Origin of the sequence: Limnobaculum zhutongyuii, assembly GCF_004295645.1 — a bacterium.
Classification (GTDB): Bacteria; Pseudomonadota; Gammaproteobacteria; order Enterobacterales; family Enterobacteriaceae; genus Limnobaculum; species Limnobaculum zhutongyuii.
In genome coordinates this window covers 3,685,425-3,800,767 of the sequence record NZ_CP034752.1, presented here as the reverse complement: position 1 = coordinate 3,800,767, position 115,343 = coordinate 3,685,425, and the positions used below count along the sequence as shown (strand labels likewise).

General features: G+C 44.9%; 97 protein-coding genes, 8 tRNA genes, 3 rRNA genes, 2 pseudogenes and 1 riboswitch (2 of these 111 cut by a window edge). Of the genes and pseudogenes, 62 read left to right on the top strand and 48 right to left on the bottom strand.

Going from position 1 to position 115,343, the window contains the following annotated elements; genetic code table 11:
* The 6 genes from EKN56_RS16970 to EKN56_RS16945 form a co-directional block, all read left to right on the top strand.
* On the top strand, positions 1 to 603 hold the 3' portion of the coding sequence (locus EKN56_RS16970; RefSeq protein WP_322091103.1) for an EpsG family protein. It extends 423 nt beyond the left edge of the window; 603 of the gene's 1,026 nt are visible here — the last part of the coding sequence; the start codon falls outside the window, past its left edge; it ends in the stop codon at positions 601 to 603.
* An 8-nt stretch (positions 604 to 611) separates the two neighbouring features.
* The gene (locus tag EKN56_RS16965; RefSeq protein WP_130592890.1) at positions 612 to 1,649 is read left to right on the top strand and encodes a glycosyltransferase; all 1,038 of its coding nucleotides are present in this window, start codon (positions 612 to 614) and stop codon (positions 1,647 to 1,649) included.
* 73 nt (positions 1,650 to 1,722) lie between these two features.
* Positions 1,723 to 2,277 carry a dTDP-4-dehydrorhamnose 3,5-epimerase gene (gene rfbC, locus EKN56_RS16960; RefSeq protein ID WP_130592889.1) on the top strand — a complete coding sequence of 185 codons (555 nt, stop codon included), beginning with the start codon at positions 1,723 to 1,725 and terminating at the stop codon, positions 2,275 to 2,277.
* Positions 2,274 to 3,098, top strand: coding sequence for an NAD-dependent epimerase/dehydratase family protein (locus tag EKN56_RS16955; protein ID WP_130592888.1), 825 nt, complete (start codon positions 2,274 to 2,276; stop codon positions 3,096 to 3,098). The genes rfbC and EKN56_RS16955 overlap by 4 nt, the downstream gene beginning before the upstream one ends.
* The gene (locus tag EKN56_RS21515) at positions 3,073 to 3,708 is read left to right on the top strand and encodes an LbetaH domain-containing protein (protein ID WP_281275556.1); all 636 of its coding nucleotides are present in this window, start codon (positions 3,073 to 3,075) and stop codon (positions 3,706 to 3,708) included. The genes EKN56_RS16955 and EKN56_RS21515 overlap by 26 nt, the downstream gene beginning before the upstream one ends.
* A complete protein-coding gene (locus EKN56_RS16945) occupies positions 3,705 to 4,679 on the top strand; it encodes a CgeB family protein (RefSeq protein WP_130592887.1) in 975 nt (324 codons plus the stop codon). The genes EKN56_RS21515 and EKN56_RS16945 overlap by 4 nt, the downstream gene beginning before the upstream one ends.
* Positions 4,680 to 4,721: 42 nt before the next feature.
* Here EKN56_RS16945 and cysZ read toward each other — a convergent pair whose 3' ends face one another.
* The gene (gene cysZ / locus EKN56_RS16940) at positions 4,722 to 5,480 is read right to left on the bottom strand and encodes a sulfate transporter CysZ (RefSeq protein ID WP_130592886.1); all 759 of its coding nucleotides are present in this window, start codon (positions 5,478 to 5,480) and stop codon (positions 4,722 to 4,724) included.
* 218 nt (positions 5,481 to 5,698) lie between these two features.
* Between cysZ and zipA the strand changes: the two genes are divergently transcribed.
* The 3 genes from zipA to EKN56_RS16925 all read left to right on the top strand — a co-directional run bounded on the left by zipA (position 5,699) and on the right by EKN56_RS16925 (position 8,952).
* On the top strand, positions 5,699 to 6,601 hold the full coding sequence (gene zipA / locus EKN56_RS16935) for a cell division protein ZipA (protein ID WP_130592885.1): 903 nt from the start codon (positions 5,699 to 5,701) through the stop codon (positions 6,599 to 6,601).
* Positions 6,602 to 6,691: 90 nt separating this feature from the next.
* Positions 6,692 to 8,713, top strand: a complete 2,022-nt coding sequence (gene ligA / locus EKN56_RS16930) for an NAD-dependent DNA ligase LigA (RefSeq protein WP_130592884.1) — start codon at positions 6,692 to 6,694, stop codon at positions 8,711 to 8,713.
* A 23-nt stretch (positions 8,714 to 8,736) separates the two neighbouring features.
* Positions 8,737 to 8,952: a DUF3820 family protein gene (locus EKN56_RS16925; protein ID WP_130592883.1), complete on the top strand. Its 216-nt coding sequence runs from the start codon at positions 8,737 to 8,739 to the stop codon at positions 8,950 to 8,952.
* Positions 8,953 to 9,050: 98 nt separating this feature from the next.
* Here the strand turns inward: EKN56_RS16925 and EKN56_RS16920 are convergent.
* From EKN56_RS16920 to EKN56_RS16900, 5 genes are all read right to left on the bottom strand, one after another.
* Positions 9,051 to 9,137: transfer RNA gene (locus tag EKN56_RS16920), tRNA-Leu, on the bottom strand.
* Positions 9,138 to 9,196: 59 nt separating this feature from the next.
* Positions 9,197 to 9,272, bottom strand: a tRNA-Lys gene (locus EKN56_RS16915).
* A gap of 6 nt (positions 9,273 to 9,278) precedes the next feature.
* Positions 9,279 to 9,354 (bottom strand) — tRNA-Val (locus EKN56_RS16910).
* Positions 9,355 to 9,404: 50 nt separating this feature from the next.
* A tRNA-Val gene (locus EKN56_RS16905) sits at positions 9,405 to 9,480 on the bottom strand.
* 60 nt (positions 9,481 to 9,540) lie between these two features.
* A tRNA-Val gene (locus tag EKN56_RS16900) sits at positions 9,541 to 9,616 on the bottom strand.
* A 247-nt stretch (positions 9,617 to 9,863) separates the two neighbouring features.
* On the opposite strand from EKN56_RS16900, the gene gltX reads away from it, so the two are divergent.
* Complete coding sequence (gene gltX, locus EKN56_RS16895; protein ID WP_130593755.1) at positions 9,864 to 11,279, top strand: glutamate--tRNA ligase; 1,416 nt, start codon at positions 9,864 to 9,866, stop codon at positions 11,277 to 11,279.
* A gap of 214 nt (positions 11,280 to 11,493) precedes the next feature.
* Positions 11,494 to 11,569, top strand: a tRNA-Ala gene (locus tag EKN56_RS16890).
* Between the two features lie 351 nt (positions 11,570 to 11,920).
* On the opposite strand, the gene EKN56_RS16885 is transcribed toward EKN56_RS16890, so the two are convergent.
* The 4 genes and pseudogenes from EKN56_RS16885 to EKN56_RS16870 all read right to left on the bottom strand — a co-directional run bounded on the left by EKN56_RS16885 (position 11,921) and on the right by EKN56_RS16870 (position 15,712).
* A complete protein-coding gene (locus EKN56_RS16885; protein WP_130592882.1) occupies positions 11,921 to 13,312 on the bottom strand; it encodes an acyltransferase family protein in 1,392 nt (463 codons plus the stop codon).
* A gap of 189 nt (positions 13,313 to 13,501) precedes the next feature.
* On the bottom strand, positions 13,502 to 13,936 hold the full coding sequence (locus tag EKN56_RS16880; protein ID WP_130592881.1) for an acyltransferase family protein: 435 nt from the start codon (positions 13,934 to 13,936) through the stop codon (positions 13,502 to 13,504).
* A 174-nt stretch (positions 13,937 to 14,110) separates the two neighbouring features.
* Positions 14,111 to 14,413 carry a hypothetical protein gene (locus EKN56_RS16875; protein WP_130592880.1) on the bottom strand — a complete coding sequence of 101 codons (303 nt, stop codon included), beginning with the start codon at positions 14,411 to 14,413 and terminating at the stop codon, positions 14,111 to 14,113.
* A 321-nt stretch (positions 14,414 to 14,734) separates the two neighbouring features.
* Positions 14,735 to 15,712, bottom strand: a pseudogene (locus tag EKN56_RS16870) (isoaspartyl peptidase/L-asparaginase family protein).
* Positions 15,713 to 16,353: 641 nt separating this feature from the next.
* On the opposite strand from EKN56_RS16870, the gene EKN56_RS16865 reads away from it, so the two are divergent.
* Entirely contained in the window at positions 16,354 to 17,583 is a 1,230-nt protein-coding gene (locus EKN56_RS16865; RefSeq protein ID WP_130592879.1) for an Nramp family divalent metal transporter, read from the top strand.
* 49 nt (positions 17,584 to 17,632) lie between these two features.
* Here EKN56_RS16865 and mgrA read toward each other — a convergent pair whose 3' ends face one another.
* The 4 genes from mgrA to pagP all read right to left on the bottom strand — a co-directional run bounded on the left by mgrA (position 17,633) and on the right by pagP (position 21,779).
* On the bottom strand, positions 17,633 to 18,625 hold the full coding sequence (gene mgrA / locus EKN56_RS16860) for an L-glyceraldehyde 3-phosphate reductase (RefSeq protein WP_130592878.1): 993 nt from the start codon (positions 18,623 to 18,625) through the stop codon (positions 17,633 to 17,635).
* 82 nt (positions 18,626 to 18,707) lie between these two features.
* On the bottom strand, positions 18,708 to 19,745 hold the full coding sequence (locus EKN56_RS16855) for an NADP-dependent oxidoreductase (protein ID WP_130592877.1): 1,038 nt from the start codon (positions 19,743 to 19,745) through the stop codon (positions 18,708 to 18,710).
* Between the two features lie 202 nt (positions 19,746 to 19,947).
* On the bottom strand, positions 19,948 to 21,057 hold the full coding sequence (gene chaA, locus EKN56_RS16850; RefSeq protein ID WP_130592876.1) for a sodium-potassium/proton antiporter ChaA: 1,110 nt from the start codon (positions 21,055 to 21,057) through the stop codon (positions 19,948 to 19,950).
* Positions 21,058 to 21,227: 170 nt separating this feature from the next.
* Positions 21,228 to 21,779, bottom strand: a complete 552-nt coding sequence (pagP, locus tag EKN56_RS16845; RefSeq protein WP_130592875.1) for a lipid IV(A) palmitoyltransferase PagP — start codon at positions 21,777 to 21,779, stop codon at positions 21,228 to 21,230.
* Positions 21,780 to 22,164: 385 nt separating this feature from the next.
* Here pagP and yqaB point away from each other — a divergent pair, with 385 nt between their 5' ends.
* From yqaB to luxS, 4 genes are all read left to right on the top strand, one after another.
* Positions 22,165 to 22,731: a fructose-1-phosphate/6-phosphogluconate phosphatase gene (gene yqaB / locus EKN56_RS16840; RefSeq protein ID WP_130592874.1), complete on the top strand. Its 567-nt coding sequence runs from the start codon at positions 22,165 to 22,167 to the stop codon at positions 22,729 to 22,731.
* Positions 22,728 to 23,156 carry a YqaA family protein gene (locus EKN56_RS16835; RefSeq protein ID WP_130592872.1) on the top strand — a complete coding sequence of 143 codons (429 nt, stop codon included), beginning with the start codon at positions 22,728 to 22,730 and terminating at the stop codon, positions 23,154 to 23,156. The genes yqaB and EKN56_RS16835 overlap by 4 nt, the downstream gene beginning before the upstream one ends.
* A gap of 72 nt (positions 23,157 to 23,228) precedes the next feature.
* The gene (gene gshA / locus EKN56_RS16830) at positions 23,229 to 24,791 is read left to right on the top strand and encodes a glutamate--cysteine ligase (protein ID WP_130592870.1); all 1,563 of its coding nucleotides are present in this window, start codon (positions 23,229 to 23,231) and stop codon (positions 24,789 to 24,791) included.
* A gap of 154 nt (positions 24,792 to 24,945) precedes the next feature.
* Positions 24,946 to 25,461, top strand: a complete 516-nt coding sequence (luxS, locus tag EKN56_RS16825; RefSeq protein WP_130592868.1) for an S-ribosylhomocysteine lyase — start codon at positions 24,946 to 24,948, stop codon at positions 25,459 to 25,461.
* Between the two features lie 78 nt (positions 25,462 to 25,539).
* Here luxS and EKN56_RS16820 read toward each other — a convergent pair whose 3' ends face one another.
* Together EKN56_RS16820 and EKN56_RS16815 are read right to left on the bottom strand one after the other, a co-directional pair.
* On the bottom strand, positions 25,540 to 26,835 hold the full coding sequence (locus tag EKN56_RS16820) for a CNNM domain-containing protein (protein WP_142665296.1): 1,296 nt from the start codon (positions 26,833 to 26,835) through the stop codon (positions 25,540 to 25,542).
* 65 nt (positions 26,836 to 26,900) lie between these two features.
* A complete protein-coding gene (locus EKN56_RS16815; protein WP_130593753.1) occupies positions 26,901 to 27,692 on the bottom strand; it encodes a cytochrome C assembly family protein in 792 nt (263 codons plus the stop codon).
* A 173-nt stretch (positions 27,693 to 27,865) separates the two neighbouring features.
* On the opposite strand from EKN56_RS16815, the gene ffh reads away from it, so the two are divergent.
* The 4 genes from ffh to murP all read left to right on the top strand — a co-directional run bounded on the left by ffh (position 27,866) and on the right by murP (position 32,687).
* The gene (ffh, locus tag EKN56_RS16810; RefSeq protein WP_130592866.1) at positions 27,866 to 29,224 is read left to right on the top strand and encodes a signal recognition particle protein; all 1,359 of its coding nucleotides are present in this window, start codon (positions 27,866 to 27,868) and stop codon (positions 29,222 to 29,224) included.
* A gap of 38 nt (positions 29,225 to 29,262) precedes the next feature.
* A complete protein-coding gene (locus EKN56_RS16805; RefSeq protein ID WP_130592865.1) occupies positions 29,263 to 30,123 on the top strand; it encodes an SIS domain-containing protein in 861 nt (286 codons plus the stop codon).
* 182 nt (positions 30,124 to 30,305) lie between these two features.
* Positions 30,306 to 31,208 (top strand): N-acetylmuramic acid 6-phosphate etherase, encoded by a 903-nt coding sequence (gene murQ / locus EKN56_RS16800; protein ID WP_130592864.1) that lies wholly within the window; start codon positions 30,306 to 30,308, stop codon positions 31,206 to 31,208.
* Positions 31,209 to 31,232: 24 nt separating this feature from the next.
* Positions 31,233 to 32,687: a PTS N-acetylmuramic acid transporter subunit IIBC gene (gene murP / locus EKN56_RS16795; protein ID WP_130592863.1), complete on the top strand. Its 1,455-nt coding sequence runs from the start codon at positions 31,233 to 31,235 to the stop codon at positions 32,685 to 32,687.
* 68 nt (positions 32,688 to 32,755) lie between these two features.
* Here the strand turns inward: murP and EKN56_RS16790 are convergent, their stop codons facing one another.
* Positions 32,756 to 33,877, bottom strand: a complete 1,122-nt coding sequence (locus tag EKN56_RS16790) for a M20 family metallopeptidase (protein ID WP_130592861.1) — start codon at positions 33,875 to 33,877, stop codon at positions 32,756 to 32,758.
* Between the two features lie 242 nt (positions 33,878 to 34,119).
* Here EKN56_RS16790 and EKN56_RS16785 point away from each other — a divergent pair, with 242 nt between their 5' ends.
* The 5 genes from EKN56_RS16785 (at position 34,120) to rplS (ending at position 37,824) form a co-directional block, all read left to right on the top strand.
* Positions 34,120 to 35,535: an amidohydrolase family protein gene (locus tag EKN56_RS16785; RefSeq protein ID WP_130592859.1), complete on the top strand. Its 1,416-nt coding sequence runs from the start codon at positions 34,120 to 34,122 to the stop codon at positions 35,533 to 35,535.
* Between the two features lie 276 nt (positions 35,536 to 35,811).
* Positions 35,812 to 36,060, top strand: coding sequence for a 30S ribosomal protein S16 (gene rpsP / locus EKN56_RS16780; protein WP_130592857.1), 249 nt, complete (start codon positions 35,812 to 35,814; stop codon positions 36,058 to 36,060).
* A 19-nt stretch (positions 36,061 to 36,079) separates the two neighbouring features.
* Entirely contained in the window at positions 36,080 to 36,610 is a 531-nt protein-coding gene (gene rimM, locus EKN56_RS16775; RefSeq protein WP_130592856.1) for a ribosome maturation factor RimM, read from the top strand.
* Positions 36,611 to 36,664: 54 nt separating this feature from the next.
* Positions 36,665 to 37,411 (top strand): tRNA (guanosine(37)-N1)-methyltransferase TrmD, encoded by a 747-nt coding sequence (gene trmD, locus EKN56_RS16770; RefSeq protein ID WP_130592854.1) that lies wholly within the window; start codon positions 36,665 to 36,667, stop codon positions 37,409 to 37,411.
* 56 nt (positions 37,412 to 37,467) lie between these two features.
* Positions 37,468 to 37,824, top strand: a complete 357-nt coding sequence (gene rplS, locus EKN56_RS16765; RefSeq protein ID WP_130592852.1) for a 50S ribosomal protein L19 — start codon at positions 37,468 to 37,470, stop codon at positions 37,822 to 37,824.
* 76 nt (positions 37,825 to 37,900) lie between these two features.
* Here rplS and EKN56_RS16760 read toward each other — a convergent pair whose 3' ends face one another.
* Entirely contained in the window at positions 37,901 to 39,079 is a 1,179-nt protein-coding gene (locus tag EKN56_RS16760; RefSeq protein WP_130592850.1) for a pyridoxal phosphate-dependent aminotransferase, read from the bottom strand.
* Between the two features lie 215 nt (positions 39,080 to 39,294).
* Positions 39,295 to 40,026 (bottom strand): outer membrane protein assembly factor BamD, encoded by a 732-nt coding sequence (gene bamD / locus EKN56_RS16755; RefSeq protein ID WP_130592849.1) that lies wholly within the window; start codon positions 40,024 to 40,026, stop codon positions 39,295 to 39,297.
* Between the two features lie 133 nt (positions 40,027 to 40,159).
* On the opposite strand from bamD, the gene rluD reads away from it, so the two are divergent.
* From rluD to clpB, 3 genes are all read left to right on the top strand, one after another.
* Positions 40,160 to 41,137: a 23S rRNA pseudouridine(1911/1915/1917) synthase RluD gene (gene rluD, locus EKN56_RS16750; protein WP_130592847.1), complete on the top strand. Its 978-nt coding sequence runs from the start codon at positions 40,160 to 40,162 to the stop codon at positions 41,135 to 41,137.
* Positions 41,137 to 41,868, top strand: a complete 732-nt coding sequence (gene yfiH, locus EKN56_RS16745) for a purine nucleoside phosphorylase YfiH (RefSeq protein ID WP_130592846.1) — start codon at positions 41,137 to 41,139, stop codon at positions 41,866 to 41,868. The genes rluD and yfiH overlap by 1 nt, the downstream gene beginning before the upstream one ends.
* A gap of 139 nt (positions 41,869 to 42,007) precedes the next feature.
* Positions 42,008 to 44,581, top strand: a complete 2,574-nt coding sequence (gene clpB / locus EKN56_RS16740; protein ID WP_130592844.1) for an ATP-dependent chaperone ClpB — start codon at positions 42,008 to 42,010, stop codon at positions 44,579 to 44,581.
* Positions 44,582 to 44,663: 82 nt separating this feature from the next.
* Here clpB and rtcR read toward each other — a convergent pair whose 3' ends face one another.
* Positions 44,664 to 46,262, bottom strand: a complete 1,599-nt coding sequence (gene rtcR, locus EKN56_RS16735) for an RNA repair transcriptional activator RtcR (protein ID WP_130592842.1) — start codon at positions 46,260 to 46,262, stop codon at positions 44,664 to 44,666.
* A gap of 202 nt (positions 46,263 to 46,464) precedes the next feature.
* Here rtcR and EKN56_RS16730 point away from each other — a divergent pair, with 202 nt between their 5' ends.
* Entirely contained in the window at positions 46,465 to 47,292 is an 828-nt protein-coding gene (locus EKN56_RS16730; RefSeq protein ID WP_130592841.1) for a nucleotidyltransferase domain-containing protein, read from the top strand.
* A 12-nt stretch (positions 47,293 to 47,304) separates the two neighbouring features.
* Here the strand turns inward: EKN56_RS16730 and EKN56_RS16725 are convergent, their stop codons facing one another.
* The gene (locus EKN56_RS16725) at positions 47,305 to 48,060 is read right to left on the bottom strand and encodes a DUF4184 family protein (protein WP_130592840.1); all 756 of its coding nucleotides are present in this window, start codon (positions 48,058 to 48,060) and stop codon (positions 47,305 to 47,307) included.
* A 492-nt stretch (positions 48,061 to 48,552) separates the two neighbouring features.
* Here EKN56_RS16725 and EKN56_RS16720 point away from each other — a divergent pair.
* The 10 genes from EKN56_RS16720 to EKN56_RS16675 all read left to right on the top strand — a co-directional run bounded on the left by EKN56_RS16720 (position 48,553) and on the right by EKN56_RS16675 (position 60,361).
* Positions 48,553 to 50,095, top strand: a 16S ribosomal RNA gene (locus EKN56_RS16720).
* A gap of 75 nt (positions 50,096 to 50,170) precedes the next feature.
* A tRNA-Ile gene (locus EKN56_RS16715) sits at positions 50,171 to 50,247 on the top strand.
* 130 nt (positions 50,248 to 50,377) lie between these two features.
* Positions 50,378 to 50,453: transfer RNA gene (locus EKN56_RS16710), tRNA-Ala, on the top strand.
* Positions 50,454 to 50,654: 201 nt separating this feature from the next.
* Positions 50,655 to 53,560: ribosomal RNA gene (locus tag EKN56_RS16705) — 23S ribosomal RNA — on the top strand.
* Between the two features lie 130 nt (positions 53,561 to 53,690).
* Positions 53,691 to 53,806, top strand: a 5S ribosomal RNA gene (rrf, locus tag EKN56_RS16700).
* The 16S, 23S and 5S rRNA genes sit together here with 2 tRNA genes alongside, the layout of an rRNA operon.
* Positions 53,807 to 54,362: 556 nt before the next feature.
* On the top strand, positions 54,363 to 55,292 hold the full coding sequence (gene metA / locus EKN56_RS16695; RefSeq protein WP_130592838.1) for a homoserine O-acetyltransferase MetA: 930 nt from the start codon (positions 54,363 to 54,365) through the stop codon (positions 55,290 to 55,292).
* A gap of 103 nt (positions 55,293 to 55,395) precedes the next feature.
* Positions 55,396 to 59,076, top strand: coding sequence for a methionine synthase (gene metH, locus EKN56_RS16690; RefSeq protein ID WP_130592837.1), 3,681 nt, complete (start codon positions 55,396 to 55,398; stop codon positions 59,074 to 59,076).
* Between the two features lie 123 nt (positions 59,077 to 59,199).
* Positions 59,200 to 59,496 (top strand): metalloregulator ArsR/SmtB family transcription factor, encoded by a 297-nt coding sequence (locus tag EKN56_RS16685; protein WP_407656562.1) that lies wholly within the window; start codon positions 59,200 to 59,202, stop codon positions 59,494 to 59,496.
* Positions 59,496 to 59,930, top strand: coding sequence for a YeeE/YedE family protein (locus tag EKN56_RS16680; protein ID WP_221931554.1), 435 nt, complete (start codon positions 59,496 to 59,498; stop codon positions 59,928 to 59,930). The genes EKN56_RS16685 and EKN56_RS16680 overlap by 1 nt, the downstream gene beginning before the upstream one ends.
* 5 nt (positions 59,931 to 59,935) lie before the next feature.
* The gene (locus tag EKN56_RS16675) at positions 59,936 to 60,361 is read left to right on the top strand and encodes a DUF6691 family protein (RefSeq protein WP_130592831.1); all 426 of its coding nucleotides are present in this window, start codon (positions 59,936 to 59,938) and stop codon (positions 60,359 to 60,361) included.
* Between the two features lie 57 nt (positions 60,362 to 60,418).
* On the opposite strand, the gene EKN56_RS16670 is transcribed toward EKN56_RS16675, so the two are convergent.
* From EKN56_RS16670 to EKN56_RS16655, 4 genes are all read right to left on the bottom strand, one after another.
* A complete protein-coding gene (locus EKN56_RS16670) occupies positions 60,419 to 61,873 on the bottom strand; it encodes a DASS family sodium-coupled anion symporter (RefSeq protein ID WP_130592829.1) in 1,455 nt (484 codons plus the stop codon).
* A gap of 219 nt (positions 61,874 to 62,092) precedes the next feature.
* Positions 62,093 to 63,019: a ketopantoate/pantoate/pantothenate transporter PanS gene (panS, locus tag EKN56_RS16665; protein ID WP_130592827.1), complete on the bottom strand. Its 927-nt coding sequence runs from the start codon at positions 63,017 to 63,019 to the stop codon at positions 62,093 to 62,095.
* Between the two features lie 226 nt (positions 63,020 to 63,245).
* Positions 63,246 to 64,595 carry a lysine-sensitive aspartokinase 3 gene (gene lysC / locus EKN56_RS16660; RefSeq protein ID WP_130592825.1) on the bottom strand — a complete coding sequence of 450 codons (1,350 nt, stop codon included), beginning with the start codon at positions 64,593 to 64,595 and terminating at the stop codon, positions 63,246 to 63,248.
* 115 nt (positions 64,596 to 64,710) lie between these two features.
* A riboswitch (Lysine riboswitch) is annotated at positions 64,711 to 64,970 on the bottom strand.
* A 305-nt stretch (positions 64,971 to 65,275) separates the two neighbouring features.
* Positions 65,276 to 65,911 carry an NAD(P)-dependent oxidoreductase gene (locus tag EKN56_RS16655; RefSeq protein ID WP_130592824.1) on the bottom strand — a complete coding sequence of 212 codons (636 nt, stop codon included), beginning with the start codon at positions 65,909 to 65,911 and terminating at the stop codon, positions 65,276 to 65,278.
* A gap of 187 nt (positions 65,912 to 66,098) precedes the next feature.
* On the opposite strand from EKN56_RS16655, the gene EKN56_RS16650 reads away from it, so the two are divergent.
* From EKN56_RS16650 to EKN56_RS16625, 6 genes are all read left to right on the top strand, one after another.
* Positions 66,099 to 67,004, top strand: a complete 906-nt coding sequence (locus tag EKN56_RS16650) for a LysR family transcriptional regulator (protein ID WP_130592823.1) — start codon at positions 66,099 to 66,101, stop codon at positions 67,002 to 67,004.
* Between the two features lie 220 nt (positions 67,005 to 67,224).
* The gene (gene pgi / locus EKN56_RS16645; RefSeq protein ID WP_130593752.1) at positions 67,225 to 68,868 is read left to right on the top strand and encodes a glucose-6-phosphate isomerase; all 1,644 of its coding nucleotides are present in this window, start codon (positions 67,225 to 67,227) and stop codon (positions 68,866 to 68,868) included.
* 61 nt (positions 68,869 to 68,929) lie between these two features.
* On the top strand, positions 68,930 to 69,340 hold the full coding sequence (gene psiE, locus EKN56_RS16640; RefSeq protein ID WP_130592822.1) for a phosphate-starvation-inducible protein PsiE: 411 nt from the start codon (positions 68,930 to 68,932) through the stop codon (positions 69,338 to 69,340).
* Positions 69,341 to 69,486: 146 nt separating this feature from the next.
* Complete coding sequence (gene ubiC / locus EKN56_RS16635; RefSeq protein ID WP_130592821.1) at positions 69,487 to 69,993, top strand: chorismate lyase; 507 nt, start codon at positions 69,487 to 69,489, stop codon at positions 69,991 to 69,993.
* A 12-nt stretch (positions 69,994 to 70,005) separates the two neighbouring features.
* Positions 70,006 to 70,866, top strand: coding sequence for a 4-hydroxybenzoate octaprenyltransferase (gene ubiA, locus EKN56_RS16630; protein WP_407656492.1), 861 nt, complete (start codon positions 70,006 to 70,008; stop codon positions 70,864 to 70,866).
* 344 nt (positions 70,867 to 71,210) lie between these two features.
* Positions 71,211 to 72,701, top strand: a complete 1,491-nt coding sequence (locus tag EKN56_RS16625; protein ID WP_130592819.1) for a tryptophan 7-halogenase — start codon at positions 71,211 to 71,213, stop codon at positions 72,699 to 72,701.
* 129 nt (positions 72,702 to 72,830) lie between these two features.
* On the opposite strand, the gene plsB is transcribed toward EKN56_RS16625, so the two are convergent.
* Positions 72,831 to 75,284 (bottom strand): glycerol-3-phosphate 1-O-acyltransferase PlsB, encoded by a 2,454-nt coding sequence (plsB, locus tag EKN56_RS16620; protein ID WP_130592818.1) that lies wholly within the window; start codon positions 75,282 to 75,284, stop codon positions 72,831 to 72,833.
* A gap of 120 nt (positions 75,285 to 75,404) precedes the next feature.
* Between plsB and EKN56_RS16615 the strand changes: the two genes are divergently transcribed.
* Both EKN56_RS16615 and lexA read left to right on the top strand, forming a co-directional pair.
* A complete protein-coding gene (locus EKN56_RS16615) occupies positions 75,405 to 75,782 on the top strand; it encodes a diacylglycerol kinase (protein ID WP_130592816.1) in 378 nt (125 codons plus the stop codon).
* 88 nt (positions 75,783 to 75,870) lie between these two features.
* A complete protein-coding gene (gene lexA / locus EKN56_RS16610) occupies positions 75,871 to 76,482 on the top strand; it encodes a transcriptional repressor LexA (protein ID WP_130592814.1) in 612 nt (203 codons plus the stop codon).
* Positions 76,483 to 76,610: 128 nt separating this feature from the next.
* Here the strand turns inward: lexA and EKN56_RS16605 are convergent, their stop codons facing one another.
* On the bottom strand, positions 76,611 to 77,165 hold the full coding sequence (locus EKN56_RS16605) for a hypothetical protein (protein WP_130592813.1): 555 nt from the start codon (positions 77,163 to 77,165) through the stop codon (positions 76,611 to 76,613).
* A 393-nt stretch (positions 77,166 to 77,558) separates the two neighbouring features.
* Entirely contained in the window at positions 77,559 to 78,014 is a 456-nt protein-coding gene (gene zur, locus EKN56_RS16600) for a zinc uptake transcriptional repressor Zur (RefSeq protein WP_130592811.1), read from the bottom strand.
* A gap of 208 nt (positions 78,015 to 78,222) precedes the next feature.
* On the opposite strand from zur, the gene dusA reads away from it, so the two are divergent.
* Complete coding sequence (gene dusA, locus EKN56_RS16595; RefSeq protein ID WP_130592809.1) at positions 78,223 to 79,221, top strand: tRNA dihydrouridine(20/20a) synthase DusA; 999 nt, start codon at positions 78,223 to 78,225, stop codon at positions 79,219 to 79,221.
* A gap of 67 nt (positions 79,222 to 79,288) precedes the next feature.
* Here dusA and EKN56_RS16590 read toward each other — a convergent pair whose 3' ends face one another.
* From EKN56_RS16590 to EKN56_RS16575, 4 genes are all read right to left on the bottom strand, one after another.
* Positions 79,289 to 80,260, bottom strand: coding sequence for an aldo/keto reductase (locus tag EKN56_RS16590; RefSeq protein ID WP_130592807.1), 972 nt, complete (start codon positions 80,258 to 80,260; stop codon positions 79,289 to 79,291).
* Entirely contained in the window at positions 80,257 to 80,640 is a 384-nt protein-coding gene (locus EKN56_RS16585) for a MerR family transcriptional regulator (protein ID WP_130592806.1), read from the bottom strand. The genes EKN56_RS16590 and EKN56_RS16585 overlap by 4 nt, the downstream gene beginning before the upstream one ends.
* Positions 80,641 to 80,787: 147 nt before the next feature.
* Positions 80,788 to 81,279 carry a YfbM family protein gene (locus tag EKN56_RS16580; protein WP_130592805.1) on the bottom strand — a complete coding sequence of 164 codons (492 nt, stop codon included), beginning with the start codon at positions 81,277 to 81,279 and terminating at the stop codon, positions 80,788 to 80,790.
* Positions 81,280 to 81,332: 53 nt separating this feature from the next.
* Positions 81,333 to 82,316 carry a quinone oxidoreductase gene (locus tag EKN56_RS16575; protein ID WP_130592803.1) on the bottom strand — a complete coding sequence of 328 codons (984 nt, stop codon included), beginning with the start codon at positions 82,314 to 82,316 and terminating at the stop codon, positions 81,333 to 81,335.
* A 147-nt stretch (positions 82,317 to 82,463) separates the two neighbouring features.
* On the opposite strand from EKN56_RS16575, the gene dnaB reads away from it, so the two are divergent.
* Positions 82,464 to 83,882, top strand: a complete 1,419-nt coding sequence (dnaB, locus tag EKN56_RS16570; protein WP_130592801.1) for a replicative DNA helicase — start codon at positions 82,464 to 82,466, stop codon at positions 83,880 to 83,882.
* 170 nt (positions 83,883 to 84,052) lie between these two features.
* Positions 84,053 to 85,129 (top strand): alanine racemase, encoded by a 1,077-nt coding sequence (alr, locus tag EKN56_RS16565; protein ID WP_130592800.1) that lies wholly within the window; start codon positions 84,053 to 84,055, stop codon positions 85,127 to 85,129.
* Between the two features lie 58 nt (positions 85,130 to 85,187).
* On the opposite strand, the gene EKN56_RS16560 is transcribed toward alr, so the two are convergent.
* A complete protein-coding gene (locus EKN56_RS16560) occupies positions 85,188 to 86,504 on the bottom strand; it encodes a cation:dicarboxylate symporter family transporter (protein ID WP_130592798.1) in 1,317 nt (438 codons plus the stop codon).
* A 589-nt stretch (positions 86,505 to 87,093) separates the two neighbouring features.
* Between EKN56_RS16560 and EKN56_RS16555 the strand changes: the two genes are divergently transcribed.
* Both EKN56_RS16555 and EKN56_RS16550 read left to right on the top strand, forming a co-directional pair.
* The gene (locus EKN56_RS16555; RefSeq protein ID WP_130592796.1) at positions 87,094 to 87,471 is read left to right on the top strand and encodes an MmcQ/YjbR family DNA-binding protein; all 378 of its coding nucleotides are present in this window, start codon (positions 87,094 to 87,096) and stop codon (positions 87,469 to 87,471) included.
* 482 nt (positions 87,472 to 87,953) lie between these two features.
* The gene (locus EKN56_RS16550; protein ID WP_246019865.1) at positions 87,954 to 88,499 is read left to right on the top strand and encodes a bactofilin family protein; all 546 of its coding nucleotides are present in this window, start codon (positions 87,954 to 87,956) and stop codon (positions 88,497 to 88,499) included.
* 154 nt (positions 88,500 to 88,653) lie between these two features.
* Here the strand turns inward: EKN56_RS16550 and EKN56_RS16545 are convergent, their stop codons facing one another.
* The 3 genes from EKN56_RS16545 to uvrA all read right to left on the bottom strand — a co-directional run bounded on the left by EKN56_RS16545 (position 88,654) and on the right by uvrA (position 93,181).
* A complete protein-coding gene (locus EKN56_RS16545) occupies positions 88,654 to 89,538 on the bottom strand; it encodes a TPM domain-containing protein (protein WP_130592795.1) in 885 nt (294 codons plus the stop codon).
* 2 nt (positions 89,539 to 89,540) lie between these two features.
* A complete protein-coding gene (locus EKN56_RS16540) occupies positions 89,541 to 90,158 on the bottom strand; it encodes a LemA family protein (RefSeq protein ID WP_130592794.1) in 618 nt (205 codons plus the stop codon).
* Positions 90,159 to 90,349: 191 nt separating this feature from the next.
* Positions 90,350 to 93,181, bottom strand: a complete 2,832-nt coding sequence (uvrA, locus tag EKN56_RS16535) for an excinuclease ABC subunit UvrA (RefSeq protein ID WP_130592793.1) — start codon at positions 93,179 to 93,181, stop codon at positions 90,350 to 90,352.
* Positions 93,182 to 93,504: 323 nt separating this feature from the next.
* On the opposite strand from uvrA, the gene EKN56_RS16530 reads away from it, so the two are divergent.
* From EKN56_RS16530 to EKN56_RS16515, 4 genes are all read left to right on the top strand, one after another.
* Positions 93,505 to 94,152: a tellurite resistance TerB family protein gene (locus EKN56_RS16530; RefSeq protein WP_185955879.1), complete on the top strand. Its 648-nt coding sequence runs from the start codon at positions 93,505 to 93,507 to the stop codon at positions 94,150 to 94,152.
* Positions 94,153 to 94,334: 182 nt separating this feature from the next.
* The gene (locus EKN56_RS16525) at positions 94,335 to 94,841 is read left to right on the top strand and encodes a single-stranded DNA-binding protein (protein WP_130592791.1); all 507 of its coding nucleotides are present in this window, start codon (positions 94,335 to 94,337) and stop codon (positions 94,839 to 94,841) included.
* Positions 94,842 to 94,965: 124 nt separating this feature from the next.
* Positions 94,966 to 95,673, top strand: a complete 708-nt coding sequence (locus EKN56_RS16520; protein WP_130592790.1) for a hypothetical protein — start codon at positions 94,966 to 94,968, stop codon at positions 95,671 to 95,673.
* A 73-nt stretch (positions 95,674 to 95,746) separates the two neighbouring features.
* A complete protein-coding gene (locus EKN56_RS16515) occupies positions 95,747 to 96,256 on the top strand; it encodes a deoxycytidylate deaminase (RefSeq protein WP_130592789.1) in 510 nt (169 codons plus the stop codon).
* Between the two features lie 108 nt (positions 96,257 to 96,364).
* On the opposite strand, the gene EKN56_RS16510 is transcribed toward EKN56_RS16515, so the two are convergent.
* Both EKN56_RS16510 and EKN56_RS16505 read right to left on the bottom strand, forming a co-directional pair.
* Positions 96,365 to 96,694, bottom strand: a complete 330-nt coding sequence (locus tag EKN56_RS16510; RefSeq protein WP_130592788.1) for a hypothetical protein — start codon at positions 96,692 to 96,694, stop codon at positions 96,365 to 96,367.
* A gap of 125 nt (positions 96,695 to 96,819) precedes the next feature.
* A complete protein-coding gene (locus tag EKN56_RS16505; protein WP_130592787.1) occupies positions 96,820 to 97,731 on the bottom strand; it encodes a DMT family transporter in 912 nt (303 codons plus the stop codon).
* A gap of 129 nt (positions 97,732 to 97,860) precedes the next feature.
* On the opposite strand from EKN56_RS16505, the gene EKN56_RS16500 reads away from it, so the two are divergent.
* Complete coding sequence (locus EKN56_RS16500; protein ID WP_130592786.1) at positions 97,861 to 98,634, top strand: AraC family transcriptional regulator; 774 nt, start codon at positions 97,861 to 97,863, stop codon at positions 98,632 to 98,634.
* On the opposite strand, the pseudogene EKN56_RS16495 reads toward EKN56_RS16500, so the two are convergent.
* Positions 98,635 to 99,248: pseudogene (locus EKN56_RS16495) on the bottom strand (LysE family translocator).
* Between the two features lie 146 nt (positions 99,249 to 99,394).
* On the opposite strand from EKN56_RS16495, the gene EKN56_RS16490 reads away from it, so the two are divergent.
* Positions 99,395 to 100,849, top strand: a complete 1,455-nt coding sequence (locus EKN56_RS16490) for an aminotransferase-like domain-containing protein (protein ID WP_130592785.1) — start codon at positions 99,395 to 99,397, stop codon at positions 100,847 to 100,849.
* Here the strand turns inward: EKN56_RS16490 and kdpE are convergent.
* From kdpE to kdpF, 6 genes are read right to left on the bottom strand one after another with little or no spacing between them, the layout of a single operon-like run.
* Complete coding sequence (kdpE, locus tag EKN56_RS16485; protein ID WP_130592784.1) at positions 100,839 to 101,528, bottom strand: two-component system response regulator KdpE; 690 nt, start codon at positions 101,526 to 101,528, stop codon at positions 100,839 to 100,841. The two genes, EKN56_RS16490 and kdpE, sit on opposite strands and share 11 nt — an antisense overlap.
* Positions 101,525 to 104,224 carry a two-component system sensor histidine kinase KdpD gene (kdpD, locus tag EKN56_RS16480; RefSeq protein ID WP_130592783.1) on the bottom strand — a complete coding sequence of 900 codons (2,700 nt, stop codon included), beginning with the start codon at positions 104,222 to 104,224 and terminating at the stop codon, positions 101,525 to 101,527. The genes kdpE and kdpD overlap by 4 nt, the downstream gene beginning before the upstream one ends.
* A gap of 8 nt (positions 104,225 to 104,232) precedes the next feature.
* On the bottom strand, positions 104,233 to 104,811 hold the full coding sequence (gene kdpC / locus EKN56_RS16475; protein ID WP_130592782.1) for a potassium-transporting ATPase subunit KdpC: 579 nt from the start codon (positions 104,809 to 104,811) through the stop codon (positions 104,233 to 104,235).
* Between the two features lie 23 nt (positions 104,812 to 104,834).
* The gene (kdpB, locus tag EKN56_RS16470) at positions 104,835 to 106,901 is read right to left on the bottom strand and encodes a potassium-transporting ATPase subunit KdpB (protein WP_130592781.1); all 2,067 of its coding nucleotides are present in this window, start codon (positions 106,899 to 106,901) and stop codon (positions 104,835 to 104,837) included.
* A gap of 29 nt (positions 106,902 to 106,930) precedes the next feature.
* Positions 106,931 to 108,607 (bottom strand): potassium-transporting ATPase subunit KdpA, encoded by a 1,677-nt coding sequence (kdpA, locus tag EKN56_RS16465; RefSeq protein WP_130592780.1) that lies wholly within the window; start codon positions 108,605 to 108,607, stop codon positions 106,931 to 106,933.
* Positions 108,607 to 108,696: a K(+)-transporting ATPase subunit F gene (gene kdpF / locus EKN56_RS16460; RefSeq protein WP_130592779.1), complete on the bottom strand. Its 90-nt coding sequence runs from the start codon at positions 108,694 to 108,696 to the stop codon at positions 108,607 to 108,609. The genes kdpA and kdpF overlap by 1 nt, the downstream gene beginning before the upstream one ends.
* Before the next feature lie 327 nt (positions 108,697 to 109,023).
* On the opposite strand from kdpF, the gene EKN56_RS16455 reads away from it, so the two are divergent.
* From EKN56_RS16455 to EKN56_RS16445, 3 genes are all read left to right on the top strand, one after another.
* Positions 109,024 to 109,350 carry a 1,4-dihydroxy-2-naphthoate prenyltransferase gene (locus tag EKN56_RS16455; RefSeq protein ID WP_130592778.1) on the top strand — a complete coding sequence of 109 codons (327 nt, stop codon included), beginning with the start codon at positions 109,024 to 109,026 and terminating at the stop codon, positions 109,348 to 109,350.
* A 218-nt stretch (positions 109,351 to 109,568) separates the two neighbouring features.
* Positions 109,569 to 110,936, top strand: a complete 1,368-nt coding sequence (locus EKN56_RS16450; RefSeq protein ID WP_130592777.1) for an NCS2 family permease — start codon at positions 109,569 to 109,571, stop codon at positions 110,934 to 110,936.
* Between the two features lie 253 nt (positions 110,937 to 111,189).
* The gene (locus tag EKN56_RS16445) at positions 111,190 to 112,839 is read left to right on the top strand and encodes a Na+/H+ antiporter (RefSeq protein WP_130592776.1); all 1,650 of its coding nucleotides are present in this window, start codon (positions 111,190 to 111,192) and stop codon (positions 112,837 to 112,839) included.
* A gap of 111 nt (positions 112,840 to 112,950) precedes the next feature.
* Here EKN56_RS16445 and EKN56_RS16440 read toward each other — a convergent pair whose 3' ends face one another.
* Positions 112,951 to 113,433, bottom strand: coding sequence for a cold-shock protein (locus EKN56_RS16440; RefSeq protein ID WP_130592775.1), 483 nt, complete (start codon positions 113,431 to 113,433; stop codon positions 112,951 to 112,953).
* Between the two features lie 187 nt (positions 113,434 to 113,620).
* On the opposite strand from EKN56_RS16440, the gene EKN56_RS16435 reads away from it, so the two are divergent.
* Positions 113,621 to 114,319 (top strand): RluA family pseudouridine synthase, encoded by a 699-nt coding sequence (locus EKN56_RS16435; protein WP_130593750.1) that lies wholly within the window; start codon positions 113,621 to 113,623, stop codon positions 114,317 to 114,319.
* Between the two features lie 229 nt (positions 114,320 to 114,548).
* Here EKN56_RS16435 and fis read toward each other — a convergent pair whose 3' ends face one another.
* Positions 114,549 to 114,845 carry a DNA-binding transcriptional regulator Fis gene (gene fis, locus EKN56_RS16430; protein ID WP_029096993.1) on the bottom strand — a complete coding sequence of 99 codons (297 nt, stop codon included), beginning with the start codon at positions 114,843 to 114,845 and terminating at the stop codon, positions 114,549 to 114,551.
* Positions 114,827 to 115,343: the 3' portion of a tRNA dihydrouridine synthase DusB gene (gene dusB / locus EKN56_RS16425; protein ID WP_130592774.1), read on the bottom strand. Its footprint extends 491 nt past the window's final position; only the last 517 of its 1,008 coding nucleotides appear in the window; its start codon lies beyond the right edge, outside the window; its stop codon occupies positions 114,827 to 114,829. Before dusB ends, fis begins: the two co-directional genes overlap by 19 nt.

Below are 115,343 nucleotides of genomic sequence, written 5' to 3'. Positions count from 1 at the left end.
ATATTATTAGGGTTAAGTTTTTTAATAAGAAATAGAAGTGCTCTCTTTTGGATGTGCATTTTACTTTCTAGTCTTATTCAATTTTCTGGTGCTTTATTGGGATTGCTTGTATATTTTTTGTATACAAAAAGAATTAGGGTTTTTATATATAGTCTTTTACTTTTAATTCCTTTGTTATTCGTTTTTTCTGGATATTTGATTAATAAAGTTGAAGCATATCAGGGAGCTTATGTTTCTTCTGGTTTATCTGGAGTATCTACTTTACTCATAACGTTATTAGTTTTGTTTACCTGGTGTACTAACAAGGATATGCGGTATGGAAATTTGTTTGTTTTACTTACTATTTTTTCATTGACATTGTTATCGTATGTTTTAGCGCAGTATACCTATGCAGGACTTAGAGTTCAGAATATTGTTGCGTATACATTATTTTTGATGATAATGGTTAATTTTAAGCAGCTCAGTCATACTGATTATAAAATTATTTTCCTTCTGTTTTTTATTGGTCTGATCAGTTTTGCATTCAAAATGAAAAATTTTTATGATGGGGAAGGAATTGGCTTATCTCCGTTTGTACCATATCATTTTTATTGGGATATATAACAATTAATATGAAAATGATTAATAATAACTTAGAGCATACACCTTTATTTAGCGTTATTGTTCCAGTATATAATGTAGAAGAGTATGTCTCTGTTTGTTTAGAAAGTTTAGCTAAGCAAACATTTAAAAGAATTGAAGTCATCATTGTTGATGATGGTTCTACGGACAATTCATTATCTATATGCAATTTATTTGCCGAGAAATATGATTTTTTCCATGTTTTTCATAAGAATAATGAGGGGCAAGGAATTGCCAGAAATTTCGGTTTGAGTAAAGCCTTAGGTAATTATATTTCTTATGTTGATAGTGATGATTGGGTAGATGAAAATTTATTTAATGATATATACACTACTTTGATTGATAATCCAGATGTTGATTTTATAAATTTTGGTCTGGATTTTGTTTCTAGCGAAGGAAAGTCTCTATATAAATTAAATGATTGGAGCCAAAAATATCTTGAGGGTGATGATATTTTTACTAATGCTATGCTAGATAGAGAAGTTCTTTCATCTCCATGTAATAAGATATATAAAAAATGTTTTTTGTTAGAGAATGAAATTTACTTTCCTCATATAAAAATTAATGAAGATTTATTATATTCACGAATAGTTGCTTATCATTCATCTAAAACTTTGTTTTTAGATAATGTTTATTATCATGCGCTTATTCGTAGTAATAGTACATCCAGAGCGATGTCAATAAATAATTTCCAAGGCAGTATAGAAGCATTGAGATATCAATATGACTTCTTAGTGTCTAAATCTGCTTATGAGCGTTATAGTGAGTTATATAAAGCTTATTTTGTAAAACAATTAAGCTATTTGACTATTTTATATTCCTTTAGGGCTCCTGATAAGATTTCATTTATGAACTCTCAAGAGTTGATTAGAAATACAAAATATAATGAGTATGTTAGAAATAGAAATGTAGTAAAACTTCTTTCCAGAAAACATCAGGTTATTGCTTTTTTATGTAATTATCCTAAGCTATTACGTATTGCTGCAACAATAGTAAGTAAGATTGGATTATATAAACTGGGTAGATAGCATATATTATATCATAAGGACAAATGCTCTTTTGAATATTATATTCTCATAAATTTTTTGGGTATAAAAATAAATGAAAGTTATTGAAACTAAATTACAAGGATGTCTAATTATTCACCCTGATGTTCATGGTGATAATCGAGGTTTTTTCCTTGAAACATATCAAGAAGAAAGATATGCAGAGTATGGTATTAAATACAAATTTGTACAAGATAATCGTTCGCGCTCATCATTTGGTGTGTTAAGAGGATTACACTTTCAAAAAACAAGGCCACAAGGAAAATTAGTTTCTATTACTCGAGGAGAGGTTTTTGATGTTGCCGTTGATTTAAGACCAGAATCGAAAACTTTTGGTGAATATGTAGGGGTTGTACTATCAGAAGAGAATAATACGCAGCTTTTTGTTCCTCCCGGTTTTGCTCATGGTTTTTGTGTGCTATCTGAATTAGCTGATTTCTCTTATAAATGCACTGATTATTATTCTCCTTCAGATGAAGGCGGTATAATATGGAATGATCCTATAATTAATATTGAGTGGCCGATAAAAGATCCTAATTTATCAGAAAAAGATAGATTACTTCCTACTTTTGATGATGTTAAATGTAACATTTTGGGTGAGAAGAAATGAGTCATTTTACTATCGTTGGTAGCTCAGGGTTTATTGGTTCAGAAATAAAGCGTAGGCTTATAAATACTAATGTGATGGTATGGACGCCTGCGCGTGATGAATTATCTGAAGTCTTTTCTCGGGATTTAGGAACAGTTATTTATTGCGCGGGTTATGGTGATTGCAGTAATTCTCCTTTTGATGTTCTAAATGCGAACACTACTTTTTTGGCTGAGATACTTGAAAAAGCATCATTTAAGCATCTAATTTATATTTCTTCTACTCGTGTGTATATGGGAAACATATCATCACATGAATCTACCGATCTGACAGTTTGTTCTGATGACCAAAGACGATTATTTAACCTTACAAAGTTGGTTTCTGAAGAGCTTTGCTTGAAAAGTAAACGTAATGTTACTATTTTGAGACCAAGCAATGTTTATGGTATAGCTTTAAATAGTCCTCTTTTTCTACCGCAAATTACGAAAGATGCTATTCTGAAAAAAGAAATTAATTTTTATGTATCTCCTATGTACGCTAAAGATTATGTATCTGTACATGATGTAGCAAATGTATGTTGTTTTTTTGCATTCAATCAGGATAAGTCTCAAATAATATATAATGTAGCGGCAGGTTATAATACGACGGCTGAAGAAATTTCAGATCTCCTTCAAGCTGAAACTGGTTGTAATGTCATTTGGCATCAAATGGATCGTCGTGATGAGATATTTCCTGTGACAGAAATAAATACATTAAAATTAGCATATAAAGATTATATGCCAAGAAACGTATTATCAGATATAAAGTTTATGGTTGATGACTTTAAGAAAAATTTATTATAGAGGCTTTATGAGTGAGCTTTATAAAAGATATGGTGTTATCGGAATATTTAATTTGGTGATAAATGTTATTTATACGAAGCTACTGTATTCTGGGGCTCGTTTAATAAGACGTCCTTTTGATATAAGAGGGCGTAAATATATTAAATTAGGAAATGGATTTACTTCTGGTAGATATTGTCGTTTTGAAGCCTATCCTCAAGATGATGATAATAATATTGTTATTACTTTTGGTTCAAATTGTCAGGTTAATGACTCAGTACATATCGTAGGTAGAAAAAAAGTTAAAATTGGTAATGATGTATTAATTGCCAGCAGGGTTTTTATTACAGATTTAAACCATGGTAACTATTCTGGTGAACAACAGTCACACCCTGAAGAAATATCAGATAAGAGAGTGTTAAACTCAAAAGATGTTGTTATTGGCGATAATGTATGGATTGGCGAAGGCGTAAGTATTCTTCCTGGCGTAGAAATAGGACGTTGTACTATAATTGGCGCTAATTCAGTTGTAACAAAATCAGTACCTGACTATTGTATTGTTGGTGGAAATCCTGCAATTATTTTAAAAAAATTTGATTTTGAAAAAAAAGAATGGGTTTCAACTAAATGAAAAAGTCTTTAGCGGTATTAATTGCTCCTCCATTTTTTAATTATTACAAAGGTATTTCCAAAGAATTATTGAATTATTATGAGGATGTGATTTACTTTGATGATAGGCCAAAGTGTAGTAGTTTTTTTAAGTTTTGTATAAGAAAAAGAGTTCCATTATTATTTGATTTTCTTGCTGAAAAAAATGACAAGCAAATACAGAGTGCACTAAAAAATAAAAACATAGACACTTTAATTATTATTAAAGGTGAGTGTATTAGCCAGAATCTTGTAAAGTGGTTTAAAGAAGAGAAAAAGTCAGAAGTTATAATATACACTTGGGATTCTTTACATAATAATCCTGGCTTTTATCGATTTACTCAATTAGCAGATAAAGCATTTACTTTTGATTTTCTGGATGCAAAAAATAATAATGAATTAAAATTATTACCATTATATTCTGATATAAAAACGACTAATTTAAATTTTGTTTCTGATATGAATAAGTTTGATGTATGTTTTATTGGAAGCTACCATGCTGATAGAGCGAAAGTACTAAATAGGTTTATTAAAGAAAATTCTGATTTTACTTATTTTTTTAGAATTTATTTTCCTAGTAAAGCTCAATATATTCTATATTGGATATTAGATCGTGAGCTTAGGAAGTTACCTTTTGGTATTGTCACATTCACTCCCACATCAAAATCAGATATACAGAATATATACAATTGTTCGGAAGCAGTTTTAGATATTCATAATATAAATCAATCTGGAATGACAATGAGAACTTTAGAAGTTTTATCATCAGGTCACAGACTGATTACAACAAATATGGATGCTATTGAATATTTGAAAGATTGTAATATTAGCTATTTGGATAGGGAAACCGGAAAAATTACAAACTTATCTCCATTACCTGGAGAGGTACAAGATGGCACGTTTAAATATGATTTTAGCTTAAAAGAGTGGGCTAGAAAACTTCTAATGTCGTAGAATCGAATTAGCCCATCAACGATGGGCTAAAAATTTAAAAAATCACTCCCCAACCAACTTCCCCCGATACCTCTCAACCCACATCGCCGTTGCACCACACACGGCAACCGGCATAATAAACAGATTAAGAAACGGTATCATGGTAAACAGGCTGACGATTGCGCCGAACTGTATGTTTCGAACTTTTTCCTGACTCAGTGTTAATTTCATATCTTTAAAACTGACTTTGTGGTTATCGAAAGGGTAGTCGTTGTACTGGATGGAAAGCATCCAGGCGCTGAACAGAAACCACAGAACAGGAAATATCGTTTGGCCAACACCTGGAATAAAATAAAGGATCAGTAACAGTAGGGCCCGAGGCAGGTAATAAACCAGTTTCAGCCATTCACGCTTCATTATGCGCGGAATATCTTTAATGATGCTGGTATCAGGTAATGGTTTTCCTGTTAGTTTTGCTTCAAGCTTTTCTGCCAGCAGCCCATTAAATGGGGCAGCAATCCAGTTCGCTATGGTACTAAAGAGATAACCAAAAATTAGCAGAATTGTGATCACGGCCACAGGCCAGAGTAAATAACTTAACCACTGTAGCCAGTTCGGAACATAGCTCATGATAGCGGGAATCCACTCACCTAACTGATTGTATAACCACCAGAATGCTCCACCGATTAGTAATATATTGATTAATAGGGGAAGAATAACAAAGCGTTTGATACCAGGAAGAGTAACAAGCTTAAAGCCTTGTGTGATATAGTGAAAACCACTTTTAGCGGTTTGGCCATATTGATCAGATTGTATTGTCATGCATTAAAAGTTCCAGTTATAAACGCAAATCAGGTTATCATATTCTATGATAAATACATTGCGAACTTTGTGAAGACTAAAAAGTAAGCAAAAAAGTAAAAAAAACGTATTTATCGACAATAAAATCAAGCACAGGCTTGCACTTGGATACGCGGACAAATAGATTAGTAGGGTGAATGTTTGCCGCGGTGGCATGTATTAGAAGAGCAGAGATAGCGATGATGCAGAATTTGCGTCTAGTATTGATAGTTGTTGGAGCTATAGCAATTTTAGCGTTGTTAATACACGGTTTATGGATCAGCCGTAAGGAACGCTCGTCAATTTTCCGGGACAAACCACTGAAGCGTGGGATAACACAGGAAAACTCAAAGCCTTTTGATTCTTTGGAAGAAGGGGTTGGTGAAGTTCGTGTGCGTCCAGTTTCCGTGTCCCGGACCGATCCATTATCTGCTCAGGAACCTGTTGTGGATAATGATCCACTGCCAGAGTTCTCATTAGTATCTAACGAACTGAAACAGCCAGAGTCTGAATTAGCGCTGGAACCTGAAGATGATGAGGTTTCACCAATTCAGATGTCTTTTGATGATGTTTTAGCTTTCCCTGAAGAGTCTAAAAAGGCAGGGCAGGAAACGGTTGAGGTAACTACTGCTTCGGAGCAGGTACAGGAAGAAACGAAAGCCCAGTTAACTGATAAACCACAGGAACTGGTTATTGTATTACATGTTTCTGCATTGAACGGCGGTAGTATCGCTGGCGATGTTTTGCTACAAAGTATTTTGCATGCCGGATTTAAATTTGGCGCGATGGGTATATTCCATCGCCATGTTGATCCTGCTGGAAGTGGCCCGGTACTGTTTAGCCTGGCGAATATGGTTAAACCTGGTTCATTTGATCCGGAAAACATGACTGATTTCTCAACGCCAGGAATCTCCATGTTTATGATGGTGCCATCGTATGGTAATGCTCATCAGAACTTTAAGTTGATGCTTCAGTCAGCGCAGCGTATTGCTGACGATGTGGGAGGGGTAGTTTTAGACGATGCCCGTCATATGATAACTCCACAGAAACTTGAAACTTATAAAGCCCAAATCAGAGAAGTACTTGAGAATACATCCAAGTAATAATAATGAATAAGGCTGTTAGTTAATTATCTGTTTATTCAATAAAACCCCCGCCTGCCGGGGGTTTTTTATCATTATCGGTGAATGATTATGGAATCCCTTAAGCAACGTTTAATTGAACTCTGTGAACAACTGCGTCATCACGAATATTTGTACCATGTTCTTGATTCTCCAGAAATTCCTGATGCGGAATACGATCGTTTGATGCGTGAACTGCGCGATATCGAGACTGCCCATCCGGAGTGGATAACCGATGATTCACCGACGCAAAGAGTTGGTGCCGCACCGCTGTCTGCATTTGAGCAAGTCACCCATGAAGTTCCTATGTTATCGCTGGATAACGTATTTGATGAGCAAAGCTACTTAGCTTTTGATAAACGCTTACACGACCGTTTAAAGCGTAATGAAGAGATAACGTTTTGTTGTGAACTGAAGCTGGATGGTTTAGCCGTCAGCTTGCTATATGAAGATGGTCGTCTGGTACAGGGAGCCACCCGGGGAGATGGCACAACTGGAGAAAATATTACTTCGAACGTGAGAACGATTGGGGCCATTCCTTTACGTTTGACCGGAGAGAACATCCCGCGTCGTCTTGAAGTTCGGGGTGAGGTTTTTATGCCGCAGTCAGGCTTTGAACAGCTAAATGAGCACGCGCGACGCAACCATGAGAAAGTATTTGCCAACCCACGTAATGCCGCTGCGGGCTCTTTAAGGCAACTGGACCCAAGGATTACCGCTAAAAGGCCATTAACGTTCTTTTGCTATGGTGTGGGCTTGATTGATGGGGGAGAGCTTCCTGATAGTCACTGGGAGCGTTTGATGCAGTTTAAGCGCTGGGGATTACCGGTCAGCGATCGTATTCGGTTGTGTAAAGGCAGCCAGCAGGTATTAGATTTTTATCATCAGGTTCAGGAACAACGTCCCAGCCTGGGATTTGATATTGATGGTGTTGTTATTAAGGTAGATGATTTAGCCCTGCAGAGAGAGTTGGGATTTGTGGCTAAAGCCCCTCGCTGGGCAACGGCATTTAAGTTTCCAGCCCAGGAACAGATGACGGTATTACGTGATGTCGAATTTCAGGTAGGGCGTACCGGCGCAATAACCCCGGTTGCTCGTCTGGAGCCAGTTACCGTTGCTGGCGTCACTGTCAGTAATGCTACTTTGCATAACGCCGATGAAATTGCGCGTTTAGGACTCTGTATCGGTGATACGGTGGTGATTCGCCGTGCAGGTGATGTTATCCCTCAAGTTGTAGGCATTATCGCCTCAGAGCGTCCCTCAGACGCAAAAGAAATCGTTTTTCCAACCGAATGCCCGGTATGTGGTTCAAGTGTTGAAAAGCTCGAGGGTGAAGCGGTAGCTCGTTGTAGTGGTGGTTTGGTTTGTGCCGCGCAAAGAAAAGAGGCTTTGAAGCATTTTGTCTCTCGTCGTGCAATGGATGTGGAAGGGATGGGAGATAAGATCATTGAGCAATTAGTGGATAAAGAGTATGTCCATACGCCAGCTGATTTATACCGCCTGTCAATTGGTATTCTGAGTCGCCTTGAACGTATGGGGCCAAAGTCAGCGCAGAATCTGGTTGAAGCACTGGAAAAATCAAAAAATACCACCTTTGCTCGTTTTCTGTTTGCTTTAGGTATCCGTGAAGTAGGGGAAACTACTGCTGCTAATCTTGCCAGTCATTTTGGTTCCCTTGAGGCTTTACAAGCTGCAGATATGGATGCGCTTAAAACTGTACAGGATGTAGGAGAGGTTGTGGCCAAACACACCTTTAATTTCTTACGTGAAGAGCATAACCAGAAAATTATTAACGAACTAACTGGTCCCGAAATTGCGATTCACTGGCCGGCGCCTGTTGTGATTGTTGCTGAAGAAATAGACAGCCCTTTTGCTGGTAAAACAGTAGTGCTGACAGGCTCACTTAGCCAAATGTCCCGGGATGATGCTAAAGCTAAGTTGATTGCTTTAGGGGCTAAGGTTAGTGGTAGCGTATCTAAAAAAACGGATATGGTTATCGCCGGTGAAGCTGCGGGTTCAAAATTAGCTAAAGCTCAGGAGTTGGATATTCCGGTGATCGACGAGGCGGAGATGATTCGCTTACTTGGTGTATAGCTAATAAACAGGATGTGGGTGGAATGATAGAGAAAGAACATTTGCTTCAGATTGCCAACACACCAATGCCATTTGGTAAATATAAAGGGCGAATGTTGGTGGATTTGCCTGACGAGTATCTATTATGGTTTGCCAAAAAAGGGTTTCCTGCCGGCTCATTAGGGCAACTGATGGAACTGACATTAGCATTAAAGATAGAAGGGCTGGATAGTGTTATCCGGCCATTAAAGCGCGGATAGGGATACTTAGAGTCTGACTTGTTCAGGCTCTTTTTTTGTATTTTAGATATGGAATTAATGACAGAAACAGAATATAAGCAGGAAAGCTAAATTTGAAATGGTGCCCGGGGCGAGACTTGAACTCGCACGGCGTTGCCGCCGAGGGATTTTAAATCCCTTGTGTCTACCGATTCCACCACCCGGGCCACGCTGGAAGTTTATATAAAAAAAGCGCTCTGAGCGCCATTTTCAAACTATCCATAATTGGTGGGTCGTGCAGGATTCGAACCTGCGACCAATTGATTAAAAGTCAACTGCTCTACCGACTGAGCTAACGACCCAAATAATGGTGGGTGATGACGGGCTCGAACCGCCGACCCCCTCCGTGTAAAGGAGGTGCTCTACCAACTGAGCTAATCACCCGAAACTACATACTGCTATTTTACTGCGCTTTTGCTACACCACATAAATAATGGTGGGTGATGACGGGCTCGAACCGCCGACCCCCTCCGTGTAAAGGAGGTGCTCTACCAACTGAGCTAATCACCCAAAACTACATGCTGTTATTTTTACTGCGCTTTACTGCACTACATAAAACTACACAAAGAATGGTGGGTGATGACGGGCTCGAACCGCCGACCCCCTCCGTGTAAAGGAGGTGCTCTACCAACTGAGCTAATCACCCTTCTCGTGTGGAGGTGCATTATAGGGAACCGTCCAACTGAGTCAATGATTTTTTGAATGAAACTGACTGTTCGTCGTAATTTTAGACAGTATAGTAAATACTTTTCAAATTTATCTCTGTTTTCAGTGCGCCTTGAACATTGAGGATTCAGCATGGAGTGATAGAATGTGCGCCACTATAGCGAAAGACAGATATTAAATTGATCTTTGCTGATTAAATCTTGCAACAAGGCTAACGCTCAATGACCATGAAAATAAAAACACGTTTTGCTCCAAGTCCAACCGGTGATTTACACGTCGGTGGTGCCCGTACCGCGCTTTATTCCTGGCTGTTTTCACGTCATTTGGGCGGTGAGTTTGTTTTGCGAATTGAAGATACCGATCTGGAGCGATCAACCCAAAAAGCAATTGATGCGATTATGGATGGTATGAACTGGTTAGGTATTGATTGGGATGAAGGTCCCTATTTTCAGACCAAACGTTTTGACCGTTACAATGCCGTTATTGATGAAATGTTAACTGCCGGTACTGCTTATAAGTGTTATTGCTCTAAAGAGCGTCTGGAAGCACTACGTGAAGAACAAATGGCTCGCGGTGAAAAAGCACGTTATGACGGCCACTGTCGCCATGACCAGTGTAATCATGCTGATAATGAGCCTCATGTAGTACGTTTCCTGAATCCACAGGAAGGGTCAGTTATTTTTGATGACAAAATCCGTGGCCCGATTGAAATCAGCAACCAGGAACTGGATGATTTAATTATCCGTCGTACTGATGGTGCTCCAACCTATAACTTCTGTGTGGTGGTTGATGACTGGGATATGGAGATTACTCACGTGATCCGTGGGGAAGACCATATAAACAACACGCCTCGTCAAATTAATATTCTGAAGGCTTTGGGCGCGCCTATTCCTGAATATGCTCACGTCTCAATGATTCTGGGTGATGATGGTCAAAAGCTGTCTAAGCGAAATGGTGCGGCTAGCGTGATGCAGTATCGCGATGCGGGTTATTTACCGGAAGCACTGTTGAACTATCTGGTTCGTCTGGGTTGGTCTCATGGCGATCAGGAGATTTTTAGTGTTGGTGAGATGAAGCAGCTATTTACTCTGGATGCCGTTAGCAAATCAGCCAGCGCATTTAATACTGAAAAGCTACAGTGGTTAAACCATCACTATATTAACCATTTGCCACCAGAGTATGTGGCGGTTCATTTATCATGGCATATCCATGAACAAGGTTTTAATACTCAGAATGGCCCGCAGTTAGTCGAAATTGTGCAACTGCTGGGTGAACGCTGTAAAACTCTGAAAGAGATGGCTGAGTCTTGCCGTTATTTCTATGAAGAGTTTGAAGAGTTTGATGCTGACGCTGCGAAGAAACATCTGCGTCCGGTAGCTAAAGAACCTCTGGAACTGGTTAAAGCTAAGTTAAGTGCTATCAGTGACTGGAACGTCGAAAATGTGCATCATGCGATTGAAGGTACTGCGACTGAATTGGAAGTAGGGATGGGCAAAGTTGGGATGCCGTTGCGTGTTGCAGTAACCGGATGCGGTCAGTCTCCGGCCGTTGATGCCACTGTTCATGCAGTGGGTAAGTCCCGTAGCCTGGCTCGTATCGATCGTGCACTGGCATTTATTGCTGAACGTGAATCACAGCAATAAATGTATTAACTCAAAGACTATTAGGTGAGCAATGAAAGCCGGACTGCAAAAAGTCCGGCTTTTTGTATTTTTCTGTCTATAAATTCACAGCTTTGCTCTCTTTTTCAGCATTCAGATTAATTCTGTAAATTAGCCGTTGACAGACATCCCCGATGTTTCATATTATGCGCCCGTCCTGATGATGTTGTTACCAGACACACATCATATGATATTTGGGGTTATAGCTCAGCTGGGAGAGCGCTTGCATGGCATGCAAGAGGTCGGCGGTTCGATCCCGCCTAGCTCCACCAAATTCGAAGAAGCCGACTGAAAAGTCGGCTTTTTTTATTGTCAGTTTTAAACCACTTTCTAAAACGTTGGTGATTATTCTTTTAAGACTATATCTTGAAGAGATATTGGCAGAAACAACAATTTGATTATTATAATAAAAAAGAGAATTTATCTCACTAAACTGGCTTTATTCTATTTCTCTAATTTCTGCGATTGCTACTACTTTAAGTAACGTTGGTGGTTATCTGCGAATAGGAATAGGACCATTTATTAGCTCTGGCGGAGTTTATACGCTCAGGGGAACTGTGCGAATCGCTCATAAAGGTCAAGTAGTCACCGCGTTATCCATTCCGCACAGTGACTATTAATGTTTACTTATCAAGAATATTTGGGACGTTATCATTAGCCCACTCAACAAACAGTTCAGCTAATTTATTGCTGGCATATTCTGAGAAGTGATCTGTATTATCCCTATATACAGGCATGCCATCAATTTTGAATTCGCATGTATCATCTTTGCATAACAAATTATTTTGGTCGAAAAACTTAACATTAGGATTGGTTTTTTTGAACTGATTAATCATTACACTATAAGCTTTTAATTGCGCTTTTTGTACCGAGATCGGCATTTCGCATGACTTGCTCGGGGTCTTAAATGGTCTGGCGAAACATCCCTTTATGTCATAACCAAGCTTAATGTGAGGTATAAATACAATAACTGTTATTCCTTTGCTCTCAAGGAAATCAATTTTTTTCTTAAGCCGCCGAATGTAATCTTTATAAATTACATTTCTTAATCCATTAATTATTACATATTTTATGGTGGGATTATCTTTTATAATATCATTGATAAACTCTTGGCTTCTATAATGATGGGTCCCTGTGCATGGTGTTCTCGATTCCTCACCCATTCGTTCATATGATTCTACTTGTTCCGCTCCACAAGTTCCAATCGACAGGATATTTTGTTCCTTTAAATGTTTGTTATGAATTAATCCAGGGTAAAGATGGTTAGCATAACTATTCCCAAGCAATAATATTGTTGGTTTCGTTGGTTTATCTTGTATACAAAACCACCATCCGTAATCTTTAGGAAAGTCGGAATGGTATGTGTTTAGGCAGATATCATTACTTGTATAGGACCAGATAGGACCAACGATGAGATTATTTGCACTTTTTTCATCTACGATTACTTTTCTGTTGGCGATGCCTTCATTAATATAAGTGTAATATCCAATAGAACCCGTGATAATGGCTATAATAAGCAGCGCTATAGTTTTTATTCCACTGTATTTACCAAATCTAAATGGTTTCTCTATCAAAACATAAGTTAGCCACGACAGTATAAAGCTTGCTATTACTGCATAGATTCTAATTTCACGCGAAGGAAGTTCTGATTCAACAATTCTGGCAAATGATAATATAGGCCAATGCCATAGATAGAGCGGGTAACTAATTAAACCAACCCATACTATTAATTTATTACTTAGTATGTACTTGTTAAATATTGCATATGGTCCAGCAAGTATCATTAGAAAAGCCCCTGATACTGTAATGGTAGCCAGCCATCCTGGGAATACTGAACTTTTATTAATAATGAAAAAGGAAGTTATTATTAATGACAATCCTACAATAGAAAGTAAGTGTTTGAGTAGCATGTCATTACTGTGTTTTTTGCTACTTCTGAATATGATTAATTCTATACTTTTGTATGTCCAATCCTTATTAAACATCAATAAGTAAGCCAGCAAGCTGCCGCTCATTAACTCCCAAAATCGGGTGTATGGCATAAAGAATGCTGAAGCAGGATCTACAGAAACTTCTTCAATGTTTAGTGAGAAAGAAAAGCCAATAACTAGAAGAAGGAAAATTAATACGTTTAACCTTAATTTCCATACAATAAGCATTATTATTGGAAAAATAAGATAGAATTGTTCTTCAATACTGAGCGATCATAGATGCATCAATGGTTTAAGTTCAGATGCAGAGTCGAAATATCCCGCCTCAAAATACAGAACAAAGTTTTGTACGAAGGCTATGCCACTTAATACATGTTTGCCTAAAGCTTTAAACTCATCAACGAATAGAGCTTGCCATCCAAAGAAATAACACGCAGTGAGCACGGTCAGAAGAGCCGGAAAAATTCGTTTTATTCTGCGAATATAAAAATCAATAAAGCTGAAATTACCCATATCGAGCTTTTTCAAAATGATGCTAGTGATTAAATACCCGGAGATAACAAAGAATATATCAACACCAACAAAACCACCGGGAAGTCTTGATGGGAACGCGTGGTAGATAACAACGGCTAGTATTGCTATAGCCCTGAGGCCATCTATATCTGAACGATATTTAATTGAATTGTTATGGACAGCTTCGTTATTCATTTTGTTTTTCAGTTATTATACGTGAAGCGTCCATGCACCATCCGCCTGCCATGATGATTTGCGATGAAATCTTATCATAAGATTATGTGTGAGATGTTATCATTCTGCACATCATGCCAATACCTGACAGAATTACTAGTATGTAAAAAAGCCCTTAATTGAAGGCCATATACATTAACAAATTCTCGCTACAGTCTGCGCCCTGTCAATTAACTTCTCCATTCCTCCAGATGATGTGATCATGCCTGAGATGGAAGATCCCAAATCTTCAGCCAGTCCGGTGATCAGTGAATTAAACGAATCTGTTTTTGCTGGGATCGTGATGCCGGAATTCATTAAGTTGTCGTGTATCTCTATTTCTACGTAATAGATTTCTACGTAATAGCGGCGGGTTGGAATTTGATTAGATGCTTTAACCATAGTAGGAGAATAAGCGCCAGTTTTTCTAATAGACGGGAGAGCCTTCCAGTCACCCATTTTCCCCAATCTTTGGAGTAATGTTCCGGGGTTACTGCATTTCTGCAACGTCAATTCATTAAGGATGAGCAGTTTCGGCGATCAAATTATTGAGAGGCGTAAAAATACGGTGTCACAGATTTATTTTAATGAGAGATATGTGAATTACCCTATTTCATTTTAATGAAATTGGCGTTTAACCTTCTTGCATGCCATGCAAGAAGGTGGTGATTATATCCTGCTTAGCTTCAATAAATTTGAAAAATCGACTGTAGCATTGACCTTTTCACGTTAGCCTATTAATGAAAAGAGGAGTAACTTGAATCCTCCCGATGCCAACCACTAATCCCGATAAATATTTACATACACCGCTTGCCCCACACGTCCAATACCCCGGTACATTCCTTCACTATTAAACGGGGTAACTACGTTTCCCTTTGAGTCGATGGCAATTAGTCCTCCGCGCCCATTGATAGCGGGTAATTTTTCCATAACCACTTTATAGGTAGCTTGTTCCAATGACATTCCCGCGTATTCCATCATGGCGGAAACGTCATAGGCAGCAACGGTTCTCATAAACATTTCGCCGGTGCCGGTAGTGGATACCGCGACAGTGTTGTTATTAGCATAGCAACCAGCGCCGATCAGAGGTGAATCACCAACTCTGCCAACTTGTTTGTTGGTCATGCCGCCGGTAGAGGTTGCAGCTGCCAGATTGCCATGAATATCGATGGCGACAGCTCCCACAGTACCGAATTTTTTGTCTGGATCGATAGGTTCATTTTGCGTTTTTTGAGCTGTCTGGGTAGCACCATCGTGATCTAATACGGCACCACTTTGTTCTCGTAGGGCGCGCTGGAGTTGTTCATAGCGGGCCTCTGTGAAGTAATAATCAGGTTCTACAAATTCAATTCCCTGAGTTTTAGCAAATGCTTCAGCACCATCTCCGATAAACAGAACGTGGTTGCTATGTTCCATTACGGCTCGTGCTGCGAGGATTGGATTACGTATATGGGATACGCCAGCAACAGCACCCGCATTTAACGTAGCGCCATCCATAATTGATGTGTCCAGCTCGTTAGTTCCTGCATGAGTAAAAACAGCGCCTTTTCCTGCATTGAACAGAGGATTCTCTTCCAGTAATCGCACCGCTTCGGTCACTGCATCCAGTGCGCTGCCCCCGGCGGCAAGAATGGTTTATCCGGCGGTGACTATCCCGGAGAGTGCCTGGCGAAATTCCTGCTCTTTTTCTGCGGTCATTGCTGTTCTGGTGATGGCGCCAGCACCGCCATGGATGGCAATTACGGGAGTGAGTGTCATAGTGGTATCAAGTCCGCTGTTTAATGTGTTTAAGATTAATTTCCGCCATATTTCAGACTGAATCGGTTTTGATGGTGAATTTTTGATTATTTGGACACAGGTAACTGTATATCAGGTCTACCGGACTATAAGTTTTTTGCTTACTAAAGGTAAAGTGGAAAATTACGGAAAAGCGGTAGATATCTCCGATTAATTGTCAGTGGATATAACAGTGATTTTAATGGGTTGATTAGAGGGTATAGATTGATTTTTATTTCTCATATATTCATTTTAATTCAATGTATTATAGTTTTTAATCTCAATTTTATTCCTTTATGGAATGAAAAAAATGCTGATTATTATGAAAAGCTATAACTGAATATAAATAGTTTTATTCTATGGCTAACGTATGATTGTTGTTAATTGATTGCGTTATTGTTACATATGGTTTCTTAAATGTTGTATTTATTGAGTGAGCTGTAGTTTACTGTATTATAATGACCGTAATATTTACGTTGGTTTAGGTAATACAGCTTCGGTTTTTGATGCGAAATATTATCTGGCTGTTTAATTACGCCTATCTGAGCGATAAGCATAATTAAGTTGATATTTGAATGAGAATCATTATCATTTAATTGTGTGGTGATTCGGAGAATATATCTATGTCAGATTCAGGTGCCATAGTTCAGTCAAGTAAAGTATCGAGAAAGATCAGGCTTGCTCTGATGGGACCTGCTTTTATTGCGGCCATTGGCTATATCGATCCCGGTAACTTTGCCACCAACATCCAGGCTGGTTCTGCGTTTGGCTATCAGCTGCTTTGGGTTGTTGTGTGGGCCAATATTATGGCGATGGTAGTACAGCTTTTTTCCGCCAAGCTGGGAATTGCGACCAATAAAAATTTGGCGGAACATATTCGCGATCGGTTTCCACGTCCGATCGTTTGGTTTTATTGGGTTCAGGCCGAATTAATCGCGATAGCAACGGATTTGGCGGAATTTATTGGTGCAGCAATTGGGTTCAAACTATTGCTGGGTGTAAGTTTGTTAAACGGTGCCGTGATAACGGGAATCTGCACCTTCCTGATTTTAATGTTACAGAGCAAAGGGGATAAGCCTTTAGAGCGCGTAATTGGCGCTTTTCTGCTGTTTGTTGCCGGAGCTTATATTATTGAACTGGTATTTTCAGCGCCTGATATTACTGAACTTTCCACCGGTATGCTAATACCCGGGCTACCCAATAACGAAGCTGTATTTCTGGCTGCCGGAGTATTAGGCGCTACTATCATGCCCCATGTTATTTACCTGCATTCTGCGCTAACGCAAAACTCCAAAGGCACCAGAGAAGAGCGCTATTCCGCTACTAAATGGGATGTAGCAGTGGCGATGACGATTGCCGGTTTTGTTAATTTATCGATGATGGCAATGGCGGCAGCAGTTTTTCACTTTCATGGACAAACGGGCATTACAGAACTTGATCAGGCCTATGTTACGCTGGAGCCGCTGTTAGGTAAATTTGCTGCGGTGACTTTTGGCCTTAGTCTGGTGGCTGCCGGACTATCTTCTACTGTTGTCGGAACCATGGCCGGGCAGGTTGTGATGCAAGGTTTTATTCACTTCAGAATACCGCTTTGGCTACGCCGTGCAGTGACCATGTTGCCATCGTTTGTCGTGATTATGAGCGGTATGGATGCGACTCGTATTCTGATTGTCAGCCAGGTATTTCTTAGTTTTGGTATTGCTCTGGCGTTGATTCCACTATTGAGTTTTACCGGGAATCGGCAACTGATGGGGGATTTGGTTAATAGCACGTTGATGCAAAATATTGGCCGGGCAATTGTCGGGCTGGTAGTCAGTCTGAATATCTATTTGCTAGTCAGCTTCTTCTTATAGCAGACAGCCACCACGATAAACTTAATGGCGGCTGTCTGAGTTAACTATCCTATCTGGATAGAATAGCTTCTATCTCATTGAGTTCCTGTTGGCTAAATTCCAGATTGTTCAATGTAGCCACGGCATCTTCGATTTGGCTGACTTTACTGGCCCCAATCAGTGCTGAGGTCACTTTTCCTTCGCGTAAAACCCAAGCCAGCGCCATCTGAACCAGTTTTTGTCCACGGCGTTGGGCAATTTCATTTAGTTGACGAATTTGAGTTACCCGAGCTTCTGTTAACTGGTCGCTGGTAAGGAAGGGGCTGTCACTGGCGATCCGGGAACCTTCCGGAATACCCGACAGATAGCGATCGGTTAAAAGACCGCCAGCCAAAGGTGAGAAGGCAATTGAGCCAACACCTTCTTCTTGTAAAACATCCTGTAACCCATTTTCAATCCAGCGTTCAAACATAGAGTATTTAGGCTGGTGAATCAGACAAGGGGTTCCCAGTGAATTTAGAATACGAATCGCCTCTTTGGCTTGATCCGCAGGATAGTTGGAAAGCCCGACATACAACGCCTTACCCTGACGAACAATTAAGTCCAGCGCTGACATGGTTTCTTCCAGTGGCGTATCAGGATCAGGACGATGGTGATAAAAAATATCAACATAGTCGAGACCGATACGCTTCAGGCTTTGATCCAGGCTGGAAACCAGATATTTTTTAGAGCCAAAATCACCATAAGGGCCCGGCCACATGGTGTATCCGGCTTTAGAGGAGATAATCATTTCATCACGATAGTGCTGAAAATCCTGCTTCAAAATGCGCCCAAAATTGATCTCTGCTGAACCGGGAGGAGGACCATAGTTATTTGCTAAATCAAAATGGGTAATGCCTGCATCAAAAGCAGTACGGATCATTTCACGACTGTTTTCATACAGCGTGACATCACCAAAATTGTGCCAAAGGCCAAGTGATATTTTAGGCAGCTGGATTCCGCTGCGGCCACAACGGGTATATTGCATAGAGTCATACCGTTGTGGATTGACGAAGTGGGACATTCATATCTCCTTAGAAAGGTACACGAGATTTGTTGGTGTACCGAATGATAAAATCAGATAAATCGTAGCCGAATGGTGATAATTAGTTCTCATTACCTAGTTGAATAACTAATTTTCCGAAGTTCTCGCCTTTTAACAGGCCGATAAAGGCTTTAGGTGCGTTTTCCAATTCCTGAACCAGATGTTCCCGGTATTTGATTTTTCCTTCCGCTACCCATTGCCCCATTTGCTGAATGAATTCGCCAAAATGGTGGGCATAATCATTAAAGATAATGAATCCCTGCATGCGAATTCTCTTTTTCAAAATAATACTTTCCAGCAGGCTGAGTCGATCCGGACCATCAGGCAGGGCTGTGGCGTTATATTGTGAAATGATGCCGCAAACCGGAATACGAGCGCGTGGATTTAACAGAGGAAGAACGGCGTCAAACACCTTACCGCCGACGTTTTCATAATAGATATCAATCCCCTGAGGACAAGCCTTAGCTAATTGCTGGGCTAAATCCATCTGGTAGTGGTCTAGACATACATCAAACCCTAATGTTTCCACCGCATAACGACATTTCTCCGCACCACCAGCAATACCAATCACCCGACATCCTTTCAGCTTAGCGATTTGGCCTACGGTACCGCCCACAGGGCCAGTTGCTGCGGCTACAACCAACGTTTCCCCTGCTTTAGGCTGGCCGATATCCAGGAGCCCCATATAGGCGGTAAATCCCGGCATCCCGAGAATTCCTAACGCATAAGAAGGATGAGGAACCGTACTATCCAATTTGATAATGCCCTGACCATCAGTGACGATGTAATCCTGCCAACCGGCCTGACCAACCACCCAATCACCAGCCTGAAATTCAGGATGGTTAGATTGCACCACTTTACTGACAGTACCACCAACAATGACGTCATTTATTTCCATCGGCGGAGAATAAGATGGTGCATCGCTCATACGACCACGAACATAAGGGTCGAGAGAAAGATAGACATTGCGTAACAGTAATTCACCCGCTCCGGGGACTGGGATTGGCTGCTGTTCCAGACGAAAATCATTCGGAGTAGGGGCACCATAAGGGCGTGAGGCAAGAACAATACGACGGTTGATATTTGGGCTTTGACTCATAATGGCTTCCTTCATTAATGCTGATAAGGGGAAACTGAGCTTTATTCGCGTAACACAAAGTACCTCTAATCATGGCCAATAAACAGCGTTTGTGTTTGTTTAATTGAGCGAAAAAATGAAAAGTCAGACAGGAGAAGGGAATGAAGAGTAGTGGAAATAAAAACGCCACTGACATCAGTGGCGTTTTGGTGCGATAGGATAGTTATCCCATCATCAGCACCAACATATAAGCAACAAAGATGGCCAGATGAGCAGCACCATTAAGAACATTGGTTCTGCCGGTTGCAAACGAACTCTGACAAAGTAGTAATACGGTAACAAGTAATACTACGTTAGAGGTCGACAGGCCAAAGACCAAATGTTGACCTGTGATGGTCGCAATAAGAACGACAGCGGGTACCGTCAGGGAAATGGTGGCGAGTACAGAACCGAAGAACAGATTCATCGCACGCTGTACCTGATTATTCATTACTGCTTTTAATGCGCCCAAACCTTCAGGTGAAAGAATTAATAATGCAATCAGGAAGCCGGTAAATTGCGGCGGCGCATGTAATTCAGTTAATAAATACTCCAGCGAGCCCGCATTGATTTTAGTGACGGCGATAACAGCAACCAAATGAATCACTAACCAACAGGCATGCCAGGCATTACCATGAGCAGAAGGTTTTCCATGGTGATCGTCCGGGCCATCGCCTTCATCTTCGTGTTCATATATAAACAGATTTTGATGAGTTTTAGTTTGTATGGTCAGGAACACGACATACATCGCTGCAGATAGCAGGGCGATAATCAAAAGTTGACCGGAGCTAAAGGTTCCACTGCTAAAGGTTGCCGGTAAGACCAGAACAATAATTGCCAGCGGTAGTAGCGCGGTCAAATATTGTTTAATACCAGCCAGATTAACATGTTGAGTGGCAAACTTACGACCACCCAGTAACAACGATATCCCTACCAGCCCGCTCATGACTATCATAATGACAGAATATAGCGTATCCCTCATTAGCGTTGGTCCGGTGTCACCGGTAACCATCAGCGCAGAAATCAGGCTGACTTCCAGTATCACCACCGCCAGACTCAGGATTAGTGAACCGTAGGGTTCTCCCAGTCTGTGAGCCAGTACGTCAGCATGACGAACCACACTAAAAGCTGCACCCAGAATCGTAACCAGTGCAAGAAGGTTAATTAAGACAGTAATCAGAAGGTTAGTATTGTGCTGCATAAAGAGCAGTACAGGAATGGTAATCATTGTCAAAATGAGTGAATACTCTTTATGACGAGTTTTGCCCGAAGGATGATGTTGTGCTTGATCCATAAATTCTCTCTGTGGCTAAGGGTATAATCAGGCGATAAAGTGAAGTTCTCTCTTATAACATCCGGAATAGATGTTAATAGAACTTTAGTCACAGGGCTTAAATAATCAGGCCGGACGTTAACCTGCCTGAGAAAAAGGGTTAACGTTACCGGCTCTGAGAAAGCTCTCAGCTAAAACTGCCAGCGAGCCCAGGTAAATAAGACGTTACCATTGTTATAGGTACCAGGAATATAGGTATTTTGGATAGCAAACTGTTTATATTCTATTGAGAATAGTGGCAGTGGTAACGGTAGTGGAATATAGGAATAGTCGTGGCGAGCAGTAATGGCCGCCGTGAAACCCAGCCCTAAACGCCAATCTCTGTCTTTACCAAAATACCAGTTTTTCTGGTAACCATAACCAGCAATTGGTTGAAATTGATTGTGTGAGTCCTGAAACTCCATGGCGTAAATAGAGTGCCAGTTTCCGTCATTGTCAAACCGTGATACGCCATAGCCAACGCCCCAAGGTCTCTCGTTATAAGAGTCGGTTTTATCCTTGTCATACATAGCTCGGTTATGCCAGGTATTCAGAGGCACATAGAGATCGCGGGTAGGAGAGTTCCAGGTTTGTTTAACATTGCTCTTAATGGTTTCCCAAATGCCATCATCTGCCGCCTCTTCTGCAACGGCATTGAAAGATAAACTGAATAACAGAGCTGATGTAATGATAACGGCTTTCATAATTTGAGAATGACTTTCCAGTATGTGTGTATGTCCCTATTCTGCGCATTTCCAAACAAAAAAACGTCGCGCATAGAATCTGTTTTGGCATGGAGCCTTGGCTATTAACCGTCGGTTATTATAGTAAAATCACGTAGGAAATTCACTATAAACGCGCTATTTATGTGGCGTAGTTGTTACAAGATGTTGTTCTGCAGGGATAATGTTTTCGTGAAAATAGCCATTTTCTTTATGGATATTGATAATTAACCTTAATAAATATATGGGTTTATATTGTGTTACATAATCTGCTATCGGGTTAACTCAATCAGCGACATTAATTAGCTTTTAAGTTAAAGTAATCGAATAGTTCGTTATCTGTTATCTAAATATTGAGGGGTCTGTTATGTATGACCGCTATCAGGGGCTGATCTTTGACATGGATGGCACTTTGCTGGATACCGAAGAAGGGCACCGAAAAGCCTGGAATGAAGTACTGGCAAAATATGGCATGGAGCTGGATTTAGAAAAAGTTATCGCTCTGAATGGTTCGCCTTCCTGGAAGATTGCCGAGTTTGTTATCAATAGTTATCAAGTTGATATGGACCCCTATAAATTAGCGCAGGAAAAATTCGATATTGTCGAGGAGATGGTATTGGATATGGTTAAGCCATTACCGATTGTCGAAGTGGTTAAATCCTATCGTGGAAAACGCCCGATGGCAGTGGGTACAGGTAGCATGCATGGTTTTGCCGAAAGGCTCTTGCAACACGTTGGGCTAAAAGATTATTTTACAGCAATTGTTGGCGCTGATGATGTTCAACATCATAAACCAGCCCCGGATACTTTCTTACTTTGTGCACAGTTAATGAAAGTGACCCCTGATTCTTGCATCGTGTTTGAAGATGCGCCATTCGGCCTTCAGGCGGCTAAAGCTGCCGGTATGGATGCCGTGGATGTTCGTTATTTGTGAGTGATACACTATCGCTATCGGCGCTATTTAGCAGTAGTTTTCTGAGTGCGACTATACTGCCAGGCAATTCAGAAGTGGTATTTGCCACTTTGTTAACCACGGTAAATACGGCGCCGTGGTTATTGCTGGTGGTAGCGATTATAGGGAATACGCTAGGAGGGCTGACGAATGTCATCATTGGCCGTATAGCGCCAGTACCTAAACATCACCCACGATTAGAATTGGCTATGAAATGGCTACAACGCTATGGTTCGCCGGCGTTGTTATTAAGTTGGTTGCCCGTAATGGGTGATTTATTGTGTCTGCTGGCCGGGTGGTTACGTTTACCCTGGTGGTCGGTTACTTTTTTTATGCTGCTAGGGAAATCGCTGCGCTACTTGCTTGTGATGGTTATTACTCTAAAAAGCATCTCTTTTTTTAGCTAACAAAAGAGAAAAATACCGATATGAATCTTCGGTTTCGGCAGGTTGTATGAACATTGATTACGGGAGGTCGAATTGATCCCGGACGTATCGAAAGCGCTATCCTGGCTGGAAGCGCATCCTCAGGCTTTAAATGGTATTCAACGTGGTATTGAACGTGAGACCCTCCGCATAACTCCAGATGGTCATCTGGCGACAACTCCGCATCCTAAATCACTGGGTTCGGCATTGACTCATCGCTGGATAACTACGGACTTTGCTGAGGCATTGCTCGAGTTTATTACGCCGGTGGATGGAAATGTCGATCACCTGCTGGCTTTCCTGCGTGATATTCATCGCCATGTGAGTCGCGATTTGGGTTCTGAACTGATGTGGCCATTAAGTATGCCGTGCTTTATCAGTTCAGAAGACAAAATTGAGTTAGCTCAGTACGGTACCTCAAACGTCGGTCGTTTTAAAACTCTGTACCGTGAAGGGTTGAAGAATCGTTACGGTGCATTAATGCAAACTATTTCAGGTGTTCACTATAACTTTTCTCTGCCATTAGAGTTCTGGCAGGCCAGAGAAGGAATTACTGATGCCGAAAGCGGTAAAGAGAAAATTTCGGAAGGGTACTTCCGTTTGATTCGTAACTATTATCGTTTTGGTTGGGTTATTCCTTATTTGTTTGGTGCTTCTCCAGCGCTTTGTTCCTCTTTCATTAAAGGCCGTGAAAACAAAATGCCTTTTGAAAAATTGAAAAGCGGAGCCTGTTATTTGCCTTATGCGACCTCATTGCGCATGAGCGACCTTGGGTATACCAATACTGCTCAAAGTAATCTTGGGATTACTTTCAACAATCTGACTACCTATGTGGAAGGATTAAAAAAAGCTATTTCTATTCCAGCTGAACAGTTTAAACATTTGGATGAGAAGAGTCATGGTCACTACCAGCAGATCAACAGCAATATTCTGCAAATAGAAAACGAATTCTATGCGCCAATTCGGCCGAAGCGCGTTACGCGCAAAGGCGAATCACCATCCGATGCATTATTGCGCGGTGGTGTGGAATATATTGAAGTCAGAGCGTTGGATATCAACCCATTCTCGCCAATAGGTATTGATGCCGATCAGGCGCGTTTCCTCGATCTGTTCCTGATTTGGTGTACCCTGGCAGATGCGCCAGAAATGAGCAGTGAAGAACTTCAGTGTACCCGCCATAACTGGAACCGGGTCATTCTGGAAGGGCGTAAACCGGGGCAAACTATTGGCATCGGTTGTGATACTGCTCGTCAGCCATTGGAAGTCGTTGGTAAATCACTGTTCGCCGATCTATTGCGAGTTGCTGAGGTGTTGGATGGCTCAAACAAAAATTCGCAATATCAGGATGTATGCAATAAATTAATATCAGCCTTTGAAGATCCTGAACTGACCTTTTCAGGCAGAATGCTGCAGGCTATCAAGGATGTTGGTATCGGCAGTTTTGGTTTGGCATTAGCGGAACAATACCGCCAGATGCTACAGTCAGAACCATTAAGTGTATTAACTGAAGATGCAATGGAATCTGAACGTGTCGCTTCTCTCCGTCGTCAGCAAGAGATGGAACAGCAGGATACAATAAGTTTTGATGATTATCTGGCTGAACAAAACCAGCGTTAATAGAATAAAAGAAAGGCCACATATCTAGTGGCCTTATAAACATCTCTAAAAGGGATGATGATAACGAGTGTTCTTGTACTTAGTAGGACTCGCGTTTTCAAGAAAGGTTTCCTGTTTAAGTAAAAAAAGTTATTTTTTTTATGAGTTGACGAAAATGCCATTGTTAGATAGTTTTACCGTTGACCATACTCGTATGGCTGCACCCGCTGTTCGGGTTGCAAAAACAATGCAAACGCCCCATGGTGATACCATTACTGTGTTTGATTTACGTTTCTGTCGCCCGAATATGGAAATTCTGCCGGAGAAGGGGATCCATACTCTGGAGCATCTGTTTGCCGGATTTATGCGTGACCATCTTAACGGTAATGGTGTTGAGATTATCGATATTTCTCCAATGGGATGCCGTACCGGATTCTATATGAGTCTGATTGGTCAACCAGAAGAAGGCCGGGTAGCTAAAGCATGGGAAGCAGCAATGGCTGATATTCTTAAAGTACAGGATCAAAATAAGATCCCTGAACTGAATGAATTTCAGTGTGGTACCTATGAAATGCACTCATTGAAAGAAGCTCATGATATTGCTCGTCATATTATTGACAGCGGTATCCGGGTGAACCACAACGATGAGCTGGCATTACCGGCAGAAAAATTATCCGAGTTACATTTGTAATTCAGTTATCTGCGGTTAAGTTGCTAAATAACAAAACCCGCAAAAGCGGGTTTTGTTTTATCAGATATTCATATTTAATTATTTCTTTTTCAGATTCTTTGCAGGTGGTTCGCCATTAAGCGGACGAATCAACACTTGCTTAATCATATTGTTATTCACTTCGATAATATCGACAGAATAATTTTTGAAGTCAACGTGTGTTCCAGCTACCGGGATATCTTCAAAATATTCCAGCAGTAATCCATTAATGGTTTTGGCAGTAGATGTGGGTAAGTGCCAGCCAAAAGCTTTGTTTAGTTCGCGAATACTGGCACTGCCGTCAATGTAAACCGAGCCGTCTGCCTGAGGTACCACTTCTTCAGCCAGAGAAGGAGACATAGAGGTAGTAAAGTCACCAACGATCTCTTCAAGAATATCTTCTACACTAACCAGTCCCTGAATATCCCCGTATTCATCAACAATGATGCCGACTTTTTCCCGGTTACGTTGAAATTTAACCAGCTGTACGTTCAGAGGTGTTCCTTCCGGAATAAAGTAGATTTTGTCCGCAGCTCGCAACATCGTCTCTTTATTGAATTCACTTTTTTCCATCATCAGGCGATAAGCCTCGCGAACCCGTAACATGCCAATGGCATCATCCAGAGTATCACGGTACAGCACAATACGGCCGTGGGGAGAGTGAGTTAGCTGCTTAAGAATATCTTTCCATTCATCATTCACATTGATTCCGACAATCTCATGGCGTGGAACCATAATGTCATCAACGTTAACGACTTCTAAATCCAGTACTGATAACAGCATGCTTTGATAACGATGAGAAATCAGTGGATTTGAGGCATTGACAATAGTACGCAGCTCATCTTTGCTAACGGCATCACTGCCTTTAACATCGGAGCGCAAACCAAACAGGTGCATAATCAGGCGGGTTATACCGTTCAGTAACCAGACCAACGGTGCCATGATTTTTTGCAAGGGCTTCAGTAGGAAGCTGCTGGGAAACGCGACTCGTTCAGGATAGAGGGCTGCAACCGTTTTTGGCAGAACTTCCGCGAACACCAGAATGACAAAAGTCAGAATACCCGTTGCGATGGCAACACCCAGATTACCATAGAGGCGGATACCGATAACCGTAGCCAGGGAAGATGCCAGAATATTAACCAGATTGTTGCCAATTAAAACCAGGCTGATTAAACGGTCCGGACGCTGTAGCAGTTTTTCTACGCGTCGAGCCTGGCGGTTGCCCTTACTGGCAAGATGGCGGAGCCGGTAACGATTCAGCGTCATCATCCCCGTTTCGGAGGCTGAGAAATAGGCTGAAATCAGCACCATGACAATTAAAATGATAATTAGGGTACCGGTTGATACGTCGTCCACCGATAAATGTCCTCAGTTATAATGCGCTATACGATTAGTATATAAACAGCTCAAACGAAATGCGGTTAATGAGCTAAAAGTTCCTGAATCAGGCGGCTGCCAAAATAACCCATCGTCAGTAAAAATGCGCCGCTCAGACTAAACCATACCACTTTACGACCACGCCAGCCTTTACTGTAGTGGCCCCAGAGTAAAACCAGATAAACCAGCCATGCCATGGTAGACAATGTGGTTTTATGCACATTCTCCTGACCAAGTAGATTATCCAGATAAAGTACGCCGCTCAGTAAGGTAAGCGTCAACAGGATCACACCAACTTGCGTAATGTGGAAGCATTTACGCTCAATAGACAGTAGTGGTGGCATATCCGGGCTGAAGGACAATTTCTTATTTTTCAGCCGATAGTCAATCCAGGCAATTTGAATGGCATATAGCGCTGCAATAATTAACGTAGCATAAGAGAACAGGGCCAGAACAATATGAACCAGCAGCGTTGGGCTATCTTCCAGATGGGTAATAAATTCCCATGGTGTAAAGCTGGCCAGCGCCAGATTGATGATGGAAAAACTGTAAACAATAGGAAGCAATATCCAACCGCGATCTTTAGATGCCACAAATGTCATGATGGCACTGATCAACAGGCTGGTGCCTGAAGCGATGTTAAGCAAACTTAGATTCTGGCCATAGTCGACATCAAAAATACGCTGCTGAAGAGCGATTCCGTGAAAAATGAGCGCAATAGTGGCCGATATCAGCGTCCAGCGACGATGAATGCCTTTTTTTCTTAAAAGACTGGGAATAATCAACCCAAGACTAGTCAGATATGCGATCAGTGATAATATGGCGAAAACAGGCATAATAATTAATGTTTGCATAAACCATGAGAAAAAGTGTAACCAGTATAACGTTAGTGGCGATTCCCTCCAATCAATTCTCAATAAGTATCGGTAACTGACCTGAGTATTGTTCGTGTTATACTTGCTAAAATTTTACCGCTGTCGCGGATTACCATCATGTTGGGCATAAGACGATGTTTGAAAACTTAACCGATAGATTGTCGCGCACGTTGCGCAACATCAGTGGCCGTGGGCGACTGACCGAAGAAAATATTAAAGATACACTGCGTGAAGTCCGTATGGCGCTGCTGGAAGCCGACGTAGCTTTACCGGTGGTTCGTGATTTCATCAATAAAGTCAAAGAGAGCGCCGTTGGGCAGGAAGTTAATAAGAGCCTGACCCCAGGACAAGAGTTCGTCAAAATTGTTCGTAACGAACTGGTTGCTGCAATGGGAGAGGAAAATAACAGCCTCAACTTGGCCGCTCAGCCACCGGCAGTAATATTAATGGCGGGTTTGCAAGGGGCGGGTAAAACTACCAGCGTTGCCAAACTGGCTAAATTCCTGAAAGAAAAACAGAAGAAAAAAGTGCTGGTCGTTTCTGCCGACGTTTACCGTCCGGCGGCAATCCGTCAGTTAGAAACGCTGGCGGAAGCCATTAGCGTTGATTTCTTCCCATCCGACGCTCAGGAAAAACCGGTTGATATCGTTAACAATGCGTTAAAGCAAGCCAAACTTAAGTTCTATGACGTTCTGATTGTCGATACCGCCGGTCGCTTACACGTCGATGAAGCGATGATGGACGAAATCAAACAGGTTCATGCCGCGATTAATCCGGTAGAAACGCTGTTTGTGGTTGATGCTATGACCGGTCAGGATGCAGCTAATACGGCAAAAGCCTTTAATGAAGCACTGCCATTAACCGGTGTAGTACTGACCAAAGTCGATGGTGATGCACGTGGTGGTGCGGCACTTTCTATTCGCCATATTACCGGTAAACCAATTAAGTTCCTGGGTATTGGCGAGAAGACTGAAGCGCTGGAGCCTTTCCATCCGGATCGCGTAGCATCACGTATTCTGGGCATGGGTGATATGCTCTCTTTGATCGAAGATCTTGAGAGTAAAGTTGACCGCGAGCAAGCAGAAAAGCTGGCGAATAAACTGAAGAAAGGCGATGGTTTTGACCTGACCGATTTCCTCGATCAGCTTAAGCAAATGCGCAACATGGGCGGAATGGCCAGCATGATGAGCAAATTGCCCGGCGCAGGCCAGATTCCTGATAACGTTAAAGCACAGATGGATGATAAATTGCTGGTGCGTATGGAGGCGATTATTAACTCCATGACGTTAAAAGAACGTGCCAGTCCGGAAATCATCAAAGGTTCACGTAAACGCCGTATTGCTACGGGTTCGGGTATGCAGGTGCAGGATGTTAACCGCCTACTGAAACAGTTCGACGATATGCAGCGTATGATGAAAAAGATGAAGAAGGGCGGATTAGCGAAAATGATGCGCGGTATGAAAGGTATGATGCCTCCGGGTATGATGCGTTAATTTGGTATATTGATCGTTTCATGGGGGAGATGAGATAAATGGCGTGTTTATCTGTGATAGCCACCAATCTGGCTCAATTTCCCCCAATGGAAAAAAAGATTGCTGAATATATACTGGAAAACCCGAAAAAAATCAGAGAACTGTCATCTCAGGAACTGGCAACAATTTTAAATATCAGTCAGTCCGGCGTGGTTAAGTTTACGCAAAAACTGGGTTTTAAAGGCTATACCGCTTTTAAATTGGCGATCAGTGAAGAGTTGGGGCGTAGTGAGCTGGTAGCCAGTAAGTCGGCGCTTCATCTGCATAATGAAATTACCGGTGATGATACTCTGCTTGAAATTGCCGGTAAGCTGTTATTAGAAAAGCAAAGTGCACTGCATGAAACCATGAATGCTTTACAGCCTCAAATATTTGAGCTGGTGGTTGAGCAAATTTTCAATGCTAAAAAGGTGCATATTACTGGCGTCGGTGGTTCAGCTTTAATTGCGAAAGATCTCACCTATAAATTATTAAAAATTGGTATTCCCGCCTTTTCTGAAATGGATAGTCACGTCCAACTAACTATTGCCCAAACGCTGGGGCCGGACGATGTTCAAATCGCGGTTTCGTATTCCGGCATGCGTCGTGAAGTGGTTCTGGCTGCGGAAGTGGCTAAAAAGCAGGGAGCCAGGCTGGTGACGATCACCAGTTTAAAAAGCAATCCACTAAAAAGTCTGGCTGATTATGCACTTCATTCCGTGGCGGATGAAAGCCAGTGGCGCAGTTCTTCTATCTCTTCTCGTACTGCTCAAAATGCAATTACCGACCTGTTGTTTATGGGATTGGTTCAGCACAATCAGGAACATGCTAACTCACTGATTCAACAAAGCCGTGAATTAGTGAATAAAATCAGTTTGTAATCATTTCTCTGGCTAATTTTTCTCAGACTTATCTGTCACTTAATGTGTGATGAAAATCACATATTGTAGGTTCTGTTTTTATTCCCCTTAAGGAATAATTTATTATCAAATTACGTTTATTTTTGGAATAAAAAATTCCAACCATGATTAATGATAGCAATAATAAGTTTACTGAGGCCCATATGAATATCGATTTAAGCGCCATGGTCACTGAAAGTCGCAATACGGCGAGTGAAGACATCGACCAGCTATCAACGCTGGAGATGTTACGCGTGATAAACAACGAAGACAAAAAAGTCGCGTTGGCCGTTGAAAAGGAGTTACAGCATATTGCGGATGCAGTAGACATTATTAGTGCTGCTTTTACTCAAGGTGGTCGTCTGGTGTACTGCGGCGCCGGAACCTCCGGGCGACTGGGTATTCTGGATGCCAGTGAATGTCCACCAACCTATGGCACTAAACCTGAACAGGTTATTGGCCTGATTGCTGGTGGTCATCAGGCGATTTTTAAAGCGGTAGAAAACGCAGAAGATAGCCTGGAGTTAGGCATTGAGGACCTAAAGACTATTAGCTTCAGTAATAAAGATGTATTGGTTGGTATTGCTGCCAGCGGCAGAACACCTTATGTAATTGCTTCTATGGAGTACGCCAAATCACTGGGCGCTAAAGTTATCAGTATTAGCTGTAATCCGGATAGTCCAATTGCTCAACAGGCTGATATTGCTATTACTCCGGTTGTTGGTGGCGAAGTGGTTACCGGCTCATCACGTATGAAAGCCGGAACGGCTCAAAAGCTGGTTCTGAATATGTTAACCACTGGCTCAATGATCAAAATTGGCAAAGTGTATGGCAACCTGATGGTGGATGTGGAAGCAACCAACGCCAAGCTGGTGGAAAGACAAAAAAATATCGTCATGCAGGCAACCGACTGTAGTCGGGAAGAGGCAGAACAGGCATTGTCACAGTGTCAGCGTCACTGCAAAACCGCCATTGTGATGGTATTAACCGGTATGAGCGCAGAGCAGGCTAAACAGGCTTTATCAGCCAGTCATGGATTTATTCGTGCGGCAATCGCCTCTAAATAATTAGCGCGGAAATGAGAAAAAGAAATGGCTAAAATCACCAGAGAGATGATTGAAGAAATCGTTGTCGCAATCGGCGGACAGGAAAATATCCTGAAAAGCGGTAATTGCATGACGAGATTGCGATTAACACTGAAAGATAATCAGGTGGTTGATAAAAGTCGCCTTAAGGTTATTCCTGGCGTGATGGGAGTCGTGGAGAGCGATAACCAATTACAGATTATCGTAGGCCCTGGAAAAGCACAGGCTGCGGCAGAACTGGTGAATGTTCTTCTGTCAGAACAACCAATAGAAAACGCAGCCAAACCAGCAAGTGAAACTCAGCTAAAAGATATTGCCTCTTCGAAAAAGAAGGAGATGAAATCTAAGCAGAATAGTGCGATTCATCATTTTTTAACTAAATTTGCCACTATTTTTACTCCACTTATCCCCGGATTTATTGCTGCTGGCCTGTTATTAGGTTTTGCAACGCTGATAGAACAATCTTATGTTCAGAGTGGGCAAGAGGTGAGTGGTTACTTGCTGCATGTTATTGCCTACATGAAGTTATTTAGTAAAGGTCTGTTTGCTTTTTTGAGCATTATGATTGGCTATAACGCCCAGCAGGCTTTTGGTGGCTCTGGTGTAAATGGTGCAATTATTGCTTCACTGTTTATTCTGGGATATGACCCAAATGCCACTGCCGGAATTTATTCCGGTATGGATAATTTCTTTGGTCTGCATATCGTGCCGAAGGGCAATATTATCGGAGTATTGATTGCGACCATTGTCGGCGCTTATGTAGAACGAGGCGTCAGACGTTTTATTCCTGATAATCTGGATATGATCCTCACCTCTACGATTACGTTACTGATTATGGGCGCGGTAACTTTTGTGGCGATTATGCCATTTGGTGGCGTTCTGTTTAGCGGTATGTCCTGGTTATTCCTGCATTTAAACGGTAACCCAATTGGTTGTGCCATTTTGGCTGGTCTGTTTTTGATATCGGTTATGTTTGGTATTCATCAGGGATTTATTCCGGTCTATTTTGCCCTGATGGATGCACAGGGCTTTAACTCATTGTTCCCTATTTTAGCCATGGCTGGAGCCGGACAGGTAGGCGCAGCGTTGGCGTTGTATGCCAAATCCGATAAGGCATCATTATTACGTACTCAAATTCGTGGGGCGATTATTCCTGGTCTGCTGGGGGTGGGTGAACCATTGATTTATGGTGTCACATTGCCGCGGGTTAAACCTTTTGTTACTGCCTGTATTGGTGGCGCTATCGGGGGATTCTTTATTGGTTTGGTTGCCTATATGGGATTGCCGGTTGGTTTAAATACGGTATTTGGCCCATCAGGGCTGGTGGCTATCCCGTTAATGACCTCTAATCACGGCATTTTTGCTGGCATAGGCGTATATACCGCCGGATTGCTAGTTTCTTATATCGGTGGTTTTGTGGTGACCTATTTCTTTGGCACCAAAGATATCGATTTATCGTGAGGTATTTTTAGCGATAGAGAAGGGCACCGTTTGGTGCCCTTGGTATTTAAATAAACCAAATCTTCAGCTTATAACCGGGTAATCAGTTCTGCCAGCAGGGCAGAGCGAGGAGCCATGTCAGCAATATTAATATGCTCATATTCAGCATGTGGTCCTGCACCCGTTGAGCCCAATCCATCCAGAGTCGGAATACCCATCGCAGCGGTAAAGTTACCATCGCTACCACCACCAACGGCGGCATCCGTTACTTCAAAGCCCAGCGCGTTAGCGGCATCTTGAGCTTTCGCCATTAGTCCGGCGGAGGCTGCATTACGCTCCATTGGTGGGCGAACCATGCCACCTGTTACAGTTAGCTTAATCCCATCAAGTTTGGCAATTGAACCGTATATCGTCTGATGAATACGTTCGGCTTCATCCAGTTTGGTTACTCGTACGTCAATGCTCAGGTTGGCTTCTTCTGCGACCACGTTAATCTTACTACCGCCGCTAACGATCCCTACGTTAACCGTAGTGCCATTTTGTGGTGCATTAAGTGAATGCAGGTATTGGATCTGATAGGACATTTCCTGAATGGCACTGATACCGTCCTCAGGGTTATTACCAGCATGAGCTGCACGGCCTTTGATATGAACATAAAAACGTCCGGTACCTTTACGACCGGTTTTTAGTGCACCGCTGGCGGTAGTTGGTTCAGCAACCAGCACCTGTTGATAGTGCTTTGCCTGTTCTTCAATAATTGGACGGGAACTTGGGCTACCTAATTCTTCATCAGCATTACACAGAAAACGGATGTGGCGATCTCCCAGCAGATTTAATTCTTTTAGTGCTTTAACGGCCCAAATTGCCTGAACCAGTCCACCTTTCATATCCAGTACACCTGGGCCAAACAGCTTGCCGTCTTCCTGACGCAAGGTCAGACGACCAACATCCCATACGGTATCAAAGTGACCCAGAATCAGGGTGTGTTGTGAACCATTACCAATATCAAACGCCAAATGGTCGCCGTATTCAGTTTGGGGGAATACTTCAGCTTTTGCTCCCAAGTGTTCCATAAACAGTTTTTGTAGAACCTGACCGCAAGCATCAACTGCAGCTTTGTCGTGAGAAGGGGATTCGGCTTTAGCTAATAGTTCAAGATCGGCCAAAATGTGACTCTGATGTTGAGTCAAATAAGAGGAAATTGCTGACATAATTATAACCTTATTTTTATCAAGGAATCCGAGTATAACGCTTCTGATGAGGGAAAAGAAAATCGATCAAACACGCTTTTGATTTGGATCTAATACTTGTTTTGCATGTGTCCTGCTTTCTTTGCATTGTTACTTTTCTCTATGGCTTGTTAGCCTGATGATTCAGTGGGTTAGGGTTTGTCTTCGATGAATTAATCACCCTAATAATAAGTAATAACAAGGTAATTCATCAGGAGTTAATAATGTATCTTTATGATTTAGTTATTAAGAATGTCCATCTCAAAGATCCAATGAATAAAACAGATGGCTTAATGGATATTGGTATAGCCGATGGCAAAGTCGCAATAACGCACATTGATATCCCTATTATTCAGGCTAAAAAAGTTATCGACTTAAGCGGATATACTGCAATTCCCGGCATTATCGATCCTCATACTCACGTTAGTGAGTTCTGGGGAAGTAATAATGGCCAGACTATGCTGGCAAAAGCGGGTGTTTGTACCACACTGGATATGGCTGGCCCGCTGGACGATATCCTTAATTCAGTTCCACAACACGGTGCCGGACTGAATGTGGCAGTCCTTCAATTTGCCAGCCCACCTTATACGCTGACAGGCTCAAATCCTTCTGCGGATGAAATACGTACTCTGGTTGAAACCAGTCTTCATCAGGGGGCATACGGTGTAAAGCTGCTTGGTGGACACTATCCGTTAACCCCGGATGCTTCCGGGCGATTAATTGAGGAAATTGCCATTCAGGGCGGTTATGTGGCCTGGCATGCGGGCACCACTCAACATGGCTCCAATATTGAAGGAATGCGTGAAGCGGTGACTATGGCAAATGGTCACTTCTTACATTTAGCCCATATAAATAGTTACTGTCGCGGTGCAATAAATAGCGAGTTGGAAGAGACGCAAGAAGCCATCTCGCTACTTATCAATAATCCTAACATTTACAGTGAATCCTATATTTCACCGTTAAACGGTACCAGCTTGGCCTGTAAAGATGGCGTTCCCATTAGCAAAGTAACCTGTAATAGTCTGATTAAGTTGGGATTCTCAGCAACCGAGGCCGGAATGGAGCAGGCCTTTCGGGCAGGGAAAGTGGGTTGTGTTATCAATGGTGGTAGCGAAAGCATTCGAATTTGTGGTGAAGAGGGCATCAAAGTCTGGCGCGAAAATGGTACTGAACTGGGAGGAATGTTTCCGGTTAATCCTCCATTGCCTCGTATCATGTTAGCGCAAGCTAAACGTGAATCTGGTGATTTTGTGGTGGACTGTCTGTCAACCGATGGCGGCTGCCTGCCGCGCAATGTTTTGGTTGAAAAGGGATTAGGATTGGTTTTTCTTGATGTGATCACACTGGATGAATTTATTATCAAAACATCCTGGAATCCTTCACGGATGTTACGTTTATCAAATAAAGGTAGTCTGGGCATTGGAATGGATGCGGATATAACCGTATTGGATATACAGAGCCGAACACCTGTTGCTACGATTGTGGGTGGAAATATCGTCATGTACAAAGGGCTGGTATGTGGACAAGGCTCGACGATGATTTGCACCAGACAAGGGGAAGAAACGCTGAAAAAACGAGGGCTCAGAACATGCGTAACCGATCCTTCTCAGAAGCCTCTGGCGATGAGTCTGACTCGTTAATTTGAGCTAAATTTATTTAGGTCTTATCTCCTCCACTAAATTAAACTGGGGCGAAACACTTTATTCCGACATGGGTAATTGATTTATGTGGTAAGTTACCCCTGTTTATTGAGTGATGTAGTCTCTGTTCCAGCCACTTTTGGAATTGAATCACTAATATCAGGCGCTTTAGGTTGCTTTTTGCGCCAAAATGAGTAAAATTTTCGGGCTTTTTATATTGCACCAGACCCCGTTCCTCGATGGGGTCTGTGTGTTTTATTAACTAAAGAGGATGTTATGGTAACAATTCGTTTAGCTCGTGGCGGCGCTAAAAAGCGTCCGTTTTATCAAGTTGTTGTGACCGACAGTCGTAATGCACGTGACGGTCGCTTCATCGAACGCGTAGGCTTCTTCAACCCGGTTGCAACCGGTCAGGCAGAACGTCTGCGTTTAGATCTGGACCGTATCAATCATTGGACTGGTCTGGGTGCAACCGTTTCTGATCGCGTAGCTTCGCTGATCAAAGACGCAAACAAAGCAGCATAATTTGTCTGGGTGTCAACAAATGAGCAAGCTACTAAATCCGGTAGTTCTCGGGAAACTGGGTTCTACATATGGCATCCGGGGTTGGCTCAGAGTGTTCTCATCCACCGAGCAGTCTGAAAGCATTTTTGATTATCAGCCGTGGTATATCCAGCGGGCTGGTGAATGGCGGGTTATCGAGCTGGAAAGCTGGAAACGCCACAATCAGGATTTGATCATCAAGCTGAAAGGCGTTGACGATCGCGAAGTTGCCAACAGTTTGACCAATTGCGAAATTGCCGTTGAAGCTGAGCAACTGCCACCACTGGAAGAGGGTGATTACTACTGGAAAGACCTTATGGGCTGTCAGGTAGTAACAACTTCAGGTTATGAATTAGGTAAAGTCACAGACATGATGGAAACCGGTTCAAATGACGTTTTAGTGGTTAGAGCAAATCTGAAAGATGCTTTTGGCGCCAAGGAGCGTTTAATTCCGTTCCTGGATGGACAAGTTATCAAAAAAATCGATCTCACTGCTCAATTAATTGAAGTTGATTGGGATCCTGGTTTCTAACTCCGTATTTGACGCGATAAGCGTCTGGCGGTAGTAGCAAATGGAACGTTAAGTATGTGGATTGGTGTAATTAGCCTGTTCCCCGAAATGTTCCGCGCGATTACCGATTATGGGGTAACCGGCCGAGCAGTAAAAAATGGCCTGCTGAGTGTAACCTGCTGGAGTCCACGCGACTTCACGCACGATCGGCACCGTACCGTGGACGACCGGCCTTATGGCGGTGGACCGGGGATGTTGATGATGGTGCAACCCTTACGGGATGCAATACACACGGCAAAAGCAGCGGCAGGCGAAGGGGCGAAAGTTATTTATCTTTCTCCACAGGGTCGCAAACTGGACCAACAGGGTGTTTGCGAACTGGCAACTAATCAGAAGTTGATTTTGATTTGTGGCCGGTATGAAGGCGTGGATGAGCGCGTAATACAAACCGAAGTCGATGAAGAATGGTCTATCGGTGATTATGTACTCAGTGGCGGCGAGCTTCCCGCGATGACATTGATTGATTCGGTTTCCCGTTTTATACCGGGAGTACTGGGCCACCAAATGTCAGCAGAAGAGGACTCGTTTGCCGACGGTTTGTTGGACTGTCCGCACTATACCCGACCTGAGGTGTTAGATGGCATGGAAGTACCGGCAGTATTACTTTCGGGCAACCATGAACATATTCGTCTTTGGCGCATGAAACAGTCGCTGGGTCGAACCTGGCTTAGAAGACCTGAGCTTCTAAAAAGCCTAGCTCTGACTGATGAGCAAGCAATGCTGTTAAAACAGTTCCAACAGGAACACCAACAGCAAGACTAATAAGGGAAGGATAATCGTTCCCGCAGTTTCAGTTTACCTAGGGTAAGAGAGATATTATGAGCAACATTATTAAGCAAATTGAACAAGAACAGATGAAAAAGGACGTACCTGCATTCCGTCCGGGTGATTCCGTGGAAGTTAAGGTATGGGTCGTTGAAGGTAGTAAGAAACGTCTGCAGGCATTCGAGGGCGTGGTTATCGCTATTCGTAACCGCGGTCTGCATTCTGCGTTCACTGTTCGTAAGATTTCCAACGGCGAAGGTGTAGAGCGTGTATTCCAGACTCACTCACCTGTTATTGACAGCATTACTGTTAAACGTCGTGGTGCCGTTCGTCAGGCTAAACTGTACTATCTGCGTGAGCGTGCTGGTAAGTCTGCTCGTATCAAAGAGCGTCTTGGTAGTAAAGCTTAAGCAACATCCAAAAGCTATTAGTTATATACAGGGCTTAGCAATGCTAAGCCCTTTTTTTATATCTGATTTATCGTAATCAGACCCAGCCTTTACTGCGAAACTCTTTCAGTACGCTGACAAACGTTGTCATCTCTTCTGGTGTACCCAGCGTCAGACGATTCCAGCCTTTAGCCGGTGGGAATTCGCGGCCAACAAACACGTGGTATTCCTTCATTCTGTCTTGATAGGTTTTTACTTCCCCCGGAACTTTGTGGAAGATAAAGTTAGCTTGTGAAGGCAAATACTCCAGACCCAGCTCATCCAGCGCATTGGTAACAATCTTACGGGCGGTTTCTACGGAGGTTTTACTGATAGTCAGGAAAGTCTTGTCGTCCAGAGAGGCGAGTGCCGCAACCGCACCCGCAGCATTGGTATTATCCAGAGAAATAAAATCTTCAACTTGAGCAATAATCTCTTCATGAGCAACAGCGTAACCAATACGCAGGCCTGCTAATGCATAAATTTTAGAAAAGGTACGAGTTACCACCACGTTTTTATGCTGTTTTAAAATTAGCTCGATACCGCTGTGAAAACGCGGATCGGTGACAAATTCGGCATAGGCTTCATCCAGCAGAAACAAAGTGCGTTCCGATGCTGCTTTAATCCAGGGATCAATCTGATCGGCTGGTGTAATGGTCGCCGTTGGGTTATTCGGATTACACAGATACACAATGGATAAACCAGGGAATTCATCCGCAATCTTTTTCATTGCTTCAATATCAAACGCCAGCTTATCGTTTAATGGTACTTTAATAACGGCAACACCAAGCGCTTTGGCATACAGCTCGGCATAGTTGAAGGTTGGATCGGGAACAATAACCTGAACCTTCTGACCCGCTTTCTGGGCCTGATAAATAGCCATTTGAACCACAGCCTGAATGGATTCTGATGAACCATTACCTAATGAGATATTTTTTGCCTGTAGTTTGTGGCTTTCAGCTATTTTTTCAATTAACTGCTCTCTGGCAGCATCCGGATAGCGAAAGGCTTGAGGTAAGGCGTTCACCACCGCTTGCTGCGCTTTAGGAGACATTCCCAGAGAGTTTTCATTAAAGTTAAGTAACAGCGGTTGTTCTTTGGTTGGTGTCGGTAAAATTTTTGCAGCACTGGCGGTTTGATTATCCTGGCTGGCTCTGGCGACGCCGGTGGCCAAATTACCAAAAGTTAATCCACCCAGTAGTAATCCTGATGATTTTAATAACGTACGTCTGTCCATAATTCTCTCTCTTATAATGAATATTTATTCAATAAATATGGGTTATCCGCAATAACCTAGCGAGTTTCATGAATATTGTAAATATCAGGAAATAAATTTATTGTGAGAAAATAGAGAGGAATAGAGCAGCAGATGACAGAGAAGGAAGAGAAGTAATAAGTTAATCGCTATGCATTGCCCACATAGCGATTAACCGAAGGGATTATTAAAGCAAATCAGCCTTTGATATCGTTAGTTTCGATAATCTTTTTGACTTTATCCGCCTGAGACGCCAAATTTAACTGCCGATATGCATTTTCCATTAACGGTAATGCATTGCGCGTTGCTTTAGAATCAGGATAATCACGCATCATTTGCTCAACGCGGTTAACTACTGCAACAAAAGCGCCGCGCTTAGTGTAATATTGCGCAACGGAAAGCTCGTAGTTAGCCAGACGGTTGTGCAACGCCACTAAACGCTTTTGAGCATCCGCTGCATAGGCGCTTTGTGGGAAGTTTTGCACCAACTGAGTAAAGTCGCGGAACGCGGCGCGAGCATGTTGCGGATCGCGATCCGAACGGTCAATACCAAAGAAATCTTGTACGGTATTACCATCGAATGCCATATCGGTTAAACCACGCATATACATAACATAATCAATGTTAGGGTGCGTAGGGTTTAAACGGGCAAAGCGATCGATAGTGGCCTGTGCCATTGGTAACTCATCTGCTTTATAATAAGCGTAGATCAGGTCCAGTTGCACTTGCTGTGAGTAAGGGCCAAATGGATAGCGGTTATCAAGCGCTTCCAGTTCTGTGATGGCGCCCCGGAAGTTGCCGCTTTGTAGTTTTTCTTGCGCGGTTGCATACATTTCCGATGGCGGATTATCGGGGACAGTGTCCGATGAGCAACCTGCCAACGTCAGGCTCAATATGGCAGAGGCCACTAAATATTTCATACGCATCATGACGTTTTGCTTATCCTCAGAGTGTTGTTCTGGAAGCTATCCATTCAGCTTCCGGTGAGTACCAGTTACAATAGCACATTATTTTAAACGGCATTGCCGCGAAAACCCAACTTAAAACTTAAGAAGTTATTTTATGTCACAGCAAGTACAACTCACAGCAACAGTTGCCGAGTCACAACTCGGACAACGATTAGATCAGGCTTTGGCCGAATTGTTCCCTGATTATTCACGTTCTCGCATAAAAGAATGGATTTTGGAAGAGCGTGTATCAGTAAACGGTCAAATAATCGCCAAACCTAAAGAAAAAGTTTTGGGTGGTGAGTGTATCGCAATTGATGCGCTGATCGAAGAAGAAGTACGTTGGGAATCGCAAGATATTGCATTAAACATTGTTTATGAAGATGACGATATTATCGTTATTAATAAACCAAGGGATTTTGTTGTGCATCCGGGCGCCGGTAATCCTGACGGTACGGTATTAAATGCTTTGTTACATCATTATCCGCAAATTGCTGATGTACCCCGGGCAGGTATTGTTCATCGTCTGGATAAAGATACGACTGGCTTAATGGTAGTGGCAAAAACAGTACCAGCTCAGACTCGTTTGGTGGAAGCGTTGCAGGCCAGAGAAATCACCCGTGAATATGAAGCGGTGGCGATTGGTACTATGGCCGGTGGTGGTACAGTCGATGCAGCGATTGCGCGTCATCCAACCAAGCGTACCCATATGTCAGTTTATCCTATGGGTAAGCCAGCGGTGACTCACTATCGCATTATGGAGCACTTCCGCGCCCATACTCGCTTACGCTTACGTCTGGAAACGGGCCGAACTCACCAGATCCGTGTGCATATGGCGCATATTACCCACCCACTGGTTGGTGATCCGTTATATGGTGGTCGTCCTCGTCCACCTAAAGGTGCGTCTGAAGCCTTTATACAGCAATTACGCTCTTTCGACCGTCAGGCACTGCACGCCATTATGCTGCGTTTGTATCACCCAATTACCGGTGAACTGATGGAATGGCATGCGCCATTACCAGAAGATATGGTACAACTGATCGCTGCGCTACGGGCTGATACTGAACTTTTTAAAGATGAGCTGAACTGGTAATGATCCCACTAATAACGCCGGAATGGATAGCACCTGCTGGAGTGAAAGCGGTTAGCACTACGCGTAATGGCGGTGTTAGCCAGGCTCCTTATGATACGTTGAATCTGGGAAACCATGTTGGTGATGAACCAACGGATGTGCGACAGAATCGTCAGCGTTTAGCGCAGCAACTGGACCTTTCCGGCGATATTACCTGGCTTGAACAAGTTCATGGCGTCGAGGTATTAACCCTGACGCAAAATACACCAACATCTTTACGTGCTGATGCCAGCTATACCCGTACGCCGGGTAAAGCGTGCGCCATCATGACCGCCGATTGCCTTCCGGTGCTATTTTGTTCGCTAAAAGGTGATGAAGTTGCGGCGGCTCATGCAGGTTGGCGAGGGCTTCAGGCGGGAATTCTTGAACGGACGGTTGAAAACTTTATCACCACGCCGGATAACATTATCGCGTGGTTAGGGCCAGCAATTGGTCCAACACAGTTTGAGGTCGGGCCTGAAGTTCGTGATGCTTTTATGGCGGTAAATCCACTTGCAGATAGTGCATTTACCCCCAGAGCCGATAAATATCTGGCTGATATTTACCTGCTGGCTCGTCAGCGCCTTCAATCTCTGGGTATACAAAAAATTTATGGCGGCAGCTACTGTACGGTTAGCCAACCTGAACTCTTTTTTTCATACCGGCGTGAAAGAGACACCGGTAGAATGGTTAGTCTGATTTGGTTTGATTAATTTATTGATATTGAATCAGTTGTTTATTCTGTGAACCCATCTTAAAAATTTATATTGACTTTGATCTTGAAAAACGCATTCGCACCCTTATCTATATGGCATAGCAACATATATTGTTGATCTGTTTTTTGGAGGTGTTATGCGTCTGGATCGTCTTACCAGCAAATTTCAACTCGCTCTGGCCGATGCTCAATCATTAGCGTTAGGGCGTGATAATCAATTTATAGAACCTATTCATCTGATGAGCGCTTTGCTCAGTCAGGATGGTGGGAGTATTCGTCCATTATTAACTTCTGCGGGAGTTGATGTTAACCGGTTGCGCCGCGACCTGGATGATGCATTAAGTCGCGCCCCACAAGTGGAAGGCGCAGGTGGTGATGTTCAGCCATCTAATGAACTGGTTCGTATTCTGAACCTGTGCGACAAACTGGCTCAAAAGCGTAACGATAAATTTATCTCTTCCGAACTGTTTGTTCTTGCTGCATTACAGGAACGCGGTCAGTTAAGCGATCTGTTGAAAAAAGCCGGTGCAACCAGTGAAAGGTTAACTCAGGCGGTTGATCAATTAAGAGGAGGTGAAAGCGTGGATGATGCGAGTGCAGAAGATCAACGTCAGGCGTTGAAGAAATATACCATCGATCTGACTGAACGGGCAGAACAGGGAAAACTGGACCCGGTGATCGGTCGTGATGAAGAGATCCGTCGGACCATTCAGGTATTACAGCGTCGTACTAAAAATAACCCGGTATTGATTGGTGAGCCGGGCGTTGGTAAAACCGCAATCGTTGAAGGTTTGGCCCAGCGTATTGTGAATGGTGAAGTACCTGAAGGGCTGAAGAATAAGCGTGTGCTTTCGTTAGATATGGGAGCCCTGATCGCCGGTGCAAAATATCGTGGTGAATTTGAAGAGCGTCTAAAAGGCGTCTTGAGCGATCTGGCGAAACAGGAAGGTAGCGTCATTCTGTTTATCGATGAATTACACACCATGGTTGGTGCCGGTAAAGGCGATGGCGCGATGGATGCCGGTAACATGCTCAAACCAGCGCTGGCTCGCGGTGAGTTACATTGCGTTGGTGCCACAACGCTGGATGAATATCGTCAATATATTGAGAAAGATGCGGCGTTAGAACGTCGTTTCCAGAAGGTTTATGTCGCAGAACCAACCGTTGAAGATACCATCGCTATCCTGCGTGGTTTAAAAGAACGTTACGAACTGCACCACCATGTGCAGATTACTGACCCGGCTATTGTTGCGGCGGCGACTTTGTCACATCGCTATGTTTCCGATCGTCAGTTACCGGATAAAGCGATTGACCTGATTGATGAAGCTGCATCCAGCATTCGTATGCAGATGGATTCTAAACCTGAGTCATTAGACCGTTTGGATCGTCGTATTATTCAGTTAAAGCTGGAACAGCAGGCATTGATGAAAGAGTCTGATGAAGCCAGCAAGAAACGCCTTGAAATGCTAAACGAAGAGTTAGAGCAGAAAGAGCGTGAATATTCTGAGCTGGAAGAAGAGTGGAAAGCGGAAAAGGCGGCGGTCTCTGGTACACAGACCATTAAGTCCGATCTGGAGCAGGCAAGGACTTCTCTGGAACAGGCTCGCCGTGTAGGCGATCTGGCCAGAATGTCAGAATTGCAATATGGCACCATTCCGGGACTGGAAAAGCAGTTAGCGCTGGCGGAAAGCTCTGAAGGCAAAACCATGAAGCTGTTGCGTAATAAAGTGACAGATGCAGAAATTGCTGAGGTACTGGCTAAAGCAACGGGTATTCCGGTCGATCGTATGCTGGAAGGGGAACGCGACAAACTGCTTCGCATGGAAAAACAATTGCATCAGCGAGTCATTGGTCAAAATGAAGCGGTTGAAGCGGTATCGAATGCAATTCGTCGTAGCCGGGCTGGTTTATCCGATCCAAACAGACCAATAGGTTCATTCCTGTTTCTGGGACCAACCGGGGTAGGTAAAACCGAGCTGGCAAAAGCACTGGCTAACTTTATGTTTGACAGTGATGATGCCATGGTGCGTATCGATATGTCAGAATTTATGGAGAAACACAGCGTTTCTCGTCTGGTAGGTGCACCTCCGGGCTATGTCGGTTACGAAGAAGGTGGCTATCTGACCGAAGCGGTTCGCCGTCGTCCATATTCAGTTATCTTGCTGGACGAAGTGGAAAAAGCGCATCCGGACGTATTTAATATCCTGTTGCAGGTATTGGATGACGGTCGCTTAACCGATGGTCAGGGACGTACCGTTGATTTCCGCAATACAGTGGTGATCATGACATCCAACCTGGGTTCAGACATGATTCAGGAGCGTTTTGGTCAGTTGGATTATGGTGAAATGAAAGAGTTGGTGATGAGCGTAGTTAGTCATCACTTCCGTCCGGAGTTCATCAACCGTATCGATGAAACGGTGGTATTCCATCCGCTGGGTGAGAGCATGATTAAATCCATCGCACGCATTCAGTTGCAGCGTTTGTATCAACGCCTGGACGATCGCGGTTATGTCATCAGCATGTCCGAAGCGGCTTTGGATCTGTTAGCCAAAGAAGGATACGATCCGGTTTATGGTGCACGTCCGTTGAAACGGGCTATTCAGCAGGAAATTGAGAACCCGCTGGCACAGCAAATTCTTTCTGGCCAGTTATTACCAGGGGTACCGGTAGTGCTGGATGTTGAGGGTGACAAGATTGTTGCTAAGCAATAATCAGTAGTAACCAATTAAAAGAGGGTGACAAATGTCACCCTCTTTTTTTGGCTGTTTATCTGATGCGGTGAGCGGAAAATAATCAGGTTTCTGTTTTGTCTCTTTTTAGTGCTTCCCAGCTAAGGCCAAAGCGAGAAAGATACTTTCTTAATCTGTCTGCATCATTTGGGTTCTGTTTTTGCTGGCGGGAAACGGCAAATAGCTTCCTTCCCGCCTCAGACAGACTATTGCTGGCATGACAGATTTCTATAACCGCTTGCAGTTGATACTGATCAAAGAGATCTATTGGCTGATCCAGTTCCGGCAATAAAAGTGGTTTAGTGTTATATCCCCAGCTTTCCTGCAAACGCTTTATTTCATCATTTACAATATCATCACTAATTCTTCCTGATTCAGCCAGAGTCGCCATACGGGTTATGGAGGCACTCAATTCACGGAAATTGCCTGACCAAAGCGCCTCGGATGAGGTGGCAAAAGAGAGATATTTACGGCGAGATTCGGCATTAAAACGTGTTTGCTCTCCCTGTTCACGAGCAAAACGAGCCAGTTCATAATCCAGATTGGGTTCAATATCTTCACTGCGTTGAGCCAGACCTGGAAGTTTGTAAGTCCATAAGTTAATCCGGGCATACAGATCCTCACGAAATAAACCTTCACTAACCTGCTTGCGTAAATCCCGATGAGTACCTGCAATCAGTTGAAAGTGGCTTTGTGTTTCTTTATCACTACCAAAAGGAAGAAACTTTTTTTCTTCAATGGCTTTCAGTAACATTGCCTGTTCATCCAGCCCCAGTTCCCCGATTTCATCTAAAAATAACATGCCGTTATCAGCGGCCCGCAGCAGGCCAGGGCGGTCTGTTTGAGCACCGGTAAACGAACCTTTAACATGACCAAACAAAGTCGACATTGCGCTATCACCCCGAAGCGTAGCGCAGTTAACCTCAACGAATCGACCACTTATTTGATGTCGTTCCAGTTTAAGTTCATAGATACGCCGGGCAAGGAATGATTTACCCGCGCCGGTAGGGCCCACCATTAATATTGGTGCAGTAGAACGAATGGCGACACGTTCAATTTCTTCAATCAGACGGTTAAAGGTGGCATTACGCGTTGCAATCCCCGCTTTTAAATAAGAGACCGAGTTTTCACTGATTTGTTGGAAACGAGTTGATATCTGATCGTAACGACTTAAATCCAAATCGATAATGGCGTAATTGCCTTCAGGATTACCCGGATGCTCATCGTTCTTATTGTGCCTGTCCGGCATAGTTTGAATTAGCTTACCTGGGAGGTAACGGGCTTCTGTAAGTAAAAACCAACAGATTTGTACAATGTGAGTACCTGTGGTGATGTGGACTAAATACTCTTCATTTTCGGTATCAAAAGGGTAGTGTTCAGAAAAATCTAATAGCTTGGTATATACCTCTTCAATATCCCAGGGATCGTTTAAGGTAATGGTATTGAGCTTAACTTCAGTTTGTGGCGATACCAGTTGGATATCCTGAACCAGCTGTTCGGCCATTCCCCGATCTCTGGCGGCATGAATCAACTCGAGCCTGTCAATATGCAAATCAGGTTGTTGGCACATTCCTACGGTTGGACGCCATTTATTCCAGCGGTTCTCCCGCTTGCCGCGCTTATCCAAAACGGTACCTAATACACCGATCGCAACCCGCTTCATATCTTATCCCTGAATATAAATATTATCTGAAGAAATAAATTATCTTATATTGTTAATATTCGCCAGCATTAAAGTGCTTGTCTTAATTTCCATTTAAAACAAAAGATTAAATGTATTTTTAATGATGAGAGAAAGTTGGCAAGCCGATTGCAATACCTACCATAGCATTGTAAGCAATAACCAATAAAAAAGGAGAATGGTAATGAAAAAGGGATTGCTAACGAATCGTAAAGATTTACCTGTTGATGACCATCCTGTATCGGAAGAGATGAAAAAACGCATCCTGAATGAACTGGAAGAGATAGAAGTAAAGTTTGATGTCAAAGTTTTGTATGCCTGTGAATCTGGAAGTAGAGGATGGGGATTTGCTTCAACCGATAGTGATTATGATGTTCGATTTATCTATGTACATAAAGCGGAGTGGTATCTGACCGTTGAACCTGGGCGGGATGTGATAGAGCGTCCACTGGATGATGAACTGGATATCAGCGGCTGGGAATTACGTAAAGCACTGGGTTTATTAAAAAAGGCTAACCCGACATTATTAGAATGGCTGGATTCACCGATAGTTTATCGTGAGGATAGTGATTTTATGGATAAGTTTCGTACTCTGGCGGTTGAGCACTTCTCAAGTTTACGAGCGCGTTATCACTATTTATCGATGGCAAAAAAGAACTTTCGTGGCTATTTGCAAGGAGATACGGTTCGACTGAAAAAATATCTCTATGTATTACGACCACTGCTGGCGGTTAAGTGGATAGATGAACGAGCAACCGTACCGCCAATGCCGTTTTCTTTGTTACTGGATATCGTTGAAGACAAAGCGTTACTAAGTGAAATCGACTATTTACTGAAAGTTAAACGAGCAAATACCGAATCTCAATACGGTGAAAAATTAGTACAGATACATAACTTTATTGAACAAGAATTAAATTGGTATGCTTTGAGCCAGTTTAACGAGGATAAAGATGAGGAGCGATTATCGGTATTGGCATTGGACCATTTATTAAAAGAATGCGTGATGTCCTGATCCTTAATCAGTTTAATCCAGGAGCCCTGAAGAATATTTCCGGGCTCTTTTTATCTTTAACACTACAGGTGTGAGTGTTAATGAAATCATAAGAGCAGACAAACTAGTGACCACAACCATACCTGGTGAAATGGCAGGGTATATCAACGTAATTCTTATAAAAGAAATAACGAATGACAGAACGAGAACGACTAACCAATAGTTTAATGAAATATGAGTGCTGGTTTTATTATCTTTAGGCATGAGCCACAAATAGATAAGAATAGTTAATCCGCCCAACAGTGTGCTTAAGTGCTGCAATAGTTTGTGCACAGGAACCGAATAGCCCAATAGTTCGATATTGACCGAAGAGTAATGAAGATAATTGACGAAGAAAGCATCCTTGTGGGTAAAGCTATCCCAAAGTAAGTGAGAAAAGATGCCAAGCATAATAGAACCAAGAAGCACGGATTTATGCTTATTCGCATAAGCAGGCCAGTCCAATCGGGTCAGATAAGATAAACGACAGTATAAAAACTGAGGCAGATTATTGATTAAACTATTTCTGACTATGCCGTGAAAAATAAAGCTTAATAGCAGGGCTACGGGAAGATCAAACAGAAAAATACCGGATAGCGAATGACTGTAAAGGCTTTTAACCTCCATTCTTAAGAAATATTCAAAATCAGGTACCATACTGCCAGCAATTAAACCAGTCAGAGAACATCTTCTGGCAAAAAATGAGCCTAGAGGTAAAACGATTGCTGGATGTACGAAGGTAAATGGCATCGGGTTCTTCAATATGATTATGCAAATAATTCACTGACTTTATTGGGATAGTGTGAAGACAACATGAAGTGAAATCGTTTGTTCACTGTGAATATATCATTTGACGCATGTCATTCCGTTGGTGAATAAATGAACGGTTAGCATCTATTTTAAAATTAACACTTGCCAGAAGATTTTGAGTCCCTATAATGCGCCTCCACTGACAACGGATAACGTCGTCAGTCAGAGAATTAAGGTTAACGTTAAGACGTTTTAACACTTGACTCTGAAACGGATTCGCGTAATATACGCAGCCCGTGCCGCGGGAAGCGCAGCTTTCTGTCGGCCATGCTCTTTAACAATTTATCAGACAATCTGTGTGGGCACTCACAAGACGGTATCTCACGTCATTACACTTCGGTGTAACGACACAAAAAAATACCAAGTCTTAAAGAGTGACCAGACAGTAATTCATTTTGAATTATTGAAAGTAATCTTTGAGCATCAAGCTTTTAATTGAAGAGTTTGATCATGGCTCAGATTGAACGCTGGCGGCAGGCCTAACACATGCAAGTCGGGCGGTAGCACAGAGGAGCTTGCTCCTTGGGTGACGAGCGGCGGACGGGTGAGTAATGTCTGGGGATCTGCCTGATGGAGGGGGATAACTACTGGAAACGGTAGCTAATACCGCGTAACGTCGCAAGACCAAAGCGGGGGACCTTCGGGCCTCGCGCCATCAGATGAACCCAGATGGGATTAGCTAGTAGGTGGGGTAATGGCTCACCTAGGCGACGATCCCTAGCTGGTCTGAGAGGATGACCAGCCACACTGGGACTGAGACACGGCCCAGACTCCTACGGGAGGCAGCAGTGGGGAATATTGCACAATGGGGGAAACCCTGATGCAGCCATGCCGCGTGTGTGAAGAAGGCCTTAGGGTTGTAAAGCACTTTCAGTGGGGAGGAAGGATGTGGTGTTAATAGCACCATGTATTGACGTTACCCACAGAAGAAGCACCGGCTAACTCCGTGCCAGCAGCCGCGGTAATACGGAGGGTGCAAGCGTTAATCGGAATTACTGGGCGTAAAGCGCACGCAGGCGGTTTGTCAAGTCGGATGTGAAATCCCCGGGCTTAACCTGGGAACTGCATCCGAAACTGGCAAGCTAGAGTCTTGTAGAGGGGGGTAGAATTCCATGTGTAGCGGTGAAATGCGTAGAGATGTGGAGGAATACCGGTGGCGAAGGCGGCCCCCTGGACAAAGACTGACGCTCAGGTGCGAAAGCGTGGGGAGCAAACAGGATTAGATACCCTGGTAGTCCACGCTGTAAACGATGTCGACTTGGAGGTTGTTCCCTTGAGGAGTGGCTTCCGGAGCTAACGCGTTAAGTCGACCGCCTGGGGAGTACGGCCGCAAGGTTAAAACTCAAATGAATTGACGGGGGCCCGCACAAGCGGTGGAGCATGTGGTTTAATTCGATGCAACGCGAAGAACCTTACCTACTCTTGACATCCAGAGAATTTAGCAGAGATGCTTTAGTGCCTTCGGGAGCTCTGAGACAGGTGCTGCATGGCTGTCGTCAGCTCGTGTTGTGAAATGTTGGGTTAAGTCCCGCAACGAGCGCAACCCCTATCCTTTGTTGCCAGCACGTAATGGTGGGAACTCAAAGGAGACTGCCGGTGATAAACCGGAGGAAGGTGGGGATGACGTCAAGTCATCATGGCCCTTACGAGTAGGGCTACACACGTGCTACAATGGCGTATACAAAGAGAAGCTACCTCGCGAGAGCATGCGGACCTCATAAAGTACGTCGTAGTCCGGATTGGAGTCTGCAACTCGACTCCATGAAGTCGGAATCGCTAGTAATCGTAGATCAGAATGCTACGGTGAATACGTTCCCGGGCCTTGTACACACCGCCCGTCACACCATGGGAGTGGGTTGCAAAAGAAGTAGGTAGCTTAACCTTCGGGAGGGCGCTTACCACTTTGTGATTCATGACTGGGGTGAAGTCGTAACAAGGTAACCGTAGGGGAACCTGCGGTTGGATCACCTCCTTACCTGAAAGATATGCAGTTGCGTGCAGTGTCCACACAGATTGTCTGATGAAGAATAACGAGCAGAAATACCTTTATAGGCTTGTAGCTCAGGTGGTTAGAGCGCACCCCTGATAAGGGTGAGGTCGGTGGTTCAAGTCCACTCAGGCCTACCAAATTCTTCCTCATGCTGCGTTATGCTCGCGGTCGTTTACTGATGTAAACTTCCCGGTCGCATGCCTTGCCTGAGAAAGAATTAACTCTTTTACGAGTGGTAACTGAAAAGGTATCTGTACGTGACTACATGGGGCTATAGCTCAGCTGGGAGAGCGCCTGCCTTGCACGCAGGAGGTCAGCGGTTCGATCCCGCTTAGCTCCACCATTTAGTCCTGTAAATCAATACTTCAGAGTATATTGGCAACAGTATGCTGTGAAGTATTATGCTCTTTAACAATCCGGAACAAGCTGAAATTTGAATCCTCAGCCATACATGAGTAATACACTGACATGTAGTGGACTGAGCGAGTCTCTCAATTGTTTGCAACTTTAGAATGTTGTCTTTCGAGACACCTTCGGGTTGTGAGGTTAAGTGACTAAGCGTACACGGTGGATGCCTAGGCAGTCAGAGGCGATGAAGGGCGTGCTAATCTGCGATAAGCGTCGGTAAGGTGATATGAACCGTTATAACCGGCGATACCCGAATGGGGAAACCCAGTGCAATTCGTTGCACTATCATACGATGAATACATAGTCGTATGAGGCGAACCGGGGGAACTGAAACATCTAAGTACCCCGAGGAAAAGAAATCAACCGAGATTCCCCCAGTAGCGGCGAGCGAACGGGGAGGAGCCCAGAACCTGAATCAGTTTGTGTGTTAGTGGAAGCGTCTGGAAAGTCGCACGGTACAGGGTGATAGTCCCGTACACCAAAATGCACAGATTGTGAGTTCGATGAGTAAGGCGGGACACGTGACATCCTGTCTGAATATGGGGGGACCATCCTCCAAGGCTAAATACTCCTGACTGACCGATAGTGAACCAGTACCGTGAGGGAAAGGCGAAAAGAACCCCGGCGAGGGGAGTGAAACAGAACCTGAAACCGTGTACGTACAAGCAGTGGGAGCACCCTTTGGGGTGTGACTGCGTACCTTTTGTATAATGGGTCAGCGACTTATATTTTGTAGCAAGGTTAACCGAATAGGGGAGCCGTAGGGAAACCGAGTCTTAACTGGGCGTCAAGTTGCAAGGTATAGACCCGAAACCCGGTGATCTAGCCATGGGCAGGTTGAAGGTTGGGTAACACTAACTGGAGGACCGAACCGACTAATGTTGAAAAATTAGCGGATGACCTGTGGCTGGGGGTGAAAGGCCAATCAAACCGGGAGATAGCTGGTTCTCCCCGAAAGCTATTTAGGTAGCGCCTCGTGAACTCATCTTCGGGGGTAGAGCACTGTTTCGACTAGGGGGCCATCCCGGCTTACCAACTCGATGCAAACTCCGAATACCGAAGAATGTTATCACGGGAGACACACGGCGGGTGCTAACGTCCGTCGTGAAGAGGGAAACAACCCAGACCGCCAGCTAAGGTCCCAAAGTCATGGTTAAGTGGGAAACGATGTGGGAAGGCACAGACAGCCAGGATGTTGGCTTAGAAGCAGCCATCATTTAAAGAAAGCGTAATAGCTCACTGGTCGAGTCGGCCTGCGCGGAAGATGTAACGGGGCTAAACCATGCACCGAAGCTGCGGCAGCGATATGAAAATATTGTTGGGTAGGGGAGCGTTCTGTAAGCCTGCGAAGGTGGACTGTGAGGTCTGCTGGAGGTATCAGAAGTGCGAATGCTGACATAAGTAACGATAAAGCGGGTGAAAAGCCCGCTCGCCGGAAGACCAAGGGTTCCTGTCCAACGTTAATCGGGGCAGGGTGAGTCGACCCCTAAGGCGAGGCCGAAAGGCGTAGTCGATGGGAAACAGGTTAATATTCCTGTACTTGGTGTTACTGCGAAGGGGGGACGAAGAAGGCTAGGCTATCCGGGCGACGGTTGTCCCGGTTTAAGCGTGTAGGTGGAGTGATTAGGTAAATCCGATTGCTTATTAACACTGAGGCGTGATGACGAGCCACTACGGTGGTGAAGTAGTTGATGCCCTGCTTCCAGGAAAAGCCTCTAAGCTCCAGGTAACATTAAATCGTACCCCAAACCGACACAGGTGGTCAGGTAGAGAATACTCAGGCGCTTGAGAGAACTCGGGTGAAGGAACTAGGCAAAATGGTGCCGTAACTTCGGGAGAAGGCACGCTGGCATTAGGTGAAGTGGTTTACCCATGGAGCTGAAGCCAGTCGAAGATACCAGCTGGCTGCAACTGTTTATTAAAAACACAGCACTGTGCAAACACGAAAGTGGACGTATACGGTGTGACGCCTGCCCGGTGCTGGAAGGTTAATTGATGGGGTTAGCGTAAGCGAAGCTCTTGATCGAAGCCCCAGTAAACGGCGGCCGTAACTATAACGGTCCTAAGGTAGCGAAATTCCTTGTCGGGTAAGTTCCGACCTGCACGAATGGCGTAATGATGGCCAGGCTGTCTCCACCCGAGACTCAGTGAAATTGAACTCGCAGTGAAGATGCTGTGTACCCGCGGCAAGACGGAAAGACCCCGTGAACCTTTACTATAGCTTGACACTGAACATTGAGCCTTGATGTGTAGGATAGGTGGGAGGCTTTGAAGCGGTGACGCCAGTCATCGTGGAGCCAACCTTGAAATACCACCCTTTAATGTTTGATGTTCTAACTTTGGCCCGTGATCCGGGTTGAGGACAGTGTCTGGTGGGTAGTTTGACTGGGGCGGTCTCCTCCCAAAGAGTAACGGAGGAGCACGAAGGTTAGCTAATCACGGTCGGACATCGTGAGGTTAGTGCAAAGGCATAAGCTAGCTTGACTGCGAGAGTGACGGCTCGAGCAGGTACGAAAGTAGGTCTTAGTGATCCGGTGGTTCTGAATGGAAGGGCCATCGCTCAACGGATAAAAGGTACTCCGGGGATAACAGGCTGATACCGCCCAAGAGTTCATATCGACGGCGGTGTTTGGCACCTCGATGTCGGCTCATCACATCCTGGGGCTGAAGTAGGTCCCAAGGGTACGGCTGTTCGCCGTTTAAAGTGGTACGCGAGCTGGGTTTAGAACGTCGTGAGACAGTTCGGTCCCTATCTGCCGTGGGCGCTGGAAGATTGAGAGGGGTTGCTCCTAGTACGAGAGGACCGGAGTGAACGCACCACTGGTGTTCGGGTTGTCATGCCAATGGCATTGCCCGGTAGCTACGTGCGGAAAAGATAACCGCTGAAAGCATCTAAGCGGGAAACTTGCCTCGAGATGAGTCTTCCCTTGGACCCAGAGTCCACTGAAGGAACGTTAAAGACTATGACGTTGATAGGTCGGGTGTGTAAGCGTAGCGATACGTTGAGCTAACCGATACTAATGAACCGTGAGACTTAACCTTACAACACCGAAGGTGTTTTGGTGAGATGAGATTGAGAGAGAGAAGTCGAATTTCAGCGAATGTTCAGGATTGAAATGGATGGTTGTGTGGATAGTGATATTGACATACAACGGTTCATGTACAGAATATGCCTGGCGGCGACAGCGCGGTGGTCCCACCTGACCCCATGCCGAACTCAGAAGTGAAACGCCGTAGCGCCGATGGTAGTGTGGGGCTTCCCCATGCGAGAGTAGGGAACTGCCAGGCTTTAATTAAGAGAAACCCTCAGCGTAAGCTGGGGGTTTTTTGCTTTATGCAGATTGCGAAATAATCAGAGATTAGCCCTGTCGGCCGGGCACGTTAGTGATATCAGCACATACCGGTTACGGCCGGAATATCCGCTCAAGCCAATTTGTCAGGTTCTAATCAGGAAAAACCATCTCCGCTGAAAGACTAGGTTTTTTGCTTTATGCATATCTATAATTTTTAGACACTAATAATGAAGAACCCCTTCAGTGAAAACTGTGGGGTTCTTGTTATGCGCAGGTGTAAAACTATTTGCTCATATTTTTTAATCAATCCACTCATTAAGATTTTTTCATTTCAAGCATTCCATTTGGGTATAACAAGTCTGGTTTTTATCTCTAAGATCCCCATCCATCTGTAATAAATAGCTTTTTATTTCACATCTAGTTTCTGCATGATGATTTTTATATAACCAAATATTTTTTATCCTCTCGACATGATATTAAAAAGACGCTATCTTTAGCAGTATAGAAGTCTAAATGTATAAACGTATAAATGGATATTTGAGGATAAAGCAATGCCAATTCGTATACCTGATGAATTACCCGCCGTTAATGTTTTACGTGAGGAGAATGTCTTTGTCATGACGTCTACTCGCGCCAGCCATCAGGATATTCGTCCACTTAAAATTCTTATCCTCAATTTGATGCCAAAGAAGATTGAAACTGAAAACCAGTTTTTGCGTCTGTTATCTAACTCTCCATTACAATTGGATATTCAGCTATTAAGAATTGATTGTCATGAGTCGAAAAATACCCCAACTGAGCATCTGAATAATTTCTACTGCAACTTTGAAGATATTCAGGATCAGAACTTTGACGGGCTAATTGTTACCGGAGCCCCGCTGGGACTGGTTGAGTTCAAGGATGTTGCTTACTGGGCTCAGATAGAGAAGATAATCAACTGGGCTAAGGCTCATGTAACGTCTACACTGTTTGTTTGTTGGGCTGTACAGGCGGCATTAAATATTCTTTATAATATTCCTAAACTCACCATGAGCGAGAAGCTGTCAGGCGTCTATTGGCATAACGTAGTGGCACCACTTGCTCCGTTGGCACGCGGTTTTGACGATCGCTTCTTAGCTCCACATTCTCGCTATGCCAGTTTTCCGTCAGACGTTATCCGTCAGCAAACCGATTTGGAGATCTATGCCGAATCGGAGCAAACCGGCGCTTATCTGTTTGCCAGTAAAGATCGTCGCTTTGCGTTTGCAACCGGCCACCCTGAATATGATGCAGGAACGTTGTCTGCCGAATATTTTCGCGATCGTGATGCCGGACTGGATCCTACAGTTCCTGAGAACTATTTCCCTGAAGACAACCCTGACCGGGCGCCGGTGGCATCCTGGAGAAGCCATGGCTACCTGTTGTTTAATAACTGGTTGAATTATTTTGTCTATCAGAGAACACCATTCGATTTGCGTCAGATGAATCCTACACTGGATTAGTTTTTTATAATCTGTGCATATCAGGCAAATTCAGCCTATAACTATATGATTTAAAATTGATGCCACCAGACTGGTATAACGCTTTATTAATGAGATCAATGTGATGACCAAGACAGAACAACTACATCAGCAGCTTACTAAACGAATTCTGGTTCTGGACGGCGGAATGGGAACCATGATCCAAAGCTATAAGCTGGGTGAGGAAGACTATCGTGGCGCACGTTTTTCTGACTGGAAAAGTGACCTTAAAGGCAATAACGATCTGTTGGTATTAAGCAAACCAGACGTGATCACTGCGATTCATCATGCCTATCTTGAAGCCGGTGCCGACATACTTGAAACCAATACCTTCAATGCCACATCTATTGCGATGGCCGATTACCATATGGAATCGCTATCTGCGGAGATTAACTATGAAGGCGCTCGCTTAGCCAGGCTATGTGCTGATGAATGGACGGCGAAAACACCGGATAAACCACGTTATGTCGCTGGTATCTTAGGGCCAACCAACCGTACCGCTTCTATATCACCAAATGTGAACGATCCCGCTTTTCGTAATGTCACTTTTGATCAATTAGTCGAAGCCTACAGAGAATCAACCAGAGCGTTAATTCAGGGTGGTGTCGATATCATTATGATAGAGACGATTTTTGATACTCTGAATGCTAAAGCCGCTATTTTTGCGGTAGAAGATATTTTTGAAGAGCTGGGCGTTGAGTTGCCGGTAATGATATCCGGGACGATTACCGATGCCTCTGGTCGCACATTATCAGGCCAGACTACAGAAGCCTTCTACAATTCATTACGTCACGTCAGACCACTCTCTTTTGGCCTAAACTGTGCATTGGGACCGGATGAGCTACGTCAGTATGTTGCTGAGCTTTCACGAATCTCCGAGTATTTTGTTTCAGTTCATCCCAATGCTGGCTTGCCTAACGCATTCGGTGAATATGATCTCGGTCCTGAAGATATGGCGATTCAGATCGAAGAATGGGCTAAATCAGGGTTTGTTAATATTGTCGGAGGGTGCTGTGGAACGACTCCGGCTCATATTGCTGCCATTAGTAAGGTTCTGGAGACAATACCGCCTCGCTCATTACCAGAGATTCCGGTGGCTTGCCGTTTATCCGGCTTGGAGCCACTGGCAATTGATGCAAATACTCTGTTTGTAAACGTGGGTGAACGTACCAACGTAACGGGTTCAGCCCGCTTTAAACGGCTTATTAAAGAAGAAAAATATAACGAAGCATTAGAGGTCGCTCTTCAGCAGGTGGAAAGCGGCGCTCAGATTATTGATATCAATATGGATGAAGGCATGTTAGATGCTGAGGCGGCAATGGTGCGCTTCCTTAATCTGATTGCCGGTGAACCGGATATCGCCCGGGTTCCTATTATGATTGACTCCTCTAAGTGGGAGGTCATTGAGAAGGGTCTGAAATGTATTCAGGGGAAGGGTATTGTTAACTCGATCTCAATGAAAGAAGGGGAAGAAAAGTTTATTCAACAGGCCCGTCTGGTTCGTCGTTATGGTGCCGCTATGGTTGTCATGGCATTTGATGAAGATGGGCAGGCCGATACTCGTGCCCGAAAGATTGAGATATGCCGCCGGGCGTACCGCATTTTAACTGAAATAGTGGGTTTTCCGGCAGAAGATATTATCTTTGACCCGAACATTTTTGCCGTTGCCACCGGCATTGAAGAACATAATAACTACGCGGTGGATTTTATTCAGGCCTGTGGTGACATTAAGGCTGAGCTACCACATGCTTTGATTTCGGGTGGTGTTTCTAACGTTTCTTTCTCCTTTCGGGGTAATGATCCGGTTCGCGAAGCGATTCATGCGGTGTTTCTTTATCATGCCATCAAAAACGGCATGGATATGGGGATTGTGAATGCGGGGCAATTGGCCATTTATGATGATTTACCGGCGGAGTTAAAGGATGCAGTAGAAGATGTCATTCTTAACCGTCGAACCGATGGTACTGAACGTTTACTGACATTGGCAGAAAAATATCGCGGTAGTGCCGGAGATGCCGAAGCAGATAAACAGCAGGCGGAGTGGCGCAGTTGGCCAGTGACGAAACGACTAGAATATGCATTGGTTAAAGGTATCACCGAGTTTATTGAAATAGATACGGAAGAAGCCCGTCAACAGGTTGATTTACCACTAGAAGTGATAGAAGGGCCGCTGATGGGAGGAATGAACATCGTCGGCGATCTGTTTGGTGAAGGTAAAATGTTTTTACCGCAGGTAGTGAAATCAGCCCGGGTTATGAAGCAGGCCGTCGCGTATCTGGAACCTTATATTGAGGCCAGTAAACAAAAGGGCTCTGCTGCCGGCAAAATCTTACTGGCGACAGTGAAAGGGGATGTTCACGACATCGGTAAAAACATTGTTGGTGTGGTGTTGCAATGTAATAACTACGAAATTATCGATTTAGGCGTTATGGTTCCAACCGAGAAGATTTTAAAAACTGCTCGGGAAGAGAAGGTAGATATTATTGGTCTGTCCGGTCTGATAACTCCTTCTCTGGATGAGATGGTTAATGTGGCTAAAGAGATGGAGCGTCAGGGATTCTCTCTGCCACTGTTGATTGGTGGAGCAACCACTTCAAAAGCCCATACGGCGGTTAAAATCGAGCAAAACTACAGTGGCCCAACGGTCTATGTACAAAATGCCTCCCGTAGCGTGGGTGTCTGTTCAGCCCTGCTCTCCAATATGCAGCGGGATAGCTTTGTTGAACGTACCCGTAAAGAGTATGAAACAGTCAGAATTCAGCATGCGCGTAAAAAGCCAAGAACTGCACCTGTTAGCTTACAGGCCGCCAGAGATAACGGCTGGGAGTGCGATTGGGATAATTACACCCCTCCGGTAGCTAAACATTTGGGCATTCGGCAGGTAGAGGCTTCTATTGAAACCTTAAGAAATTATATCGACTGGACGCCGTTCTTTATGACCTGGTCGCTGGCGGGAAAATATCCACGAATTCTGGAAGATGAGATTGTCGGAGAAGAAGCAAAACGTCTGTTTAATGATGCCAACGAACTGTTGGATAAACTCTCTCAAAATCGTTCGCTAACGCCAAAAGGGATTATGGGCATTTTTCCGGCAAATCGGGTTGGTGATGATGTAGAGATTTATGCTGATGAAACCCGCCAGCAGGTTATTAATGTTAGTCACCATTTGCGCCAACAGACTGAAAAAACAGATTTTCCTAACTATTGCCTGGCTGACTTTGTCGCACCAAAACGGAGTGGAAAAGCGGATTATTTGGGTGCATTTGCAGTAACAGGCGGTCTGGAAGAAGATACGTTGGCCGATGCTTATGAAGCGGTGCATGATGATTATAACAAGATCATGATTAAAGCTCTGGCAGACCGTTTAGCTGAAGGGTTTGCTGAATATTTGCATGAGCAAGTACGTAAAGAAATCTGGGGCTATGCGGAAAGTGAAAGCCTGACTAATGAAGAGTTAATCAGGGAGAATTATCAAGGTATTCGCCCTGCGCCCGGCTATGCAGCTTGCCCGGAGCATACGGAAAAAGCAGCTATCTGGCAATTACTGAATGTTGAAGATAAGATCGGCATGAAGCTGACAGAATCTTATGCCATGTGGCCTGGTGCATCGGTGTCTGGTTGGTATTTCAGCCATCCGGAAAGTAAGTATTTTGCCGTAGCTCAAATTCAGCGCGATCAGGTCGAAGATTATGCAGCGCGTAAGAATTTGAGTATAACAGAGGTGGAGCGCTGGTTAGCCCCAAATCTGGGATATGATGCCGACTAGGATTTTCTTGCTTTAAGGAGTACCTTAGTTTATATTTTAATCATTATATTATTAGATATAATATTAATTGGTAAATTGAGATGCCTGATGAGTCAAAATAATTTTCTATCTGATATTTCTTTGATGAGAGCCGCAGCGGGTGATGTTGCGGCTCTTTTGCGTGCTTTAGCAAATGAAGATCGTCTGTTAATACTCTGCCAGCTCAGTCAGGGGGAACTTTCAGTTAGTGAGCTGGAGCAATGTCTGGATATTCGTCAGCCGACGTTATCTCAACAACTCACTGTATTGAGAACCGAAGAGTTAGTGAGTACTCGCAGAGAGGGAAAGCGAATTTTTTATTCCATCCGTGATGAGAAGGTATTAGCGTTGCTGAATATGCTATATCAACTTTATTGTCCGGCGAGTGGAGCGAAAATTTGATGAGCATTGCCTGGGCTGCATTCACTCCATTTACAGCGTTAGCGGGCGGCATTTTGATTGGTGTTGCTGCCGCATTGCTGATTATTTTTAATGGAAGAATTGCCGGAATCAGCGGCATTCTGGCCAATGTGATTAAAGGTCAGCGCGAAGGTTTTGGCTGGCGTAGTGCTTTTTTGTTGGGCATGGTTGTTTCATCGCTGGTTTATACTTTGCTGCTGCCTTTACCGGATATTCAAATTGTATCAGAGTGGCCTGCTCTGATTATTGCTGGTCTTTTGGTGGGAATAGGCACTCGTTATGCTTCTGGCTGTACTAGCGGTCATGGTGTTTGTGGATTATCCCGTCTCTCATTTCGTTCTTTGATGGCTACCCTGACATTTATGGTTACCGGTGTAATAACGGTTTTATTATTAAATCCATTACAGGGGAGCTGAACCACATGAAACTATTTTTTGCCTTTCTCAGTGGTTTGATGTTTGGTTTAGGGATTATTGTTTCCGGTATGGTCAATCCAGTTAAGGTTTTATCATTTTTGGATATTACCCGAGATTGGGATCCTTCATTAGCTCTGGTAATGGGAAGTGCTATTGTTGTTGGGTTATTGGCTTTCGGTTATATGAAACATTGGCAGCAATCAATTTTAGGCGAACGTATCCAGTGGCCTGCTTTACGAGCTATAGATAAACGTCTGATTGGTGGCAGTGCCCTGTTTGGGATTGGCTGGGGTATTGCCGGTATTTGTCCTGGTCCCGGGCTGGTATTATTTGGTGCTGGAATGGGAAAAGGTCTAATTTTTACTGCAGCGATGGTTGCAGGTATGTTGATTTTTGATGTACTGGAGAAAAGAAAGGCTGGCTCAGTATAAATAATAAAGGCCATATATTATCTAGATGGCCTTTTGTGATGTTAGCTTCTGAAAGTATTAATACAATCCTAACGCTTTCCACCAGATTAAACCCAGCACCAGGAAGATGGCCTGATTGACAATACTGACCACAAAACCAACTCGCCACCAGGTTCCGGTAGGAACATATCCGGCACCAAACAGAATTGGACCACGGGCGTGAGAGTATTGAGTCAGAGAGCAATACAAACTACTGGTAAAAGCCAGCATCAGTGCCATAGGTAGGGCAGGAATATGCAGATTAATACCAACACCAAGGAAAACGGCATATAACGCAGCGATTTGAGCATTTCCACTGGCGAAGAAATAGTGAGTGTAAAAATAGGCGGCATTAAGTAGCAACAGAATTAAAATCCAACTGCTATCTCCCATAGCGGCGCCGATGTGTTCACCAATAAGATTACCAAACCAGGTAGTAAAGCCCAGTTTCTTCAATTGGTTAGCCATCATTAATAGCGCAGCAAACCAGATCAGGGTATCCCAGGCACCTTTTTCACTTTTTACATCTTCCCAAGTGAGAACCCCGGTTAACAGTAAGAATGAGAGACCAACAAAAGAAGCTGCTGTCGGGTCAACACCTAACTTATCGCCAAAAATCCACAAAATTAGCAACAGCACGACAGTGGCGGTCATAATCCATTCACTGCGGCTCATTTTTCCCATTTTCTCCAGTTCAGTTCTGGCGAGAATTGGTGCATCCGGCGTATGTTTAATTTCAGGTTTGGTCAGCCAGTAAACCAATAATGGAACAATGATCAGCGAAGCCAGACAAGGGACGATTGCTGCAACAAACCAGCTACCCCAGGTTAAGTGAACATCCGCATTGGCTGCCAGTTTTACCGCCAGAAGGTTACCGGTATAAGCAGTCATAAACATGGCCGCGGTTACGTCATTAACATTACCAATGCAGGTAATCAGAAATGTACCGATCTTATTGCGTGACTGATCTTCCGGGTTGGAATTAAAGCTACGGGCCAGCGAGTCTGCGATAGGGTAGATAACCCCGCCGCATCGTGCGGTATTGCTTGGCATTGCCGGAGAAAGTATCAGGTCAGCCACGGCTAACCCATAAGCCAGACCCAATGTTCTTTTGCCCAACAGGCGGATCATTTGTAATGCGATACGTCTTCCCAATCCGGTTTTAATAAAACCTCTGGCAATCATAAAGGCGACAACAATCAGCCAGATTAAAGAACTGTTTAAATCACTCAGTGCTGTTGTAATAGATTCAACAGCGGTGGTAGCACCTGAAGCATAAGTCAGAGCAAAAACAGTAATACCAATTAACCCAACGGCACCAATTGGCAGGACTTTAGCCACAATACAGGCAATGGTTGCCACAAAAACAATGGCGGAATGCCATGCGGGCAGGCTTAAGCCTTCAGGTGGGGTGATGTGCCAGAGAATAGCGGCACAAATAACGATAATAATCAACGGTAACCAATTTACCGGAGAAGAGGTATTTTCCTTCACAAGCTATCCCTACTCTGCATCAGAGAAGTCAATGTCCAAACGCTGAAATTAAGAAAATAAAAGAAACTGTCAGAAAGATTGATGTATAAATAGAATAGTATTTTATTTATTACGTCGCGTAATAATATTTTATTAAATAATTCCAAATAAAATATTTATTATTATAGGCAATAAAAAAGAGAGGCTGGAGCCTCTCTTTTTATAAACGATGATTGATAGTTATTCTTTAACGTTATCTTTAGTTGGCTTGCCTTGCCAATATCCCGCTAACAGAGAACCTGACAGATTGTGCCATACGGAGAATAGCGCTCCCGGCAGAGCGGCAACCGCAGAGAAGTATTGCGCCCCTAATGTTGCTGCCAGGCCGGAGTTTTGCATACCAACTTCAATAGCTAATGTACGGCAGGTGGACTCATCGAATCCACACAGTCTTCCACCCCAATAGCCACCCAGTAAACCAATTGCATTATGTAGAACGACAGCAATAGCTACGACAAAGCCGACTGAAGCAATATGGCTCTGACTGTTAGCCACTACTGCACTGATAATCGCCAAAATACAGATCATCGACAGCGCTGGCAAAAATGGCTCAACGCGCTTAACGAGATTGGTGAATGTATGATGGATAAGCAAGCCCGCTCCGATAGGAATGATAACAATTTGTAGAATTGAACGAAGCATGCCTAATACATCAACATTAATTGAAGCATCCACATACAAATAAGTTAACAGTGGCGTGGCAAACACACCGACCAGCGTCGATACCGACGAAATGGTAACCGAAAGCGCCACATCACCTCTGGCAAGATAAATCATCACATTTGATGCCGTTCCACTTGCCACGCTACCAACCAGAATCATACCTGCAGCCAGGTCAGCCGGCATGCTAAACGCTTTTGCCAGAATCCAGGCTGCCAGGGGCATAATCAGATAATGCAATAAGGTACAGGCAATAACTGGCATAGGGCGAGTAAAGATACGTTTGAAATCGCTGACTTTAAGCGTGACTCCCATCGCGAACATAATTAGCATTAACAGATAGCTGATATAAGGGGCAATTCCGGTAAATGTTGTCGGCGTGTAGTAAGCGGTAACAGACAATAGCAGAGCCCATAAAGGGAATAAGCGAGTAACCTTGGCTAACATTGATGAAAACTTCCTTTTTAATTAGTGCATGTGATGGTCAACGTATTATCAGCATGTTGATATTGTTGTGTTGTGTTGTGTTGTGTTGTGTTGTGTTGTGTTGTGTTGTGTTGTGTTTATAGCAAAGAAACAATATTCAAATAAATAACGAAGAAGAGGGTTATTTACAAAAGATAATGTGCAACCGAAGCTGCACATTATTGATGAAATGGACCATCACATAACGTTACTCAAACAGGTTATGGTGGAGTGTTTTAACCACATGTTCTGCATCTTCTCCGGGTACCAGAAGGCACAGGTTATGACTACTGGCTCCATAAGAAATCATTCGGATATTAAACGGTTCCAGTACGCCAAAGACCTCTTTTCCTACGCCACGGGCTTTTGCCAGCTCGTTACCGATCAGGGCAACTAACGCCAGATTCTCTTCAACTTCTACCCGACACAGCGCTGATAGCTCAGTTAACAATGCGCTGGTGAGAAGGCTGGTGCCACAAGTGGATGAGCCGGCAGTATCCAACGTCAGAGCGATACTGACTTCAGACGTAGTGATTAAATCTACAGAGATATTGTGACTTGCCAGAATATTAAATATTTCTGCCAGGAAGCCACGAGCGTGCAGCATATTGAGACTGTGCAACGTTAGTAGAGTTTGTTTGCGGCGTAGTGCTAACGCCCGGAACAGCGGTGGTTGGCTGGTTTTATTGCATACCAGAGTACCGCCGGCACTCACATCTTTACTGGATCCCACAAAAACGGGAATATCTCTGCGTACGGCAGGGATCAGGGTGGCAGGATGCAGAATTTTTGCGCCGAAGGTGGCCATCTCTGCCGCTTCTTCAAAGCCAATTTCATCAATGCGCTTGGCATTAGGAACCACCCGAGGGTCGGTAGTATAAATACCGGGAACATCCGTCCAGATATCAACGCGCTTAGCATTTAGCGCTTCACCCAACAGTGCAGCGGTATAATCACTACCACCACGCCCTAATGTGGTGGTACGCCCGCGAGATTCACTGCCAATAAAGCCTTGAGTGATGACCAGAGCATTTGCCAGACGCGGTTGTAGGTGCTGCTCACTTAAAGCACACAGCGTCTGAACGTCAGGCTCGGCTTTACCGAAACGATCGTTGGTTTTCATTATGTTACGTACATCAAACCACTCGGCATTGACGTTTCTGCTTCTGAGCAGTTCAACAAACAGCAGAGTAGACATCAGCTCACCGTGACTAACCAGTTCATCGGTTAATGCAGCGGAGGTTGCCAAACTGGCCGCTTCAGAAAGCGTTGTGATATTTTCCAGCATGCGATCGATTTCTTCACGCACGACTTCTGAGTCGGGCAGGGTGTTAAGAATTTGATATTGGATGTGGCGAATTTGCTCAATCTTTTCTGTACGAAGGTCCGGATTGCAGCCTTCAGCCAGCGCAACCAACAGGTTAGTTACACCGGCCGATGCTGATAAGACCACCACTTTTACTTCAGGATTTGATAGTACAACATTGGCAGAGTTATTCATTGCGGCGCTGTCAGCGACGCTGGTACCACCAAATTTAGCAACAACAATATTAGACATAACTCAATAATTCCTCGTGTCAGGTGGAGCTAATCAATAGCCCTTAAATTCATCAGCCTTGGCACAAAGGAAGCGCGGTAAACAGGGAGCAGACGTAGGAGGGAAACACTACGATACACCCAGAAGCGCCCCACCTTGCCAGAGTCTTCTGTGATTGTGCTGAAACTACCTGCACGATAATTCCACGTCAAAGACCCTTATTCCCGCAATATGTCTGCGGGTAACATTGGTGACAACCCAAGGGATTCAGCCCTTGTGGTCGACAGCTCTCTTGCCCGGTTTGAGTGCTGCCTCGGCGTCGTATCCCCTGGAGTGTTGTCACTGGATTCCGGATCCTCAAACACTTTACCTGAACGACGCGCCTCTTCTGGCTTGTGTACAGGATACACAAGTAGGCTTTAAGAAATAGCGGGTTATGACGTCAGTGTCAATGATGTTTATGTGTTTGTTTTTTATTTCTTTAACAGGAGAGCCGAGGTTTGCTTGGTTTTGCTTTTATACAGAAGGGGAATACGTTATAGGAAACTCATTTTTCGATATTAGACGCTAAGTTTTAGCTTATTTTTATAATAATTATTTTTTAACCAATAAATTAACGTGATGACAAACTGTGGTGAAAGTGAGCCGATAGCAATTGACTATCGGCTCATCAGAGAATCGGTCATATCCGACTATGGTTTTTATTTTTCGACGACGGTAAAACGTTGACGAATATGCTTACCTTGTTCAATCTCATCCAGCATTGCAATGGCATAGTCCGCATAGCTGATGGTACTTTCTCCGGCACTATTCACCATTAAGCGATCGTTACCGGTATTGTAACTGCCAGTACGTTTGCCATCGGCTACAAACATGGCTGATGGGCTTATATAGGTCCAGTTGATGTCGTTTGCTTTTTTCAACTCCCGAAATGCGTCTCCCATGTTGCTGGCGGTTGCCTTGTATGCGTCAGGAAAGTCCGGGGAATCAATAAGGCGCTGGGTTAGCTGTTCATCAAGATATAAACTGCTGGCACCACCAACCACTAATAACCGGGTATTTGGATTATCAGAGAGAATTTTTCTCAGATGAACCAGCGAGCTTTGGTGCAGGTCTTCATGGCCGGGTGAAGCATTGAATGCATCAACGACTGCGTCAAAAGGGTTTAAATCGGCGGCGGTCAGATCAAAAATATCTTTTTCCAGTACTGCGACTGATTTATCACTTATTTTGCCCGCATTACGAACAATGGCAGTAACCTGATGTTTTCTGCTCAGGGCTTCTGCCATGATTTTTTGTCCGGCTTTACCGCTGGCGCCAATAATTGCAATTTTCATTATTTATTCTCCTGTCTGAATGGGGGAACACATGACGGTGATTAATTAACTGATATCGATTACATGAGCGTCAGGTGTTCAATAATTTTTTATCTTCGATATTGCACAGGTAGAAACTTTAATCTCTTTCCATTGTTTTAAAAATAGAGTATTTAATGACAGACTGTTGCAAAAATTGAGCGAATAAATGGATCGATTAACCGCTATGCAGGTGTTTGTTGAATCGGTGGATCGTGGGAGCCTGACGGCCGCCGCTGAGCGACTGGGGTTATCCCGGGCGAAGGCTTCCCGCTATCTGGCCGAACTGGAACGCTGGCTGGGGATACGTTTGTTACACCGTTCAACCCGTAGCCTTAGTCTGACATCAGCCGGAGAGCTGGCACTTATTGATTGCCGCCAGATGCTACAAATTCAGGAAAAAATGTTGGCGACTCGCCATGACCACTCTTCCGTTCCTAAAGGAACGTTACGCATTACCTGCAGCCAATCTTTCAGCCAGTCCTATCTGGCTAATTTGATAGCTGAATACTCTTTACGTTATCCCCAAGTGAGTATTGATATCCAGTTGTTGGATCGTACAGTGAACCTGGTGGATGAACGTATTGATTTAGCTATCCGTATTACCAATACTCTGGAACAAGGGATAATCGCGCGTCCGCTGGCAACTTGCCATTCCGTAACCTGTGCTTCACCACATTATCTGGATAAGATGGGGCGACCCCAGAGACCTGAAGATTTATCCCGACATGTTTGTTTGACCCATGCCAAATTTAGTGCCCATAGCTGGATTTTCCGCTCGCTGACAGTGACGAGCGAGTTGATTAAAATTCCGGTAAAAGGACGGATTAGTGCCAACGAGGTTCTGGCGCTGAAAGATGCGGCTACGGCCGGAGTTGGTATTACGTTGTTACCGGCTTATTTAGTCAGGAATGAGCTGGCCAGCGGGCAGCTTGAGGCTATTTTGACGGAGTATGAAATAGAGCCAATGACCATTTATGCCATTTATACTTCACGTAACCATATGTCAGCAGCGCTGCGCACGTTGTTAAATTTTCTGGATGAACGGTTTAAGTCAGACAGCTTTTGGAAATAATTGCCGATAGTAATAATAGGTATACGATCTGTATTTATGCCTATAATTTAGAGAGTAAATATTTTGCTGAATCCTGTCAGCTATGGTAATAGAAAGTATCTGATTGGTGAGAGATGATAATTGTCTAAGCTACATTAGCTTGGTAACACTCATTAACTACAGGCTGACAGGGTATAAACAACCTAATCTTTGTCTTGATTTCATGTATAAGGGCCCAATGATGAAAAGTATTAATCCGACGGAAACGGCAGCGTGGCAGGCACTTGAAAAACATTTTGATGAGATGAAAAAGGTCACTATTAGTGATCTGTTTGCTCAGGACAAGCAGCGTTTTGAACACTTTTCAGCGACATTTGATAATCAAATGTTGGTTGATTACTCAAAAAACCGGATTACAGATAAAACATTAGAGCTTCTGCGTAATCTGACCAAAGAGTCCGATCTCTCTGGCGCAATAAAATCAATGTTCAGTGGTGAAAAAATTAATCGGACTGAAGATCGCGCAGTACTGCATGTTGCATTGCGCAACCGTTCTAATACGCCAATTCTGGTTGACGGTAAAGATGTGATGCCAGAGGTGAATGGGGTACTGGCTAAAATGAAGTCTTTCTGTTCACGCATTATTAGTGGTGAATGGAAAGGTTTTACCGGTAAAGCAATTACTGATGTGGTGAATATTGGTATCGGTGGTTCCGATTTAGGCCCTTATATGGTGACAGAGGCGCTACGTCCTTATAAAAATCACCTGAATATGCATTTTGTCTCTAACGTTGATGCGACCCATATTGCGGAAACCATTAAAACATTAAATCCTGAAACTACCCTGTTTCTGATTGCCTCTAAAACCTTTACAACTCAGGAGACCATGACGAATGCGCATACGGCTCGCGACTGGTTCCTGAGTGCAGGAAAGCCGGCTGATGTGGCTAAGCACTTTGCGGCACTTTCCACTAACGCTAAAGCGGTGGCCGAGTTTGGTATTGATACTGCCAATATGTTTGAATTTTGGGATTGGGTAGGCGGTCGCTACTCATTGTGGTCTGCTATTGGCTTGTCGATCGCGCTTTCTGTTGGTTTTGATCATTTCGAGAAATTACTTAGCGGCGCACATGTTATGGATCGCCATTTCGCTGATATGCCGGTGGAGAAAAACCTGCCGGTAACATTGGCGCTGATTGGTCTGTGGTATAACAACTTCTATGGTGCTGAAACAGAGGCTATTCTGCCTTACGATCAGTATATGCACCGTTTTGCCGCCTATTTCCAACAGGGGAATATGGAGTCTAACGGTAAATATGTTGACCGTAATGGAAACGCGGTTAGCTATCAAACAGGCCCTATTATTTGGGGTGAGCCGGGTACCAATGGTCAGCATGCTTTCTATCAGCTGATTCATCAGGGTACAAAGATGATTCCATGTGATTTTATTGCTCCTGCCCAAAGCCATAATCCATTAGGCGATCATCACTCTAAACTGTTGTCTAACTTCTTTGCTCAGACAGAAGCACTGGCTTTTGGTAAAGGCGCTGAAGAAGTACGCGCTGAGTTTATTAAGGCGGGTCAGAAGCCTGAAGATTTTGAACAGATTGTTCCTTTTAAAGTGTTTGAAGGTAACCGCCCAACGAACTCCATTTTACTGAAAGAGATTACCCCATATAGTCTGGGGGCGCTGATTGCTCTGTATGAACACAAAATTTTCACTCAGGGCGTTATCATGAATATCTTTAGTTTTGATCAGTGGGGAGTTGAACTGGGTAAACAGCTTGCTAACCGCATTCTGCCAGAGTTAGCAGGAAGCCAGGCGGTCTCCAGCCATGACTCTTCCACCAATGGATTAATCAATACCTTTAAGCAGTGGCGTTAATTCGTCAGGGCAAAATGGGCAGGGTAATGACCCTGCCCAATCGTGAAAACAGGGGAGAACCATGCTGGAAAATATTAAACGTGCAACGCTGGTAGCGCGTGTACTGCAAACGGTTCTGAATTGTGGTCTGTTGTTACTGGCGATAATTCTGATTGTGTTTCTTGGTAAAGAGACCTATGCCCTGATTCAAGTGTTGTTTGTTAATTCAGCACAATCATCCAGCTACTTATTGATTGAAGGCATTGTTATCTATTTTCTCTACTTTGAGTTTATTGCTTTGATCATTAAGTATTTCCAGTCAGGTTACCATTTTCCTCTGCGTTATTTTATCTACATTGGTATTACAGCCATCATTCGCTTAATTATTGTTGACCATAAAGACCCAATGGATACCCTCATTTATTCTGGAGCCATTCTGGTTTTAGTCGTGGCACTGTATTTAGCTAATACCGATCGACTAAAGCGTGAGTAGAAATTAGACAGTTTTATTGACGTAATGTTAAAAAATAGTTCCAGGAATGAAACCTTCACTGTTTGCATGGGGCTATTTTACGTTACAATGACACCCGGTTCTTATGGCCTGTTAGTTATCAGGCCTTACTATTTTAGGGTGTTACGATGACGAATGAAACGCTATTGATACCAAATTGGAAAACTCGAGATTGGTGTTCGGCGCAAAAAAATTCGTTAAGTAAACCGGTTGCAGATTGGCTATTAGAAGAAGATTCCATGACTCGTCGCTGTGAGCGTTATTGCCACAAAGTGACGGTTCAACCTCTGTTTGAAGGCTATGTTTCAGCCTCTTCACTTGGCAAAGAGCAATCAGAATTACCCACAGACAAACGCTACTGGATACGTGAAGTCTTTCTGTTTGGTGATACTATTCCATGGATATGGGCTCGTACCGTGGTTCCGGAAAAGACACTCAGTGGTCCTGAGCAACAGCTGATTGAGTTGGGAGACACTCCACTTGGGCGTTACCTGTTTAGTCAGGCCGCACTTGAGCGGGATTATATTCAGGTATCTTTACAGGATAGTTTATGGGGGCGACGTTCCCGTTTGCGCCTGTCGGGTAAGCCTCTGCTCCTGACGGAGATTTTTTTACCGTCATCACCGTTATATTAATTGGGGGAAAATGTGACTGAAGGCAAATGGCTGGCTTACTGCCGTTTGATGCGTATCAATAAACCCATCGGGGCTCTGTTATTGCTTTGGCCTACGCTTTGGGCGCTCTGGCTTGCAGGGAAAGAAACGCCGAACGTTTATATTCTGCTTATCTTTATCATCGGTGTATTTCTGATGCGTGCGGCTGGATGCGTGATTAATGATTTTGCCGATCGTCACTTTGACGGACATGTTGAACGTACTCGTAATCGTCCGTTACCAAGCGGTGCGGTGACAGAGAAAGAGAGTAAAGTGCTATTTTTATCGCTGGTGACTATCTCTTTCTTATTAGTTCTGACGTTAAACCGGTTGACGATTTTACTTTCTGTTGCTGCCGTGATCCTCGCATGGATCTATCCCTTTATGAAACGGTTTACTCATTTGCCTCAGGTCATTTTAGGTATGGCATTTGGCTGGTCAATACCAATGGCGTATGCCGCTGTCAGTGATGCTTTACCACTGAGTTGCTGGCTGTTATTACTTGCCAATATATTCTGGACGGTTGCATATGACACGCAATATGCCATGGTCGACCGTAATGATGATTTAAAAATCGGAATTAAATCAACCGCTATTCTTTTTGGTCACTATGACAAACTGATTATTGGCCTGCTGCAATTAGGTACGGTACTAATATTATGTCTGATAGGTTATTTAAATAATTTAAGCTCTCTTTTTTACTGGTCTTTATTATTAGCCAGCGCATTATTTATATATCAACAAAATCTTATTTATCAAAGAGAAAGAGATAAGTGTTTTAGAGCCTTCATGAATAACAATTGTGTTGGGTTTGTTATTTTTCTTGGTTTTTTGATGAGTATCTCCTTATCTTAACTGAAAAAAAATTGATTTAAGATATATATCTACTTATGAAACGCTGTTAGCATTCGAATCTGTGTTAACAGTGGATTCAGGGATGAATGATATAACTCAATCAGTACCTGTCTATATTCCCTTCTAAAATCACCCGGTTAACAGACGAAGAAAATATCGTTTATATTTTCTTTTTGTTATTTATGATTTAGCAATGCAAATAAGTTGGTTTTTAATTGCCATGCGTTGCTCTGATTATTTGTTTTTGTGCAATGAATAGCCTGAAAACTGATAGTTACTGGTCGATTTTTTAGCGCCAGACTCGTTGTAACAGTGATATCAACATAAAAAGGAAGAGGTTGCTGATGTTAAATTTGAGAACGCCAAAGCGCATCGTTATTCTTGGTGGCGGAACAGCAGGATGGTTTGCCGCGCTGACATTACGTCGTATTTTTAGTGCTAATGTGGAAGTTCGGGTTATTGAGTCCAGCCAGATTGGTATTGTAGGTGTAGGTGAAGGTGGATTGCTGAATATTTATGACGCTCTGCAACGTAACCAGATCGACATAAAAGAGTTTATGGCAGAGACCGATGCTACTTTTAAGTGGGGTTTCAGCTATGAAGGTTGGCGTACTGGTAAAGCTGACGACAAGTTCTACCATTTGTTTACTTCTGCGCGCGGTGAAGGTGCCCAGTGGGTTGAAGGCGGTTTCCTGCCGTATTATTCCGCATTAATTAATCAGGGTGTACCGCTAGAGTCATGGATTCGCGGCTTCCAACTGATTAAAAATAATGCATCAATGGAAGAAGCTATTAAGGCAGTAGATGAAGATCGTACCGATCTGGTGACCTCTTTCCACTTCGACAGCTACAAAATTGCCAAATACATGAAGAAAGTGGCGCTGTCTCGTGGTGTGGTGCATGAAGATGTACTGGTTAAAGACTTTGTTCGTAATGAAGAAGGGCTGGTTACTAAACTTATCACTGAGAAAGGCGAAGTTGAGCTCGACTTCCTGATCGACTCCAGTGGTCTGACCCGTCAGGTCATGGCGAAGATGCCTGGTGCTCGTTGGCAGACGTTTAAAGACTATCTGTTGATGGATAGCGCTATTCCATTCTATATGCCTCACCCAAATAAAAATCCAATGCTGATTACTCGTGCAATCACGATGGATGCAGGCTGGATGTGGCAGATCCCTCTATCTACTCGTGTTGGTGCTGGTTATGTGTTCAGCAGCAAACATAAGAGCGAAGCTGATGCCATTGATGAGATTCAGAAGTATCTCGGATTTGAAATTGAGCCTCATAAAACTATTCGCTTTGATCCGGGTTGCTATGAGCAAGTGTGGATTAAGAACGTTATGTCTCTGGGTCTCTCTTCTGGTTTCGTTGAGCCGCTGGAAGCAACCTCAATTGGTCAGATGATTGAACAGCTGCGTAACTTTGAGCGGGTGCTGGTATCGAGCCAGGGGATTATCTCTGAGAACAGTATCCGTGAGTATAACGAAGCTAACCTGGCTTCATGGCACGGTATTCGTGACTTCCTGCGTATGCATTATGACTGTACTCGTAACGATACTCCGCTGTGGCAAGAAGTGAATAAATCGCCAATGACGGAACGCTATGCCGAGTTCAGAAAATGTATTAAGGAGCGTACACCACATATGATTGACGTAGAAAACTACGCAATCAATGGTTGGGGCGGTATCTTCCATCCGGTTAACTGGATGTCAGTTGCGGTTCCTTTAGGGCTGGTTCCGGTAAGTGCAGCGGGTATGGACTTACTGTGGCTGTCTAAAGATAAGCAGCAGAAAGCGCTGGACTTTGTTAAGAAAGTTAAAGAGAAGGGCTGGTAATTACCCCTTATCCGTAATGAACAAAAGCCTGCTAATTAGCAGGCTTTTTTGTGGTTCTCACTTAAACGGTTAGATTGATGCCGGTGGGATGACTGCCAGCCTCCATACCAAAGGCTGGCAATTTACCCGTTACTCGGTTGGCGTTTCACTTTCAGCGGTGGCGACAGTAACACTTTCAATCGTCAGTTTTACTTCCGGTGTCATCAGGCGGGTTAACATGTCATACATGGCCTGCATGTTTTCCGGAACCGCATCACCCACATCATTGATATATCCTGCGGTACGCAGTGTTGCCACCAACGTAGAGAAGACGGCTTTATCAAAGAATTCTGGCGCATTAATACCGTGTAAAACAGACAGACGTTGAGCCAGTAACCGGCTCTCTTTCTCCAGCATGCCGCGGTTAATGCTTGGGTTATTGCGCAGTAAAGATAGTGTAATGGTATAGCGCTGTAATGTTTCCCGAACGCCGGCAGCCAGTAACTGTAGCGTACGAATACGGGAAGGTGTCAGCACCAGTAACCCCTCAGTCTGTTGACGAATCAGATTCTGACGTTCCAGCTCATCAATCAGGGTCTCAATCACTGCAGGTAGCTCTTCTTCACTGTAGTGCATAAACAGTTCTTCACGCAGCAGTGGATAAATCAGTGAAATCTGCTCAATAATCTGCTGACGAGAAATACCATCATGATACATCACAATACTGGCGATAAGCGACGGCAACACTAACATATGGTGAATGTTATTACGGTAGTAAGTCATCAGAACCGCTTGTTCGCGGGCTAATATAATGATCTCACCGGCGTTGTCTTTCTCGACCTCAAACTTACTCATTTTCAGCGCATGTTCCAGCATCTGCTCTGGCGTACTGGATGGAACGGTCGCGTCTTTGGCATAAGGTACGTTGCGTAGCAGTTGGATATAACAATCAAGTTGCTCCAGCAGTTGCTCGCGGGTCAGGGCACGTTGGCGAGAGGCCAGTAACGCGGTACAACACAGGTTCATCGCGTTAGCCGCCGCTGCGTTATTAATATTAACCATCAGCTTACCGGCAATCTGATTAACTGTCGGTGTTAACCAGTTTGGTCTTGGCGTTTCTATCGGATCGATAGATTCTCTCCAGTTCGGTACATTCTGATTCAGATAGGTCATTAATGGGATAGGTTCACCAAAGTTCACGTAGCCTAATCCTAAATTACGCAGCTTACGCATGGTGCGAACTACCTGCCAGAGGTTCTCTTTCTCTTTGGTTGCTCCACGCAGTTCGTTGGCGTAAGTACCCACTTCCATTACGTGTTCATAACCGATATAGACTGGCACAACCGTAATAGGGCGATTACCGCCGCGCAGCATAGCCTGAATAGTCATGGAAAGCGTGCCGGTTTTCGGTTCCAGCAATCGACCGGTACGTGAACGCCCACCCTCAACAAAGTATTCAACGGAATAACCCCGGCTGAACAATTCACCCAGATATTCACGAAACACGGTAGAGTAGAGCTTGTTGCCTTTAAACGTCCGGCGAATAAAGAACGCACCCAGTCGACGGAAGATAGGACCTGCTGGCCAGAAGTTGAGGTTGATACCGGCAGCAATGTGCGGTGGTACCAGCCCCTGATGGTAAAGCACATAGGAGAGCAGCAGATAGTCCATGTGACTACGGTGGCTCGGCGCATAGACAATGCCGTGGCCATCCTGAGCCAACTGACGCACTCGCTCGGCGTTATGAACATGAATACCCTGATAGAGTCGGTTCCATGTCCAGCTGAGCACCCGGTCAGTCACTCGCAGCGTTTCATAGTTAAAGTTGGCTGCAATCTCTTCCATCATATCGACAGCATTTTGTTTTGCTTTCGTCAGAGATATCTTCTTCGATGCCGCTTCTTCCTCAACCGCTTTTTCAATGGCTTTTGAGGTTAGTAATTTATTGAACAGATCCTGACGCATCGGCAATTTTGGTCCGGTTGCGGCAAGACGCTGTCTGGCAAAGTGCATGCGGGCAACCCGGGCCAGTTTTTGGGCAATGGTCTTATCGGTGCCATGCTCATCTGCCATATAGCGTAGCGACACGGTTTGGGAAAAGCGGACAAAGCTGTCACGGCCTAACCACATCACGACAAAAAACTTCTGGATACCGTTAAACAGTTGAAGGCGAGGAGCTTCATGGCTGTCATGACCTTCGCGACCCGGAGAACGACCAAACATCACTGAGACTGGAACCATCTGGATATCCAGGTCGGGATGATTACGGTGCAGGTCCAGATAGTCGTGAAATAGCTTTATCGACTCTTCTTTAGGGGCGTAATAGCTGAATACTCGCGGTCCTTCATGAATAAAAACATAGCGGGGCAGTAGCTGACCATCAATCTCATAAGGTTCTAATGGATCGGGTAATTCCTGAGCCAGACACTGTGCACGTAGGGTTAACAGGTCTGCTTTTGAGTTATAGGGCAGGACATATAGTATTGGACGAGTGGTGTCCAATCCCAATTCAGCGATGGGGTCAGAAGGAATACACTTGCTACGAACCAGCATTTTTATTGGTATATTCAATAGCTTATAGTAAAGTTTACGCCAACCAGACATAAATGTTTCGAGCCTCATATAGATAACGAGTCGCCAGAATACCAGAACTCGGCGCGATCTGTGATGATGTGATGAATGATAATTGCTAAAATTGAGTAGAATTTTCTTGAGGAATTGTGAATGAACCAGGTGACAGGACTTACTCGTATCATTAAAGCTGCAGGGTATTCGTGGGGTGGTCTGCGGGCCACCTGGAAAAATGAAGCTGCTTTTCGTCAGGAAATTGTGCTGTTGGTGGTCGCTATCATTCTGGCCAGTTGGCTGGATGTTTCCATTATTGAACGAATCTTACTGATTGGTTCTGTGGTATTGATTGTGGCTTTTGAAATTATTAATAGCGCGATTGAAGCGGTGGTTGATCGTATCGGTACCGAACGCCATGAGTTGTCGGGTCGGGCGAAGGATATGGGATCCGCTGCCGTATTAATTATGATATTGCTGGCGCTGTTTGTCTGGGTTTCTGTGCTCTGGAGTCATTTTTCTCGATATATCTCGTAAATATGAAGTATGAAGGTTTTCATCTGGCGAATACCTGTATATACTCACAGCATAACTGTATAAAAAAACAGGGTAAGGGAATCGAGAAATGAAAGCACTAACCGCCAGACAGCAACAAATTTATGACCTGATTCGTGACCATATCAATCAGTCAGGGATGCCGCCGACTCGTGCAGAGATTGCCCAAACCTTAGGGTTTAAGTCACCCAATGCGGCTGAAGAACACTTAAAAGCTTTAGCCCGTAAAGGGGTAATTGAAATTATTAATGGGGCCTCCAGAGGGATTCGTCTGCTTCTGGAAACCGAAGATGCAGGTCTCCCGTTAATTGGTCGGGTCGCCGCAGGTGAACCTTTACTGGCTCAGGAACACGTGGAAAGCCACTATCAGATAGACCCGGCACTGTTTAAGCCACACGCTGACTTTTTACTGCGCGTCAGCGGTATGTCAATGAAAGACATTGGTATTATGGATGGCGATCTGCTTGCTGTTCATAAAACTCAGGATGTGCGTAACGGTCAGGTAGTGGTTGCGCGTATTGATGATGAAGTTACGGTTAAGCGTCTGAAAAAACAGGGTAACGTAGTTGAATTACTCCCTGAAAATGAAGAGTTTTCACCCATCGTGGTTGATCTGCGTGAGCAGAGTTTAACCATTGAAGGGCTTGCTGTCGGTGTTATTCGTAATGGCGACTGGATGTAATTAAATCTAAAAATCAGATATCAGCTGATGTGAGAACGGATAACTGATATTGCAGGAAACCAAAAAGCGCCTTAGGGCGCTTTTTTAATGGCGATTACTGAAGCATATCGATCGGAATGAGTCATCAGTTACGCACCGGATGGGGCACTTTTGGCTACTAAAATATTATTCATCAATTGGTGCCGGTGCTGCTGGAGCTTATTAATGCTGGAATGGCTGGTGAGCAAAATAGTATAAATTTTGTTCTGATAGTTCATAAACACAAAGATACCGGCGACGTCTTGTTCTCCATCTTTGGTGCTGACTTCTAATTGCTCAGTATCAATATCGCCATAGGTTTCTGTACGGCGGGTAATATCAACCGACTGAAATTTAAAGCTATCAGCGATGGAATCCACTTCATCTTTGAGTTGAATGCCTTCATCAAGGGTTTGTGTTGAAATGCGCCCCAGCAAATTTGGGTCATCCAAATTTTTTAGCAGCCAGATAGAGGATAAATCGGTTTCAATAAACTGCCAGCGCTCAGGTAATTGGCCAGGAAGTCCGGTGACTTCACGCCAGTTTTGAGCTTCAATTTGCTGTTCACCGTCAGTTGTCAATGTTATGGGCGTCATCGTTTCTCTGGCTGAAGCACTGACCAGTGTTCCTGCGACAGCAAAAAGCGCCCATATAAACTGCTTCATCTTGTTTTCCCTGGAAAATAACCAACAATATATAGCTATATCATTAAGATGTGTTACTGATAATGTACTTATAAATATGCTGCTAATATATACTCTATTTGCAAGAAAAATAAAATAGAAAAGATAATTGAGGTGAATGAATAACAAAGTGTGTTATTTATTATTCTTAATGTATGTCTGATTCAACGTTGTAAGAATGTTAATGTATATTAATTGTTTTTAAAAACATGTTGTTATGTTGGTTTTATTTATGGTTTTTTATGAATTTAGTATGTGGATATAAAGAATATTTATTCATTTATTCTTATTTGTAAGTGTAGTTTTATATAGCTTGCTCTATTAGCAAGGTAAATCAATCACAGTTATTCTTTTATTCCTTAAAATATATTGCTTTTATCCTGCTTTATTAGCACATTGCGAACAAATGCCATGAGTTTCAAGTACGCTATGTTGAATAGTGAAGTGGCTTTTCTCTGCCAGTTCTTTAAGTAGTTGGTCGATTCCTTCTGCGTGATGTTCAGTGACTAAGCCACAGTTATCACAAATAAACAGTGCGGAAGTATGCAGTGGTTCACCTACATGGTGGCAAACAACATAGCTATTGGTGGATTCTATTTTATGGATAAAACCCTGCTCAAGTAAAAAGTCGAGTGCACGATAGACCGTTGGGGGTTTAGCCTGGGGTTCCGAGATACGCAGCAAATCCAATAAGTCATAGGCGCTGATGGCATTCTTTTGCTCCGCCATTAAGCGCAACGCCAGACGCCGCTGGGGAGTTAAGCGAACTGCTCGCTGATCGCACAACTTCTGGGCTTTTGTCAGCATAGACTCAATATTGATTGATTTCATTGTTATCTCTGTTATTCACAATCCTGTTAATGATTCTATCATGCTTAATAAAGAACGCCGAGAGCATATCCCTAACCGGGCAATTGAGGGAAGGCGGTAACGACAATCGCCTTTTCTATGGTAAAATGCCGCTAATCATTCCGCCGAACCTCATGCTGGTATCGCGTTCGTCGATCAAGAAAACTATCTGGTAGCCGTTAATTTCTTTATGAATTCTGATAAATCAACACAGTACCCTATGCAGCGCTTTTCCGTTGCACCAATGCTCGACTGGACCGATCGTCACTGTCGCTATTTTCATCGGTTGCTAAGCGGGCAAACGCTGCTGTATACCGAGATGGTCACCACGGGTGCCATTTTGTTTGGTAAAGGTGATTATCTGGCATACAGCCAGCAGGAGCAGCCGGTTGCGTTGCAATTAGGCGGAAGTGAGCCTCAGGCGCTGGCAGAATGTGCTAAACGTGCAAAAGCATTAGGCTATAACGAGATTAATCTGAACGCGGGCTGCCCTTCTGATCGGGTGCAAAACGGACGTTTTGGCGCTTGTTTGATGGCCGAACCTGAGCTGGTGGCGGAATGCGTAAGCGCAATGAAACAGGCGGTTTCCATACCAGTAACGGTAAAAACGCGAATTGGTATTGATGATTCAGATAACTACGAGTTTTTGCAGCGTTTTATCACTATTGTTTCAGAACAGGGTGGTTGTGATAATTTCACGCTTCATGCGCGTAAGGCCTGGCTATCAGGTTTAAGTCCAAAAGAGAATCGGGAAATACCTCCGCTGGATTACTCCCGCATCTATTTGGTGAAACAAGAATTTCCTCATCTGACCATCGCGATTAACGGCGGTATTAAAACGTTGGAAGAAGCAAAGGAACATCTACAACACGTTGATGGCGTAATGATGGGACGTGAAGCCTATCAAAATCCGGGCATACTGGCGCAGGTAGATAGTGAGATTTTTGGCATTGAACGGGAGATCCCTCAGGCTGCCGCCGTCGTAGAGGCGATGTACCCTTATATTGAGCAAGAACTGTCTAAAGGCACCTATCTGGGACATATTACCCGCCATATGCTGGGACTGTTTCAGGGGATCCCTGGCGCCCGTCAGTTTCGCCGCCATTTAAGTGAGAATGCTCATAAAGCAGGTGCAGATGTTGACGTATTGCGACAGGCGCTGGCGATGGTGACGGGAAAACAGAGTTAAATTTGCTTTAAATAGTAAAAAAGCCGCTCTTTCAAAGCGGCTTTTTTTAGTTTTCTCAGCGAACGATTTACTCGTGACCCGCCAGATTTCTTGGGCGATATGGTGCTTCCAGTATAGCCACTTCTTCATCACTTAACGTTAATGATAACGCAGCAACGGCATCGTCCAGATGGTGCGGTTTAGAAGCGCCGATAATGGGTGACGTGACCACGTTACGATGTCTCACCCAGGCCAGAGCCACCTGTGCAGGTGGGACTCCACGGGCAGTAGCGACCTGCTCTACGGCGTTAACAATGGCATCTTCTTCTGCCTGATGGTTATACCAGTTATGTGCAGGCGTATCGGTAGTGGCCCGAATAGTTTGATTCTTCCTGGAGCCGGTTAATACGCCCCGTGCCAGTGGAGACCAGGGCGTAACGGCTATGCCCATTTCTTCGCATAGCGGCAACATTTCACGTTCTTCTTCGCGATATATCAGGTTGTAGTGATTCTGCATTGAAACGAATTTTGCCAGCCCATGCTGCTCTTGCAGGGATAACATGCGCATAAACTGCCAGGCATGCATGGACGATGCACCGATATATCTGGCTTTGCCGGAGCGTACCACGGTATCCAGTGCTTCAATGGTTTCTTCAATCGACGTTTCCGGGTCGAAACGATGAATGATATACAGATCGAGATAATCGGTTCCAAGACGCTTCAGTGAGGCATCAATACTTTTCAAAATATGCTTACGAGACAGGCCACGATCGTTAGGGTTATCGCTCATTGGGTTAAACACTTTGCTGGCAATAACCACGTCGTCGCGAGGAACCATTTTCAACAGCGTTTTACCTAAAACTTCTTCGCTGGCGCCACGGGAATACATATCCGCGGTGTCAAAAAAATTGATGCCAAGATCCAGCGCTTTTTTGATGAAGGGGCGAGTACCATTTTCATCCAGTACCCATTCCCGCCATTCCGGGCTGCCATAGGTCATACAACCCAGGCAGATAGGGGAGACTTTCATACCTGTGGAACCAAAACGGACGTATTTCATTTGGGATCTCCTGTTGTATCAGTAATCGTGTGACTGCTGTTGCAGTAACCATCAATTTTTTTATCAATCACCAGCAGACAGCTTTGTAATTCTGCCAGTCGATTTCGAACCTGTAGGCGGTGTTGCTCCAGCAATTGTCGACGCAGATCGGCAGTGCTATCACCTTGGGTTACCAACTCTGCATACCGTTGCATATCGCGCAGAGGCATTCCTGTGGTCCTCAATTTGCTGAGAAACTCAAGGCGGTCCAGCACTCGTTGGTCGTAATCTCTTTGTCCGCTGCTATCCCGATAAACAACCGGAAGCAAGCCAATGCGTTCGTAATAGCGAAGCGTATGGGGAGATAAGCCAGTCTTTTTTGCCAGTGTGCCAATTTTCATATAACACGCCTTTTGCGGATGAGTTGGATAACCTTAAAGGTTAGAGTGCACTCTAAGTCAAGCGGAATAATTTATTTGTTAGCTATTTTCCGAAAGGAAAAACAAGAGGTGAGTGCGGCGCATTTTTGCACCGCACTCTGGTACAACTTAGTAAATACTTACAACGACATGCATATTATTATCCAGACAGCGCTGGTAAAAATTTACCAGTTCCGTTAATGCCTGCTCTAATTCAGCATACAGCGATTCTTTGGACTCTGAAGTCCAGATGTTAGGGTAAATCTCAGCGTCATTGAATTGTTGAGGATCAAAGCGAGATTTCAGATCGGCTAAATCGAGCTGTTTCAATGCGGCAATGACCGGAGGGAGCTCGTTATTCCCGATGGCGGCAATAAAGTTCTCTTCATCCAGTATATGGATACCAACAATGGCATCGCTTAACGGGTCATCTTCCAGAGGTTCGCTGGCGGAGCTGCCGGTCAGTATAAAATGCAAACCATCCCACATTTTCCAGATATCCAGCGTGTCGTTGTGTTCTTCCAGCTCTTCCAGTTCATCAACCAGATCGACCTCATCAAGATCTATCAGGTGGTTCAGGCCATCTTCATCAATGGCCATGTAGCAGGCTTGTATTCCCATTATGGATATCCATTCGTTAGTCAGTATGATTGCGCGTTGTTATTCTTTATCCATCAGGGTATCAGCAGGCTGGAGCCTGAGGTTATCCGACTTTCTAATGCCTGATGAGCTCGGACTGCATCTTTAAGCGGGAACTGTTGCGTAGGTGCCACATCCACATTAATAGCACCACTGGCAATCATGGAAAACAGTTCGTTGGCTGCATGTTGTAATAGTTGTTTTGTGGTGATGTAGTTGCCCAGTGATGGTCGGGTAACAAACAGGCCACCTTTTTGATTAAGAATGCCCAAATCTACACCGGTAACCGGACCTGAAGCATTACCAAAACTCACCATTAACCCATGTGGGCGCAAACAGTCCAGTGAGGCAAGCCAGGTTGATTTACCCACCGAGTCATAGACAACGTTCACTTTTTCACCGTTGGTCAGTTCTGAAACACGCTTGGCAATGTCTTCTTCCTGATAGTTAATCGTGGCCCATGCGCCGTCTTGTTTAGCCTGTGCGGCTTTCCCGGCAGAACCAACAGTACCAATCAGTTTAACGCCCAGAGCCTTTGCCCACTGACAGGCAATTTTACCTACACCTCCGGCAGCGGCGTGAAACAAAATCGTTTCTCCCGGTTTTACCTGATAGGTCATATGCAGTAAATAGTAGACGGTGAGTCCTTTAAGGAAGGACGCTGCCGCCTGTTCAAATGAGATAGCATCCGGGAGTTTAGCCACTTTATCTGCTGCTACGCAGTGATAGTCACTATAAGCACCTAAGGGGGATTGAGCATAGACAACCCGATCGCCAACGTTTATGTGTGTTACTCCAGCCCCTACTTTTTCTACAATACCTGCCGCTTCGGTACCTAATCCTGATGGCAGAGAAGGGGTTGGATAAAGGCCACTGCGAACATAGGTATCGATATAGTTAATACCGATAGCCTTGTTGGCGACCAATACTTCATTGTCAGCTGGCTGTTTGGGGGTAAAATCGACATATTTCAGTACTTCCGGACCGCCATTTGCAGCAAATTCAATACGTTTAGCCATAATACAAACTCCGGGATAATGAATGATTTTTAGTCAACACAGATTAAATTCATCATAGCAGCCATGTTGATCGTTGGGTAGGTTGCCATCATCGCGTATACTGCTTAGCTGTTATCTTTTAATCGTAACCGGATCGCTAATTATCCCATGTCTGGCAAAACACCTTTTAATAAGCAGAACGCCCGTAACGAACGGCCTGTCGACCGTCAAATGGAAGGGCTGAAAATGCCGCCTCATTCCCTTGAGGCTGAACAATCCGTATTGGGCGGCCTGATGCTGGACAATGAGCGTTGGGATAATGTGTCTGAACGGGTAACGGCGAATGACTTTTATAGTCGTCCTCACCGCACGGTATTTGGCGAAATGCAGCGTCTGCTGGAGCTGGGCAAGCCAATCGATTTGATCACGTTATCTGAATCGTTGGAACAAAAAGGGGTACTGGATCAGGTCGGGGGATTTGCCTATCTGGCGGAACTGTCAAAAAACACCCCAAGCGCGGCCAACATAGGCGCTTATGCGGACATCGTTCGTGAACGCGCGGTGGTCCGTGAGATGATCTCAGTAGCCAATGAAATTGCCGATGCCGGTTATGATCCTCAGGGGCGCAACAGCGAAGAGCTGCTGGATCTGGCTGAATCACGGGTTTTCCAGATTGCAGAAAGCCGTACAAATAAAGATGAAGGACCAAAAAGTATCGACCAGATTCTGGAAGATACCGTTTCCCGTATTGAACAGTTGTATCAGCGTCCCCATGACGGTGTGACCGGTGTTTCTACCGGTTTTAATGATTTAGATAAGAAAACCGCCGGCTTACAGCGGTCAGACTTAATTATTGTCGCCGCGCGTCCTTCAATGGGTAAAACCACCTTCGCCATGAACCTGTGTGAGAACGCAGCCATGATGCAGGAGAAACCAGTACTGATATTCAGTCTGGAGATGCCCTGCGAACAGATTATGATGCGTATGCTGGCTTCACTCTCGCGGGTAGACCAAACCAAAATTCGTACTGGTCAGTTAGATGATGAAGACTGGGCCAGAATTTCCAGCACCATGGGCATCCTGCTGGAAAAACGCAATATGTACATTGATGACTCTTCCGGCCTGACCCCAACAGAAGTTCGATCCCGTGCCCGGCGTATTTTCCGTGAACATGGCGGACTTAGCATGATTATGATCGACTACTTGCAGTTGATGCGAGTACCCGCCCTGTCAGATAACCGTACGCTGGAAATCGCTGAAATATCCCGTTCACTGAAAGCACTGGCAAAAGAGCTACAGGTACCGGTAGTGGCGCTGTCCCAGCTTAACCGTAGTCTGGAGCAACGAGCAGATAAACGTCCGGTTAACTCCGACTTACGTGAGTCTGGCTCCATCGAGCAGGATGCGGACGTTATTATGTTTATCTATCGTGATGAAGTTTATAACGAGAACAGTGAAGAGAAGGGTATCGCACAGATTATTCTCGGTAAGCAACGTAACGGCCCTATCGGTTCTGTTCGACTGACGTTTCAGGGACAATGGTCACGATTTGATAACTATGCGGGTCCGCAATTTGATGATGAATAACCGGTTTTGGCGTTCTGCCCAAAATATTGATGCCGGTTTATTCCCAAATGATTTCACAATCACTTCACAAAAGTAGAATAATAATAAAAGCCTTATCCGTGGAAGACGTTCGGGCTGTAGTTTAGGCAGCCGTTTCCACTCTGTAATCGTGTATTAACTAAGGATTTAAAATGATCTCGGCAACAGCGGTAATTGACCGCGGCGCATTGAAACATAACCTACAACGTATTCGCCAAATAGCTCCTGAAAGTCGCATTATTGCCGTGGTAAAAGCCAATGCTTATGGGCATGGGTTGTTAGATGTTGCCCACACTTTGCCTGATTCTGATTGTTTCGGTGTTGCCCGCATTGAAGAGGCGCTAATGTTGCGCTCCGGTGGCGTGATTAAGCCTATTTTACTGTTGGAAGGCTTCTTCTGTGCGGAGGATTTGCCGATGCTGGCGGTCAATAATATCGAAACGGTAGTACATAATATTGAGCAGTTAGAAGCGCTGGAGCAGAGTGAGCTCGATCGCCCGGTACGCGTATGGATGAAAGTGGACACTGGCATGCATCGCCTTGGTGTACGCCCTGAACAGGCAGAGGCATTCTATCAGCGCTTAAGCGCCTGTGAGAATGTGGTCCAACCGGTTAATATCATGAGCCATTTTAGCCGTTCTGATGAACCAGAGGTTGATACTACCCGTAAGCAAATTGATTGCTTTGATGCTTTTGTGCATAACAAGCCAGGGTTGAAGAGTCTGGCTGCTTCTGGTGGTATTTTGCTGTGGTCAGAAGCGCATCGTGACTGGATTCGTCCGGGCATTATTATGTACGGTGTTTCCCCTCTGGCGGATACGTTTGCGGATAAATTTGGCCTTAAACCGGCGATGACACTCAAAGCCAGTCTGATTGCGGTACGTGAGCATAAAGCGGGTGAGCCGGTCGGTTATGGCGGAGCCTGGGTCAGTGAGCGAGATACCCGTTTAGGTGTGATTGCAATTGGCTATGGTGACGGATATCCTCGCGATGCGCCAAATGGAACGCCAGTATTGATTAATGGCCGGCGCGTGCCTTTAGTGGGGCATGTTTCCATGGATATGGTGACGGTAGACTTAGGACCGGATGCGACAGATAAAGTGGGTGATGAAGCCACTATCTGGGGGCCAGAATTACCGGTAGAAACCATTGCGAAATACACCGGCATTATCCCTTATGAGTTGATTACTAAGCTGACAGCCCGCGTAGCAACCCGATATCTTGATTAAACATTCAATCCGGCACCTTGCCATAGCAGAGTGCCGGATTGTTTTTCATTACTGCTAATTAATCCTCATCATCTTCCAGCTTTTGTCGCCGACTCGGATGGTATTCACGGTTCATTTTAGCTACCGCGATAGTTGCTACGGTGTTACCAATAATGTTGGTGACAGCCAGTGCCATCGACATAAAGCGATAAACCCCGAACATCACAGCAACCCCTTCTAATGGAAGTAGCCCGGTCGTGGTAATTGTGGCGGCGAAAACCACGAATGCTCCGCCGGAAACCGTCGCTGCACCTTTAGAGGTTAATAGCATAATTAACAGGATGCCGAACAGCTGCTCAATACTCAGTGGGATACCATAGGCATTGGCCAGGAAGATAACCCCCATTGACATATAAATTGAGGTTCCATCCAGGTTAAAGGCATAGCCGGTTGGTAAAACCAGTCCTACCGTTTGGCGTGAAGCGCCATATTTGGGTAATTTTTCCAGCAAGCGAGGCAGTACACTTTCAGAGGAGGCAGTACCGAAAGTAATATAGAGTTCTTCTTTAATAAATTTAATAATATCAAACAGATTAAGTTTGAAGAGCAGACAGACCGCGCCTAATACGATCACGACAAACAGAATTAGCGTCAGATAGAAAGCTAATACCAGATAGGTTAGCTTAATCAACATATCCACACCGTTACTACCTACCGCATAAGCAATGGCCCCAAAGGTACCGATAGGTGCTAACAGCATAATAACGTGGATAAATTTAAAGAAGGCTTTAGCAATGAAGTTAAGTGCATTCTCTACCACCACACGTTCTTTCTCTTTTAGCAGCAGAATACCAAAGCCAAACATCAACGCCAGTACCAGAACCTGCAGTAAGTTATTAGAAGAGAACGCTCCCATAAAGCTATCTGGGAATATTTCGAGGAAGAACTGAGCGAAAGATTTAGGTGCGGCGTGAGAGGCCTGAATCAGGCTGGTAGCCTGTGAGTTCACATGGCTTTCAGTAAGTACCGTGCCGCTACCAACGCTGAGTAATTCCCCCATGCCAAAGCCAAACAGGATGGCAATGGTCGAAACTATTTCAAAATAGATGATAGCGCTCAGGCCAACACGCCCGACCTGCTTGATATCCCCGGCAGCGCCAATTCCCAACGCTACGGTCAAAAAGATTAATGGTGCTACGGCGCTTTTTATCAATCGTAAAAAGATATCACCCAAAAGCTTCAGGCTGGTGGCAAACTCTGGCCAGATAAATCCTACCAAAATCCCCAGGATCATACTGACAGCAATCTGGAACCCAAGACCTTTCCAGAAGGCCTTTTTAGCGGGTTCAGCGAGTAAAGGTTTATCGTGCTCCAATGTATGCGAGTGATTTGTCATAGTGCTTGCCTTAATTTTGATTTACCTGAATTTTTTATAAGAATATGCATAACGAGAAGAACCATGTCTGGCCAGATGAGGGCCGGAGCAAGGAACGTGAAGGTTGTTGAGTCTTTCGTTTTTGCTGAGTCGTACATCAAGATTGATTCTTGTAGTTTAAAGACTTGCAGGGTAACCCCATGAGGTTCCGTTATTCTGTTATAAAGTGTGGTGCTATTTTAGCAAAGAAATGTATGTGCGTTTTATGATCCGACTAACATAATCGTCATACAAAAAATAAAAAGCATTTTTAATCATGTGTTATTAATTCATTTCTGGTATGCATCAAATATAAATTATTTCTGCTGCTATTATATTGCCGATTTTCAGGTGTTATGCCAAAGGCCTTAGTATAGAAGGGTTCCACCCATTTGATTCTGCAATAAATATTTCAAAAAGCATTCGGCTTTATTATATTTTTATTTGATCTGAATAACGAATAAACAGCATAAAGGAAGACAATGACATTTTTATTGGTAATATCCATAAATATGATTAATTAACGGCATAAAAATAATTAACATGATAAAAACAGGTGTGGTAAATACATATGGACCTACAAGGTTGTATTGAATATTGTTTAACCAAAACAGGCAGTGTTCATGATTATCAACCGCTTTGGGAAGCGGATCGTGTTAAGGTTGCTGGTAAAATATTCGCCATACTGGGTGAGTTAAATGGCAGGCCGAGCATCACGCTCAAGTGCCCTCCGGCGTTGGCAGAGCGTTTGCGGGATGAACACCAGGATATTATCCCTGGATATCACTTGAATAAGGCACTATGGAATACACTGTTTCTTAATGGAAAACTGGATGAAACGCTGATAAAAAATATGATTGATATTTCCTATCAGGAAGTAAGAAATTTGCTACCTGCGTATGTAAGAAAAGCGCTGTTGGCAGGGGAAAATCCACAGGCAATAAAGTAAGCAACCGGTTTTAATCCGCGGTCTCTGATTAATTTCCCCGTTCAGTTAAATTAAGCGATATCAGGATATATTTTTAGTAAGTATTTGTTTAGTTATTCTCAGTGTAAATGGCAAATAATCTCGACATAATAACGAGATATGACGATTAATAGCATTATAGCTATTATATAATTAGCAATACATCAGGTGCACTTCAGGTTGAATAAGCATAAAATAGCGCGCTGCTCATACGAGCATTTTTATGTAGCAGCTTAACACCTATTGCTACCCATCAATTATTACCGGAATGTAGTTCCATGAATGCTAGAAGTAGGCATAATCAGCCTCTCAGGGATGTTCTTCTATGCAGTGTACTGATCTTATGGATAAGTGCCCTCGCTTTGTATATCTCTGGTTATTTGGTGTTGGGTGTTATTTCATCAACGTTATCTATACTGTTTTTCTTTTGCTATTTAACTAATATAAGGACGAAATTATTATCTATGTTTGGGAAAAAAACATCTAAATATGAGATGACAGGCACTCAATCACAATCGTTGACCAGTAACGTTTCAAGTACGGCTTCAGGTAGTGAGTCAAAAGTCTATTCAGATAGCATTGATGTGCGCAATCGCTGTACGATCATTGCCAGAAATGCCTCATTTGTTGGTGATATTGAAGACAGTGGTGATATCCAGATTTATGGCAAAATAATCGGTAATATTAATATTACTGAAGGTTCTATCCGCATCATGAATACCGGGTATGTTAAAGGCCAACTGAATGCCCCTGAAATCATTATTGATGGTCAGGTTCATGGTAGCTGTTACGCTGAGAATATCGATATTCTTGAACACGGTATGTTACGTGGCACCAGCTGTTGTGAAAACATTGCCATTAAACGCGGTGGCGTTTTTGTGGGTCAATCAGAAGAGTGGACGCCAAAAGAAGTTCCGTTAACTCGCGTCACTAAAGATGTGATTGAAGAATTAGAAGTTCAGAATGAGTTAATTATCACATCAGATGATGATTCAAACGATAAGTTATAATAATTCATCTCTTGGCTGGGGTGTGGACATTCTGGCTCGGATAAAGTGATTTACAGATGTTGTTTTTCTTCGGTAACTGGCAAGCAGTAGCAGAATAACGATGAAGATTAGAGCGGGTTGGTGATATTCATTCATCAACCCGTTTTTACATCATTTACCAGCGGCCAGATGCACCACCGCCGCCGGAACGACCTCCACCACCACTGAATCCGCCGCCGCCGCCAAAACCACCGCCACGGCCTCCACCAAATCCGCCTCCACCACGACCACCGCCTCTGAGTAAGGCATTCATTATCATTGGGGCAACCAGAGTACCAATAGCACCCAGGCCAAATGATAAAAGCAGATCCAGCCAGACCACGACATGATTAACAAGGAGCTGGAATAGCAGCACGCCAATGGTTAGTGTCAGGCCGGTAAAAAACATCTTTTTTAGTAGGGAAAGTTTGCGAAACAGACTGGATAGCATGACCAGTGCGGCTAACCACAAGACAGAACGACCTTCATCAACAGGTTCCGTATCAGGTTGTGAATGAGCCTGTTGGGAAGAGGCTTCATTTTTGTATTCAGGACTCAACTGATAGATGATAGCTTCTACAGCCAGCGCTATTCCCCGGTTATAGTCGTTCTGCTTGAAACTTGGAAGAATAAGACGATTAATAATCTGGCTGGACTGAAGATCGGTCAGATCGCCTTCCAGACCATAACCGACTTCAATTCGCACCGTTCGATCAGACTTAGCGACCAGAAGCAGTATGCCATCATCGACATTTTTCTTACCCAGTTGCCACTGGTCAAAAACGCGGATGGCGTATTGTTCAATGGTTTCATCACCGGTGGTGTCGACAATCAGTACAGCAAGCTGATGGCCGGTGTTTTTTTCCAGGTTAGCAGCTTGCTGAGTCAGGGTACGGATATTGTCTGCCGACAGCGTAGCAGTCAGGTCTGTTACCTGCTGTTGTAATGGTGGCATAGCAATCGGTGCCGCATTTGCCAACAGTGACAGAAAAAACAGTCCAAACAGTACCAGACGGCGCATAACTATCTCCGATCGCTGCCTGCAGGAGAGAAGTCAACGCTTGGTGCCGTTGAAATTTGCTCACTGTTTTCCGGCAGGAAGTTTTGCTTGGTTTTATATCCTAATAGCTTGGCGGTAATTAACCCGGGGAAGCGGCGGATCTCCAGGTTGTAATCCTGAACCGCTTTAATATAGCGCTGACGGGCAACGGCGATTCGATTCTCTGTACCTTCTAACTGGGTCATCAGGTTAGAGAACATTTCATTCGCTTTCAGGTCAGGATAACTTTCTCTGATAACCAGCAGGCGGGATAAGGCACTACCCAGTTGAGCCTGTGACTGTTGGAAAGCGCGCATGGCTTCTTCGCTATCCGGTGCCGTCATATTTTGTTCCGTAGAACCAATTCTTGAACGAGCGTCAGAAACTTGTTTAAACACATCTGCTTCGTGGGCGGCATAGCCTTTCGCGGTAGAAACCAGATTAGGGATCAGGTCAGCACGGCGCTGATATTGGTTTAAAACTTCAGACCAGCTGGCCGTGACATTTTCATCCTGAGTTTGGATTTCGTTGTAATTACACCCGGTTAACATAAGAGCCAGCAACGACATGGCCAGCCAACGGAAATGAGAAGAGAACGACATAAATATTTATTCCTTGAATACCAAAAATAGCGCCCCTGTAAAGGCAGGCAATATACGACGATTATAAATCAGTTTGAACAGTATTCTGTTATTAATGGTGACAGGACGCTGACATATTCAAACTAAATTGGTTGAAGAAAAGAGGTAAAAAAAGGGGAAGCTCAAATCAGCTTCCCCTTTTTATGGAGAGATTAGCCTTTTTCCAGAATGGGCTTCAGGAAGCGCGCGGTATGCGATTCGGCGCACTCGGCTACGGTTTCCGGGGTGCCGGAAACCAGAATTTGACCTCCGCCACTTCCCCCTTCCGGACCCAGATCGACAATCCAGTCGGCGGTCTTAATCACGTCCAGATTATGCTCAATAACCACGATCGTATTGCCCTGATCCCGTAGCTGATGAAGCACCGTAAGCAGTTGTTCAATGTCGGCGAAATGCAAACCGGTGGTGGGTTCATCCAAAATATACAGAGTATGACCCGTTCCGCGTTTGGAAAGCTCTTTTGCCAGCTTCACCCGCTGAGCCTCACCACCAGATAACGTAGTGGCGGACTGACCTAAACGAATATAGGAAAGGCCAACGTCCATTAATGTTTGCAGTTTGCGTGACAGGGCTGGCACTACGTCAAAGAACTCTCTGGCATCTTCAACCGTCATCTCCAGCACTTCGTTGATGTTTTTACCCTTATATTTTACTTCCAGGGTTTCGCGGTTATAGCGTTTACCTTTGCACTGATCGCAAGGAACATACACATCCGGCAGGAAGTGCATTTCAACTTTAATTACGCCATCGCCCTGACAGGCCTCACAGCGACCACCACGAACGTTGAAACTGAAACGACCTGGGTTATAACCACGAGCGCGGGATTCAGGGACACCGGCAAACAGCTCACGAATCGGTGTAAAAATACCGGTATAAGTTGCTGGGTTTGAACGAGGCGTACGTCCGATAGGGCTTTGGTCAATATCAATAACCTTATCGAAGTGCTCCAGACCAGTAATCTCTTTGTAAGGCGCTACTTCATCACCGGTTGCACCATTAAGCTGGCGCTGAGCGACCGGATATAAAGTATCATTAATTAGGGTAGATTTTCCTGAACCGGAAACACCGGTAATACAGGTAAACAGACCAACAGGAACCGTTAGCGTAACGTTTTTCAGGTTATTTCCTGTTGCGCCAATCACTTTCAGTACTTTTCTGGCATCTGCCGCCACGCGCTGTTTAGGGATCTCAATTTTGCGTTTACCTGACAGGAACTGCCCGGTCAGCGATTCCGGAACCTTCATGATGTCTTCCATGGTGCCTTCAGCCACCACGTTACCACCGTGAACACCGGCTCCCGGACCAATATCAATGACGTGGTCCGCTTCACGAATGGCGTCTTCATCATGTTCAACCACAATGACGGTATTGCCCAGATTCCGTAGATGAATCAGCGTATCCAACAGACGTTGGTTATCGCGCTGGTGTAAACCGATAGAAGGTTCATCCAGCACGTACATTACGCCAACCAGGCCGGCACCGATTTGGCTGGCAAGACGGATACGCTGAGCCTCACCACCGGACAGGGTTTCTGCCGAACGGGAGAGTGAAAGGTAATTCAGACCGACGTTAACCAAAAAGCTCAGTCGCTCACCAATTTCTTTCAGAATTTTTTCAGCGATTTGTGCCCGTTGGCCCTGTAATGACAGCGCCCCAAAGAATTTCATCGCATCACCAATGCTGAGCTCAGAAATTTCCGGCAGGGTTGTGTTCTCTACGAATACGTGACGCGCTTCTTCTTTCAGGCGGGTACCGCCACAGGAAGTACAAGAACGATTGCTGATAAATTTAGCCAGCTCTTCACGCACAGCGGTGGATTCCGTCTCTTTATAACGGCGTTCCATATTATTCAGCACACCCTCAAACGGGTGCTTACGTACGGTGGTGTCACCGCGATCGTTAACGTATTTAAACTCAATATTCTCTTTGCCTGAACCGTTGAGAATCACTTTTCTGACGTTTTCCGGCAGGCTGTTAAACGGCGCTTCCACATCAAATTTGTAGTGTTCAGACAATGAGCGAATCATTTGGAAATAGTAGAAGCTGCGGCGATCCCAACCGCGGATGGCGCCACCAGCCAGTGATAGCTCATCGTTTTGTACTACGCGTTCCGGATCAAAATATTGCTGAACGCCCAGACCATCACAGGTCGGACAGGCACCAGCCGGGTTGTTGAATGAGAACAGACGCGGTTCCAGTTCACGCATACTGTAACCACAGACTGGACAGGCAAAGTTAGCGGAGAACACCATCTCTTCTGCTTTGTTGTCGTCCATATCGGCAACTACCGCGCTGCCACCGGAGAGGGCCAGTGCGGTTTCAAATGATTCTGCCAGTCGTTGTGCCATATCGTCGCGTACTTTGAAACGGTCAACCACCACTTCAATGGTATGTTTCTTCTGTAGTTCCAGCTTTGGCGGATCGGAAAGATCACACACTTCGCCATCAATTCGTGCGCGGATATAACCTTGAGACGCCAGATTTTCCAGCGTCTTAATGTGTTCGCCTTTACGATCTTTAATCACCGGCGCCAGTAGCATCAGGCGGGTGCCTTCCGGCAAGGTCAGCACGTTATCTACCATCTGGCTAACCGTTTGGGCGGCCAGCGTAATATTATGAGTAGGGCAACGTGGTTCACCCACGCGGGCAAACAGCAGGCGCAGGTAATCGTGAATTTCAGTAATGGTACCCACGGTAGAACGCGGGTTATGGGAGGTTGATTTCTGTTCAATAGAAATCGCCGGGGAAAGACCTTCAATATGGTCTACATCCGGCTTTTCCATCAGCGACAGGAACTGACGAGCATAAGCTGATAAGGATTCGACGTAGCGGCGCTGCCCTTCAGCGTACAGGGTATCAAATGCCAGTGATGACTTACCTGACCCGGACAGCCCGGTAACAACAATAAGCTTGTTGCGCGGCATGACCAGATTGATGTTTTTTAAGTTATGGGTGCGGGCGCCCCGGACTTCTATCTTATCCATTTCAACAAGCCTTACAGTGTTAACTCTGACGCGGAACTGCGAATTATCGCACAAAATAAACTGAATGGATATACAGTGTTATGATGTGATTTAGAACAAAAAGTCTTCAAATGATAAGTCAGCAAATTAGCGCTAATAATTTCAATTAATTGGCGGCTTCTTACTCATATGTATCGGAAAGTTACTGAGATATTGGGTGATAAAATCGGTGATAAATCGTTTGCCTGATATCTGATGGGTTATACATATCTTGACGTTTTTTCTCTTATACTCGGACAAGGTTCGCCTCGCTGCGTGACATTAACATACTGTGGAGAGAAATGATGAACAACTGGTTACAACAGATTCAATCAATACTCGGACAAAAAAGTAATGGAGAAAACCGTGAGTCCGGAGGATTAAACGATTTATTAATGCCGGGTGTATTAGGTGGTCTGGCTGGTTTACTGTTAACCAATAAATCCTCCCGCAAGATGGTAGGAAGTGCCGGTAAAAATGCACTGGTGATTGGCGGTGGTGCCGTGTTAGGGGCGGTGCTTTGGAATAAATATAAACAGCGCGTTAAAGAGACTCAGCAACAGGATGCGCCGTTTGATTCTCAGCCAACGCCGGTGGATCAACGGGCTCGTCGACTGGTGCAGGCACTGGTTTTTGCCGCCAAAAGTGATGGTCATATTGATGAGCAAGAACAGCAGGCGATTAATAATCAGATTCACCAGCTAGGCATTGGTGAGCAAGCCGAACAGTGGGTACAGCAGGCCATTGAACAACCTCTGGATCCACAAACTCTGGCCTATGGCATCAAAAACGAAGAAGAGGCATTGGAAGTCTACCTGCTAAGTTGTGCGGTGATTGATATTGACCACTTTATGGAACGCAGCTATTTAGATGAGCTGGCCAGAGCGTTAAAAATTCCTGATGACGTTAAACAGGGAATTGCTCAGGAGTTGCACGCGAATCCAAATGCCTGATTTTACCGCAGCAGATAAGCCATTGACTGGGAAACGTTATGCAATGGCAGATGTAATTTCATTACGGTTGTAATAAAGTTTGCGTACTCAATTCCATTTTTTAACGCTTGTGTCCTTCGCCTGTTGCCATGCTACAATCGAGGGATAAGAATTGTATACCTTTACTCATCAGGAGAATCGACATGGCCAGCAGAGGCATCAATAAAGTAATTCTAGTCGGAAATCTGGGTCAGGACCCGGAAATTCGTTATATGCCTAATGGTGGTGCGGTGGCGAATATTACCATTGCGACTTCTGAGAGCTGGCGTGATAAGCAAACCGGTGAGCAAAAAGAAAAAACCGAATGGCACCGTGTGGTGATTTTCGGCAAATTAGCCGAAATTGCAGGTGAATACCTGCGTAAAGGTTCACAGGTTTATATCGAAGGTTCTCTGCAAACTCGTAAGTGGCAAGACCAGAGCGGTCAGGATCGCTACACCACTGAAGTTGTGGTTAACATTGGCGGCGTAATGCAAATGTTGGGTGGCCGTCAGGGCGGCGGTGAAGGTCAGTCAGCTCAGGGTAGCTGGGGCCAACCACAGCAGCCGCAGCAATCACAGGCGCAGGCATCTCGTCCGGCTCAGCAACAAAGCGCACCAATGCAGCAAAATGAACCACCAATGGATTTTGATGACGATATCCCGTTCTGATAAAACCGATTCAGCAAAGAAATTCCCAAAGCCCTGCCTTCGACAGGGCTTTTCATTATCTCAGAACTCATTATCATAGAGGATGATTTACCCTAATTTAATCGTTGCACTCAATGGATGTTGAATGGTACCGCCTCCTTTTTTGTCAAAACTGAACCAGCTAAACCCACTGTTGGCGATCGTGCCTCTGTTGTTTCTGCTGTTTTTATTGCCTTTCCTGCATGTCTCTGCCCTGGTCACTATTCTGGTAGCCGTTGGTTTTCTGATTCTTATTCTGGCGGTCTTACATAAGAAGAAGCGCAATATTGCGGTGCTGATTTTCGTTAGCTTATCAATTATCTGGATTTGGCAGGCTCATTTTACCTGGCAGGGATACTTCTGGATTAATGCGCGCGAGCTGGGTTCGTTGGCTCATAAGATTTCCAGCTATGGAAAGATTCGTTCCCTGGAGTTGGGAAACGACGGTAGCTATCAGGATGGCGATCGTATTGTTCATTACGACTCTTACCGTTTTTTGAATGGCGTTAGAGTAACGCACTATCCGGATGCGCATAACCCTGCTGCCAGCCAGCCAGAATGGTTTATTGATGCCTACTGCCAGCAGAATGAGATTTCCTTAAAGCTGTATTATGAACTGCGCGGTGAGTTGCAAAACCTCAGAATTAGCGGTTTTAGTCTGATGGATAATGGTGATATCTCCTTTATTTTATGGCAAAAGGGCGGTGTACCCTGGACGATAAATCTGGTTTATATTAAAGACGGTACCCATCCGCTGGATGGAGATACATTAGAAAAGCTGAATGCCCACTGGTATATTGCTACCTATTCATAATTTTTTCATCATGATAGCCCATTGTCATGGGGTATCTTAGCTGTAAGCCATTCACACCATCAGGAGCAAGCGTATGGAACGACACGAGTATTATATGAATATCGCCATTGCCGTACGTAAAAAGGCTAACTGCCTTGGGCGCAAGGTTGGTGGTGTGATGGTCAAAGATAACCGAATCATCTCAACCGGTTATAACGGAACACCGGAAGGAATAAAGAACTGTACTGATGGTGGCTGCGTCCGCTGTCGAGATCGTGCCGCCTATAAAGCCAGTGTTGGTTATGATGTTTGTATCTGTGTTCACGCTGAGCAAAACGCTATTATTTCCGCTGCACGTTTTGGCAATCCGGTTGAGGGTTCAGTCGTTTATTCCACATTACGCCCTTGCTTTGATTGTACCAAGTCGATGCTACAGGCCAAAGTTCAGGCGATTTACTATCTTCACGACTGGAAACATCCAATAGGAGAGCTGCAGGAACAGTATGAACTGCTGCAATCACAGTTTCCGGGCGGAGTACATCAGGTCGCGATGGAAGATCCCGAAGCTGACTGGGCTAATGGCGTAACGCTGTCAGGCACCTGATTGTTTTCCGACCGTATTCGATGTCAATTTAGGCATATTATATTTACGGTCGGAATATTCACAGGGGCTGATTTAGCTGGTCCAAAAATTATACCGTCAGGCCTATATCTAAAACTCACTCGTCACATTATCCCAACGTTTTAAATCCGGTATCTTGTTATCCCGATAATAGGCAATAAAAAAGCCCGTCACTTCCTCCACGTCGCTGGTGGTATAGCGGTAATGGGAAAATTCTTCACCAAAGACGAGTCGGGTTTCAACCATATAGTCATCATCAGTTAATGCAGCCTGAAGATAGATAGAACCGTCCAGCGGCGTTTGTGGTTCCAGTACGATAAAACTACCGACATCGTCATCAATGCTGGCTACGGATTTCTTCAGTATCTGTTCACTGACTTCGGGTAATACTTCGCCATCCACCATCAGTTCAAAATTCATTGGCTATCAGTCTCTGTTTATTAACAAGCATAAGTAAGTGTGCTTATTGTAATGTGTTGCTTCGCGAATTCACAGAACATAACCAGATTTCAGCTATAACAAACAACGCTGAAATCTGACCGGTTCTATTTCCTTTCTATCTCAACAAGAGAGACTTTTGGCTTGGTTTTCCCCAAAGGAATATGTAAACGCTGCGCCAGAATAACGCCAATCAGTGAGATGGTACCGCCAACAATGTGGTAACTGTGTAGTGGCTCACGCAGAAAAATAATAGCGATAACGGCGGTGATGACCGGTGTCAGGTTCATAAACAGTGCAGCTTTGCTGGCTCCCAGTTTCATCACTCCCTGAATCCAGACAAAAGGTGCGATGACTGAGGCGGGAATACCGGCATACAGAACTAATGGAATATTATGTGCGTTTAGCGAAATATCATCGGTCATCAGAAAATCGGGTAACAACAACATCATGCCAAAGAAGGATTGAATATAAACCGATTGCCAGTTCGACAGCGGAATTGACCAGAGCTTGGTTAACACACCATACAGCGCGTAGGCCGTGGCGGCGGTTAGCATCATCAGTTCGCCCTTACCAACCCCAATGGATAACAGACCAGCAGGATTGCCTCCGCTAATCAGCCATACCAGGCCACAAAAAGAGAGCAAACCACCGATAAGTACACCCAGCGTTGGCGGCGTCTTCAGAATAACAATGCTTAATAATACCGTCAGCAATGGGATCAGCGAAACAAAGATACCAATGGTTAATGCGCTGATGGTGTAGGCCGCGTAATAGGCCAGACTTTGATACAGCGCCATTCCCAGAAAGCCAAGGATTAGCAGCTTCCACCAGTAGGGATAGATGCTCTTTCTGCGGCGAATGACGCCCGGCAAAATAAAAGGGGTCATGATAAGTAAGGCCAATGCCCAGCGGTAGAATGAAATTGCCGCAGGATCAATAGCGCCAGCCGACAGCTTATTAACAATGGCATTAATTGCCCAGATAAGAACGGCAAGCAGGGGGAACAGGTAGGCCATACGAAACATCACTCACAAACAGAAATTATCAGGTTGCAGAGTGTACATCTGTCCTGTTTGATAGATATACTTCAAATCAGACAATTCATTATGTCTTTCAGACAATCCCGATTAAACCCGGAGGGGTCTATGCCCGGAGAACAGCGTTTTGCATCGACAGAATCGCATCCTGACAGCATTCTGTTTTTTCGTAGCGAAGAGGTGAATGCCAATACGGAGTTTCTCGCTCATTCTCACAACTGGGGGCAAATCATCTGCGTAAAGTCAGGGGTGTTTGCCCTGAATATTGGTGGACAGCGTTTTTTAGCGCCTTGTGGCTTCGCTATCTGGATCCCAGCCGGTATGGAACACTCCAGCTATAACCGCAGGCCAACCCGATTCCGTTCCATTAATATTGCCGCTCGTTTTTGTGCCGGAATGCCGGAGCAACCCTGTGTGTTAAATATGGGAGCCATATGCAGTGCGATTGTTGAATCCTGCTTTGAACGCAATGTAATGGTACCGGTAAACCATGCGGATCGCCGCCTTTGTCGGGTTCTGGTGGATCAGCTATTGGTCGCGCCGGTTCAACATACCTGGCTGCCCGGCAGCGATGATAAATATCTGGCGCCCGTTCTTCAGGCGTTGGAGGCCAATCCATCAGATAATACTTCACTGGCCCAATGGGCAAAACGAGTCTATACCACCGAACGTACGCTGGCTCGTCGTTGCAATCAGGAGTTAGGAATGTCATTTAGTGAGTGGCGGCAGCGTTTGCGTTTTCTGTATGGCATTTCCCTGTTGGAACAGGGAAAAACCGTACAGGAGGTGGCTTTGGAGGTTGGTTACAGTTCCGCATCGGCGTTTATTGCGATGTTTCAGCATAATGCCGGAACAACTCCAGAGCGTTATCGACGTGGGTAATTACACCAGCGTCTGAAACGTTCTCCATTCATCCCACAGTAGCCAAAAAGCGGTTAATGCCAGTGAACCTGCCATCACGCCGTTAAACACGCGTAATCGCCAGCCAATTTGCAGGGTTTCCCGCAGTTTGTCACCCATCAGCGCCCAGACATAAACACAGGGGAAACCGACAACGGTAAAGGCAGCGGAAAGTAGCAGAGCACTCATGGTGATATCCATTTCCCGCGAGCTAAACAGAATGGCGGCATTGACCAGCATTAACCAGGCCTTTGGGTTAACCCACTGGAACAGCATGGCCCTACCAGCGACATCGGATGAGCATGTGCCTTTCCCTCGGGGCTACCGGCCAGCCAAATCTTCCAGGATAGCCACAGCAAATAGGTACAACCAAAGATCGCCAGCGGCAGGCGAATCGATGAGATGTTATTCAGAATCACACTGAAAGAGAGAGTAATGCAAAGACATAACACACCACAACCAAGGCTGATACCAATCAGATGAGGCATGGTGCGGCGCAGGCCAAAGTTGACGCCCGACGTTGCCAGCATCAGGTTATTAGGACCTGGGGTAATACTCATTACAACAATATAACTGATTAAGGCTAAATCTATCATGGCTGTCTCTGCACTTATTCTCACTGGAGGTCAGGATATAATAGGGGCGGTAAACTGAAGGTAACAGATACAGAAAACTGATATTTTAATGGATACAGTTATGGTAGCGTATTGTGTTATCCATGCTTTTCTTCCGGGGTTCATTCATGTCAGATAATCATGATTTATCGTTATATCTGCAGGTTGCTGATGGTGTTGTTGAATCAATTCGTCGTGGCGTCTTACAGGCAGGGGACAGGTTGCCTTCAATTCGGCATGCGGCTCGTAATCGTAATGTGAGTATTAATACGGTACTGGCGGCTTATCGCAATCTGGAAGATCGCGGTGTTATCGAGGCTCGTCCTCAGTCGGGGTATTACGTCAGAGCACGTTTGCCGGAGGTACATAAAACGGCGATGCCGGTGACCCCCGTCTCTTCCCCTAAGCTGGAAGTGCTGGATTTAATTGATATGGTTTTTGCTGCGCAACAGAACCCTAAATTTACGGATATCTCTTTAGCCTGTCCGGTTGGTGAAGAGTTTTACCCGGCAAAAAAACTGTCTCGTATTTTAAATCAATTATTACGCTCCAAACCCGATATGATTGGTACTTATAGTCTGCCGCCAGGCAGCCTGCGTTTGCGGCAGCAAATTGCCCGCAGAACGCCTTTGCTGGGAATGTCCCTTAGCGCTGATGAGATTATATTGACCCATGGTTGTCTGGAAGCATTGCAACTGGCGCTGCGCGCGGTCACCAAACCGGGTGATTGCATTGGCCTGGAGTCACCTACTTATTTCTATATGATATCCATGGTGGCGATGTTGGGGCTGAATGCGATAGAGATTCCAACCGACTCACAGCATGGCATTTCGGTTGATGCCGTTGAGGCATTGCTGAAAGAGAAGAAAATCGATGTTCTGATGTTAATGCCCAGCGTACAAAATCCGTTGGGATGCAGTATGCCAATCGAGGATCGGCAGCGTTTAGCAAAGCTGCTCAATCAATATCAGGTTCCAATGATTGAGGATGGGCTTTACTCCGAACTACAGTTCTCTGGCGACCTGCAGCCAGCGGTCAAAGCGTTTGATAAAGACGGTTGGGTGATCTTTTGTACCAGTTTTACCAAAACGCTGGCGGCGGACTTTCGTATTGGTTGGATGTCCGGTGGGCGTTTTGCCGAAAAACTGCGCCGGTTAAAAGCGCTCTCATCCATGTCTGAACCCACGATTCTGGCGGAGACGTTGGGGCAATTTTTGACCACCGGTGGATACGATCATCATTTGCGCGGGCTGAGAAAACGCTATGCCTTCCAGATGCAGGAAGCTCGGGGATTGATAGCCCGTTATTTTCCACAGGGAACCCGAGCCACTCAGCCTTCGGGAGGCTTTGTTATTTGGGTAGAGCTTCCGTTAAATGTGGATGGGGTAAAGCTATTTCATGCCGCATTGGCAGAACATATTAGTCTGACGCCGGGAATGCTGTTTTCACCCAGCGGGCGCTACGCGAATGCGTTTCGTCTCTCCTGCTGTTATACGTTTAATGAGCACTATATTGCGGCCATTAAACGAGTCGGTGAATTAGCCTGTGAAATGGCATTAAGCCCGGAAGACATCAAGGCATAAAACGATAGCCAACTCCGATTTCAGTCAGCAGATGTTTTGGACGGGCAGGGTCCAGCTCCAGCTTTTGCCGCAGGTGCCCCATATAGATGCGTAAATAATGGCCATGTTCAACACTATTGGGCCCCCAAACGCTGTTGAGCAACTGGCGCTGGGTTAATACTTTGCCGGTATTTGCCAAAAGCTCCGCCAGCAGGCGGAATTCAATGGGTGTCAGATGAATGGCTTCTCCCGCTTTGAGTACCTGACGATTGACTAAATCAACGCTGATATCTGAAAAGCAGATAACAGGTTCGTCTTTAGCATTGCCGGAGCGATGTCGCAATGCAACGCGTACTCGAGCCATTAATTCACTGATACCGAAAGGCTTCACCAGATAGTCATCGGCACCCGCGTCCAGCGCCTGGACTTTATCCTCTTCAGCAATACGGGCTGAAAGTACGATGATCGGCACCGAACTCCATTGGCGCAGATCGAGAATAAAGTCCAAACCATTACCATCGGGTAACCCCAGGTCCAGAATAATCAGATCCGGTTTACGGGTAGCGGCTTCCATCAGTCCGCGTTGCAGCGTTTCACTTTCATAAACCCGGCAACTTTCATTCTCCAGTGCAGCCCGGACAAAACGCCTTATCTCTTTTTCATCTTCTACGATAAGAATCGATAGTGGGGTTTGGGTCATGATTCTTCCATACTGGTTATGATTTCGGGTTGTGGCTCCAAAGGTAACGTGAAATAAAACCAGGCTCCACCATCAGGACCATTCTCTGCGCGGATACGACCACCATGAAAATGAATAATAGCCTGACAAATTGCCAGACCAAGCCCAATACCATGAATGGCCGACTCTTTGTTACCCCGGGAAAATTTATCAAATATTGCCTGCTCTTGCCCGTGAATAATACCGGCACCATTATCCCGTATAATAACTTCAATGGCCTGTTGTTCAGGCTGAACGGTTGCACTGATACTAATTGTGGCCTGAGGACCGGCATACTTCACCGCATTTTCTAACAAATTGAGAAAAACGCGTTCGAGCAGGGATGAATCACAATTAAGTAATGGGAGGTCCGGCGGAATTTGGATAATGACATGATTATCTTCCAGTATTCCTTCCAGCGTATGCAGCGCGCTGCCAACGATCTCCTCCAGCGATTGCCACTCTTTCTTTAGGGTAAAACCGCCGGACTGAATGCGAGCCATATCCAGTAGATTATTGACTAACTGAGCCGTACTCAAAATATACTGACGAATCTTTTCGGCCTGCTGATACTGAGGGAGATGACTGCTTTTCAGATCGGATGCCAGCATATCGGTTTGCCCCAGCAATACCGTCAATGGGGTTCGCAGATCGTGAGACAGTGCCGCCAGCAGAGAATTACGCAACTGCTCCCGTTCTGAACTCAGTTTTGCCTCTTCGGCAGTTTGAATCAGGTAGAGTCGTTCAAGGGCATTAGAAATGAGAACGCTGTAAGTCTGGAGCAGCCGCTGTTGTTCCGGCACCATAAGCTGCCTCAGGCTGGTGGGTTCAATAGCTAAAACGCCCAGCGTTTTATTTTGGCTGATTAATGGCTGTAATTGATAAGGAACGCTGGGTAACGTATCGGTGCCGGAACCCGCGGGCTGGCGTTTATCAAAACACCAGTGGGCAATAGATTCATCAACCACCATGGATAACTGATGATCTGATTTCACTTGCTGTAATCTGTTATCCCTGTCCGGTAGCCATAACTGGCTCTTGGCGTTAAAACTGCCATTAATAAAGCGTTCGCTACTTTTTGCAATGTCCTCAATGGTCAGGGCCTGACTGAGGGCTTTTGACATTTCATACAGGTGTCGGGCGCGTTGTTCGCGCACTCTGGCGACTTTTGCCTGATAGCGAACCCCGGAGGTCAGATTACCAATAACCAGACCAACACTCAGCATGACGCAAAAAGTCACGATATATTGAGCATCAGTGACCGACAGTGACCAACGAGGCTGAACAAAAAATAGATCGAAGCTGGCAACGTTAATGATAGTGGCAAAAACAGATGGCCAGCGGCCATAAAACAGGGCGATGATAACTACGCCCAGCAAATAGATCATGACAATGTTTGCCAGATCAAACATCGGCAATTGCCATTGTGCCAGCAGAGTAATCAACGAACAGAGCAGAATAGCAACGGCACAGCCGCACAGTTCCAATCGCCATTTTTCCGTAGCGGGGCGGCTATCACTCTCTTTAGCGAGTGATGGGGTAGGTGAATCTTCTACCGCAATAATTACCAGATCGAGGTCTGGTCCTAATTTTCCCAGACGATCGGCAAAGCTACTTCGTAGCTTCCAGCGCTGCTCACTACGGCGACCGATTAGAATTTTGCCCAGATTATGTTCCCGGGCATAGCGCAAAATAGCTTGTTCTTCGTTGGGGTCGGAGAGGGTTGCTGTCTCCGCTCCCAGCTCTTGTGCCAATTTGAGAGACATGAGAATGGCACGCCGTTGGCTTTTCGGCATTTGATGCAGCCTTGGCGTTTCAACATAGACCGCATGCCAAACACAGCCCAGCTTGGCTGCCAGTCGGGCTGCTGCTCTGACCAATTTATCGCTACCAGAGTGGCGACCGATACATAATAAAATAGCGTCTCGGGTATGCCACACCCGCTCTTTTTCACTGGTTTTTCGGTAGGCTTGCATCTGTTCATCTACCCGGTCGGCAGTTCGGCGCAGAGCCAGCTCTCGCAGGGCAATCAGATTTCCTTTACGAAAAAAGTGCTCAATTGCCCGTTCGGCTTGCCCGGGAAGATATACCTTGCCTTCATTCAGACGCTGACGCAGATCGTCCGGTGGAATATCCACCAGAATAACGTCGGTGGCATCATCAAACATATGGTCGGGCACGGTTTCCCGCACCCGAATACCGGTAATTCTACCGACCACATCGTTCAGACTTTCCAGATGTTGCACATTGATAGTGGTGAAAACATCAATACCGGCATTCAATAACTCTTCTACATCCTGCCAGCGTTTAGGATGGCGCGAGCCGGGGGCGTTGGTGTGGGCCAGCTCATCAACCAGTATCACTGCCGGGTGACGGGCAAGGGCAGCATCAAGGTCGAACTCTCTGATCTGGTGGCTGCGTAACTGAATTCGTTTTAATGGGAGAGTTTCCAACCCATCCAGTAGTGCGGCAGTTTCATCACGCCCGTGGGTTTCAATAATTCCGGCGACCACATCCAGACCCTGAGCACTCAGGCGATGCGCTTCCTGTAACATAGCATAGGTTTTTCCTACCCCGGCACAGGCACCAAAAAAGATTTTCAACTTGCCCCGGCTCTCTTCATTCACCTGCGCAAGTAATTGGTCCGGATCGGGCCGTTGGATTTCATTATCTGACATAACGATGTTTATTGCCCCACCTGAGTTGCACTATCCAGAGCTAAATTTAGCTCAAGTACATTGACCACGGGTTCACCGAGAATACTCAGCGGAGTTTGTGTATGCAATTTAATTAATTCTCTAACCTGTTCAGGTGCCAAATGGCGGGCGGATGCGATCCTTGGTATCTGAAAGTCGGCGCTCTGTGGCGAAATATGCGGGTCTAATCCGCTGGCAGATGCCAGTACCAGCTCGGCAGGAATGGCAGCCTTCGCCTCGGGGTTAGCCTGACGTAATCGTTGAATATTGGCATCAATGCGCTGCCTCAACAATGGGTTACTGGCCGCCAGATTACTGCCTCCGGACGCGAGCGGATTGTAAGGTTCAGGGCTGGTGGCCGAAGGGCGACCGCTAAAGTAACCCGCCTGATTAAACGTTTGCCCAATCAGTGCTGAACCCACTACTTTGTTCTGTACTGTTATTAACGAACCGTATGACTGTTGAGGAAACAACAAGTGAGCCAGTCCGGTTACTGCCAGAGGATAAATCAGGCCAGTAATCAGCGTGATAAATAGCAAAAGCACGATAGAAGGACGTAAATAGTTCATATACAGGTATCCAGTTTAGGGCGTTATGCCAGACCAATCAGGGTTAACAACATATCGATCAGTTTGATGCCGACGAATGGCACCAGCAGACCACCTAACCCATAGATAAATAAATTGCGGCGTAACAGCGCCGGAGCCGTCATTGATTTATAGCTCACGCCTTTTAATGCCAGCGGAATCAGGAAAATAATAATCAGAGCATTAAAGATAACCGCAGAAAGAATAGCGGAGGCTGGCGTGCTTAAATGCATAACATTTAGCATATTCAGTTGAGGGTAGGTCGCCGCAAAGGCGGCCGGAATAATGGCAAAATATTTGGCAACGTCATTGGAGATACTGAAGGTGGTTAATGCACCCCGAGTCATTAGCATCTGTTTACCAATGTGTACCACTTCAATCAGTTTGGTGGGGTTTGAGTCCAGATCCACCATGTTTCCTGCCTCTTTGGCCGCCTGAGTACCTGAGTTCATGGCAACGGCGACATCAGCCTGAGCAAGTGCCGGGGCATCGTTGGTACCATCTCCGGTCATGGCGACCAGTCGACCTTCGGCCTGATATTGACGAATCAGGGCTAACTTAGCCTCTGGCGTTGCTTCCGACAGAAAATCATCCACACCGGCTTCTGCGGCAATGGCACCGGCAGTCAGATGATTGTCTCCGGTAATCATTACGGTTTTTATACCCATTAGCCGCAATTGAGCGAAACGTTCTTTGATGCCGCCTTTCACAATATCTTTCAGGGCGACGACGCCTAAAACGGTAAGATTATCCGCCACTACCAACGGTGTTCCACCAGTGCGAGCGACTCGCTCTACCAGTTCGTTGACCTCCGCAGGAAAAGCCACCTGATTAGACTGCATATAGTTACGAATCGCATCAACGGCACCTTTGCGTATTTTTCTATCCTGAATATTAACGCCGCTCATTCGGGTTTGAGCTGAGAAAGGAATGAAGGAAGCATTCAGGCTGCTGATATCCCGTTCACGCAGATTAAAGCGCTGTTTTGCCAGTATTACGATGCTGCGTCCTTCCGGCGTTTCATCAGCCAGTGAGGCGAGTTGGGCGGCATCTGCCAACGCTTTTTCACTGACGCCGTGGGCCGGTAAAAATTCCGATGCCTGACGGTTTCCCAGAGTGATGGTGCCCGTTTTATCCAACAGTAAAACATCAACATCACCTGCGGCTTCAACTGCACGACCGCTGGTGGCAATAACGTTGGCCTCCAGCATTCTGCTCATACCGGCAACGCCAATGGCAGAGAGTAAGCCACCAATGGTGGTAGGGATCAGGCAAACCAATAACGCTATCAGGGTAATTATGCCAACTGCTGTTCCTGAATGGCTGCTTTCCACGCTGAAGACAGAAAATGGCAGGATAGTGACGGTTGCCACCAGAAACACAATGGTTAGGGCAATGAGTAAAATACTTAGCGCTACTTCATTTGGTGTTTTGCGACGTTTGGCTCCCTCAACCATGGCGATCATTCTATCCAGGAAAGTTTCGCCCTGATTGACCGTACTGCGAATAATTAACCAGTCGGACAGCAGACGGGTGCCTCCGGTAACGGATGAGAAATCCCCACCCGCTTCACGAATCACCGGAGCGGATTCACCGGTGATAGCACTTTCATCAACGGAAGCGCCACCCTCAATGATTTCCCCATCACAGGGAATCGTTTCTCCGGCTTTAACCAGTACGATATCGCCTTTTTGCAGTTGTTCTGAGGTGACTTGTTCAGAGGGAGCATCAGGATGAGGTTCGGATAATCGGGTAGCCCAACTGGTTTTTTTAACGCCTTTCAGGCTTTCTGCCTGTGCTTTACTGCGGCCTTCTGCCAGTGCTTCAGCTAAATTTGCAAACAGGACGGTAAACCACAGCCACAGGGCGATGCTGCCGGTAAACCGGGCATCGCCGTTAGCCGCGCCAGCCAGGATCGCCAGCCAGATAACCGTGGCCATCAGGCTACCCAAATAGACCACAAACATCACCGGATTACGCCATTGAACGCGGGGATCCAGTTTTTTCACCGCTTCTTTCAACGATTGTTGTACCAGCTTAGCCGCAAATAATGTGTTGTGTTGACGAGTCATAATGATTTCTCTTTGGTTTATCTGCGGAGTTAAAATTGAAGGTATTCAGCAATCGGCCCCAGCGCCAGCGCAGGAACAAAGGTCAGCGCTCCTACCAGCAAAATAGTGCCAATTAACAGACAGATAAAAATGGGGCCGTGAGTAGGTAATGTTCCGCTGCTGGTAGGTTGCTGTTTCTTCTCCGCCAGCGATCCGGCGATGGCTAAGACCGGCACAATGACGCCAAAACGGCCTGCCAGCATCACCAGTGCAAGCAGCAGGTTATAGAATGGGGTATTGACGCTCAGTCCGGCAAAAGCGCTACCGTTATTATTGGCCGCAGAGGAGAGGGCATACAGAATTTCGGTAAAACCATGAGCGCCAGGATTGAGAATAGCGATTTTACCCGCATCAACAGTTACCGCGAGCGCTGTTCCCACCAACACCAACGTTGGCGTAACCAGTATGGCTAAAGCAGTCATTTTTATTTCAGAACTTTCGATCTTTTTACCTAAATACTCGGGGCTGCGACCAATCATTAGTCCGGAGACAAATACCGTCAGCAAAACAAACAGCAGCATTCCGTAAAGGCCCGCGCCAACACCGCCAAATACCACTTCGCCAATCTGCATCAGCCAGAGTGGGACCATTCCTCCAAGGGCGGCGAAAGAGTCATGCATGGCGTTTACGGCACCGCATGAAGCTGCGGTAGTGACCACCGCATATAACGCAGAAGCAACCAGACCAAAGCGGCTCTCTTTACCTTCCATATTGATGTTGCTGTCTAATCCTAAAGTGGTCAGATAATCAGGACCATTCAGTTCGGCATAAAAGACGGCAATAACCGCAACGATAAAGATGAGTGACATACACCATAAAAGCGCATTGCTTTGACGAGTGTCACCAACGGCACGGCCAAAAGCCATACATAACGCACAAGGGATAAGGAATATCGCCAGCATCTGTACCAGATTGCTGAGAGCGGTTGGGTTTTCAAATGGATGGGCAGAGTTAGCGCCAAAAAAACCACCGCCGTTAGTTCCCAGCAATTTTATCGCCTCCTGAGAGGCAACAGGCCCCATTGGTAAAACTTGCGATGCGCCTTCCAGCGTTGTCAGATGAAGATAAGGACTGACATTTTGGATGACGCCCTGGCTGACAAAAAATAGCGCCAGCAACACGGAGAGGGGGAGCAGCAGATAAATAACAATTCGGGTCAAGTCGACCCAGGCATTACCGACCGTTGGGGATAATCTGCGGCTAAAGGCGCGGATAAATACCAGTGCGACGGCAATACCGGTGGCAGCGGATAAGAAGTTCTGCACCGTTAAGCCAACCATTTGGCTGAAATAGCTGAGGGTATTTTCGCCGCTGTAGGCCTGCCAGTTGGTGTTAGTAACAAAACTAACGGCAGTATTTAGCGCGAGATGCCATGACAGGTTAGGCATCTTTTCCGGGTTAAGAGGGAGCCATGCCTGAGTCATCAGTAAAATAAACAGCAAGACGAGCCCACAGAGATTAAATACCACAATGGCCAGCGCATATTGGTATTTGGTCATCTCTTTAGGTTTAACGGTACCGCAGCGCCACAGCTTCTTTTCTATCTGCATGATGTGGTAGGGCAGTTCGCCGTCAATGAGTCGGACCAGTAAACGGCTTAGCGGTAGTGACAAAATGATTAATAGGGTCAGGAATGCGGTGATAGTCAGTAGCAGAGTGATAGTCATTAGAAATCCTCCGCATGAAACAGCGCATAAATGAGGTAGCCGAGTAGTGCAATAACAATGAGTACCCCGGCAATCAGGCTTAGGCTCATGATAATTTCCTGAATGAAATGGTGATTAGTCGTTCGAGAAAGCGTAGCCGTCAGGGTGCAAAGATGTTGATAAAAGACATTTGAAAAGCGTAAAAATAATATAAAAATTTAAGAATAATGATGAGTTAGCGATAGGCAGAACGTTGTCTGGAGGGGGAGGTTAGTTAATTCCTCCTTTCAGGGGATTTCCCTGAGGCTATTAATTGCTATAGTAGCCGGATTCTCGTAATAGAATTCAGAGCCAGGATAACAGGGCCAATTTTAAGCCATTATTGATTTATCTTTTTTGGGCTAATTTCATTTTTATTCTAATTTAAGGTTTTTGTTATGCTAAGACGCGTTTCCTGGATTTTAGGCGCATTATCGCTGCTGATACCCTTTGCCTTGTATCTATGGCAGTGGTCGCAGCATCAAAAATTACTGGCGTCGGGTTTGGCGGGTGATGAGCTGGGGTGGACCTTAAGCGTAGTACTGGTTGATGTGTTTGTTGCCGGCTTTATTGCGTTTATCGCTTTACTGGTGAATGCCATTTCACTGTATCGCTTGCCGGAAGGCGAGGAGTTTAATCCGGTGGTCAGAATTATTGAGCTGGTACTTTTGGGTCTTCCTCTATTAGCCTGTCTGTTCTTTTTGGGTGTGTCGATGATGCACTAATTTTGGGACTAAAGGTTCCGCCTATTTTATTCGTCCGCCTATTGTTGTTTTCTTACTGAATAACGCAACAATAGGCGGTTTTTATTTCCTCTGCTTACCTCCCACGTAAAAATCTCTCAAAATTTGATAATAAAAGTTGAAATGGGGGTATATAAGCTCAGATAATCGTTTGCCTTAACTGTTTATACTGATTTTTACTCCTTTTGAGGACATCACCAATGTCGAATGTTAACGATCGGGACACGAGTTCTTCCGATCAGAAAGGTTCTCTTGACCGTTATTTTAAGATTTCTGCTCGGGGCAGTAGCGTCCGTCAGGAAGTTTTGGCTGGCCTGACAACTTTTCTGGCGATGGTTTACTCTATCGTTGTGGTTCCGAGTCTGTTAGGACAAGCGGGTTTTCCGGTTGAAACCGTGTTTGTTGCCACTTGTCTGGTTGCGGGGCTGGGCTCTTTAGCTATGGGGCTGTGGGCTAACTTACCGATGGCGGTAGGTTGTGCTATCTCTCTCACCGCATTTACCGCGTTTAGTCTGGTGTTAGGGCAAGGTCTTTCTATTCCTGTGGTGCTGGGGGCGGTGTTCCTGATGGGGGTACTGTTTACCCTGATCTCCGCGACCGGGATCCGTGCATGGATTTTACGTAATATTCCTATTGGAATTGCTCACGGTACCGGTATTGGTATCGGTCTATTCCTGCTGATGATTGCTACCAGTGGTATTGGTGCCGTAGTGAAAAACCCGGGTGCGGGTTTGCCAGTACAGTTTGGTGATTTCACCTCATTCCCTGTCATGATTGCCTTTATTGGTCTGGCCGTAATTATTGGTTTAGAGCGCCTGAAAGTCCCGGGTGGCATTCTGCTGGTGATTGTTGCCATTTCTGCATTAGGTCTGATCTTCGATCCGGCGGTGACTTATAACGGTATGAGTTCAATGCCATCGCTGGTAGCGAAAGATGGAACCTCGCTGATTTTCAGTCTGGATATTATGGGGGCTCTGCAACTGGCGGTTCTGCCGAGTATTCTGGCGCTGGTAATGACGGCGGTGTTTGATGCAACCGGTACTATCCGTGCGGTTGCCGGACAGGCTAACCTGTTGGACAAAGATGGTCAGATCATTAATGGCGGTCGCGCACTGACAACAGACTCCGTCAGCAGCATGTTATCTGGTTTAGTGGGGGCTTCTCCTGCTGCCGTTTATATTGAATCTGCTGCGGGTACCGCTGCGGGTGGACGTACCGGATTAACCGCGTTGGTGGTTGGTGCACTGTTCCTGCTGCTGCTGTTTTTCTCTCCATTAGCCAGTCTGGTACCGGGTTATGCCACAGCACCTGCATTAATGTATGTTGGTTTACTGATGCTGAGTAACGTTGCTCGTCTGGATTTTGACGACTTTGTTGATGCGATGGCCGGGCTGATTTGTGCGGTATTTATCGTATTAACCAGCAACATCGTAACCGGTATTATGCTGGGCTTTGCCTCGCTGGTGATTGGTCGCGTCTGCTCTGGTGAGTGGAGAAAGCTGAATATCAGTATTGTGTTGATTGCTGCTGCGCTAGTGACCTTCTACGTTGGTGGTTGGGCTATCTAACGTTATTTTCTGACTGGCTTCGCTGTTTTATTGTAGTTGGGGTAAATCAGCGAAGTCAGTAACCTCCTCAATTCCCTTTCTCTTTTTCTCGTTATTCTCTTCTTTCTCTACTCCTGTTGCACTTACCTGATATACGAGTTGTGTTGTAAAAGGCACGTTTTACTTTTAGCTATAAAAGGTATGGTGCTATTTTATTACTACCGCTTTTTTAATGGGTGGCAGGGGTGTTTTGTCCGGTAGTTATGAGGGATTTATGGAAATATTTTTTACGATTCTGATTTTAATTTTGGTAGTTTCTCTTTCGGGGGTGGTCACCCGAATGTTGCCTTTCCAGATCCCTCTTCCTTTGATGCAAATAGCCTGCGGTGCGCTGTTGGCGTGGCCAACCTTTGGTTTGCACGTCAATTTTGACCCTGAGCTGTTTCTGGTTCTGTTTATTCCTCCTTTGCTGTTTGCCGACGGCTGGCGTACTCCGTTGCGTGAGTTTTTGCATCATGGTCGTGAAATTTTAGGATTAGCGTTAGTGCTGGTGGTGCTAACGGTAGTTGGTGTTGGCTATTTGATTCATCTGATTATTCCAAGCATTCCGCTGGTAGCGGCGTTTGCTCTGGCTGCGGTACTGTCGCCAACGGATGCGGTCGCGTTGGGTGGCATTGTGGGTGAGGGTAAGATCCCTAAATCCATCATGGGGGTTCTGGAAGGGGAAGCATTAATGAACGATGCTTCCGGCCTGGTTTCTCTCAAACTGGCGGTTGCTGTCGCCATGGGGGTGATGGAGTTTACGGTTTATGGGGCAACGGTGGACTTTTTAATCGTTGCGGTAGGTGGTGTGCTGTCAGGCATTGCCATTACCTGGTTATACAGTAAATCTTTACGCCTGCTTAGCCGCTGGAGCAGTGACGATCCGGCGACGCAAATCGTACTGATGTTATTGTTACCTTTTGCTTCCTATCTGGTGGCAGAACATCTTGGCTTCTCCGGTATTCTGGCATCGGTAGCGGCGGGTATGACTATCAGTCAATCCGGGGTTATTCGTAATGCGCCTTTAACCATGCGGTTAAGAGGCAATAGTGTTTGGGCGATGCTGGAGTTTGTATTTAACGGTATGGTCTTCATTATGTTAGGGCTACAACTACCGGATATTCTCTCCGCCTCAATACTTCAGGCGGAAAGCGATCCTAATGTTGAAGTCTGGCATTTGTTTATGGATATCGTCTGGATCTATTTTGCGTTGATGATTATGCGCTTCCTGTGGATCTGGCTGATGAAAGTCTACAGTAAACGCTTCCTGAAAAAGCATCCCTTGTTGTTTGCTACCTATGGCGCACGTGAAATATTTATTGCCACTTTCGCCGGAGTTCGCGGAGCCATTACGCTGGCGGGCGTGCTCTCAATACCGTTGCTATTAACCAGCGGCCTTCCTTTCCCCGCCCGTTATCAACTGGTGTTTTTAGCGACGGGAGTCATTCTGTTTTCGTTGGTGATGGGAGTGATTATTTTACCTCTTCTGCTGAGAGGGTTAGTGGTGACTGATAAGGCCACTCTGGAGGAAGAGGTACGAGTGGCCTGGGCATCTATGGCGGAAGTGGGCATTGTTAGCCTGGAGAAACTGCGTGACCGTATTGAGGCCAGCAGTGAAGAAAACGTTGATCCACATATGCTAACTGAGGTCAGTTCAAGAGTTATTGGTACCTTGCGTAAGCGAATTTATACCAGTGATGAACGAGCCCGGGCACTGGAAGATGAACAACTGGAACGGCGTTTCCGCTTAACGGCGCTGAGAGCAGAACGTGGTGAGCTTTACCACCTGCGGGCAACGCGTAAAATCAGCAATGAGACGCTACAGAAGGTGCTGTATGACCTGGATCTGTTAGAAACGCTGCTGGTGGATAAGGTGCATTGATAGGGTTCGCTGGTAGTGTACTCTGTTTTTAGATGATAAAGGGGCTTTTTAGCCCCTTTTGTCGTTTATGTTGATTTTATCACCGGGTGGTTTATGACTGCCTGAATTATTTTAAACTTTGAGCAGTTTCACTGTTGCATCCACGTCTATTTCATCTTCCGTGAAGATTAACGTCGTTCCCTGAAAAGTGGTAATCGCGAGTTTTTTTAGCGAACGCATTTCACCTGGCTTAGTGGCTGATTTCGGTCTGATACTATTCATTAGAATACCCACAGACAGCACCACATTATCTTTATCAATATGGGGATCGGCGGATACTTCTTCGCTGTAAACCAGATAAGAGCGAATCGACGTCAGTTTAATACGCTCACCTGCAATATAGATGTATTTGCTTTCCGGTATGACTTTTACCGAGTGAGCTGACAAACCTTTATTATTCGTAGTAGGTTCGAAAGTCACCGCTGCATCTTTCTTAATCAGGTCAGGATTGGCGACTTTAATCACATGAAAATAACGGTTATCGCCGTTTTCATCTTTGATAAATCCAAAACCTTTATCTTCAAACCACGTAGTGATCGTTCCATTCATCGCCATTACCGCCTGCTTATCGTTTATCAACTCAGTTTTTGCAATGCGCAGTGTAAAACACAATGGCTGCGCAGACTACGTCTTTGGTTTAAGTCTGGATGATAAATTTCCGGAATGCGAGGAGAACGACCAGATTCGCCAGTCGGTTTAAAATTGGTTATCATCCGCTCCCACTCTCCTCGCGGGTAGCATGATGTCTGAGATTATTGATTCCTTTATTGCCCCACAGTGCCATGACAAGATAGAGGTTCTCTATCAGGACGATCATCTGGTGCTGATCAATAAGCCTGCCGGGTTGCTTAGTCTCTCGGGGAAAAATCCGCAAAATCTTGATTCGGTGCATCATCGGCTGGTACAGATATTTCCCGGTTGCACTCTGGTGCATCGTCTTGATTTTGGTACTTCCGGGCTGATGGTGGTTGCCCGCAATAAGGCTATCAATGCCTCTCTTTGCCAACAGTTCAGCCAGCGCTCAGTGACTAAAGTGTACAGCGCACTGCTCTGCGGACATCTGGACAACAATGCCGGAGTGGTAGACGTGGAGATTGCCAAAGACCCGGTGTTGTTTCCACTGATGTCAATCTGTGCAGTTCACGGCAAGCCCGCTCGCTCTTGCTATCGGGTCGTTGAGCGTTTTTATCATGAATTGAAAGACGGGACGTTATTACCATTGACACGGGTAGAGCTAACCCCGGAGACCGGACGCACGCATCAACTTCGCATCCACTGCCAGCAGCTGGGGCACCCTATTTTAGGCTGTGACCTGTATGGTGGCCGCCTGCTGCCGGGTACCGAACAAACGCCCCGACTGATGCTGCACGCCAGTGGGTTGCATTTTATTCATCCCATCAGCGAAGAGTGGGTTAAAGCCCATAATGCCAGTCCGTTCTGAAAGCAAAAGCCTCTGTGATGATGTTGCCATGAAAACGCCTGATGTGGCGTACAGTGCATGTGGAAATGCCTGATCAGATGATTTTAAATATAAAATCTGATATCCATCGTGAGGCTAATTCAAGCTGGAAAATTAAAAATGCAAATTTTTGTCAGATAACTTGTTAATAAAAAAGGCGCTTACCCAAATAGCATAAGCGCCTTCTTTTCAATCAGTTAACTGACCGGTATTAGTTCATACCGTATTTTTTCAGTTTCTTGCGCAGAGTACCACGGTTGATACCCATCATGGTCGCAGCGCGGGTCTGGTTACCGCGAGTGTACTGCATAACCATATCCAACAGAGGTTGTTCAACTTCGGCCAGTACCAGTTCATAAAGATCGTTAACGTCTTGACCGTTAAGCTGAGCAAAGTAGTTCTTTAATGCCTGTTTAACCGAATCACGCAGAGGTTTTTGAGTGACCTGGTCTTGTGAATTTACGGTAGCGACGGTTAATACGTCAGAATTTACGCGTTGTTCGAACATAGTTCTGTTAGCTCTTCTATCTGTTTAGGCAAAATTTCAAAATATGCCCCCAGTGCATCCAGTTGCTCATTGGCATTCTCGATTGCATTGAAGGTGCGCCGAAACTGGTCATTTGGGGCATGTTCCTGCAAGTACCAGGAGACGTGCTTACGCGCGATGCGGAGTCCTTTGCCTTGACCATAAAAGTCGTGCAATTCTCTCACATGCGAGGTTAACAAGCGTTCCACTTCGCCGAGTGGCATTGGTGGTAACAGCTCCCCAGTGTCCAGATAATGCTGGATTTCCCGGAAGATCCAAGGTCTTCCCTGAGCCGCTCGTCCTATCATCAGAGCATCGGCTCCGGTATAGTCCAAAACGGTTCTGGCTTTATGCGGGTCGGTGATATCCCCGTTAGCGATAACCGGAATATCTACGTTCTGCTTAACCGATCGAATGCTGTCATATTCAGCCTCACCGTTGAATAAACAACGACGAGTACGTCCATGTATGGTAATGGCC

Excerpts from the sequence above, each read along its gene's own strand:
- EKN56_RS16435 (WP_130593750.1), top strand. The coding sequence starts at position 113,621 with ATGTCTGAGATTATTGATTCCTTTATTGCCCCACAGTGCCATGACAAG.
- zur (WP_130592811.1), bottom strand. The coding sequence starts at position 78,014 with ATGAAATCAATCAATATTGAGTCTATGCTGACAAAAGCCCAGAAGTTG.
- luxS (WP_130592868.1), top strand. The coding sequence starts at position 24,946 with ATGCCATTGTTAGATAGTTTTACCGTTGACCATACTCGTATGGCTGCA.
- EKN56_RS16865 (WP_130592879.1), top strand. The coding sequence starts at position 16,354 with ATGTCAGATTCAGGTGCCATAGTTCAGTCAAGTAAAGTATCGAGAAAG.
- murP (WP_130592863.1), top strand. The coding sequence starts at position 31,233 with ATGGCTAAAATCACCAGAGAGATGATTGAAGAAATCGTTGTCGCAATC.
- EKN56_RS16445 (WP_130592776.1), top strand. The coding sequence starts at position 111,190 with ATGGAAATATTTTTTACGATTCTGATTTTAATTTTGGTAGTTTCTCTT.
- EKN56_RS16650 (WP_130592823.1), top strand. The coding sequence starts at position 66,099 with ATGGATCGATTAACCGCTATGCAGGTGTTTGTTGAATCGGTGGATCGT.
- EKN56_RS16675 (WP_130592831.1), top strand. The coding sequence starts at position 59,936 with ATGAAACTATTTTTTGCCTTTCTCAGTGGTTTGATGTTTGGTTTAGGG.
- ligA (WP_130592884.1), top strand. The coding sequence starts at position 6,692 with ATGGAATCCCTTAAGCAACGTTTAATTGAACTCTGTGAACAACTGCGT.
- EKN56_RS16685 (WP_407656562.1), top strand. The coding sequence starts at position 59,200 with ATGAGAGCCGCAGCGGGTGATGTTGCGGCTCTTTTGCGTGCTTTAGCA.
- kdpC (WP_130592782.1), bottom strand. The coding sequence starts at position 104,811 with ATGAACTATTTACGTCCTTCTATCGTGCTTTTGCTATTTATCACGCTG.
- mgrA (WP_130592878.1), bottom strand. The coding sequence starts at position 18,625 with ATGTCCCACTTCGTCAATCCACAACGGTATGACTCTATGCAATATACC.
- lysC (WP_130592825.1), bottom strand. The coding sequence starts at position 64,595 with ATGTCTAATATTGTTGTTGCTAAATTTGGTGGTACCAGCGTCGCTGAC.
- metA (WP_130592838.1), top strand. The coding sequence starts at position 54,363 with ATGCCAATTCGTATACCTGATGAATTACCCGCCGTTAATGTTTTACGT.
- EKN56_RS16625 (WP_130592819.1), top strand. The coding sequence starts at position 71,211 with ATGTTAAATTTGAGAACGCCAAAGCGCATCGTTATTCTTGGTGGCGGA.
- EKN56_RS16550 (WP_246019865.1), top strand. The coding sequence starts at position 87,954 with ATGTTTGGGAAAAAAACATCTAAATATGAGATGACAGGCACTCAATCA.
- kdpA (WP_130592780.1), bottom strand. The coding sequence starts at position 108,607 with ATGACTATCACTCTGCTACTGACTATCACCGCATTCCTGACCCTATTA.
- EKN56_RS16615 (WP_130592816.1), top strand. The coding sequence starts at position 75,405 with ATGAACCAGGTGACAGGACTTACTCGTATCATTAAAGCTGCAGGGTAT.
- EKN56_RS16455 (WP_130592778.1), top strand. The coding sequence starts at position 109,024 with ATGCTAAGACGCGTTTCCTGGATTTTAGGCGCATTATCGCTGCTGATA.
- EKN56_RS16450 (WP_130592777.1), top strand. The coding sequence starts at position 109,569 with ATGTCGAATGTTAACGATCGGGACACGAGTTCTTCCGATCAGAAAGGT.
- EKN56_RS16585 (WP_130592806.1), bottom strand. The coding sequence starts at position 80,640 with ATGAAAATTGGCACACTGGCAAAAAAGACTGGCTTATCTCCCCATACG.
- rtcR (WP_130592842.1), bottom strand. The coding sequence starts at position 46,262 with ATGAAGCGGGTTGCGATCGGTGTATTAGGTACCGTTTTGGATAAGCGC.
- yfiH (WP_130592846.1), top strand. The coding sequence starts at position 41,137 with ATGATCCCACTAATAACGCCGGAATGGATAGCACCTGCTGGAGTGAAA.
- EKN56_RS16785 (WP_130592859.1), top strand. The coding sequence starts at position 34,120 with ATGTATCTTTATGATTTAGTTATTAAGAATGTCCATCTCAAAGATCCA.
- EKN56_RS16855 (WP_130592877.1), bottom strand. The coding sequence starts at position 19,745 with ATGAGTCAAAGCCCAAATATCAACCGTCGTATTGTTCTTGCCTCACGC.
- dnaB (WP_130592801.1), top strand. The coding sequence starts at position 82,464 with ATGTCTGGCAAAACACCTTTTAATAAGCAGAACGCCCGTAACGAACGG.
- EKN56_RS16655 (WP_130592824.1), bottom strand. The coding sequence starts at position 65,911 with ATGAAAATTGCAATTATTGGCGCCAGCGGTAAAGCCGGACAAAAAATC.
- kdpE (WP_130592784.1), bottom strand. The coding sequence starts at position 101,528 with ATGACCCAAACCCCACTATCGATTCTTATCGTAGAAGATGAAAAAGAG.
- EKN56_RS16490 (WP_130592785.1), top strand. The coding sequence starts at position 99,395 with ATGTCAGATAATCATGATTTATCGTTATATCTGCAGGTTGCTGATGGT.
- EKN56_RS16945 (WP_130592887.1), top strand. The coding sequence starts at position 3,705 with ATGAAAAAGTCTTTAGCGGTATTAATTGCTCCTCCATTTTTTAATTAT.
- pagP (WP_130592875.1), bottom strand. The coding sequence starts at position 21,779 with ATGAAAGCCGTTATCATTACATCAGCTCTGTTATTCAGTTTATCTTTC.
- EKN56_RS16580 (WP_130592805.1), bottom strand. The coding sequence starts at position 81,279 with ATGGGAATACAAGCCTGCTACATGGCCATTGATGAAGATGGCCTGAAC.
- EKN56_RS16965 (WP_130592890.1), top strand. The coding sequence starts at position 612 with ATGAAAATGATTAATAATAACTTAGAGCATACACCTTTATTTAGCGTT.
- rfbC (WP_130592889.1), top strand. The coding sequence starts at position 1,723 with ATGAAAGTTATTGAAACTAAATTACAAGGATGTCTAATTATTCACCCT.
- EKN56_RS16875 (WP_130592880.1), bottom strand. The coding sequence starts at position 14,413 with ATGGGTGACTGGAAGGCTCTCCCGTCTATTAGAAAAACTGGCGCTTAT.
- EKN56_RS16510 (WP_130592788.1), bottom strand. The coding sequence starts at position 96,694 with ATGAATTTTGAACTGATGGTGGATGGCGAAGTATTACCCGAAGTCAGT.
- metH (WP_130592837.1), top strand. The coding sequence starts at position 55,396 with ATGACCAAGACAGAACAACTACATCAGCAGCTTACTAAACGAATTCTG.
- EKN56_RS16805 (WP_130592865.1), top strand. The coding sequence starts at position 29,263 with ATGGCGTGTTTATCTGTGATAGCCACCAATCTGGCTCAATTTCCCCCA.
- chaA (WP_130592876.1), bottom strand. The coding sequence starts at position 21,057 with ATGGATCAAGCACAACATCATCCTTCGGGCAAAACTCGTCATAAAGAG.
- EKN56_RS16575 (WP_130592803.1), bottom strand. The coding sequence starts at position 82,316 with ATGGCTAAACGTATTGAATTTGCTGCAAATGGCGGTCCGGAAGTACTG.
- EKN56_RS16520 (WP_130592790.1), top strand. The coding sequence starts at position 94,966 with ATGGTACCGCCTCCTTTTTTGTCAAAACTGAACCAGCTAAACCCACTG.
- uvrA (WP_130592793.1), bottom strand. The coding sequence starts at position 93,181 with ATGGATAAGATAGAAGTCCGGGGCGCCCGCACCCATAACTTAAAAAAC.
- yqaB (WP_130592874.1), top strand. The coding sequence starts at position 22,165 with ATGTATGACCGCTATCAGGGGCTGATCTTTGACATGGATGGCACTTTG.
- EKN56_RS16955 (WP_130592888.1), top strand. The coding sequence starts at position 2,274 with ATGAGTCATTTTACTATCGTTGGTAGCTCAGGGTTTATTGGTTCAGAA.
- EKN56_RS16540 (WP_130592794.1), bottom strand. The coding sequence starts at position 90,158 with ATGTCGTTCTCTTCTCATTTCCGTTGGCTGGCCATGTCGTTGCTGGCT.
- EKN56_RS16790 (WP_130592861.1), bottom strand. The coding sequence starts at position 33,877 with ATGTCAGCAATTTCCTCTTATTTGACTCAACATCAGAGTCACATTTTG.
- EKN56_RS16505 (WP_130592787.1), bottom strand. The coding sequence starts at position 97,731 with ATGGCCTACCTGTTCCCCCTGCTTGCCGTTCTTATCTGGGCAATTAAT.
- lexA (WP_130592814.1), top strand. The coding sequence starts at position 75,871 with ATGAAAGCACTAACCGCCAGACAGCAACAAATTTATGACCTGATTCGT.
- EKN56_RS16815 (WP_130593753.1), bottom strand. The coding sequence starts at position 27,692 with ATGCCTGTTTTCGCCATATTATCACTGATCGCATATCTGACTAGTCTT.
- rimM (WP_130592856.1), top strand. The coding sequence starts at position 36,080 with ATGAGCAAGCTACTAAATCCGGTAGTTCTCGGGAAACTGGGTTCTACA.
- clpB (WP_130592844.1), top strand. The coding sequence starts at position 42,008 with ATGCGTCTGGATCGTCTTACCAGCAAATTTCAACTCGCTCTGGCCGAT.
- EKN56_RS16680 (WP_221931554.1), top strand. The coding sequence starts at position 59,496 with ATGAGCATTGCCTGGGCTGCATTCACTCCATTTACAGCGTTAGCGGGC.
- EKN56_RS16545 (WP_130592795.1), bottom strand. The coding sequence starts at position 89,538 with ATGCGCCGTCTGGTACTGTTTGGACTGTTTTTTCTGTCACTGTTGGCA.
- EKN56_RS16515 (WP_130592789.1), top strand. The coding sequence starts at position 95,747 with ATGGAACGACACGAGTATTATATGAATATCGCCATTGCCGTACGTAAA.
- plsB (WP_130592818.1), bottom strand. The coding sequence starts at position 75,284 with ATGTCTGGTTGGCGTAAACTTTACTATAAGCTATTGAATATACCAATA.
- EKN56_RS16560 (WP_130592798.1), bottom strand. The coding sequence starts at position 86,504 with ATGACAAATCACTCGCATACATTGGAGCACGATAAACCTTTACTCGCT.
- trmD (WP_130592854.1), top strand. The coding sequence starts at position 36,665 with ATGTGGATTGGTGTAATTAGCCTGTTCCCCGAAATGTTCCGCGCGATT.
- ffh (WP_130592866.1), top strand. The coding sequence starts at position 27,866 with ATGTTTGAAAACTTAACCGATAGATTGTCGCGCACGTTGCGCAACATC.
- EKN56_RS16440 (WP_130592775.1), bottom strand. The coding sequence starts at position 113,433 with ATGGCGATGAATGGAACGATCACTACGTGGTTTGAAGATAAAGGTTTT.
- pgi (WP_130593752.1), top strand. The coding sequence starts at position 67,225 with ATGAAAAGTATTAATCCGACGGAAACGGCAGCGTGGCAGGCACTTGAA.
- EKN56_RS16590 (WP_130592807.1), bottom strand. The coding sequence starts at position 80,260 with ATGAAATACGTCCGTTTTGGTTCCACAGGTATGAAAGTCTCCCCTATC.
- murQ (WP_130592864.1), top strand. The coding sequence starts at position 30,306 with ATGAATATCGATTTAAGCGCCATGGTCACTGAAAGTCGCAATACGGCG.
- EKN56_RS16760 (WP_130592850.1), bottom strand. The coding sequence starts at position 39,079 with ATGGACAGACGTACGTTATTAAAATCATCAGGATTACTACTGGGTGGA.
- bamD (WP_130592849.1), bottom strand. The coding sequence starts at position 40,026 with ATGATGCGTATGAAATATTTAGTGGCCTCTGCCATATTGAGCCTGACG.
- gltX (WP_130593755.1), top strand. The coding sequence starts at position 9,864 with ATGAAAATAAAAACACGTTTTGCTCCAAGTCCAACCGGTGATTTACAC.
- EKN56_RS16605 (WP_130592813.1), bottom strand. The coding sequence starts at position 77,165 with ATGAAGCAGTTTATATGGGCGCTTTTTGCTGTCGCAGGAACACTGGTC.
- kdpB (WP_130592781.1), bottom strand. The coding sequence starts at position 106,901 with ATGACTCGTCAACACAACACATTATTTGCGGCTAAGCTGGTACAACAA.
- zipA (WP_130592885.1), top strand. The coding sequence starts at position 5,699 with ATGATGCAGAATTTGCGTCTAGTATTGATAGTTGTTGGAGCTATAGCA.
- EKN56_RS16730 (WP_130592841.1), top strand. The coding sequence starts at position 46,465 with ATGAAAAAGGGATTGCTAACGAATCGTAAAGATTTACCTGTTGATGAC.
- EKN56_RS16725 (WP_130592840.1), bottom strand. The coding sequence starts at position 48,060 with ATGCCATTTACCTTCGTACATCCAGCAATCGTTTTACCTCTAGGCTCA.
- kdpD (WP_130592783.1), bottom strand. The coding sequence starts at position 104,224 with ATGTCAGATAATGAAATCCAACGGCCCGATCCGGACCAATTACTTGCG.
- rpsP (WP_130592857.1), top strand. The coding sequence starts at position 35,812 with ATGGTAACAATTCGTTTAGCTCGTGGCGGCGCTAAAAAGCGTCCGTTT.
- EKN56_RS16880 (WP_130592881.1), bottom strand. The coding sequence starts at position 13,936 with ATGAATAACGAAGCTGTCCATAACAATTCAATTAAATATCGTTCAGAT.
- EKN56_RS16530 (WP_185955879.1), top strand. The coding sequence starts at position 93,505 with ATGAACAACTGGTTACAACAGATTCAATCAATACTCGGACAAAAAAGT.
- EKN56_RS16885 (WP_130592882.1), bottom strand. The coding sequence starts at position 13,312 with ATGAGCGGCAGCTTGCTGGCTTACTTATTGATGTTTAATAAGGATTGG.
- cysZ (WP_130592886.1), bottom strand. The coding sequence starts at position 5,480 with ATGACAATACAATCTGATCAATATGGCCAAACCGCTAAAAGTGGTTTT.
- EKN56_RS16555 (WP_130592796.1), top strand. The coding sequence starts at position 87,094 with ATGGACCTACAAGGTTGTATTGAATATTGTTTAACCAAAACAGGCAGT.
- alr (WP_130592800.1), top strand. The coding sequence starts at position 84,053 with ATGATCTCGGCAACAGCGGTAATTGACCGCGGCGCATTGAAACATAAC.
- psiE (WP_130592822.1), top strand. The coding sequence starts at position 68,930 with ATGCTGGAAAATATTAAACGTGCAACGCTGGTAGCGCGTGTACTGCAA.
- rplS (WP_130592852.1), top strand. The coding sequence starts at position 37,468 with ATGAGCAACATTATTAAGCAAATTGAACAAGAACAGATGAAAAAGGAC.
- dusA (WP_130592809.1), top strand. The coding sequence starts at position 78,223 with ATGAATTCTGATAAATCAACACAGTACCCTATGCAGCGCTTTTCCGTT.
- EKN56_RS16500 (WP_130592786.1), top strand. The coding sequence starts at position 97,861 with ATGCCCGGAGAACAGCGTTTTGCATCGACAGAATCGCATCCTGACAGC.
- ubiC (WP_130592821.1), top strand. The coding sequence starts at position 69,487 with ATGACGAATGAAACGCTATTGATACCAAATTGGAAAACTCGAGATTGG.
- EKN56_RS16925 (WP_130592883.1), top strand. The coding sequence starts at position 8,737 with ATGATAGAGAAAGAACATTTGCTTCAGATTGCCAACACACCAATGCCA.
- EKN56_RS21515 (WP_281275556.1), top strand. The coding sequence starts at position 3,073 with ATGACTTTAAGAAAAATTTATTATAGAGGCTTTATGAGTGAGCTTTAT.
- panS (WP_130592827.1), bottom strand. The coding sequence starts at position 63,019 with ATGTTAGCCAAGGTTACTCGCTTATTCCCTTTATGGGCTCTGCTATTG.
- kdpF (WP_130592779.1), bottom strand. The coding sequence starts at position 108,696 with ATGAGCCTAAGCCTGATTGCCGGGGTACTCATTGTTATTGCACTACTC.
- EKN56_RS16525 (WP_130592791.1), top strand. The coding sequence starts at position 94,335 with ATGGCCAGCAGAGGCATCAATAAAGTAATTCTAGTCGGAAATCTGGGT.
- fis (WP_029096993.1), bottom strand. The coding sequence starts at position 114,845 with ATGTTCGAACAACGCGTAAATTCTGACGTATTAACCGTCGCTACCGTA.
- rluD (WP_130592847.1), top strand. The coding sequence starts at position 40,160 with ATGTCACAGCAAGTACAACTCACAGCAACAGTTGCCGAGTCACAACTC.